Genomic DNA, 115,343 nt, shown 5'->3' on the forward strand with positions numbered 1-115,343 from the left:
ACGGTAGAAGGCCGGGATGTCGATCACACCGATCTTGAGCCCGCCGTACTCCGGCCCCTCGAGCACCTTGGCCTTGGCCGCCTTGTCCTCGAGCTTGATGGTATCGCGTACCAGCACCACCTCCCGCGCACGCCCGCCGATGCCCTCGCTCTTGGGGATCACGTTGAGCCGCACCACCGAACCCTTGGGGCCACGGATCAGCTCCACCACGTCCTGCAGGCGCCAGCCGACCACGTCTTCCATCGGCCCGTCGCGCCCCTGCGCCACACCGACGATGTGATCGCCGGGATGCAGCTTGCCGCTGCGCGCCGCGGGGCCACCCACCACGGTACGGATGATCTTGGTGTAGCCGTCCTCGCTGCGCAGCACCGCACCGATGCCCTGCAACGACAGGCGCATGCCGATGTCGAAATTCTCGGACACCTCGGGCGACATGTAGCTGGTGTGCGGCTCGATGCTCAGGGTGATGGCGTTGACAAAGGCCTGGAACACGTCACCGGCGTTCATCTGCTGCACCCGGTCGCGCATGCCCTCGTAGCGTTTGACCAGCTTCTCCAGCTCGAAGGGCTTGTCGCTCAAACGCTCGATGAGGATGTCGTTCTTCACCCGCTTGCGCCACAAATCGTCCAGTTCGACCTCGTCACGCACCCAGGGTTGATCCTCGCGGTCGAAGACATACTCCTCGTCGCGACTGAAGTCGAAATCGTGGTTGTTCAGCAGGTCGATGGCGTAGGCCGCGCGCTGTTCCACCTTGTGTCGGAACAGGCGGAAGATCTCGAACGGCACTTCCAGCCGCCCCTTGACCAGAGCGTCATCGAAGCGGTCGCGATAAGCCTCGAAGCGGGCAATGTCCTGCTGCGTGAAGAAACTGCGATTGGGGTCCAGGGTTTCCAGATAACGCTCGAAGGCGTCATGGGAGAGGTGATCGTCGATGTGTGGCCGGGTGTAATGGAACCCCTCAAGTACCTGCGCGATCACCAGCGCTGTACGCCGCTGCTGTTCGTCTGCATGCAGTGATTCCACTGCCACCGTCTGTGGACGCGCCCAGGCCCCCAGGCACCACAGCACGCCCAGCACCACCAGTATCCTGTCGAATGTCCTGCTCATAACCCCCTACTCGTCTCGGGCATGCCCACTGCCGGATGCAAGCCGATGACGATCGCCAGGTAATCCGGGTCGTCCGGGCCGATCACCCCGTGACGCACCAGGAAGTCGATGATCACCAGGTTGCAGTTGAGCTTGAATTCATCGGTCTCGCGCACGATGCGCGCCACCTCTTCCAGCGGCAGGAGAAGAAATTCCTCCACCTCACCGTCGGTGTTGCGGGGCACGAAGTCCACCGGCAGTTCCAGATCGTAACAATACAGCACATCGGGACGAAAACCGCGCTCGGCCACGCGATTGTACGTCAGCGCGCCGACCGGACGGGCGCGGCGGGCCAGTGCTTCGGGCATACCGGCCTCCTCGGCGCATTCCTTGACCAGGTTCTCCCACAGATCGACGCCGTGCGGCAGACCACCGGCGACCAGCTGATCCAGCGCACCAGGAAAGATCAGGCGGTCGCGCGCGCGTCGGCCGATCCACATCAGGATGCGCCCGCCGTCGCGTACATAGCCGTTGAGGTGCTGGCCAAAGGAACGCAGACCCAGCGGCGCGGCCAGGGCGCGATCCACCGTGGCCACGGCTTGCTCGCGCCCGTCGGCGGTGACCGGGTAGGGTTCGTCGAGCAGTGCCGTCACCACGCCCCGGGCTGCCAGTTCGCGGGCCACCTCGGTCAGTCGCCCGGTGAGCTCCGGCACCATTGCCGAGGGCGTGTGCAAGGCCTGGTCACGGCGCTCGAACAGGTCTGGCCAGTCGGCCAGATGGGCAGCCAAGGCCGGACGGATCCATCCATGCACCCGGCCGTCGATGTACCAGGGCAGGAAGGGCTCGGTGACCGGGGCATTGCAGGCCCGTATGTGTCGCAGGTAACTCACGTGCCCCTCCTCAGCGCACCGGGCGCGCCGCGATCACTCGCGCCACCAGGCCGCGTGCCTCGGCGGCATCGCGCAACTGCAAGCCGGTATCGAGGCGCTGTTCGCGCCCGGCGGGCAAGCGGCCACGCAGACGCAAGGTGCGCAGTGGTTCAAAGCGCCGCCCCACAGGACGGCCGATCACCACCCGTATGCCGCGCACCGGCACCGCGCTGGCATTGCGCAACCGCAACAGCAGCCGGCCGTCCTTGCGCAACCCCAGACTGGCCTTCAGGTAGCTGTCGGGATGATCGGCCAGGTCCAGCAGCGCCAGGCGCCGCGCCGCGTCCTTGCTCATCTCCGACTCGGAGGTCGCCACCGCCTGGAAATAGCCCAACGCTTCGCGGGTCCGGCCACGCTGCTCGGCGATCAGCCCCAGGCCATAGTAGGCCTCGGCGGTGGGCAGCAGCGCGATGCTGGCCTCGAGATCACGCTCGGCGGCGGTCTGTCGACCCAGCTCGCGCTCGAGCAGGCTGCGCTGTACCCGCGGCAGGTAGTAGTCGGGGTTGAGCGCCAGCGCGCGGTCGAAGTCACGCAGGGCCTCGCGGCGGCGACCGCGGCGCTTGTGGATCTCGCCGCGCAGGGTGGGAAACAGCGCCTCCTTCGGCTCGATACGCATCGCCTTGTCCACCAGCCCGAGCGCACGCTGCATGTCGCCGGCATCGAGCGCCTTGCGCGCCTGGGCATAGGCCTCGTAGGCCGGCTGCACCTGCCGCAGGTGGGCGATCGCCCGCTGATAGCGCTCACGACCGCGCTCGCCCCCCGGGTTGCCCAGCTCGGCAAGCAGACGACGGTTGGCAGCCACCCGCTCGCGCGAGGGCGGGTGCGAGGCGAACAGGCCGGCCAGCCAGCCGGGCGACTTGTCCTCGAACAGGCGCACGAAGGTCTCCTGCAGGCTGACCGCGGCGGCCGGATCGTAGCCCGCACGCACCATGTAGCGCATGCCATAGACGTCGGCCTCGGACTCCGCCTCGCGACTGAAGCGGCTCTTCACCAGGTTGGCGCCGATGGCCGCACCCAGGTTGCCCAGCTGCTGGTAGTTCGAACCCTGCAGGGCCCACGCCCGCCGCCATCAGTGCCCCCTGCAGGAAGATGCCGCGCTGCATGGACTGCGCGGTATGCCGTGCCGCGGCGTGCACGATCTCGTGCGCCAGCACCGCTGCCAGCTCGGCCTCGTCCCGCAGCGCCAGCAACAGGCCACGGTTGACCGCGATCTTGCCGCCGGGCAATGCCCAGGCATTGGGCGTGCCGTCGTTGACCACCCGGAACTCGTAGGGCAGCTGGCGATCGGACACCGCCGCGATGCGCTGCCCCACCCGCTGCACATAGGCGACCAGCGCCGGGTCGGCGGTGTAGTCGCCACCCTGGGCCTGGCGGTACGGGCCGTAGTTCTTCTTGCCGATGGCCAGTTCCTGGGCCTCGCCGATCAGTGCCAGCTCCTTCTTGCCGGTAACCGGGTTGACCGCACAGCCGGCGAGCAGCACCAGCAGGAAGGCGACCCAGAACCCCTTCCACTTTACAGGCATCATTCCTCCTCTTTGACCGCCGGCCAGGCGGCTTCCATCTGCTCCAGCGACAAGGCATCCAGGTCCTGGTGACCGGCAGCCGCCAGCCGGCGTTCCATGGCACGGAAACGGCGCTCGAACTTGTCGTTGGCGCGGCGCAGGGTGTGCTCGGCCTGGAAGCCGTGCAGACGCACCAGGTTGACCACCGCGAACAGCAGGTCGCCCAGTTCCTCCTCGAGGTGATCGGCATCCCCCGCCTCCGCGGCCTGCGCGACCTCCGTGAGTTCCTCGTGCACCTTGGCGTGCGCGCCCGCCGGATCGGGCCAGTCGAAGCCGGCATCGCGTGCCCGCTTCTGCAACTTGTGGGCGCGCACCAGGGCCGGCAGGGCACGCGCGATGCCCTCCAGGCGGCTGGCATCCTCGGTCTTGTCGGCACGCTCGGCGGCCTTGGCTGCCTCCCAGGCACGGTGCAGGCTGTCGGCATCGCGGGCCGTGCTGTCGCCGAACACGTGCGGATGCCGGCGCACCATCTTTTCGGTGATGCCGCGCGCCACCTCGGCAAAATCGAATTGCCCGGCCTCTTGCGCGATCTGCGCGTAGAACACCACCTGGAACAGCAGGTCGCCCAGTTCCTCGCGCAGGGCATCCGGGTCGTCCTGCTCGATGGCGTCGGCTACCTCGTAGGCCTCTTCCAGGGCATAGGGGATCAGGCTGTGCCAGTCCTGGGCGCGGTCCCAGGGACAACCGTCCTGCGAGTCGCGCAGGCGTGCCATCAGTTCGAGCAGGGCCTCGACAGCCTCGCCACCGCCGGCCATCTCAGCCTCCCGGCAACGAGATGCCGGTGACCTTCTTATACAGGCTCACCGCGTAGGAATCGGTCATGCCCGAGACGAAATCGGTCAGCATTAGCAGACGCAGGTAGGGATCGGGCGACGGTACCCGGTGGTGGCCGATGAATTGCTCGGGGATCAGGCGAATCAGCATCTGGCTGCGCGGCGAAGCCTGTTCGCCGTGCTCGGCCACGTCGTCGAGCACCTGCACGAAGCGCTCGAGCAGATCGTGGATCACCTGGAAACCCGCCGCCTGGATACTGACCACCTCGGGCGCGCAATAGATGCGCTGGCACGCCATCTCGATCAGCACGTCGGCCTGGGCGCGCGCCGGGATCTCGTCGAGCAACGGCCGGTCGAAACGACCGGCCCGAATATCCTGCTCGTTGTCCATGAAGCAGGCCAGCGCCTGTTCGATGACCTGGTTGATGACCTTGGCGCGCAGGAACTCGATACGGTCCTTGGGCTCGCGGATGCCACCGAGCCGCGCAGCCTGGCGCTCGCGATCGGGCAGCAGGTCGAGAAACGCACCGGTCACCTCGTCGTAGCTGAAGTGGCCCAGACGGTAGCCGTCCTCGATGTCGATCACGCGGTAGGCGATGTCGTCTGCCGCCTCCACCAGGAAGGCCAGCGGGTGCCGGTACCAGATGGCATAGCGCTCGTCCCTGCGGAGCAGCCCGACCTCCTTCGCCACCTGCTCGAAGGACTCGCGATCGGCGGCAGTAAAGCCCTGCTTGCGGGCGCTCACCCCCTCGAAGCGGTTGCCCGCCAGGCAGGACTCGCGTGGGTACTTGGTGAAGGCTGCCAGAGTGGCGCAGGTGAGCTGCAGGCCGCCCGGGTTGTCGGGGTTCTGCAGGCGGGTGACGATGCGAAAGCCCTGGGCGTTGCCCTCGAAGGCCAGGAAATCCTCGCGCTGGCTGCCGCGCAGCCCGGCGACCCGGCGCGCGCCATAGTCGGCGCTCTCGGCCCAGTGCCGGATGGCGTCCTCCCCGGAATGCCCGAAGGGCGGGTTGCCGATGTCGTGCGCCAGGCAGGCCGCGGCGCAGATGTTGCCGAAGTCTGCCGACTCGAAATCATGCAGCCCATGACGCGCGATCACCTGCTCCCCCACCAGGGTGCCGAGAGAACGGCCGATGCACGAGGCCTCGAGGCTGTGCGTCAGGCGAGTACGTACATAGTCCACCTTGGACAGGGGGAACACCTGGGTCTTGTCCTGCATGCGCCGGAACGCCGAGGAAAACACCACGCGGTCGAAGTCGCGCTGAAAATCCGTGCGCGCAGTGCTCAGCGATGGCTCGGCATCCGAGCCCAGGCGCTTGCGCGAGAGCAGGCGCGGCCACTGCATGGGCGTGTTCACCGACGGACTGTGGAAACGACGGGCTGCATATGCGCCGGGACTTTACACCACCCGGCGACGATTCCCCAGTCCCGAGCCGTGGGTCTTTCGCGGCGAGGACGCCGCTCCTGCCGCAGGAGGCCCGTCCCCGGGCCGAACCGAGCGGTACCGCCCATGCGCCGCGACTTAACTCAAGTTATGCAAACCCCTGTCGCGCCTTGCCATTCCCCGACATTTTCAGTAGTTTCTGGCGCTTCCACGTGTTGCCGGGACCCGACAGGCTGGAAAAGATCGGCTCGGTATCCAACCATTGTCGGTGGCCAGGGATGCCAAGACGCCCCGCCGCTACCAGGAACCAAAGGCCCGGAGGTCTGCCAAGATGCGTACCCTTTCCCTCCTCGCTGCTGTCGGCCTGGCGCTGGCCGTGCAGGTCTCGCCCGCCGCCGAGCCGACTGCCACGCCGGATCTCCGCATCGTGCCGGTGGAGCGCCGGCAGGCAGATCTCACCGTCTCCATCGCGGCCACGATCACGCCCTTCCGTACGGTGCAGCTCACGGCACAGACGCCGGGCAGGGTGAAGCACATTGCAGGACGCGAGGGCGACGCCTTCGTCCGCGGCGCGGTGTTGATCGAACTCGACGACGCGGCCCTGCTGGCCCGGCGCGAATCGGCTTTCGCCGCGCGCGAATCGGCGCTGGCCGCCATTCAGAGCGCCCAGGCACAATACCAGCAGGAGCTGTATTCGCCGCGCTCGGACGCGGTACGCACCGCGCCGGGCGGCTTCGGATTCCCGGCCATGATGGACCAGATGTTCGGGGTGCCCATGCAGGATGCCCTGGGCCTGCGCGAGCAGGGCGTGCAGCGCTACACCGACATGATCGACGTGCAGACCCGGCTGGCGCAGGCACGGAACCAGCTGCGCCAGGCGGATGCCAGCATCCGCGAGATCGATGCGCAGCTGCGCGACACCCGCAGCGTGGCGCCGTTCGACGGGGTGATCGACAAGGTACACGTGGAAGAAGGCGACACCGTGCAACCCGGCCAGCCGCTGGTGGACTACAGCCAGGCCGGCCTGTTCAAGGTCGAGGCCGATCTGCCGGTGCACCTGGCCCGTCACCTGATGCCCGACCAGGCCCTGCCGGTGCGCCTGGACAACGGCGGCGAGCCGGTCTCGGTCCGGGTGCGCCGCATCCACCCCAGTGCCGATCTGCGCCGCCACACCATTCACGTGGAACTGGCACTGCCGCCGGGCGCCCACGCCACCGCCGGGCAGTATGCGGAGGTGCTGGTCACCGACCGCGGCGCCGAAGTGACCGCGCAGCTGGCCATCCCCACCAGCGCGGTGATCCGCAAGGGCGGCATGCCGCTGGTGTTCAGCGTGGACGAGCAAGGCATCGCGCACCTGCGGGTGGTGCGCCTGGGCGAGGAACTCGCCCAGGGCCAGGTGGCGGTCCTGTCCGGCCTGCACGAGGGGGACCGCGTCATCGACCAGCCGCCGGCGGGCCTGAAGGCCGGCCGCCAGGTGATTGCATCGGAGGCGCCAGCCGACCCGGCCACGCCCGCCCCGAACACCGCGAACGAAGGCTGAGGCCATGCCCGGCGAGATTTCCGTGAACAAGCACCAGCAACTCGGCCTGGCCGGCGCCATCGCCCGGTCGTTCATCCACTCCCCGCTGTCGCCATTGCTGTTCCTGGCCATGCTGGGCATGGGCATCATCGGCCTGATCGCCACCCCGCGCCAGGAAGATCCGCAGATCTCGGTGCCCCTGGTGGACATCTTTCTCGCCTATCCCGGTGCCTCGGCGGAGCAGGTGGCGGCCAAGGGGATCGAGCCGCTGGAGCGCATCATGTCCGAGATCCCGGGCGTCAAGCACGTCTATTCGGCGAGCATGCGCGAACAGGGCATCGTCACCGTGCGCTTCCGCGTGGGCGAAGAGGCCGGTCCCTCGATCATCAAGGTGCACGACAAGCTGGCCTCGCACCTCGACCGGATACCGCCCGGCATCCAGGGCCCGCCGCTGGTAAAGGTGAAAGGCATCGACGACGTGCCCATCGTCACCCTCACCCTGTGGAGCCGCGAGCTCGACAGTGCCAACCTGCGCAAGCTGGCGAACAACGTACTGCAACAGCTCAAGCAAATCCCGGACACCGGCCAGGGCTTCATCGTCGGCGGCCAGCACGACCAGATCCGCATCCAGATCCGGCCCGAGAAGCTTTCCAGCCATGGCGTCACCGCCGACGAGATCGTGGCGCGCATCCGCCATGCCAACCTAGAGCGCCGGGTCGGCCGCGGCGAGCAGGACAACCACGACTTCCGCATCTATGCCGGAGCCTTCCTGCGCACCCCGCAGGACGTGCAGAACCTCGTGCTGCGGGTAGAAGACGGCGCGCCGGTCTATGTGCGCGACGTGGCCGAGGTGAGCTGGGCGCCGGAAGAAACCCGGCACTATGTCAATTACTTCACCGGCCCGGCGACCGCCGCCTCGCTGGCGGACGAACGCATCGCCGACGGCGAGAACGCGATAACCATCGCCATCGCCAAGAAGCAGGGCAGCAACGGCGTGACCGCGGCCGAGGCCATCCTCGAACGGATGGAGATGCTGAAGGGCGACCTGATCCCCGAGCAGGTCGAGGTGGCGGTCACCCGCAACTACGGCCAGACCGCCGCCGACAAGGTGAACGCCCTGCTCATGAAACTGGTGATCGCCACCGGCATCGTCACCCTGCTGGTGTGGTGGACGCTGGGCTTCAAGCCGGCGCTGGTGGTGACCATCGTCATTCCGGTGGTCATCCTGATGACCGTGTTCGCTGCCTTCGTGATGGGCTTCAGCATCGACCGGGTGTCGCTGTTTGCGCTGATCTTCTCCATCGGCATCCTGGTGGACGACGCCATCGTGGTGGTCGAAAACATCTACCGACGCTGGCTGCTCAAGGGCGAACCCTCTACCGAGATCGCCATCGACGCGGTGCGCGAAGTGGGCAACCCCACCATTGTCGCCACCTTCACCGTGGTCGCCGCGCTGATGCCCATGGCCTTTGTGCGCGGCCTGATGGGGCCCTACATGGCTCCCATCCCGGTGCTCGGCTCGGTGGCCATGATCATCTCCCTGTTCGCGGCCTCCGCCTTCACCTCGTACCTGGTGATGCGCATCCGCCCCTCCATGGCGCGGCTGGAACAGGCCGAGGGAAAGGAACACGCCACCAACGCGCGCCTCGAGCGCCTGTTCCGCCGCATCCTGCCGCCGCTGCTCGACAACCGCCTGCTCGGGTATGGCTTTCTGTTCGCCCTGATCGGCGCCTTCTTCGCGGTCTGCGCCCTGTTCTACACCACCGCGGTCACGGTGAAGATGCTGCCGTATGACAACAAGCCCGAGTTCGCCGTTGTCATCGACCTGCCGGAAGGCACCGCCCTGCCGGTGACCGCCAACGTGGCGCGCGAGATGGCCGAGACATTGCGCGGCATCGACGAGGTGACCGCCCTGCAAACCTACGCCGGCACCGCACGCCCCTTCGACTTCAACGGCATGGTGCGTCACTACTACCTGCGCGAACAGCCCTGGCAGGCGGAGATTCAGGTGCAACTGGTGGACAAGCACGCGCGTAGCGCCTCCATCCACGAGCTGGCCGAACGCGCGCGTGCCCTGCTCAAGCCCATCGCTGACGCTTATGGCGCCCACATCACCGTGGCCGAGATGCCGCCCGGGCCGCCGGTGCTGCAATCGGTGGTAGCCGAGATCTACGGTCCCGATGCCGAGACCCGGCGCGAGGTCGCACGCCACATGACCGAGGTCTTCGAGCAGACCGAGGGCATGGCCGACGTGGACAATTACATGACCGAGCCCCACGCCTCCTGGCGCTTCGTCATCAATGCCCAGAAGGCCTCGACCAAGGGCGTGACCACCGCCCGCATCGTCGAGAATCTGGCCATGGTGATGGGCGAGTACAAGATCACCGACCGACGCACCGACAACGCGCTGGAGCCCACCTGGATCACCATCCAGGCCCCGCTGGCGTTGCGCGCCAACCCGCAGGCCCTGGGCGACCTGCCGATCGCCGCACCGGGCGGGGTGACCATCCCGCTGGCCGAACTGGGCCACTGGGAACGCATCAGCGAGGACCCGATCATCTATCACAAGGATCTGAGGCCGGTGGAATACGTGGTCGGCGACGCGGTTGGCCGCCTGGGCGCGCCCATCTATCCCATGATGAAAATCGACGAGGCCCTGCAGGACTACGTCACCCCCGACGGCCAGACGCTCTCCGGAACCATGACCGGCCCGCCGCCGGCCAACGGCCTGTCGGGCTTCGAGTGGGCCGGCGAATGGACCGTCACTTACGAGACCTTCCGCGACATGGGGGCAGCCTTCGGCGTGGCCCTGGTGCTGATCTACATGCTGGTGGTGGGCATGTTCGGCAACTTCACCGTGCCGGCCATCATCATGGCGCCCATCCCCCTGACCCTGCTGGGCATCGTCCCGGGACACTGGATCATCACCCAGATCACCGGCACCAATGCCTATTTCACCGCCACCTCGATGATCGGCTTCATCGCCCTGGCCGGCATCATCGTACGCAACTCCATCCTGCTGGTGGACTTCGCCGTGGAAGAGATCCGCTGCGGGCGCGACGTGCGCGAGGCGGTGCTGTTGTCGTGCAAGGCGCGTACCCGGCCGATCCTGATCACCGCCTTCGCCCTGATCGGCGGCGCCAGCGTGATCCTGTTCGACCCCATCTTCCAGGGCATGGCCATCTCGCTGATGTTCGGCGTCTTCGTCTCCACCCTGCTCACCCTGCTGGTGATCCCACTGGGCTGTGTGAGCGCGGCCAGGAGCATGCGGGCCATCGCCGATGCACGTGACACCAAGGGCGCGCCGCGGGCGATCTGAGGCGCCCGGAATACCGGCCCACCCCTTGCTCGCGCAAGGGGCAAACCGCGAAGGGCTCCAGGAGGCTTCCAACCGCCCCCTCCGCCCGCAGTGCCTCGTACGGACACCGCCAGGCCCACTCCTCCCCCGCTCGCGGGGGAGGCCGGGAGGGGGCAAACCACACAACAGCTGCGAATTCCCCCGGCTCTCGGGATGTTGGTGAAACATCCGGACTGGAAGCACTCGATCAGGCCATTGGCCTGGCAATGCCGCAAGTCAGCTACACAAATGGCGACCCGAGGCCGGGTTGATTCAGACCTTGGTATGGATGGTCGCGGCCATGTCGCTTATCCTGCCCCTCCTTGCCAACGCACGCGTCGATCAGCGCTCGAGCCAAGATAACCGTTCCCGGCCCAGAGGGACCTGGTTACGCGGGAGCTGACAACCTGAGGGGATAGAAGTGAGCAGAATAGTCTGGATCGCCGATGCCGGGTATCTGATAAAAGCCTGTCCGGGAAAGTTTGATTATCTGAAGCTGAAGGAATTGCTGGAATCGGAATGCGGGGGAACCTTTGCCGAATCGTTCTACCTCAATTCAACACCCTATCCGCCGACCGATGCACAGGACTCGTTCCACTCATGGCTGAAGACGGCTCCTCCCCGGGGGCCCAAGATGCGGGTAAAGCTGTACAAGCTGAAGGACATGCATCATCAATGTCCCAACTGCAACCACTCGTTTGATCGCCCGGTGCAAAAGGGGGTTGATGTCGGGATTGCGACCTTGATCGTAAAGTTGGCGGCACAGGACCAGTACTCCCGATTGATTCTGTCCGCCGGCGATGGCGATTTTGAAGATGCCATTGCCTTTGCCAAGGAAGAACTCCACAAGGAAATCTGGATTTCAGGATTCCCGGAGAGCTTGTCTCCCGATCTTCAATCCTATGCCGACAAGGTGATCTGGCTCGACGAGCACTGGGATGCGTTCAAGAAGTAGCACATGGCAACGTGCCCTGCCCGATCGCCATTCCGCTGTGCCCCATAGGGGGGGGGGAGGCGAGCCTTTGCCGTCAGGAGTCGGCAGGCCAGACTCGAGTGCAAGTACAACCCGCGGAAATAATAGGGGATCGACCACGATTTCTCGTTCTCAGGAACAGCTTGCGGCCATACTCAATAGACGGGTAACACCTGGCAAACCGGTCATTCTCACAAATGGAAGGAGGCAGCAGGTTGGTGGTTTTCTGCACATCATGACGAGTAAGCCTGGCCTGCCCCCTGTTTTCCTCCCGAATTCGGGATACAAAACGACGGAGATGGCATTGAAATCACTCTTGGGAATATTCTTCTTGATTGGCGCTTGCCTTCTTGGAGTCGACCTGCTCGCCGGAATAAAAATGCTCAACGCTCAGAGTTGGCCGCGAGCAGATGGAACAATAGAATCGTCTTCATTTGTTCTGGCAGGAAGCAAACCATCAACAACTTCTGAAAAAGTATCTTATTCATACCAAGTTGATGGAAAGATACATGAGAATGATAGAATTTATTTTGGTATGGTGATTTCGAGCAGGAACAAGCCATTGTCCTACAGGAAGGGCGAGCACGTATATGTCTTTTACAACCCAGATGACCCTTCCGAATCTGTCCTCAGGACAGATGACACTCACTCCGTGATATTTGTTGGCTTTGCTGGCATGGCTTTCATTGGGTTTTCCCTGTTTGGGTATTGGCTTGAGCGAAGAAAAGCGTGACAAACCACCTCACCTGATCGCTATTCCTTAGCGCTGCGCAGCAGCGACTGAGTTTAGTCTTCGGATAATCGGGCAACAGAGAAGGTCACGGCTTCTCCAGCTCCTGGATAGCTCAGGTCAAAAAATCGGAGATGGAACGGAGTATATCCTGGAAGGTACAGATCAAAAAAAATACGGAAAACATATTTCCAGCGGATGGCTTTCACGTGAACCAGACACCCATTCAGAGAATACCTTCATGCTTTCCATATCTCCACGAGGAGATCTGATGCCTGGTGAAATCTCTGTCCCCAACGACTTTCGGGCAATGAAGGGCGGTCCACTTGTTCATTGCCGCACAGAAAAAGGCATTCGACCAACGAAAAGGCGGTTGACAAACGGCATCCGACAGTTCACTTCAGCGGACACACCAACGCATACCGCCAGGGTTGGCGTCGTGCATCATTTCAATACGGCAGGTATCCATGAAAATCAGGAACAAATACACAGTATCGGCGCTTTTACTCCTGTCTGTCGTCTTGCTGGGTGTACTTGTCCCTGGCGGACCAGTGGAAACAAGAAGTTTTGCGCATATCAATCCAGCAATATTGTTGGCATTCAACACATTCCTCACCTCATTGGGCATAATCAGCATCCTGCTTGTCTACTTTGTCCTGAAGGACAGAAAATGGGCATTCATTGTTTCAGCGATATGCGGAATCTCTTATTTTATTGTATATGCCATGGACTTGGGGGAAATATTCCCGGTCTCGCCAGACTCGATGCCTCGATCACTGTTAACAATAGAGCTGACAGGTTCAGCCGCCTTTCTTCCTCTGATTTTTTCTCCATCCTGGAGGCTTTCAAAACCGTCAGCAATGAGAAAGAACAAGTCGGCGATCATGTGGCGATTTCCAGAAAGCTTGCACTCTTTATCGTCTTTCTGGTTATTGTCGGCATTGTTGTTATTGCCTTTGCCACGAGATCTGCGATGGATGGCAATGCATAACAAGGAGGATTCACTCGGACGCCACAAGGCGCCGATTGTTCCTCGCTCTGCCTTTTGGCATCGCTGATCTGCGACATCGGGCGGCAAAGGAGTGCTCTCGCCATAACCAGAGAGGGGAAAAATGAGAATTGCAGTGTTTGGGAGCACAGGCGGTACGGGGCTTTCCTTGCTCGAGCAGGCAGGTCAACGCGGATATCAGGTAGTCGACAACCCGGAGACAGGCCGTTACAAGATAGGCACCGTTCTGAATACCGGCCTCAGTTCAAGTATCGCACGTGCAGCCCTGGCAACGGCTCTACTCGACCAGTTGGAGAACAATGAGTTCATCGGGAAATGCAGTCGTTGACCGAATGTCGCCCAACAAGAATCCGCACCAGGGCGCCCAGGTCTCCCCCGAAAGAGTTGACACCTCCAGCTAACGAAAAGGAGGTGACAAATGCCCGGGATCAAGGGGCCAAGAAGGGTTCATCAGTACCGTAAGGAATTCAAGGTGACGGCGGCGCGGCGCGGCCACCGGCCTGAAATTCAGGTCAAGGACGTGGCGACCGAACCGAACATCCATCCCTTCATGTTGTCACGATGGCGCAAGGAATACCGGGAAGACAAACTGCAGGGGAATGTGAAGAAATCCATTGCCCCTGGGGCCGCGGCGGGGCTTTAAGCGGCTGCAACAGTGGAACGGGAGCATGCCCGGCTATAGCGGGAGCATGAATTCGTGAGAAGACCCCCCGGATTCTGTTCGAAACGAAGAGGGTAATCTTCGAATTCATGGGGCAGAATCGGGGAAATCCCGGCATCGATCCCCTGTGCCGGGTGTATGACGTTACCCGTGAAGTCGAGTCCGCGGTCCTTCGCGGGCTCCCTAGATCGCCAGGTACTCCTCGCGCAGCTCGTGGTTGTCGAGGACTTCCTGGGCGGTGCCGTCGAACACCACCTGCCCCATGTCGAGGATGACCGCGCGATCGGCCAGGTTGAGGGCAGCGATGGCGTTCTGTTCGACGATGATGGTGGTGATGCCGAGCTCGCGGATGCCTTCGAGGATGCGTTCGATCTCCTGCACGATGACCGGCGCCAGGCCCTCGTAGGGCTCGTCGAGCAGCAACAGCTTCACATCGCGCGCCAGCGCGCGGGCCACGGCCAGCATCTGCTGCTCGCCGCCCGAGAGGGTGACCGCTTCCTGTTGCCGACGCTCGGCCAGGCGCGGGAAGTGTTCGTAGATGCGCTCCTTGGTCCAGCCGTGTGGCGGGGCGATCTGCGCCAGGTCCAGCGATTCCTCGACGGTGAGCCCGGGGATGATACGCCGGTCCTCGGGCACCAGTTGAATGCCGGCGCGCGCGGCCTGCCAGCAGGCCATCTCGTGTATCGGCTGGTGATCCAGCCAGACCTCGCCGTGTTTCATCTCGGGCGCCTCCACCCGGGCAATGGTACGCAGGGTGGAGGTCTTGCCGGCGCCGTTACGGCCCAGCAGGGCCAGGATCTCGCCCTCGCGGATGTCGAAGCTCACCCCCTGCACGATATAGCTCTCGCCGTAGTAGCTGTGCAGCTCCCAGGCCGAGAAAAAGGCCGGCGAGGGGCCGCGCGCCTTGATCGGCGGGGTCTTGGGTGCTCGCTTGGTGGTGAAAGTCATATCTCTGCACTCCCCAGGTAGGCCTCGCGCACCTTGGGGTGTCCCTTGATCTCGTCGGGCTCACCCTCGGCGATGATGGCGCCCTGCGCCAGCACGCTGATGCGGTCGGCCAGGCTGAACACCACGTGCATGTCGTGTTCGATGATGACCTTGGTCATGCCGCTCTGCTTGATCTTCTTGAGCAGTTCAATGGTGCGGTTGGTATCGTGCCGCGCCATGCCGGCGGTGGGTTCGTCGAGCAGCAACAGCTTGGGATGCTGGATCAGGCACATCGCCAGCTCCAGGCGCCGCTTGTTGCCGCGCGACAGGTTGCCCGCATGATGGTGCGCCTGATCGGCCATGCCGAAGTCCTCGAGCAGGCTCATGGCCTCTTCCTCGATGGCCTTTTCATTGCGCAGGGCCGAGAATGGGTTGAAACGGAAGGTCCCCTCCTTGTGCGCAAAGGCCGGGATCATCACGTTGTTCAGCAGCGACAGCTCGGGAAAGATCTCCGGCGTCTGGAACACGCGCGAGATACCGAGCTGGTTGATGTCGTGCGGCTTCATGTCGCCGCCGGTCAGGTCGTGATCGAGGAAACGGATACTCCCGCTGTCGGGGCGGATGCGACCGATGCAGGTGTTGAGCAGGGTCGACTTGCCGGCCCCGTTGGGCCCGATGATGGCGTGCGTCTTGCCCTCCTCGATCTCGAGGTCGATGTTGGACAGCGCCTTGAGTCCCCCGAAGGTCTTGTTCACCCCGCGGATGGACAGGACGATGTTGCGCGAAGTCTCGCTCATGCGTGGCCCTCCTCCGCCGGCTTGCGGCCAAACAGCCCGGCGATGCGCCGGAAGCCCTCCATGATGCCACCCGGCAGGAAGATGATGATGACCATGAAGAGCACACCCAGCGTCAGGTGCCAGCCGTCACCCACGAAGGGCGAGGTGATGGTGACCATGAAGTCTGCCAGCCAGCCGGGCAGGAAATCAAAGGCCTGTTGCAGCACCTGATCGTTGAACGACGAGAAGATGTTCTCGAAATACTTGATGGTGGCCGCACCGATGATGGGGCCGATCAGGGTCCCCACCCCGCCGAGGATGGTCATCAGCACCACCTCGCCCGAGGCGGTCCACTGCATGCGCTCGGCGCCGGCCAGCGGATCGACGATGGCCATCAGCGAACCGGCCAGGCCAGCATACATGCCCGAGATCACGAAGGCGCTCAGCAGGTAGGGCCGCGGATTGAACCCGGTGTACTCCATGCGCGTCTGGTTGCTCTTGATCGCCACCAGCTTCATGCCGAAGGGCGAGCGGAAGATGCGCAGCGACACCCAGAAGCCGAGGATCAACAGGGCCGCGCAGAAGTAGAAGCCGCTGTAGCCGGTGAGCGTGACGCCGAACAGGTCGGCCAGCGGCGAGCCTTCAACCTGCACGCCCAGGGCCGCATCGAGCACGCGCGGATCGGTGCGCAGCACGCGCAGGCCGGTCTCGCCATTGGTGATCGGGGTGAGCACCGAATAGGCCAGGTTGTACGACATCTGCGCAAAGGCCAGGGTGAGAATCGAAAAGTAGATACCGGTGCGGCGCAGGCTGAGGAAGCCGATCACCAGCGCGAACAGGGCCGAGATGGCCACCGCCAGCAACACCGCCGGGATCACATTCATGGTCAGCAGCTTGAACGACCAGACGGTGGCGTAGGAACCGACACCGAGAAAGGCCGCGTGACCGAAGGACAGGTAGCCGGTGAGCCCGAACAGCAGGTTGTAGCCGATGGCGAACAGGCCAAAGATGGCGAACTTCTGCAGCAGGTCCGGGTAGCCGGCGCCGATAGTCGTCGCCCACAAGGGCGCGGTCAGCACCACGACCGAGAACAGTGCCAGCAGCAGGATGTCTCGTGCTCGCGAAGATGCGACGATGGTTTGCATGTCGATACCTCAGTCCTTGCCCAGCAGGCCCTTGGGACGCACCAGCAGGATAATGACCGCCACCAGGTAGACGATGATCTGGTCGATGCCCGGCAGGTAGGCCTTGATCTCGTTCATCGAGAAGAAGGATTGCAATATGCCCAGCAGGAAACCGGCGGCCACCGCGCCAGGGAGCGAGCCCATGCCGCCGACCACCACCACGAAGGACAGCACCAGGAACTCCATGCCCATGTGATAGTCGGGCGACAGGATGGGGGTGTACATGGTGCCCGCCACGCCGGCCACCACCGCCGCCAGGCCGAACACGATGGTGAAACGCTTCTGGATATTGATACCCAGCAGGCCAACCATTTCGCGGTCGTGCATGCCGGCCCGCACCACCATGCCGAAGGTGGTGAAATGCAGAAAGGCGAACACCCCGCCGATGACTGCCAGCGAGAAGCCCAGGTAGATCAGGCGCCACCAGGGATAGGTGATGCCTTCCAGCCCGAACAGCGAACCGATGTCCACGCTGGTGGCCACCACCTGCGGCGCATTGACCGGGATGGGATTGGCGCCGAAGAAGCCCTTGACGATCTCCTGCAGCACGATGGCCAGACCGAAGGTGACCAGGATCTGATCGGCATGGTCACGCTTGTAGAAGTGGCGGATCAGTCCGCGCTCCATGGCCAGGCCAACAAGCAGCATCACCGGAATGGCCACGATCACCGAGATGGGCACCGCATAGTCGATGATGGTGCGCCCGACATCGCCCCACCACAACTCCAGGTAAGGTGTCTCCTTGTAGGCCTCGAAGAAGGTGATACTGGTATCGCGCACCCGCGCCGAGATGGTCAGCAGGTTCTGTACTCCCACCGCCACGAAGGCGCCCATCATGAACAGGGCGCCGTGCGCAAAGTTCACCACGCCCAGCGTGCCGAACACCAGGGTGAGTCCCAGCGCGATCAGCGCGTAGGCCGCCCCCTTGTCCAGGCCATTGAGGATCTGCAGCAGGATCGCTTCCATAGATATCGTCTTCTTCAGAAAAAGATGACCTGAAGAACATCAGGCCATCGCAAACTCGTGCGTCACTCGGACGAGGGGCCGGCCGACAGGCGACCGGCCCCGGACGGTGGATCAGGCGTTGCAGCTGCCCAGTTCGCCACCGAAGATCTTCGGATCATATTCGACCTGGGAACGCGGCACTTCCTTCACCACCTCGAGCAGATCGAACTGCGACGTGGGGTTCTGGTTGCCGCGCACCACCAGCACGTTCTTGAAGCACTGGTGATCGGCCGCACGGTACTCGGTCGGACCGTTGCCCATGCCGTCGAACTTGAAGCCCTCGAGGGCCTCGATCACGCCGCAGGGATTGAAGGTGCCGGCCATCTCGCAGGCGTTGGCATACAGCAGGGTCTGCACGTAGCAGGTGTGCGCAGCCTGCGACGGCGGGAAGCCGTACTCGGCGCCAAAGGACTTCACGAAGGCCTTGGAGCCCTCGTCGGTCAGCGACCAGTTCCAGTTGGTGGAACCCAGGATGCCCTTGATGGCATCGCCCGCACCCTGCGCCATCAGGCGCGAGAACAGCGGCACCACGATCTCGAACTTCTTGCCGTTGACCATCTTGTCGCGCAGACCGAACTGCACGGCCTGGGTCAGCGAGTTGACCATGTCCTTGCCGTAGTGGTTGAGGATCAGCACGTCGGCGCCGGAGTTGAGCACCGGGGTGATGTACTGCGAGAAGTCGCCGGCGCCCAGCGGCGTGCGCACCGTGGCCACGGTCTTCCAGCCCAGCGCCTCGGTGGCGTTCTTGATCGACTCTTCCTGGGTCCAGCCCCAGGTGTAGTCGGCGGTCAGGTGATAGGCCCTGCGGTCGGTGCCATATTCCTCGGCGAGCACCGGGGCAAGCGCCTGACCGGACATGTAGGCATTGAAGAAGTGGCGGAAACCGTGCTTGCGCTTGTCCTTGCCGGTGGTGTCGTTGGAGTGGGTCAGGCCGGCCATGAAGATCACGCCCGCCTCCTGGCACAGCGACTGCACCGCAATGGCCACGCCCGAGGAGGAACCACCGGAGATCATCAGCGCACCGTCCTTCTCGATCATGCGCTTGGCCGAGGCGCGCGCCGCGTCGGACTTGGTCTGGGTGTCACCGGTCACATAGACCACTTTCTTGCCCAGGATGCCGTTGCCCTTCAGGCTGAGCGGCTTCATGGTGTTGAGCATGCCGCCGTCGCCCTCGCCATTGAGGTGCTTGACTGCCAGCTTGAAGGCGCGCAGCTCGTCGGCACCCTCGTCGGCGTAGGCGCCGGTCTGGGGCACGTTGAAGCCCAGGGTCACGGTCGCCCCCTTGGGCTCGTTGACGAAGGCGTGTGCGTTGCGGATCAGGATGGTGGGGGCAGCGGCGGCCGCTGCGGTGGCAATGGATGCCTTGAGGAATCCACGGCGGGACAAGGTCCCGAACTTCTTGTTGTCGTCAGACATGTTCTGCAATCCTCCCGGTTCTGCCGGCCCGCCACGGGACGCCGCTGAGATGGTGGTCCTTGCACGGACGCGTCCGACACCGTGCGGCGGGAGTCGCCCCGTGGGACGGCGCGCAGCTTCACGGTGTCACCGCGCGACTATGGCAACGGGCAGGCCGGCGAACAATTAGACTTTAGTCGAATATCCCGAAAGCCCCCCGTGGCACCATAATCGCGGAACGGCGCCTCACCGGCCGGCACCGGTTGCAGATACGGAAGATCATGAGTACACATATCATCGTAGCCGACGACCATCCCCTGTTCCGGGACGCCGTGACTCACTTGCTGGAGCGCAGCATCCCGGGCGTGTGCGTCACCCAGGTCGAGACCCTGGGACAGCTCAGCGCGACCCTGTCCGGCAACGCCCTGCCCAGCCTAGTGCTGCTGGATCTCAAGCTCGACGACACCCGCGGCCTGGACGGCCTGCTGTTGCTCAAGAAGCAATATCCCTCGCTGCCCATCCTCATCATCTCGGCCTATGACGACGGCAAGGTAGTGCAGATGAGCATGCAGTGTGGTGCCAGCGGCTTCGTGCCCAAGAGCCTGGAGATGGAACGCATGGCCGAGGCCATCCAGGCGGTGCTGGCCGGCGACATGTGGTTCCCCGAACTGGGCGCTTCGGAAGACGAAACGCCCGCAGACATCCACACCCTGGTCGAGACCCTCACCCCGGCCCAGTTGCGCGTGCTGGCCCTGCTGCGCGACGGCAAGCCGAGCAAGAAAATGGCGGCCATCATGTCGGTCACCGAAGCGACCGTCAAGGCGCACCTCACCGAGATCTTCCGCAAGCTGAAGGTCAAGAACCGCACCCAGGCGGTGCTCGCCACACGCGATCTGGACCTGCCGGACCCCAGGGTGACCGACTGAGCCCCGGCACGCGCACCTCCCTTGCCGAGAAGACGCATTTACCGGGAAGCCCCTCCCTCCTGCCGTTGCCAGGCCGATTCCTGCCTCTGGCCCAGCATGGCCGCATGCAGCACCGAGCGCAGCTTGGCCGGCTCCACCGGCTTGGCGAGGAACTGGAAACCGGCCTCCAGCGCAGTGTGCTCCACCGCCGGGTCCTGCTCGGCGGTGATGAGCACACCCAGGAAGCCATCGCCGTGACGCGCGCGGTAATGATGCAGCAGATCCAGACCATAGGTCCGGTCGTTCAGACGATAGTCCATGAGCACGATGTCATGCACCGGCTGGCCCTCGGCGGCATCGAGGAAGGCCTCGGCGCTGTCCAGGCAACGCACTTCCCCGCCCCAGCGTTCGAGTACGGTGCGCGTGGCCTCGAGGATGTCGGGGTCGTCGTCCACGCAGAGGATGCGTCGACCCTCCAGCCAGCGGGTCTTGAAACTTCGGCTGTCGCCGGCACGGGCCGGACGCTCGGCCACCTGGACACGTGGCACGATCACACTGAAGGTACTGCCCTCGCCCTCGCGTGAACGCACCTGCAGGCGGTGCCCCAGCAGCTCGGCCATGCGCTCGCAGATCGCCAGTCCCAGGCCCACACCCTCGGTGGCGTGATCGAGCTGCTGGAACTCGCGGAAGATGGCCTCCAGCTTGTCCGGCGGGATGCCGCGCCCGGAATCGCGTACCTCGATGCGGATGGCGTCGGCACCGGCGCGGCGGCACACCACCAGGATACTGCCCTCGCTGGTGTAGCGGATGGCATTGGAGAGGAAGTTCTGCAGGATGGAGCGCAGCAGGTTGCGGTCCGAGCGGGTACCGCATTCGCTGCCGCGGATGCGCAGGTTCAGCCCCTTCTGGCGAGCCAGCACCGAGAACTCGTTGTACAGGACGTCGAACAGCGGCTGGATGGGGAACTCGGTGATCTCGGGATGCATGGCGCCCGCATCCAGCTTGGAGATGTCGAGCAGCGCGCGCAGCAGGTTCTCCGCCGAGGACAGGGCCGAGAGCGCGTTGCGCGCCAGCGCCTGGCGCTCGTCGCCCGCCAGGTCCTCGTACAGCGCGCCCAGATACAGCTTGGAAGCACCCAGCGGCTGGGTGAGGTCGTGGCTGGCCGCCGCCAGAAAGCGGGACTTGCTGCGCGTCGCCTCCTCGAGCTGGGCATTGAGCTCGGACAGGCGGCGGGTGCGTTCGGCGACCTTGGATTCCAGGCTCTCGTTGACCCGCGCCAGCTCGCGCTCGGCGGCCTTGATCGCGGTGATGTCGGTGAAGGTGGTGATGAACCCTCCATCCGGGAGGCGCGCCCCCTGGGTCTGGATCACCCGGCCATCGCGCCACTCGCGCACATAGGTATAGGGCCGGCCATGACGCAGGAAATCCAGGCGCTTGCGCACATTCTGCTCCACAGACCCTTCCAGCAGCGGCCCCAGGCCCCGCGTGACATTGAAACGGATCACCTCCTCGATCGGCTTGCCCACATAGAGAAAATCCGGCGGAAACTCGAACAGTTCCAGGTACAACCGGTTCCAGGCCAGAAGACGCAGGTCGATGTCCACCACGCTCACCGCCTGGCCGATGTGATCGAACGTCACCTGCAGGATCTCGCGGTTGAACTGCAGGGCCTGACCGGCGGTATCCAGCAGGCGGTAGAGATTGTCCGGTCCCTCGTCCACGCTGCCGCGCAGTGCGGTCTCCACCAGATGCCCGGCGGTGGCGGTGCCGATGCTGCCGGCCAGCAGGTGCTGGGCCTGGCGCAGCAGCTCGTCGGTCACCCGCTCGTTGTGCTGACGCGCCGGATCCCAGCCCTGTTCCAGGAAGAAATGGCGGGTGCGCTCCTCGCCGGTGAAACGGCTGCACAGCTCGAACAGGTCGGCCACCCGCAGGCGATGACCGGGCCGCTCGTGCGGGGCCTCGTGCAGGTCGACATAAGCCGAGGCCTGCAGGCGGTCGATGAAGGAATGCCGCGCGCGCAGCGACACCAGCACATAGAGCACCAGGTTGGCGCCCAGGCTCCAGAACACCCCGTGGGTCAGGTAGTCGTCGAAAGACCAGCCGAACAGGGCGCGCGCCGCCAGTACAGCCCTCCGACCAGTGCCGGCAGGAACTGGATGGCCGCGGCAAAGGACAACAGGCCGATGCTGTAGAGCGACTTGCCGCTACCGCCTGCCAGGTAGTAGCCATAGGCCAGCAGCATCAGGCCGAGGATGGTCAGGCGCCGGATGAGCAACAGACGGCGATGCAGCTCCTGTCCTTCGGAACGTCGTCCGTAACGCACCATCAGCGGGAAGATCAGGTCGTTCGAGACCATGGTGCTCAACGCCAGGGTGGAGACGATCACCATGCCGGTGGCGGCCGAAAAGCCCCCCAGGTAGGCCAGCACGGTGAGCAGCTCGTGATCGGTGCGCAACGGCAGGAACAGCACGAACAGGTCGGCGTTGCCGCTGTTCCCCAACAGCTGCAGGCCGGCGGCGGTAATCGGAATCACCGCGACGCTGAACAGCAGCAGGTACAGCGGGAAGCCCCAGCGCGCGAACGGCAGTTCGTTGCCCCGCCCCTCCACCGCGAGTACGTGAAACTGGCGCGGCAGGCAAAGGATGGCAGCGGCCGCCAGCAGGGTACGGGTGAGGAAACCGGTATCCAGCGTCCAGTCACGGAAAGGGGCGGCAGCCATGGACAGGGCGGCGAGCCGGTCGGGCGTGGCCGCCAGGCGGGTCAGCAGATGCCAGGCCAGCACCGCGATGGCCAAAAAGGCCGCCAACTTGATGATCGATTCGAAGGCGATGGCGTGGATCATGCCACGGTGGTGCACCGTGGCATCAATGGTGCGTGCGCCGAACAGGATGGCGAACACCGCCAGGATCAGGGTCAGCACGAAGGCGGTGTCCAGGTTGGGCAACAACGGCAGTGCGGAGGAACCCGCAGGGCCCAGGGCGTCGTAGGCGCTGGCCACCGCCTTGATCTGCAGGGAGATGTAGGGCAGCGTGCCGAGCAGCGCGATCAGGGTCACCAGCGCCGCCACCAGGTGACTCTTGCCATAGCGGCTGGCGATGAAGTCGGCGATGGTGGTCGCCTTCTGGCGCTTGGCCACGCGCAGCAGTTTCTTGACGAAGGGCGCGAACAGCACGAATACCAGGATGGGCCCCAGATAGATGGCAAAGAACGAAAAGCCACCCTGGGCGGCATTGCCGACCGCGCCGAAGAAGGTCCAGGAGGTGCAGTAGACGGTCAGCGACAGGGTATAGATCAGCGGCTGATGACGCGAGACGTGGCCCTCGGGCTGGGCATCGCCACGATAGGCGATATAGAACAGCACCCCCAGGTAGAGGGCGACGACCGCGACGATCAGCTCGGCGCCAAGCAAGGCCCCGCCTCAGCAGACCCGCCTCAGGACTTGCACCGCAGCTGCGACAGGTCGCGCACGGCACCACGCGCCGCCGAGGTGGTCAGTGCCGCATAGGCCTGCAACGCCTGCGACACCGAACGCTCCCGGTTCAACGGCTGCCAGGCTGCCTCCCCGCGCGCCTCCATGGCCGCGCGCCGCCGCGCCAACTCCTCGTCGCTCACCGCGATGCGGATACGGCGATTGGGGATGTCGATCTCGATGGTGTCGCCTTCCTCGACCAGACCGATGTTGCCACCCTCGGCCGCCTCGGGCGAGCAGTGACCGATCGACAGCCCCGAGGTCCCGCCCGAGAAGCGCCCGTCGGTGATCAGGGCACAGGCCTTGCCCAGCCCCTTGGACTTGAGATAGCTGGTGGGATAGAGCATCTCCTGCATGCCCGGCCCACCCTTGGGGCCTTCGTAGCGGATGATGACCACATCGCCCGGCTGGATGCGGTCGCCGAGGATGGCCTCCACGGCCGCATCCTGGCTCTCGAAGATGCGCGCCGGCCCCGAGAACACCAGGATGGACTCGTCCACCCCGGCGGTCTTGACGATGCAGCCGTCCTCGGCGAGGTTGCCGTAGAGCACCGCCAGCCCACCATCGCGTGAATAGGCATGTTCCAGGTCGCGGATGCAGCCATTGGCGCGGTCGGTGTCCAGATCCGGCCATTGTGCGCTCTGGCTGAAGGCCACTTGGGTGGGAACACCGCCCGGGCCGGCCAGGTAGCGCTGGCGCACCGTCTCGTCGGGATCACGCCGGATGTCCCAGGCCTCCAGCGCCTCGCCCATCGAGGGCGCGTGCACCGTGGGTACGTCACGGTGGACGAGTCCGGCTCGGTCCAGCTCACCCAGGATACCCATTACCCCACCCGCGCGGTGCACGTCCTCCATGTGGTACTGCGGCGTCGAGGGCGCCACCTTGCACAGGTGCGGCACCTTGCGGCTCATGCGGTCGATGTCACTCATGGTGAAGTCCACCCCGGCCTCGTGCGCCGCGGCCAACAAGTGCAGCACGGTATTGGTCGAGCCGCCCATGGCAATGTCCAGCGCCATGGCGTTCTCGAAGGCCTCGAAGGTGGCAATGTTGCGCGGCAGCGCCGTCTCGTCGTCCTGCTCGTAATAGCGCCTTGCGAGCTCGACGATGCGCCGCCCCGCCTCAAGGAACAACTCGCGGCGCTCGGTGTGGGTAGCCACCAACGAGCCATTACCCGGCAGCGAGAGCCCCAGCGCCTCGGTCAGGCAGTTCATGGAATTGGCGGTGAACATGCCCGAGCAGGAACCGCAGGTGGGACAGGCGGAACGCTCGATCTGCTCGACCTCCTCGTCCGTCTCGCGGTCGTCGGCGGCGGCAACCATGGCATCCACCAGGTCGAGCTTGATCTCGCCCCTGCTCGCCAGCCGCACCTTGCCCGCCTCCATGGGTCCGCCTGAGACGAAGATCACCGGGATGTTCAGGCGCAGCGCGGCCATCAGCATGCCAGGGGTGATCTTGTCGCAGTTGGAGATGCATACCAATGCATCGGCGCAGTGCGCGTTGACCATGTACTCGACCGAGTCGGCAATGAGATCGCGCGAGGGCAGCGAATAGAGCATGCCGCCATGCCCCATGGCGATGCCGTCGTCCACCGCGATGGTGTTGAACTCCTTGGCCACGCCCCCGACCCTCTCGATCTCGCGCGCCACCAGTTGCCCCATGTCCTTGAGGTGCACGTGCCCGGGCACGAACTGGGTGAAGGAATTGGCAATCGCGATGATGGGCTTGTCGAAATCGCCTTCCTTCATGCCAGTGGCGCGCCACAGCGCGCGGGCGCCGGCCATGTTGCGACCGTGAGTGGTGGTGCGGGAACGATACTGCGGCATGCCAGACTCTCCAGAACGGGTTGGGTAAGAAGGGCATTATCGGCCCGGGGACGGGCCTCCTACAAGGGCAAGGACGATTCAGCCCGGGGGACGGGCCTCCTGCGGCAGAAGCGACCTCCTCACCGCGAACGATTCGGCCCGGGGACGGGCCTCCTACGGTGGGAGCGGCATCCCCGCCGCGAACGATTCGGCCCGGGGACGGACCGCCTACGGTGGGAGCGGCATCCCCGCCGCGAACATTCGGCCCGGGGACGGACCGCCTACGGTGGGAGCGGCATCCCCGCCGCGAACGATTCGGCCCGAGGACGGGCCTCCTGCGGCAGGAGCGGCGTCCTCACCGCGAACATTCGGCCCGAGGACGGGCCTCCTACGTGTAGGAGCGGCGTCCCCGCCGCGAACCGATCCGTCCGGAGAGGATCTCAATCGCCTTGCACGATGTGCAGGCGCCCGGTGACCGGCAGGGGCTCGGGGCGGGCCAGATGGAAACCCTGCAGGTAGTCTACCCCGAAGCCGCGCATGCACTGCACCGTCTTCTGATCCTCGATCATCTCCGCGACCGTCTCCACGCCCAACACGCGAGCGATCTCGCAGATCATGCGCACCGACACCGCCGACAAGGGGTCAGACAAGGCACGGCGCACGAACTGGCCGTCGATCTTGATGAAATCCACCTGGATCTGGTGCAGGTATCCCAGTGAGCTCATGCCCGCGCCGAAATCGTCCAGCATCAGTCGGTAACCGCGCTCGCGCAACTGCTGCGCCAGGCGCCCCGCAACCTGCAGATTGCTGATCGCCACGGTCTCTGTGACCTCGAAACAGACCCGCTGCGGGTCCACGCCATGATGCTGTGCCTGGGCATGGATATGGTCCAGCAGGTTCTCGTCGGTCAGGGTCTGGCCCGACAGGTTGATGGTGCAGATGCTTTCCCGCGGCATCACCGATGGATCGCTCATCGCCTGCATCGCCAGCTCGATCACGTGGTGGTCGATGGCGCGCATCAGGTCGAAGCGCTCGGCCGAGGGGAGAAAGACGCCAGGCAGCAGATCGTTGCCCTCGGCATCGCGCAGCCTCAACAGCAACTCGTACATGGCGGGCTCGCCATCCTGGGCCAGTGCACGCCAGATCGGCTGCCGATAGAGCACGAAACGATTCTCGTCCAATGCCTCCTGCAGGCGCGGCAGCCACTGGATCTGACGCTTGCGTTCACCGATCACGCGATCGTCGGCACGCGACACGTGCACCGTGTTGCGTCCGGCCTCCTTGGCCGCATGGCAGGCGAGATCCACGTTGGTCATCAGCTCCTCGAAAGAGCCGGAAGTCGCGTCCACCGGCACCACACCCAGGCTGGCGTGGATCTCCATGGCCTGGCCGCCCCACAGGAAGCGGATGGTCTGCAAACGCTCGCGCAGCCGGTGCGCCATCTCCGATGCTGCCTCGAGATCGGGGGTGCGCATGAGCACCGCAAACTCGTCACCTCCCAGGCGTCCCAGACAATCCTCTTCGCGTAGAACGTGCTGCAGAACCTCGGCCACCTGCTTGAGCAGGCGGTCCCCGGCCTGGTGACCATGCGTGTCGTTGATGAGCTTGAAACGATCAAGGTCGATGAAGATCAGGGCATGCGACACACCCTCCTCGATCGAAAGCACCAGCGCACTGCGTACCCGCGCCTCGAAGGCCGTGCGATTGAGCAGCCCGGTGAGCGCATCATGGTTGGCCTGGTAGGTGAGGCGTGCCGTCAGCTCGTGTTCGTGACTGATGTCGCGGATCGCCACCACGACTCCCTGGCGCTCGATCTCGCGAAGCCGGGAGACCCGGATGTTCACCGGGATGCGATCGCGTGCTGGCGTGTGCAGCAGCAGATCCGGAAACTGCTCTTGCCCGCTCATCCGTTGCAGCCAGCCATGCAGGGCCTCCAGGGGCGCCCGGGTACGCGTATCCAGCAGCACCAGGACGTCTTCGGCACGGCGCCCCGAGAGTGCCGCGGCATCCAAGCCCAGCATGCGTTCTGCCACCCGGTTGGCATAACGAATGCGAAAGTTCTCGTCGAGCATCAGGATGGCATCCGAGATGGAGCGCATCGCCCCATCGGCCCGCCGCCGTTCCTCCTCGAGCTCGCGTTCCTTGCGCGCCAGTTGTACGCGGACCTCCTCCCGCTTCTGCAAGGCCACGAGCAGGGACAACGAGGCCAGTCCGACGAACAAGGGCAGAAAGAACGCAGAGGGGGACAGCAGCTCATCCGTTCGCAGATAACGACTCATGTGCAGCCCCCCAGTCCATCCAGCGTGGCCTGTATGGTGGTCAGGCGCAGTCCCAGGTCGCCGTCTTCGAATACCGGCCTCACTATCACACCACCGCCCGTTGCCTTCCCAGCAGGCACGGGACCGAGCACCAAGGTAACCTCCGGGTGCAACCTTTCGAGCTTGCTGACCATGACCTGCGGGTCCACCCCGAACAGGAACAGGCCGTCGAGCTGAACCAGGCGGCCGTGCGTGTCGATCGGCGCGAAAAACCCCCGGTAAGTGGGCATGACATAGAACACCAGCCCATTGGCCACAGGTTCCGGACGCCACCCTTCGAGCACGGCCGGCATGCCCGCGGCAGCCAACTCGCGCACCTGGGAAACGGTGTTGCCATCCAGGAGCACATCAAACCCCAGCAGGCGCAACAACCGGGGACTGTTCGGCTCGATGAAGCGGATCGGCAGGCGCCCGCGCTTGCCGGGTATCAGCTCCCGTGCTTCCTGACTGCGGATACGATAGGTGGGATAGCCATGCTCGATCATCTCCGCCACGAAAGCGTCTTCTTCACCCTGGTCCACCCAGGCGGCGAAGGCCACCAGCTGCACCCCCGGGGTGTTGTAACGCATGGAGCTGGCCAGCGCGGAAAGACGCGAGGCATCGAATTCGTTCATCACCTGGTAGCTGGAACCGATGGCCGTGAGCATAGCCGCGGTGGTGGCACGTACCTGCTGCAGTTCCTCGATCGCACTCTGCCCGGCGTGCAGAAAGGCCTGACGATAACCCTCGACACGGGCCGCCAGCACCATGACCAGAGTGAGCAGCCCCGGCAGCAGGAACGCCATCACGCGACCGGACCAGCGCGCTGTCCAGCGCCGCCGGTTCATTGCAGGGTCTCGAAACGCTTGGCCCTGCCGCGCAACCTGAGCGGCAACTCGATACCTGCCTCGCGCAACAGGGACTCGTTCATCCACAGATCCCATCGCTGGTTCGCAATGATGGGGATCTCCGAGGGCTTCACCCCCTCGAGGATCGCCAGTGCGGCCTCGGCCGCCCAGCGCCCCTGCTCCGCCGGGATCTTGGTGAATCCCAGCATGCTCATGGACATCATCCACTCGTGGCTGGTTACGCTTAGCCGCCGCGTATGCCCGGCAATCGCCCGCCTCGCCGCAGCGAAGTTCCAGTCGGCGATACCGGCATGACTGCCGATCACCAGATAGGGATGGTCCTGGGCCTGCCGGTAAGCCGCCACCCATTGATCACGACGGGAGACCAGACGGTACTCGACGCTCAGGCCCAGTGCCTCGGCGACCTTCTGGAAACGCGCAAGATTCTTGCGTTCCGTGGCAGTGTCAGCGGCCAGGTAGAAGAAATGGTCGCCATTGCCCGTGAGCAACTGCGCCTCGCGGATCAGGGGACGAACCGGGGCGACCTCGATCATGCCGGTCACGTTGCTGTAGGGGAAACCGTACTCGGCGACCGACCAGTTCACCCCGCAGAACACGAAGGGGATGGCGGCATCGCGGAAATAGGGCGCGATGAGATAACGCGCGGCATTGTCGTCCGCAGCAATCACCACCTGGGGATGCCATTGCTCGATCAGCGCCCTGGCACGCCGGGCTGCGGCTTCCTTGTCCGCCTGCGTCTTGTGGCGCTTGGTGTCCATGTCGAACTGACGCAGCTCACAACGCCCTCTCAATACCGCATCGATGCCTCGTTGCACGCCATCCGACCAGGCATAACCCGGGTGATAGGACGACACGAAAAGGCAGCGAGGAAGATCTGCCCAAGACGGGGAAGCCAAGCAAAATGCCAGGCAGGCGAGCCAGAACCAGCGCTGTCTCATGAGAGCACACCCTTCCCTGGTGACAGGCAGGGGCCTGAACCCATAACGGCAACGGCACCTCATCCTTGATACCACCACACTCCGAGAGCACCGCACTATAATTCAAGATCAACGACTAGTACATGATCCCCCCTTTGTCCATGGTCCGAAAGAGCGAACGCACCCGGCAACGCATCGTGGAAGCAGCCAACCGGCTGTTCTATCACCAGGGGTACCACAACACCTCATTCAGCGACGTGGTGCGTGCCGCCGGCGTGCCGCGCGGCAATATCTACTACTACTTCAAGACCAAGGACGCCATCCTGCATGCGGCCATCGACTACCGGCTGGAACGCATCCGCAGCATGCTCGAGGGCTGGAACGGCCAGTTCCGCACGCCCATCGAACGCCTGCAGCGCTTCGTTGCCCTGCTCGACGACACCAGCGAGGCCCTGGTGCAATACGGCTGCCCCATGGGCTCGCTCAACGCCGAGCTGGGCAAGACCGACCTCGCCCTGCAGGAGCACGCCGCCCAGCTGTTCCAGGTATTCCAGGAATGGCTGACCGACCAGTTCGCGGAACTGGGCTATGCCGGGCGCGCCAACGAACTGGCGCTCCGAGTGATGGCCATCGGCCAGGGCATCAGCATGATGGCGCACGTCCATCACGACACCAATCTGCTGAAACGCGAACGCCAGCGCCTCCGGCGCTGGATCGATCAGCTCGCCGACGGCAGCGGGGACTGTCTCTGAGGTCATCGAAAGGTTCGCGGCGGGGACGCCGCTCCCACTTGTAGGAGGCCCGTCCCCGGGCCGAACATTCGCGGCGGGGACGCCGGTTCAGACCGGTAACAGCGGCAGGTCGAGATAACCACCGTCACGCCGTGCCATGGCCGAATCGAGCACCGCCTGCCCGCCCAGGCGCTCGATGACCGCCTCCCCGGCATCGGCGGCGAGCGCGTCGAGCAGGCGCAATTCACGCACCAGTTTCGGCTCGAGGCTCCTGATGCGGTGCATTTCCAGCCCTTCCTCGCGGCTGCGCCGGCGCTGTTCCAGTTGCAGGGCACGCTTGGCCTCCTCGAGCTGTTCGCGCAGCGGCAGGGCCAGGTCGAAACATACCAGGGCCTCGCGCCGGGAATCGAGCACGCCGGCCTCGCCCGGCTCGACCAGGCGCGCCACCAACTGCTCGCGCGGTCGCCAGCTCAGTCGTTCCGCGACCACGGCATCGTCGTCGCGCGGGTCGGGCGGAAACTTGTGGAAGCCCCAGCGGGCGCCCAGGGCACACTCGATAAGCACCTTGTCCTGGTCGATGCGACAGTCACCGGCCGTCTCGTCGCTCACCCGCACCCAGGCACGAGGATCGTTCTTCCAGGCACAGAAGTCACGGTCCGGCGGCCGGCCATAGGCCGCCTCCAGGGCTTCCCAGGTGTGCATGAAGGCCTGCCATTCACGCTGGTAGTCGGGGTTGCGGCGCAGAAACTCCCAGGCCCAGGCCGCGCCGCCGCAGCCGCGCAGCGCCTGGTAGCCGGTCTCGTCACGCCAGTCGGCAATTCGCATCATGCGCCCATACTGGACGAAACCCCGTGACTGGTGCAATCTCGACACATGCCCTACCCCGACCTGCCAGAGATGATGCGGCGGCTGATCGGCTCGCCCTCGGTGAACAGCGTCAGCCCCGATACGGCCTGGGCACCGCCGACATGAAGGGCTTCTTCGCGGTGGTGCTCGAGGCGGTCCGCGATCTCGACCTGCACACCCTGAAACAGCCGCTGGTGCTGCTGGCCACCGCCGACGAAGAGAGCAGCATGTGCGGCGCACGCAGCCTGCTCGACCTGCACCGCCGGCTGGGGCGCCATGCGGTGATCGGCGAGCCCACCGGCCTGCGCCCGGTCCGCCTGCACAAGGGCATCACCATGGAGGCGATCCACGTCATCGGCCGCTCCGGGCATTCCAGCGATCCCGCGCTGGGCAACAATGCACTCGAGGGCATGTACCGGGTGATCGGCGAACTGCTGGCCTGGCGCGACGAACTGCAACGACATCACCACAACCCGCTGTTCGCGGTCGAGGTGCCGACACTCAACCTCGGCCATATCCACGGCGGCGACAACCCCAACCGCATCTGCGGCCAGTGCGAGCTGCACTTCGACATCCGTCCCCTGCCCGGCATGTCGCTCCAGGGGCTGCGCGAGGAACTGGACAGCCGCCTGGCACGCCTGCAGGAGACGACCGGCCTGCGCATCCACCGCGAGTCCCTGTTCGCGGGCGTGCCCGCCATGGAGACACCCGCCGAGGCCGAGATCGTGCGCGCGGTCGAGGCGCTCACCGGGTATCCTGCGGGGGCGGTCGCCTTCGCTACCGAGGGCCCCTTCCTCAACGCCATGGGCATGGACACCGTGATCCTCGGGCCCGGTCACATCGACCAGGCCCACCAGCCCGACGAGTACATCGAACTCACCCAGCTCGAACCGGCGCAGCAGATCGTCCGCCGGCTGATCGAGCGGTTTTGCCTGTAAAGGCGTCGGGCTGGGGTTCGGCCTGCCCCCTCCCGGCCTCCCCCGCAAGCGGGGGAGGCCGGGAGGGGCAGAAGCCGCAAGCCGGAGTGCAAAGAGATTGGAAAGATTCCCCTGGGCCCTACACCAGCTCGACGCGAAACACGGTACCGTCCACGCCGACCACGCGTACCCGGCTGCCGGCCGGGGCGTCCGGGCCTTCCACCCGCCACAGCGTATCATCCACGCGCACCCGACCGACACCGTTCTCGATGGGTTCGCTGAGAGTGAGCACGCGCTCGAAATACTGCTCACCGCGCCGGTTGAGCGTCGGTTCGTCGGTGGCGATGGGGCGGCGCCGCAGCAGCCCCCGCGCCACACCGATGCTGAGCACCGAGAACACCGCGAAGATCACCAGTTGCGTCTGCCACACGAGATCGGGCATCCACCACAGGATGCCGCCGACACCAGCAGCGGCCAGCCCCAGCCGCAGGAAGAATACGCCGGGCGAGACGATCTCCAGCACCACCAGGACCACCGCCAGCACCAGCCATTGCCAGTAGTCGATATGTTCCAGCCAGCTCATTGGGCGTCCTCTTTCTGGCCGACTTGCCTGGCGATCTCGGCGATGCCGGCCACCGAGCCGATCAGGCTGGCCGCCTCCAGCGGCATCATGATGACCTTCTGGTTCTCGGCCGAGGCGATGGCCTGCAGGGCCTCGGTGTATTTCTGCGCGACGAAGTAGTTGATGGCATTGATGTCGCCCTTGGCGATGGCCTGCGACACCATGGCGGTGGCGCGCGCCTCGGCCTCGGCCAGACGTTCGCGCGCCTCGGCCTCGCGGAAGGCGGCCTCCTTCTCGCCCTCGGCGGTGAGGATGGCCGACTGCTTCTCGCCCTCGGCCTTGAGGATCTCGGCCTGGCGCAGGTCCTCGGCTTCGAGGATGGCGGCGCGCTTGTCACGCTCGGCCTTCATCTGCCGGGCCATGGCGTTGTCGCAGGTGATGACCTCCTGAGAGGGCACATCGAGCACCTGTTCCATCATGTTCTGGCGACGCCCGATCTGGTCGATGACCGGCACGATCAGGTTCAGGCCAGGACGCAGGGTGCGGGTGTAACGCCCGAAACGCTCGACCGTGTATTCCATGCCCTGCGGCACCCGCTTGACGCCCAGCACCACGAGCATGACGGCAAGGACAACGAGGGCGACGACAAAGATATCCATGGCTCTGACTCCCTTTGCACTTGGGTGAAGACGGCCGGCCGGGTGCTTTCCCTGGCGGCGTGCGGCCGATATGCTTGTTTGCAAACGGCATTCTAATGGACCCTTCGCATGCCTGCACAAAGCGACAACCCGGACTTCGTGCACTGGTTCCGCCAGTCTTCGCCCTACATCCACGCTCATCGCGGCAAGGTCCTGGTGCTGTCTTTCGCCGGCGAGGCACTGCAGGACGACAGCTTCCCGCACCTGATCCACGACATCGCCCTGCTCGACGGTCTGGGCATGAAGCTGGTGCTGGTACCCGGTGCGCGCCCGCAGATCGAGGAGCGCCTGCGCCTGCGCGGCGCCGACATGCAGATCGTCAACGGCCTGCGGGTGACCGACGAGACCGCGCTGCAATGCGTGAAGGATGCGGCCGGTGCGGTACGCGTCGAGATCGAGGCCCTGCTGTCGATGGGCCTGGCCAATTCGCCCATGGCCGGCACGCGCATCCGCGTGGCCTCGGGCAATCACGTCACCGCGCGCCCCATCGGCGTGCTCGACGGCGTCGATTACCAGCACACCGGCGAGGTACGGCGCATCGATGCCGAGGCCATCCGCCGCCACCTGGACAACGAGCAAATCGTGCTGCTGCCGCCGCTGGGCTATTCGCCGACCGGCGAGGTGTTCAACCTCAACGCCACCGACGTGGCCGCCGCGGTGGCCGAGGCCCTGTCCGCCGACAAACTGGTCTACCTGACCGAGGGCCCACCGCTGGGACGCGGCAAGGCTGCCGCCAGCAGCCTGATCCCCAGCGAGGTCGAGGCCCTGGTCCGTCGGCGGCGCAGCCTGCGCGAGGGCCTGCGCCGGGTGCTCGAACGCGCGGCCGCCGCCAGCCGGGCCGGGGTGCGTCGGGTACACGTACTCGACCGCCAGCACGACGGCGTGCTGCTGCGCGAGCTGTTTACCCGCGACGGCGCCGGCCTGCTGATCACCCAGGAGCCCTACGAACAGATCCATTCGGCAAGCATCGACGACGTGGCCGGCATCCTCGAACTGATCGAGCCGCTGGAGCAGGCCGGTACACTGGCACGGCGCTCGCGCGAGCGCCTGGAACAGGAGATCGACCGCTTCGTGGTGATCGAACGCGACGGCGGCATCATCGGCTGTGCCGCGCTCTATCCCTTCGAGAAGGAGGCCATGGGCGAGCTGGCCTGCCTGGCCGTACACCCCGACTACCGGGGCGAGGGCCGCGCCGCGCAACTGCTCGAGCGCATCGAGTGGCAGGCACGCACCCAGGGCCTGCGCGAGCTGTTCGTGCTCAGCACCCGCACCGCGCACTGGTTCCGCGAACGCGGCTTCCAGCCGGCCGGCGTCGAACGCCTGCCCGGTCGCCGGCGCGATCTCTACAACTGGCAGCGCCGCAGCAAGGTGTTCATCAAGCCGCTCTGACCGCGCACGACGCGCCCGAAGGCCATTGATGGGCACGGCGCGATGCGCCTTTGCCCATCCGGCCTGTACGGATTGTTCGCGGCGGGAATGTTCACCTGTAGGAGGCCCGTCCTCGGGCCGAACATTCGCGGCGAGGACGCCGCTCCCACAGGTGATGCAGGAAGCCTGTCCTCGGGCCGAATGTTCGCGACGGGGACGTCGCTCCTACCGTAGGAGGCCCGTCCCCGGGCCGAATCTTCGCGGCGAGGACGCTGCCCCTACATGGCGACCGGGCGCATCAGTGCCCTGCAGGTCGCGGCGTTGGCCAATGACCGGCCCCGGGAGCGCAGGGCACGAGCCGCTGCGTCGACCAGCGCGGCATTGCCGGGCGCGCGACGCCCGTCCGGCAGCGCCAGTCCGTTTTCGAAACCGACCCGCACATGTCCCCCCTTCGCGGCGGCATCGAGTACCGCGGGCAGCTGCTGCTCGCCAAAGGCGCATGCCATCCAGTTGGGGCCGGGACTTCCCTCGCGCAGAAAATTCTCGAGCGTGCCTTCCGGGAAACGCCCCAGGACCAGCAACAGCGGCAGGGAAACAGCCGGCACCAGTCCCTCCGCCTGCCAGTGCCGGTAACGGCGCAGATCGTCCGGGTGATAGACGATCAGCTGTGGCAGGCAACCGGCTTCGAGCAATGCCCGCAGCAGGAACCCCGTCTCCCGCGCCTGATCCCGGTCCGGCATCAACTCGCGAATCGCCAGCGACACGGCCTCCGGCATCAGGGTACGCACGCTGTCGCGCTGCTCTTCGGACCCATAGCGCCCCGCGGCCTCGGAGGTGACCTGGATCAGCAGGCTGTCTCCCGCCGCCTCCCGGATCGCCGAGATGGCCTCGCGGTAGCGCCCGGGATCCAGGCTATGCCGGCCGGCCGCGTCGCGCACGTGAAGATGGAACAGACAGGCACCCGCCGCGGCACAGGCGACCGCCACGCGTGCCAGTGCTTCGGGGGTCAGCGGCAGGGCCGGGTGATCCGCTGCCGTACGGCGCGCCCCGTTGGGGGCGACCGCCACGATGACGGGCTCAGCCATCGCCGCTCCCGGCAATCGCCTGCTCGATGGCCGGGGCGAGACGGTCGACGATCTCGTCGAGCTGCTCCTCGGTGACGATGAACGGCGGCGCAAGCAGCACATGGTGCCCCTGGCGGCCATCGATGGTGCCGTGCATGGGATAGCACATCAGCCCGCGCTCGAGCGCCAGTGCACGAATCCGCGCGTCCAGGCGGGTCTCGGGCGCAAAGGGTTCACGCCTGGCGCGGTCACGCACCAGCTCCAGCCCGAGCAACAGCCCGCGTCCCCGGATATCCCCCACGTGCGGATGATCGCCGAAGCGCGCGACAAGGCGCTGCTGCAACTGCTGCCCGCGCAGACGCACCTGCCCGACCAGCCCTTCTTCCAGGATCGTCTGTCCCACGGCCAGGGCGGCGGCCAGCGCAGAGGCATGCGCCATGTAGGTGTGGCCATGCTGGAAATAGCCGGTGCCGCTACGGATGCGCTCGTGGATCGCCTCGGATACCAGCAGGGCCGCGACCGGCTGGTAGCCGGCGCCCAGCCCCTTGGCCAACACCACGATATCCGGCACCACGCCTTCCTGTTCGAAGGCGTAGAAGCTGCCGGTGCGGCCTATACCGCACATCACCTCGTCGAAGATCAGCAACACCCCGTGACGATCGCAGATCTCGCGGATGCGGCGGAAATACCCCGGTGCCGGCGGCACGGCCCCCGCGGTAGCGCCCACCACTGGCTCGGCAATGAAGGCGATGACATTCTCCGGCCCGAGTTCCTGCAGCTTGCGTTCCAGCTCGTCTGCCGCGCGCCGCCCATAGGCTTCCGGTGTCTCGTCAGGCCGCCGATGCCGGTAGGCATAACAGGGCGGGATGTGATGCGAGGGCATCAGCAAGGGGTCGAAGGGTTCTCGCCGCCAGCGATTGCCGCCCACCGCCAGGGCGCCCAGCGTATTGCCGTGATAGCTCTGTTCACGTGCCACGAACCAGCGCCGCTGCGACTCGCCGGCCTCGAGGTGATACTGGCGGGCCAGCTTGAGTGCGGCCTCCACCGCCTCGGAACCGCCGGACAGGTAATACACGCGTTCGAGTCCCGGAGGCGCCTGTTCCACCAGCAGTTCAGCGAGGCGCTCGCAGGGTTCGGTGGTGAAGAAGCTCGAATGCACATAGGGCATGGTCGCCATCTGGCGCTGTACCGCCTCCACTACCCGCGGATGGCCATAGCCCAGCGAACAGACCGCCGCGCCGCCACAGGCATCGAGGTAGCGCCGGCCCTGGTCGTCGATCACCCAGGGACCTTCGCCTGTCACGGCCAGCGGCAATGCCGCATCGCAACGACGGTGAAAGACTCGACTCGGAGGCTCCTCGGCAATGGCGGTCTTCTGAAGCATTTCCTTTTTGCATCCTCTTGGTTGGTGACACCCTCGAAAAGGGACCGGCACGACGGGCCATTTCCTGCAGAACATCCGTCATGATCGCGACAAGAGACCGAAAGCCACACATGACGATATGCACTGCGGATTTGCATGACTTATAGCCAACGCAAAATGCTATTGCAACTGGAAATGCAGAAAAAATGTCGATTTGCGTACAGGATGCAATGTCGGCCCCCTGACAGGGGGGCGCATTCCCCTCCCCCGTGAAATCGGGGCGGTTGGAAAGGGATCTTCAAACAAGGACTCGAGCCCCCGCCTGCCTCCCGCACGCGGGGGAGAAACTGGTTCGGGGAACCTTGGGGAAAGGGGCGATCAGGGAGAGGGACTGATGCGCAGGTCGGTCACGAGTTTTTCGTGCAGCTTCAGCCGCTCCACCGCCCGCGGCCCCAGGCGAGTGGCCGTCTCCAGCAGCAGCGCCTCGGAGAGAATGAACGAGGAAGCGACGTTGTTGGCGAAGAACGCGCCGGAGGTGTTGGCAATCAGGGTCTGCTCGGCATGCTGGGCCAACGGTGAACTGTAGGCATCGGTCAGTGCCACCACGCGAATCCCCTGCTCGCGCGCCAGCTGGGCCAGCTCGCGCGCCGAGCTGGTGTAGGGCGCCGTGCCGATCAGGAACAGCAGGTCGCCGGGTCGCAACTGCAGCAGGCCGTGAGCCAGCCCCTCGCTGGAGTCGGCAAGCAGCGCGACCTCCTCGCGTATCAGGCCCAGGCAGTAAGCGATGAACGAGGCCAGCGAATGGAACAGCCGCGCGCCGTAGATGCGGATCCGCTCGGCCTCGACCAGCATGCCCGCCACCCGGTCGAACACCTCGGGGTCGAGATGCGACATCAGGATCTGCAGGTTGTTCAGCTCGTCCTTCGCCACCCTCTGCAGGGTATCCAGCGGCGATTCGACGTTGAGCCAGTGACTGGCCCGTTCGGAGAACGGTGCCCCCGGATGCGTCAGCTCTGCGCGGAACAGGGCCTGGAAGGCGGAAAACCCCGGGAATCCCAGGAGCTTCGCCAGGCGGGTCAGAGTGGACGGATTGACCCCCAGTTCCTCGGCCAGGCGCGAGATCGAGTACACCGCCGCCTCGGTCGGGTTGTCCAGCATGAAGGACAGGGCGGCGATGCTTTTCTCGCCCGGCGTGGCCAGCCCCTCGCCGGCACGGAACCGGGCCAGCAGCTCGCGCAGTTCCTGCAGCGAGGCGGGGGCGCGACGCAGGCGGCGCTTTCGGGTTGTCTGCTTGCGGGCCAAGATCCCCAATCCGTCGATGACATCTTCGAGATACCGGGGATTATGCGTTCCCGCCGCGCGCAATGCCATCACCGGGGGTCAGCGCAACAGATTCTCGACCACCAGCGCCGCCCCCTGGCCGCCGCCGATACAGAGCGTGGCCAGGCCGTAACGACCGCCGCGGCGTGCCAGTTCACGCACCAGCTTGGTGACGAGGATGGCGCCGGTGGCGCCGATCGGGTGTCCCAGCGCAATCGCGCCGCCATTCGGATTGACGATGGCGGCATCCAGCCCCAGCTCACGGCTGACCGCACAGGCCTGGGCGGCGAATGCCTCGTTCGACTCGACGACATCCAGGTCGTCCGCCTCCAGGCCGGCACGCTGCAAGGCCTGGCGGCTGGCGCCGACCGGCCCGATGCCCATCAGCCGGGGATCGGTACCCGCATGCCCCCAGGCAAGCACCCGGGCCATGGGCCGCAGCCCGGCCACCGCGTCCTCATCGGCCAGCACCAGGGCGCTGGCCGCGTCGTTGATCCCCGAACTGTTGCCGGCCGTCACCCGCCCCCCTTCACGGAAGGCCGGCGGCAGGGCGGCCAGCCGTTCGGGCGTGACGTCGGCACGCGGATGCTCGTCGCGTGCGAACGCGTGGCGCCGCCCCGGGGGGCCCACCTCGATCGGCACGATCTGCCCCTCGAAACGACCGGCCTCGATGGCCGCGAGCGCCTTGCGCTGGGAATCCAGTGCGAAGGCGTCCATGGTCTCGCGGTCGATACCGAAGTGTTCGGCCAGGTACTCGGCCGTCTCGCCCATGTGACCGTGGCCGAACGGATCGGTCAGCGGCCCGGGAAGCATGTCGAGCAGGCCCACGTCCCCGAGCTTCCTGCCGAACCGCAAGTCCGGCAGTACATGGGGCGCGCGGCTCATCGACTCCACCCCCGCGGCAATGCCGGCACGGACTTCGCCAAGGCGGATCCGCATGCCCAGATCGATGATTGCCTCCAGCGAGCTGCCGCACAGCCGGTTGATCGCCAACGCGGTGGCCGCCTGCGGCTGGCCGGCCTCGATCGAGCAACGACGCGCCAGGTAGGGATCACCGGGCGCGGTGTGCAGCACATTGCCCAGGATGGCCGTCTCCAGCCGCCCGGCCGGCAGCCCCGAGCGTTCGATGGCGGCCCGCATCACCGGGGTGAGCAACTCGGCCGGCGGCACATCGCGCAGGCTGCCGCCGAAGCGGCCGATAGCGGTGCGCACCGCAGAGAGGATGTAAACCGCTTTCATGACTGCAACTCCGGACGATCCCGGAAGCAGTCCAGGGCCTCGGGATTGGCCAGCGCATGGGTATTCTTCACCGGCCGGCCATGGACCACGTCACGCACCGCCAGCTCGCTGATCTTTCCCGACCGGGTGCGCGGGATATCGTCCACCGCCAGGATCCTGGCAGGCACATGCCGGGGCGAGGCGCGTTCCCGGATCGCGCGACGCAGCCGCTGCTCCAGGTCCGCGTCCAGCCGCGCGCCGGGCGCGAGACGCACGAACAGGATCACCCGGACGTCACCCTCCCACTGCTGCCCCACCACCAGCGCCTCGGCAACCTCCTCGAAGGCCTCCACCGGGCGATAGATCTCGGCGGCGCCGATGCGCACACCGCCGGGGTTGAGCACCGCGTCGGAACGGCCATGAATGACCACCCCACCCCGCTCGGTGAGCGTGGCCCAGTCACCGTGCCGCCAGATACCGGGGAAGTGCTCGAAATAGGCGGCCCGATAGCGGTTGCCATCGGGATCGTTCCAGAAGCCGACCGGCATGCTCGGGAAAGGACTCAGGCAGCACAGCTCCCCGGCCTCGCCGACCACCGCCTTGCCGTCCTCGTCGAGCACCGCCACGTCCATGCCGAGCCCCCGCGTCTGGATCTCGCCAGCGTAGACCGGCTGCAGCGGCGTGCCCAGCACGAAGCAGGAAATGATGTCGGTGCCGCCGGAGATCGAGGCCAGCAACAGGTCACGGGAGACCGCGTCGTAAACGAATTCGAAGCCTTCCGGGCTCAGGGGGGAACCGGTCGAACACAGTACGCGCAGGGCCGAGAGATCCTGCTCGTCGCCGGGCCGGTAACCCGACTTGCGCACGGTATCGAGGTATTTCGCGGAAGTCCCGAACAAGGTCAGTCTTTCACGGGCGGCCATCTCCCACAGGCGTTCCGGCCCCGGGTACAGGGGGTTGCCGTCGTACAGCACCACCGTGGCGCGCAACGCCAGCGCCGAGACGATCCAGTTCCACATCATCCAGCCGCAGGTGGTGAAGTAGAACACCCGGTCGCCAGCGCGCACGTCGCAATGCAGCCGCAGTTCCTTCACGTGTTGCAGCAGCGTGCCGCCCACGCCATGCACGATGCACTTGGGCACCCCGGTCGTGCCGGAGGAATACAGGATATAGAGCGGATCGTTGAAACCGACCGGCACGAAGTCGTCCAGCGGCGCGTGTGCCAGTGCCTGGTCGAAAGACACGGCCCCCGGCACGGCGGACAGGTCCGGTTGCGATTCCAGGTAGCCATGCACCAGCACGGCGCGCAGCTCCGGCAAGGCAGAGGCGAGGCGAGGCGAGGCGAGGCGGGAAAGCGTATCCAGGCGCTCGATACGCTTGCCGGCATAGTGGTAGCCATCCACGCCGATCAGCACCTTGGGGCGGATCTGGCCAAAGCGGTCCAGCACCCCTTCAAAGCCGAAATCCGGGGAACAGCTGGAATACACGGTCCCCAGGCTGGCCGTGGCGAGCATGGTGATCACCGCCTCCGGGATGTTGGGCACATAGGCGGCCACCCGGTCGCCGGGCCCCACCCCCTGCGCGCGCAACCAACCCGCCAGCGCCAGGACGCGTTGCCGCAGTTCAGCACGGCTCAGCTCGATCCGCCGGCCGTCCTCCCCGTGAAACACCAGCGCAGGTTGCCCGTCGGCCTCACGCAACAGATTTTGCGCGAAGTTGAGGCGGCATTCGGGAAAGAAACGCGCGCCCGGCATGCGCTCGCCGTCCACCAGCACCGGCCCGGAACGCTCGCCGAGGATACCGTGCCAGTCCCAGAGCGCAGACCAGAAAACCTCGGGCCGGTCTACCGACCAACGCCAAAGCGCCTGGAAATCGTCACTGTCCTGGTACAGGCCCTGCTCGCGCAACCAGGCCATGAAACGGGTGGGCTCGGCCGTCTGCCGGAGAGAGTCATCAGGTTGCCAAAGGGGGGCGTCCATTGATACCGCCGCAATCCAGGAATAACACGCAAATATTTAATGCATGGCAGCCCGAATTGCAAATCCCGTGGCGTCCGGAGCGTCAGGGAAGCTTCTGACAAATAGGAGGCCCGTCCTCGGGCCAAATGTTCGCGGCGGGGACGCTCCTACACGCAGGAGACCCGTCCACGGGCCGAACCTTGCGCGGCGGGGACGCCGCGCCTGCCGGGCGTTGTCCATGCTGGGGTGAGATATCCGCAGGTCTGGGATCGCCCCCTTCGTCATCCCGACCGGGCGAGGGATTCGATCGGGATTGCCCGACCACTGCTGCGAAGCGGAGGCCCCTCGACTGCTCCAGTTCAACGCCCGAACAGGCCCCTGAGCTTGTCGCCCAGCGCACCTTTGAGCTTTTCCTGCACCTTCTGCTCGACCTTGGTGCGCAGCTTGGCCTTTTCCCGCTCCAGCCGTTGCCTGGCCTTGGCGCGGAGCAACGCCTCCACATCCAGTGTATAGCCGGGCTTGTCCAGCGCCCCCTGGATGCGCACCGGGATGGGAACACCAGCCAACTGGTCGGCCTCGGCCCCACCTTGCCCCTGCAACGACGCCACCAGCTTGGCGGTCACCGTGTAGTCGATGCGGTTGGCCGGCAGGTCGACATCACCCTTGCCGGCGACACGCAGCAGCGGCGACTTGGCAGAGAGATCGTGATTGCTGATCACCCCGTTGCGCGCAGTGAAGGAACCGCGCATCTCGGTGAACTCGGTCTGCTCGGCCGTGTTGCCCGTCTGCGTGGTATTGCGTCCCTGGCCCGTAGCGGTGCGGATCAGCTTCACCAGGTCCACACCCTTGTAGGCGCCTTCACGGAACACGAAGCTGCCGTTGCCATTCAGGCTACGGCGCACCTCGGCCTCGCTCAGACCGGTGAGACGCAGGTCCAGTTTTAGGTCGCCGGTGCCCACCAGCTTGTCCTGGCCGGCCACATCGGCGAGCAGCGGGCCAATCTGCACACCTTGCAGATTTTCGACCAGATGCAGGCGCGGCGTCTTCTTGCGGGCATCCAGCGTCACCTTGCCGTTGAATTTTCCCTGGTAGAGACGGGCCGCGACCGGCGCGGCCTTGAGCACTCCACCCTTGCTGACCAGGCGTACGGTCACGTCCTGCAAGCGGGCCTTGTTCACCGTCAGCTTGCCGATCTTCAGGTCGGCCTCCAGGTCGAGAGATCGCAGACCGGCAAAGGGATCATCAGCCGGATCGGCTGCGGCCTTCCCCGCTGCCTTGTCGCCACCACTCGCCTTGCCGGACGCCTTGTCGGTCTGCGCGCGCGGCGGCAGGTAACGGTCCAGATCGATGCCATCCACGTCCAGCCGTGCACGCAGCACCGGCCCGCGGGCATCCAGCAGGCGCACGAAACCCTTGGCATGGGTGTCGTCCAGGGTGATCTCGAACGGCTCGATGCGCGTGGCCTTGCCTTCGTGTGACAGGTCGGCCTTCAGGCTCACCTGCGTGAGCGCCCGGGGATCGGTCGTCTCGATGCGATTGCCGAACAGCGCTGCCAGCTGCTTCAGGTTGGTATCCGCCAGCTCCAGGTGCCCCTTGAGCCGCGGGGCCTGCTGCAGACCGGCCACGTCGAGTTGCCCGGTGATCGCCACCGCCGGCCCCTGGACCGTCAGGCCCGATACCGCCAGGGTGTCGGCGTCCACGTCGGCGGCCACCTCGACACGCATGCCGGAGGACGGCAGCCCCTCGCCCTTGCCGTCGGCCACCAGGCGCAATCCTTTCAGGCTGAAGCGGCGCAGGTCCTCGCTCACGCGCGCCTCGGTGTTCAGTTCCAGGGTCACGTCCACGCGCGGTCGGCTGCTCGACAGGGTGAAGCCCGCCGCCACGGGCACCTGCGCACCCGGTGCCAGGGCGCCAGTCTCCAGGCGTACCTTGTCGAGCACGTAACTCGCCCCAGTCTGCTCGTCACGCCAGCTGATACGCGCATCGCGCAGCTGGATACCCTGGACCTTCAACGAAACGATCGCCGGTCCGCCTCCGGCCCTGCCACCTTCGGCCTTGCCGCCACCGGCCGGCTCGTCCGAGGCCTGCTCGCCCTTGCCGGCCAGGTCATCCCAGTTGGTCTGGCCATCGGCGTTGCGCGCCAGGTTGATCTCGGCACCCTCCAGCACCAGGGTATCGACCTCGATATTGCGGCTGAGCAAGGGCAGCAGTTTCACGCGCACGCCCAGGCGCCGGACCTGCGCAAAGGGCTGTTTGCCGAAGCCCGGGGCATTGCCCAGGGTCACGCCGCCGGTCTCGACGCCCAGCCAGGGAAAGACCGACAGTTTCAGCGGCTGCTCGATGGCAAGGTCACGACCGGTCTGCTGCTTCACCTCGGCGACGAGCCGGTCCTTGTAGTCGTTGGGGTCCACCACCATCGGCAGAACGACCACTGCCGCCGCGATCAGCACGACCAGGACCAGTACCACACCAAGCACGATCTTCAAGAACTTGCCCATGCTCCCTCCAGCAAGCAGACGAACGAACGACTGAAACTCTTGCACAAACCCCGGGCCGGTGCCACCGTCCGAAATGCAACCGGGCGACCGGTAGCCGCCTGTTGCCGTCGGCGATCCCGGTCAGGCCCGTTTCTCCTCGTAGACATGGATGTCCCGGGTCGGATAGGGGATGCCGATGCCTTCCTGGTCGAAGCGCAGCTTGACCTTTTCGGTGACATCGAAGAACACCCCCCAGTAATCGCTGGACTTCACCCAGGCGCGCACCACGAAATTGATGCTGCTATCGGCCAGCTCGCCGACGGCGATCAACGGTGCCGGATCGTCGAGTACGCGCCCGTCCTCCTGCAGGATCTCCTCGAGTACACGCTTCACGTGCACGATGTCGGCGTCGTAGGCCGCCCCCACGGTGAGGTCGACCCGCCGGGTCTCACGCGCCGAATAGTTGACGATGTTGTCGTTGCACAGTCTGGCGTTGGGCACGATGATGATCTTGTTGTCACCGGTACGCAGCGTGGTGGTGAACATCTCGATCTTCTCCACGGTGCCACTCACGCCCGCACCCTCGATGAAATCGCCGACCTTGAACGGACGAAAGACGATCATCAGAAAACCGGCGGCAAAATTGGACAGCGAACCCTGCAGGGCCAGGCCAATGGCCAGGCCAATGGCCAGGCCGGCAGCACCCAGAATGGCGATGAAGGAGGTCGTCTGGATACCCAGTTGCCCGAGAGCGGCGAGCACCACGAAGGCCATCATGCCAATATAGGCCAGGCTGGTGACGAAACCGGTAATGGTGGGGTCGACCGAGCGGCGGTCCATCATCCCCTGGATCAATCGTTTCAAGCAACCGGCGAGGATGCGACCGACCACCAGGATGGCGATCGCGGCCACCACCTTCAGGCCGTACTCCACTGCAACGGTTTGAACGAGTTCGACGATCTTCCCTGTACCCTCCATGCCCCCTCCTCCGATCTTTGTTGGTTGTTTCGTCCTGGCTCGAACCCTCTACCTCAACGCCCGAACACCTGCTTGAGCAGTTCGGTACTGCGCGCGACCGGGTTGGTACGGATGGCCTTCTCCTCGGCCGCCAGCTTGAGGAACAGGCCGTTCAGTGCCTTTTCGGTCACGTAGTCGTCCAGGTCGAGATTCACCTGCCCGCCGAGCAGGCCACCGAGCCCTCCCAGGCTGTTGCGGGTACTGGCGAGCAGGCGCTTGTAGGCAGCGGTAGCCCCGGCCTCGTCGGTAGCCCGGGCCACGATGGGACGGACGGCACGGCGCAATGAATCGCCGGCCTTGTCTCGCAGGTAGCGGGTCGCGGCGTCGTCACCGCCCGAGAGGATGCCGCGCGCATCCTCCAGCGTCATGCGCCTGACCGTCTGCTTGACGATGGCCAGGGTCTTGGGGATCGCCTGCTCGGCGGCCCGGTTGACCGCCTGTTCGAGGGCATCGACACGCTGGCCCTGGCCGAGGCGACGCGCAGTATCGGCCACCCTGCCCAGCACCCCGGGCAGGGGAATCCGCACCTTCGGATCGTTCAGAAAGCCACCGCTGCGGCCCAGCTGTGCCACGGCACGCTCGGCGCCCACCGCCAGCGCCTCCTTGAGTCCGGCATCGATCTGACCGTCACGCAGCCCGCTACCGGCCTGCGAAGACACCCCCGGCAGGCTCATGCCACCGCTGTCGTCGAGCAGGCCACCGGCCGATTTCATCAGGTCCTGGAACCCTGCCCGGGCCGGCAGGCAGAGAGAAAGCGCAAACACCAGGGTCACGGCATACGGGGGCGGGAAACGGAACATGGGCATCCTCCTGATGCAAAAGAAGGAGCATTATCCGCCGAACTCCCTGCCCCGAACAAACCCACCCCGATGGCAGACGTCGCCAAGGAGCGACGGATGGAATTTCAGGCAGCGCTGTCGTGCAGGCCGTGCAGGCGTACCAGAAGTTCGGCTTCGCTCTCGCTGAGCGCCAGTTCCTCGACCAGGCGGCGCGCGCTGGCACCCTGTTGCACCAGGCGAATCGCCTGGCTGTAGGGTTGCTCGGCCGCCTGCTGGTTCTCGATGGTCTCCTGGCGGTCGCTCAGCCACTTTTCGGTGGCCTCGACCCGGCGCAGGCGACGATCCATACCCAGGGCGCCCGCGGTCAGGCCGCTGATGCTCTGCTGGGCCAGTTCCTGGCGTTGTGCTACCGCATCGAGCCGTTCTTCTAGGCAGACGCGCAGTGCCCGCAGCTCGCGCCGTTGCCAGAGACACAAGGCCACCGCCGCCAGGGCAACCACCAGGGCCAGTCCAGGGAGCATCCATTCAGGCATAGTCGTCCACCTTGTGCCTGTCGTCGTCCCGGGGACGCGGCGTGGCGCGGTCGGCCGGGCCCTTGCGGGGCTGCCGCCGCTGCCCCGGCTGACGCTCGGTGCTGTCGCGTGCAGGCCGCACCGGTGTGACCACGCCCACGTTGACCGTCCGATCCAGGTCGCCCATGACAGGCTCCGCTCAGAACCCGCCCAGGTCCGACCATTCCTGGCCGGTCAGCAGCTTGTTCAGATCGACCACGATCAGCAGATCATCACCCCGGTTGGCCACCCCCTGGATGTAACGCGAACTCTCCTCGTTGCCGACATTGGGCGCCGAATCGATCTCGGACTGGTGCAGCTCGACCACCTCGGCCACGCTGTCCACCAGGATGCCGACCACCTGCTCGTCGGCCTCGATGATGACGATGCGGCTGGAATCATCGGTCTCCGGCGCCGGCAGGCCGAAGCGCGCACGGGTGTCGATCACGGTCACCACGTTACCGCGCAGGTTGATGATGCCCAATACATAGGGTGGCGCACCCGGCACCGGGGCGATTTCGGTCAGGCGCAACACCTCCTGCACGTGCATCACATTGATGCCGTAGGTCTCGCCGGCCAGCCGGAAGGTCACCAGCTGGATAACCGGATCGGCGACGGCTTCCGCAGTGCTGTTTGCCATGATGTCTCTCCTGTGGTTCGCACGGGTGCCGTCGGAAAACCGGCACCAGACATGTTCAACAGATATGAGGCACATTGCGTGCCAACCATCAGGCCGGCGGTGCCTCTCACCGCCAGCGACTGAGGCAACCCTGAGTAAAGCGACACTCAGCGGGTCTCAGGGCGTTCAGCCACAAGGCGCACAGGCAGCAGGCATGGCCATTCCATGTCAAGCCAGTGCAACACCGTGGATGGACGCCCTGAGGCCCGCCCACCGGGAGCGTTCTGAGCGTTGCTTTACTTGGGTTGTCTCGATATCGGCCGGCATTCACGGAAATTGAGGACTCAGGCCGCCGAGGCCTGGCCAAGCAGGGACTCGAGCAGACGCGAATAGGCCTGCACCGAGCGAGCCCGGGGGTCGAACTGTGCCGGCGGCAGCCCCGCGCGGCTGGCCTCGCGCAGGCGGGTGTCCACCGGGATGACACCGTCCCAGAGGTGCGCACCGTGGTTGCGTTGCAGGATCTGCAGGCTGTCGCGCGAGGCACGGGTACGCTGATCGAAGAAGGTAGGCACCACGGTGTACTCCAGGGGCCGTGCGCGCGAGCGGGCGACCATCTCCAGGGTGTGACACAGGCGCTCCAGGCCCTTGATGGCGAGAAAATCGGTCTGCACCGGCACCACCAGGTGCGAACAGGCAGCCAGGGCATTGATCAGCAGCACGCCCAGCACCGGCGGGCAGTCGATGAGCACATGATCGTAATGCCCCTCCAGCGCCTGCACGGTGCGGCTGAGCACCCGTCCCATGCCGGCCAGCCGGCCCGACTGGCGATCCAGGGTGGCCAGAGCCACCGAGGCCGGAATCAGGTCCAGTCCCTCGCAGCCGGTCTCGTGGATCAGCTTCAGCGGCTGTGGATCACGCTTCTCGGCCACCGCGCGGAACAGATCGTAGCTGCTGACCTCCAGCGAGTCCGGGTCGTAACGGAAATAGCTGGTCAGCGAGCCATGCGGGTCCACGTCGATCAGGCAGGTACGCAATCCCCAGGCAGCGAGCAGGCCGCCCAGCGCCACCGTGGTGGTGGTCTTGCCCACCCCGCCCTTCTGGTTGGCTATGGTCCATATCTTCATGGCGACTCCGTCTCCGGTTCCAGCGCCGGCCCTTCGGCCCAGGGTACGATCTGCCCGGGATCGAAGATCTCCTGCTCCTGGCCAAGGATGAGCAGGGTCACGCGGCGGTTGCGCGCCCGCCCTTCTTCGCTGCTGTTGTCGGCGATCGGGTGATACTCGCCACGGCCCACCGCGGCCAGGCGCCTCGGATCGACTCCCTGGCTTTGCAGGAACTGCACCACGCTCGCAGCACGCGCCGCCGACAGTTCCCAGTTGGAGCGATAGACCGCGTTGGCGATGGGCACGTTATCGGTATGTCCTTCCACCTGGATGGGATTGGGAATGGCTACCAGGCTGCGCGCGACCTGCCCAAGGGCGTTCATGGCGTCCGCCGAGAGTCGCGCATCACCCGAGGAGAACAGCAGGCGCGCCTTCATATCCACCTCGATGCGGTCACCGTTCATGCGAATGTCCACCAACCCCCGGTCGGTCCATTCCTGCAGGGAGATGGCCAGCTCGTCATACACTCGCTGCTGCGAGGCCGCCTTCTGCAGGGCGCGCATCGCCTCGCGGCGCAGCCTTTCACGGCTCGGATCCGACGGGACCGCCACGGGTTGCGACAACACCGCATCGACCGCCGCGTCCGGCGTCTGCACGCTGGGCTGCTCGACACCAAACACCGTGCCCAGCGCCTTCGACAGCACCTTGTACTTTCCCTCGTTCACCGACGAGATCGAATACATCACCACGAAAAAGGCGAACAGCAGGGTGATGAAATCGGCATAGGACACCAACCAGCGTTCATGGTTCTCGCTCTCGGCCTGGCGTCGGCGGCGTCTGGGTGGCAGGCGTCTCAATGGACGAACCCTCGCAGGCGAATGTCGATCATGCGCGGGTTCTCGCCCTCGGCGATGGCGACCAGTCCCTCGATCACCATCTCGCGGTAGTGCGACTCGCCCAGCACATGTGCCTTGATCTTGTTGGCCGCCGGCAGCAACAGCAGGTTGGCCATGCCCACCCCATAGATGGTGGACACGAAGGCGGTGGCGATGCCGCCACCCAGCATGGAAGGGTCGGCCAGGTTCTGCATCACCTGGATCAGACCCATTACCGCACCGATGATACCGATCGTCGGCGAATAGCCGCCCATCGACTCGAGGACCCCTGCCGCCTGCAGGTTACGCTGCTCGTGACTGTCCAGCTCGAGCTCCAGCATGCGCCGGATGTCGTCCGGCTCATTGCCATCGACCACCAGCTGCAGCCCCTTGCGCACGAAGGGGTCGCGTTCCTTCTCCAGCACCTTCTCGAGTCCCAGCAGCCCCTCGTGGCGCGCCATCCGCGCCCAGTTCACCAGGCGCTTGATGCGCTCCTCGAAGGGATAGCGCGGTGGAAACAGGATGTGTCGCAGGGAGCGCAGGGCCCGCAGAAAGGTGCGCCCCGGGGTCTGCAAGAGCACTGCGCCCACGGTGCCACCGAGCACGATCACCAGTGCCGGCCCATTGAGCAGGGTATCGAGCGATCCCCCCTCCATCCAGTTGCCGCCAAGCAGGGCAAGCACACCGATGGCGATACCGAACAGACTCAGGCCGTCCATCTAGCAGACCTCCCGCAACGCATCGGCGATCTCCTCGAGCGCCAACACGCGCTCGGCCGCGCCGACGCGGACCACCGCGGCAGGCATGCCGTACACCACGCTGCTCGCCTGGTCCTGTGCCCAGACCCGGCCGCCGGCCTCGTGGATACGCCGTGCGCCCTCGGCACCATCTGTACCCATGCCGGTGAGCACGATGCCGAAGGCCCGTGGCCCCACCGCCTCGGCTGCCGAGCTCAGGAGCAGATCCACGCTGGGCCGGTAGAGCGCGTCGTCGCTGGCTTCCACCCGCACGTGCAAGCCGCCATCGGCGCTGACCCGGGTCTGCAGACCGCCCGGGGCCACCAGCACCTGCCCCGGGCGCAGCGGCATACCGTCAGCCGCCTCGCGCGCATGCAGGGCGGCAAGCGCATCCAGGCGCTCGGCATAGGCCGGCGTGAAGGTACCGGGCATGTGGATGCCCACCAGTACCGGCAACGGAAAATCACCGGGCAAGGCCGCGATCACCTGCTGCACTGCCACCGGTCCGCCGGTGGAGGCACCGATCACCAGCAGGCTGGGCTGCGATCCCTTGTGGGAGGCCGGTGTCGGCGGCGTCTCCCGGCGTGGCGGGGTACCGTCTTCCCCGTCACACGCCAGCTCCAGCACCCGGGCACGCAGCAGCTCACCGGTGCGCGCCGCATCGTTGGCCGAATCCAGCTTGGGAAGAAAATCCACCGCACCGGCGTCGAGTGCGTCGAGCGTGGCCTGTGCCCCCTCACGGGTGAAGGCCGAGAACATCACGATGGGTGTCGGGCGTTCGCGCATGATGCGCCGTACCGCGGCGATACCATCCATCACAGGCATGGCCACGTCCATGGTGATCAGGTCGGGATGGAGCTCGTGGCTCAGGCGTACGGCTTCCTCGCCGTCAGCCGCCTCACCGATCACACGGATCACCGGCGAGACTTCCAGGCAATCTCGAATACGCTTGCGATAGAAGGCGGAATCATCGACTACCAGAACGCGGACATGCTTGGCCATGTGCTGTCGGGACCTCCATCGGTGTGCCTGTCCCGCCTCCTGTGGTCGTCAGTAACGTCGCGCGTACTTGCGCATCAGCCCGGGCACGTCCAGGATCAGAGCGATCTTGCCATCGCTGGTGATGGTCGCCCCGGCCATGCCCTCCAGCCCTTGCAACAGCGCACCGAGCGGCTTGATGACCACTTCTTCCTGGCCGATCAGGAAATCCACCACCAGCCCGACCTGTACCCCACCGACATTGACCACCACCACATGACCATTGTCCGCGGGCTGCCCCTGCATGGCGCCGTTGTTCACCAACCAGTTGCTCAGGTAGAACAGCGGCAAGGCGCGCCCACGCACCTGGATGGTCATCTGCCCATCCACCGTATGGGTACGCGACAGGTCCAGGTTGAAGATCTCGACCACGCTGCCCAGCGGCAATGCGAAAGGCTGCTGTCCCAGCACCACCATGAGCGTCGGCAGGATAGCGAGCGTCAGCGGCAGCTTGATGGTGATCTTGCTGCCCTTGCCCTTTTCCGAATCGATCTCGACGGTACCGTTGATCTGCGCGATCTTGGTCTTGACCACATCCATGCCCACCCCACGTCCGGAGGCATCCGATATCTCCTCCTTGGTCGAGAAGCCGGCATGGAAGATGAGGTTGTAACATTCCTTTTCATCGAGACGTGCCGCCGACTCGGCATCCATGATGCCCTTCTCGACGGCCTTGCGACGCAACACCTCGGCATCCATCCCCTTGCCGTCGTCCTCGATGCACAACAGGATGTGGTCGCCCTCCTGCTCGGCCGACAGCACCACCTTGCCGCGCCGCGGCTTGCCGGCGGCCTCGCGCTCGTCCGGCATCTCGATGCCGTGATCCACGGCATTGCGCACCAGGTGCACCATGGGGTCGGCCAATGCCTCGACCAGGTTCTTGTCCAGGTCGGTGTCCTCGCCGCGCATCTCCAGGTCCACTTCCTTCTTCAGGCTGCGCGCCAGGTCGCGCACCACCCGGGGAAAGCGGCCGAACACCTTCTTGATCGGTTGCATGCGGGTCTTCATCACCGCCAGTTGCAGATCAGAGGTCACCACGTCGAGGTTGCCGATGACGTTGCTCAGCTCCTCGTCGGCCATAGAGGTCTTGAGCAGCGACAGGCGGTTGCGCACCAGCACCAGCTCGCCGACCATGTTCATGATCTCGTCCAGGCGCTGGGTATCCACCCGGACCGAGGTCTCGCCGCTGGGGCGCGCCGGGGGCTTGGCCACCTTCTTTGGCGCGGCTGGCTTTTCGGAAGCGGGCGCCCGGGCCGCTGCTTTCTGCGGCTTCGCCTTCGGCTCGGCAGGCGCGACCGACTGCTCCGGCTTCGGCTCCTCCTTGGCAGGCGCGGCCTGCTTTGCCGCTTTCGGCTCCGCCTCGGTGGAGACCGCGGGTTTCTCCCTTGCCGGCGATGGCGCCGGGGCAGCCTGGCCCGGTGCCTGTGCATCGGCGGCCCGGGCCTCGCTCGTCACCGCCTTGTCCGGGTCGAACCGGCCGGGACCATGCAACTGGTCGAGCAGGGCCTCGAACTCCTCTTCGGTGATCTCGTCACCGCCACCGACCACCGCGGCAGCCGCGTCGTCGCCCTGGGGAGCCTGGGGAGCCGGCGCAGCGGCGGCCCTGGATGGATCGAACCGACCGGGCCCGTGCAGCTCGTCGAGCAGGACCTCGAATTCCTCTTCGGTGATCTCTTCCGGGCTGGTGGCAGCCTGTGGCCTGGACGTTGCGGTCGCATCGGCCTGCGGAGCCGGCCTGGGCACCGGCTCGGGTTGCGCCTCGACGACCGGCTCGGGCGCCTCGTCTCCGGGCACCGCATAACGTTCGAGGCGCGCCAGCAACTCGGCATCGGCAGGCTCCGGCATCTCGCCGTTGCGCAGGTACTCCATGGCCGCATTGACCACGTCCAGCGCCTCGAGGATGGGATCCATCAGGTCCGGAGTCACCTTGCGCTCGCCCTGGCGCAGCAGGTTGAACACGTCTTCGGCTCGGTGGCAGATCTCGACCAGCGGCTCGTTCGACAGGAATCCTGCACCACCCTTGATGGTATGAAAGCCGCGGAAGATGGCATTCAGCAGGTCCATGTCGTCCGGCTGGTGTTCCAGGTCCACCAGCTGTTCGCCGAGCTGTTCGACGATCTCGGCGGCCTCTACCAGGAAATCCTGGAGGATCTCGTCGTCTGCATCGAAGCTCATGTCTCAAAACCCCAAACTGGATAACAGGTCATCGACCTCGTCCTGACCAGACACCGCATCGCTCTTGTCCACGCCAGGCACCACCGGACCGGCGGCCTCGATATCGGGCCCGGCCGTTTCCTTTTCCGGACGGGCCTTGATGCCGTGCGCGCCCGAGAGGCGCACCAGCTCGACCAGCTTGCCTTCCACATCGCTCACCAGGTCGATGACCTTGCGGATGATCTGGCCGGTCAGATCCTGGTAGCCCTGGGCCATCAGCACCTCGGACAACTTGGCATGCAGGGCCTCGGAATTCTTCTGGGTGTCGCGCAAGAAGACCTCCAGCTCGCGGCTCATGGCGCGGAAGTCCTCGACGTTCATCTGCCGGGCCTTGAAGCGCTCCCAGAACTCGGCGAGTCGGCGCGAATCAGTGCGCAAGGTCTCCGCCAGTGGCATGGCCTGTTCGACGGCGTTGAGCGTGGTGTTGGCGGCTTCCTCGGTCAGCGAGATCACGTGGCGCAGGCGCTCGGCGGCGTCAGGCATCTCGGATTCGGCGATCTCGGCCAGACGGGCATCCATCATGAAACCCTTGATGGCATCGTGCAGTTCGCACGTCAGCCGGCCGACCTCCTGGAACAGCAGGCTGTCGCGGAAACCCGCGAGTTGCGCGATCACGTTCAGCGCTTCCTCTTCGCGACCTTCCTCGAGCCGGGCAACCAGGAGGCGCGCAAGCTCGAGCTTTTCGTCTTTTATTATTGCGGGATCACCCATGACGATTTCCTTGCGACACTCAGTGACGCTCAGGCCGCCACCCTCTCAAAGATCTTGTTGATCTTCTCTTCCAGGGTGACCGCAGTGAACGGTTTGACCACATAGCCGTTCACGCCGGCCTGGGCTGCCTCGATGATCTGCTCGCGTTTCGACTCGGCGGTTACCATCAGGACCGGGAGGTGCTTGAGCTTCTCGTCGGCGCGGATCGCCTTGAGCAGATCGATCCCCTGCATGCCGGGCATGTTCCAGTCGGTGATCACGAAGTCGAAGTTGCCGTTCTGCAGCATCGGCAGGGCGGTGTTGCCGTCATCCGCTTCGGCGGTGTTGGTGAATCCGAGATCCCGCAACAGGTTCTTGATGATGCGCCGCATCGTGGAAAAGTCGTCCACGATCAGGATCTTCATATTCTTGTCCAAGGTAAACCTCCAGAGACAACGCTCGATTCAGTCGGTGTCGTTAAATGACTCGATCCGCTTATCGGCCACGTGGGAAAAATGTTTAGGAGGCGCTCAGTCGTCGCGCTCCAGCCACTCGTGCAGCCGAGAGCGCAGGCGGATCGCGGCCTGGCTGTGGATCTGGCAGACCCGCGATTCGCTCACACCCAGCACCTGGCCGATCTCGCGCAGGTTGAGTTCCTCGTCGTAGTACAGGGCGATCACCAGCCGTTCGCGTTCCGGCAGACTGGCGATGGCCTCGGCCAGCGCCTCCTGGAAGCGTGACTTCTCCAACCCCTTGAGCGGTCCGTCGAACAAGGCATTGCGCTGCTGGCGAGCACTCTCCTCGACACCACCGGGCACCACCTCGCTGAACTCGCACAGCTTGTCATAGCTGAAGATGCGCGCGCCCGAGGCATCGGCGAGGATCTGGTGATATTCCTCGAGACTCATGTCGAGCGCCTCGGCCACCTCCACGTCGCGCGCATCCCGTCCCTCGGCATGTTCGATCTCGCGCATCACCCGCGCCACCTCGCGCGCCTTGCGGTGCACCGAACGCGGCGTCCAGTCGGAACGACGGATCTCGTCGAGCATGGCACCACGGATGCGGATGCCCGCGTAGGTCTCGAAGCTGGCGCCTTGGCTGGCGTCGTAATTGGCCCCGGCCTCGAGCAGGCCGATCATCCCGACCTGGATCAAGTCCTCCACCTGCACCGAAGGCGGCAGGCGGTTCATCAGGTGATAGGCAATTCGCTTGACCAGGGACGCATGCCGGGTCACCAGGTCATCCTGGGCGTTGGTCTTGCCCGTTTCGCTATAGGTCGCCAGGCTGGTCATGGCGCCACCTCCCCGTATTCACTGGAAAACTGAATGAGTCGTTCGACAAAAAACTGCACCTGTCCGCTGGCCCCCTTGGGCTGGGGCCAGGACTCGACCTTGCGGGCCAGGTTGCGGAAACCCTGGGCCACCCGCGAACGCGGGAAGGCCTGCACCACCGGGCGCTGCACACGCACTGCCTTGCGCAGGCTCTCATCCATCGGCAGCGCGCCCATGAAACTGAGCATCACATCCAGGTAGCGGTCAGTGACACGGCACATCTTGTTGTAGAGATCGCGCCCCTCCTGCGCGCTGCGCACCATGTTGGCGAGGATGCGGAAGCGGTAGTGGCCGTAGTCTCGGTTGAGCAGCTTGATGATGGCGTAGGCATCGGTGATCGAGGCCGGCTCGTCGCACACCACCACAATGATCTCGTGCGAGGCGCGCGAGAAGCTCAGCACCGTGTCGGAGATGCCGGCGGCGGTGTCCACGATCAGGGTGTCGATGTCAGCCGCCATGTCGGAGAAGGCACGGATCAATCCCGTGTGCTCGCGCGGCCCCATCTCCGACAGCGCCTGGATGCCGGAGGCACCGGGGACCACCTTGAGACCGGACGCCCCCTCGATCACCACTTCCTCCAGGCTGCGCTCGCCGCGCAGCACGTGCGAGATGTCGAACTCCGGGTGGAGACCCAACACCACATCGATGTTGGCCAGGCCCAGATCGGCATCCAGCAGCATCACCCGGTGCCCCATCTCGCACAGCGCCACACCGAGGTTGACCGAGACGTTGGTCTTGCCCACTCCCCCCTTGCCACCGGTCACTGCAATCGCGCGTACCGGGCCGGGAGCCACCATGCGGCGCAGGCCGCTGGCCTGGTCCATGTCACCTTCAGACGCGAGCATTGGCACGGCCCCCCTTGTAGGACAGGGCAAGATAGGTTGGATCGCATTCGCCGGGATGCCGTTCGAGCAGCTCGGCGGCACGCTCGACCAGGGGCATGGCGCGCGCCGCCTGCAAATCTTCGGGCACGCGCTGGCCGTCGGCCAGCCAGGCCAGCGGCAGGCCGGCGTGGATCACCGCCGAGATCGCTGCACCCAGGCTGCCGGCCTCATCCAGTTTGGTGAGCATGCAGGCGTCCGGACGACAGGCCGAGAACAGCGCCACCGCGCGTTCCAGCGCCGCGCCCTCGGTGGTCGCCGACAGAGTGAGCAGGGTGGTGAGCCGGGAGCCGGCAGCCTGCAGGGTCTCGATCTGCAACTCGAAACGCTCACTGTCACTGCCCATGCCGGCGGTGTCGATGAGGATCAACCGCCGGTCAGACAGCGAGTCGATGGCATCGCGCATGCTGTCGGGATCGTCAGCAGTGCGCACGGGCACGTTGAGGATACGGCCGTAGGTATGCAGCTGGTCGCGCGCGCCGATGCGGAAGTTGTCGGTACTGATCAGGCCGATGTTGCGATGGCCGTGGCGCAGCGCAAAACGTGCCGCGATCTTGGCGATGCTGGTGGTCTTGCCCACGCCGGTCGGCCCCACCAGGGCGAGCACGCCACCGCGCTCGAGGATGCCCTGGTCGCAGGTGGGGATCTCGCCGGCAAGCAGGAACAGGGCCTTGCGCCAGGCCTGTGTCGGCTCTTCGATATCAGCCACACGCTGCAACAGGTCCTGCGCCAGGTCGGCCGCCAGCCCCAGGCGCATCAGCTTCTCGAACAGGGCCTGTGCCTGCGGGGCACGCTGCCCGAGATCGTGCCAGCTCATGCTCGCCAGCTCGGCCTGCAACCAGCGCCGCAGGTTCTGCATCTCCTCGCGCATGGCCTGGAGTTCGTCGTGCTCTGCCGGACGAGGATCGCTGGCGGCAGGCGCTTGCCGGCGTCCCCGTGGGATCTGCCCGGTCGATGTCCCCCGCCGCGCGGCAGGGGGCGTTGCGGTCTCGACGTCCGCCTCGCTCACCAGGTCCACCGCAGCGGTGAGTTCTACGCCTTCGTCGGTGCTCTTGTTGGAGAGGATGACCGCATCCTCGCCGAGGGTCTCGCGTACCATGCGCAACGCCTGGCGCATGTCCGGTGCCACGAATCGCTTTATCTTCATGCCATCTGGCCCCTGTCTGCTGCGGGGCCCGCGGCCCCGTTAACCCTGTGCCGGATCCCGTCCGATGGTGTGGATCACCTGGATCTTCCGGTTATCCGGTATCTCGTTGTAGGAGAGGACGTGCATCCCGGGCACGCTCTGGCGGACGAAGCGGGCCATCCAGGGACGGATCGCCGCGGCCACCAGGAGGATCGCTGCCTGCCCGTTCATCTCCTGCTGTCGCGCCGCGTCGGCCAGCGCCACCTGGATCTGTTCGAGCAGACCGGGTTCGATCCCGGCACTGTCTTCTCCTGCGCTCGTCAATGCCTGTTGCAAGAGGCGTTCCAATCCCGGCTCGAGCACGATGACAGGAATTTCTTCCACGTTTCCAGCGACTTGCTGGACGATGGCCCGGCTCAGGGCGACCCGCACGGCGGCGGTCAGGGCGTCGGCATCCTGACTCCGGGGGGCCTCCTCCGCCAGGGTTTCGGCGATGGTGCGGATGTCGCGGATGCTCACGTGCTCGGCGAGCAGGTTCTGCAACACGCGCAGCACCGTGGTCAGGGGCAGCAGCTTGGGCACCAGGTCCTCGACCAGCTTGGGCGCGACCTGCGCCAGGTTGTCGAGCAGTTGCTGTACTTCCTCGTGGCCGAGCAGCTCATGGGCATGACGCTGCAACAGCTCGCTCAGGTGAGTGGCGACCACGGTGCTGGCATCGACCACGGTGTAGCCGAGGGTCTGCGCGTGATCGCGTTGCGCGGGATCGATCCATACCGCCTCCAGGCCGAAGGCCGGATCGGTCGTGGGTGTGCCCTGCAGTTCGCCAAACACCTTGCCGGGATTGATCGCCAGTTCGCGATCGGGGAAGACCTCGGCCTCACCCACCGGCAGCCCATGCAGGCTGATACGGTAGGCATTGGGTCCGAGATCGAGGTTGTCGCGGATGTGCACCGGCTGAATCAGGAAACCCAGTTCCTGCGACAGTTTCTTGCGCACACCCTTGATGCGGTTCATGAGCTGACCACCCTGGCTGCGATCGACCAGCGGGATCAGGCGGTAACCAACCTCGAGGCCGATGATGTCCACCGGCTGCACGTCGTCCCAACTCAGCTCGCGGGTCTCGGACGACTCGGACTCCACCGGCACCGGCAGCTCGTTCTCGTCCACCGTCTCGGGTTGCGCCTGGCGTCGCGCCACCATCCAGGCGGTCCCGCCCAGGGTCCCGCCGAGCAGCAGGAACACCAGGTTGGGCATGCCGGGGATCAGACCCAGCATGCCGATGATGCCGGCGGCGATGCCCAGCGCGCGCGGATTGTCCACCAGTTGCTTGCCGACCTGGCTGCCCATGTCCTCGGAACTCGAGACCCGGGTGACGATGATCGCCGCAGCGGTGGACAGCAGCAGCGAGGGGATCTGCGCGACCAGGCCGTCGCCGATGGTCAGCAATACGTAGTTGTGCAGCGCCGTGCCCATGTCCAGGCCGTGCTGTCCCATGCCGATGGCCAGCCCACCGACGATGTTGATCAGCAGGATCAGGATGCCGGCGATCGCATCACCACGCACAAACTTGGAGGCACCGTCCATGGCACCGTAGAAATCGGCCTCGCGGGTCACGTCCTCACGCCGGCGACGCGCCTCGTCCTGGTCGATCAGCCCGGCATTGAGATCCGCGTCGATGGCCATCTGCTTGCCCGGCATGGCGTCCAGGGTGAAACGTGCGGAGACCTCGGAGACCCGGCCCGCACCCTTGGTCACCACCACGAAGTTGATGATCACCAGGATCATGAACACCACCAGACCGACCGCGTAGTTGCCCCCGATGACAAAGGCACCGAAGGCCTCGATCACCTTGCCGGCGGCATCCCCGCCGTTGTGGCCCTCGAGCAGCACGACCCGGGTGGAGGCCACGTTGAGCGCCAGACGCAGTAGGGTGGCGACCAGCAGGATGGAGGGAAAGAGCCCGAAATCCAGTGGGCGCAGGGCATAGACCACCACCAGCAGCACTACCAGCGACAGCGCGATGTTGAAGGTGAAGAACAGGTCGAGCAGAAAGGGCGGCAGCGGCAGGACGATCATCGCCAGCAGCATCAGGATGACCAGGGGCGCCCCCAGGCCGCGCGCGCCGACCTGTTTCATGTTGGCGAGTATCGCTTCCATCGCTTCAATCCTGTGGTTCAGTCATGCCGGAAGTCCTCCGGCACCGGGAAGTCTTCCGGCGGCTGCGGCGGCTCGCCGCCCTCCTCGCGCCAGGCGCGAAGCTGGAACACGTAGGCCAGCAGTTGCGCCACAGCCAGGAACAGCTGCGCCGGGATGGTCTCGTTCAGTTCGGTATGGAAATAGATGGCGCGCGCCAGTACCGGCGCCTCGATTATCGGGATGGCATGGGCGTCGCCGATCTCGCGGATCTGCGCTGCGACCAGGTCCTTGCCCTTGGCGATCAGCAGGGGCGCGCGCATGCGCTCCGGGTCGTAGCGCAATGCCACCGCGTAGTGGGTCGGGTTGGTGACAATGACATCGGCCTTGGGCACCTCCTGCATCATGCGCCGCTGCGCCATCTCGCGCTGCAACTGGCGGATGCGCCCGCGCACCTCGGGCCGCCCCTCGGTCTCCTTCATCTCGTCGCGCACTTCCTGCAAGGTCATCTTCAGTTCCTTCTTGTGCTGCCAGAGCTGGAAGGGCACGTCGATGATCGCCATCAGGATCATGGTCGAAGCGATCAGCAGCGCGGCCCAGCCGACCAGTGACAGTCCCTCGACCAACGCCTGCCCGGGGTCGTGGCTGCCCAGGCCCAGGATATCGTCGCGCCAGGCCCAGAGCACCCAGGCGGTGACCAGGGACACCAGCAGGAACTTGGCCAGCGACTTGAGCAGCTCCATCAGCCCCTTGGGGCCGAAGATGCGCTTGAGCCCCTTGATGGGATCGAGCTTGGAGAACTTGGGCTGCATCGCCTCGATACTCAGGTTGAAGCCCCCGAGCGCCACCGAGGCGGCGATGGCCACCACCATCATCACCGCGAAAAAGGGAGCCAGCATGAGCAGGGCATCCTGGATGGCGGTGACCAGGTGCGCCAGCAGGGCGTGGGGATCGAACACGTCCGCACGGCGCAACGCCAGGTGCTGGCGAAACTGGGCCTGGAAGCCACTGCCGAAGTGCCCGCCCATGAGCATCATGGTGGCCACGCCCACCAGGGTGAGCGCCGCGGTGTTGAGCTCGCGCGAACGCGGCACCTGCCCCTTCTTGCGCGCATCGTTCAGGCGCTTGGATGTGGGGTCGTGCGACTTCTCCTGGCCGTCCTGGTTCTCCGCCATGTCTCACCTCGCCTGCAACAGCGTCACGCCGAGGCCCAATGCCTCGTTCACCAGCTGATCGAACCCCCGCATGACCTGCGGCAGCGTGAGCCATATCACCAGGAAGCCAGCCAGCAGGATGATGGGGAAGCCGATGGAAAAGATGTTGAGTTGCGGCGCCGCGCGCGACACCACGCCCATGCCGATATTGATCAGCAGCAGGGCAACGATCACCGGCAGGGCCATCAGCAGGCCGGCGGCGAACAGCCGCGAGGACCAGCTCACCACGCCCCAGAGCCCGGCACGGCTCAGGCCGTCGAACGCCACCGGCAACAGGTAGAAGCTCTGCGCCACGCTGCCGAGCAGCAACAGATGCCCGTTGCCCAGCAGAAAGGCCAGCATGGCCAGAATCAGCCAGTATTGCGAAACCACCGGCACCTGTACGCCGTTGGCCGGGTCCATCATGTGCGCAAAGCCCAGGCCCATGCTGTAGGCCATCGCCTGTCCGCCGAACACCAGGGCGTTGAAGGCAAGTTGCAGCACGAAGCCCATCATGGCCCCGATGCCGACCTGTTGCAGTGCGATCATCACCCCCTCGGCGCCGAACACATCGACCACCGGCGAGGATGGAATCAACGGCTGCAGCAACAGGGTGATCAACACCGCCAGCAACACCCGCCAGCGCGCCGGCACCTGGCGCACGCTGAACACCGGCGCAACCATCAAGGCGGCACCGATACGCACGAAAGGCCAGAAGAAATCAGCCAGCCATTGTTGCAGTTGGGCGTCGGTGAATTGCAAGCTTCCCATCCGCCGGCCAGCCGCGCAGGCTAACCGATCATGTACGGTATGTTCTCGATCAGGCGCTGGGTGAAGCCGGTGATCTGGCGCAACAACCAGGGCCCGGTGGCCATCAGCACCAGCGCCACCGCAATCAGCTTGGGCACGAAGCTCAGCGTCATCTCGTTGATCTGGGTCGCCGCCTGGAACATGGCGATCAGCAGACCCACCGCCAGCGAGATCAGCAGGATGGGCGCGGCCAGCAGCATGGTGACCTCCATGGCCTCTCGCCCGATGGTGATGACCGAATCCGCGTCCATGTTCACCTCACACGTAGAAACTCGTTGCCAGAGTGCCCATCACCATGGCCCAACCATCGACCAGCACGAACAGCATGATCTTGAACGGCAGCGAGATGATCAGGGGCGAGAACATCATCATGCCCATCGACATCAGCACACTGGCCACTACCAGGTCGATGACCAGGAAGGGGATGAACAATAGAAAACCGATCTGGAATGCGGTCTTCAGTTCACTGGTGGCAAAGGCCGGCATCAGCAGACTGAAGGGCACATCCTCGTGACGCTCGAAACCGGCCTCGCCGGCGATGCGCGCGAACAGCGCCAGGTCGTCGTCGCGAGTCTGCGCCAGCATGAATTCGCGCACCGGCTCGCGCGCCCGCTCCAGTGCCTGTTGCGCGCTGATCTGCTCTGCCAGGTAGGGACCCAGCGCCTGGTCGTACACCTTGTTGAACACCGGCGACATGATGAAGAAGGTGAGAAACAGGGCAATACCGACCAGCACCTGGTTCGATGGCGTCTGCGCGGTACCCAGCGCCTGGCGCAGGATGGACAGCACGATCACGATGCGGGTGAACGAGGTCATCAGCATCAGTGCCGCCGGCAACAGCGACAGCGCCGTCATCAGCAACAGCACCTGGATGCTCAAGGTCCAGGTCTGGCCACCCTGCCCGTCCGGGCTGACGGTCAGGGCGTCGATGCCTGGTGCGGCCTGCGCCACGACAGGCAGCAGGCAGATCAGGCGCTTCATGCCGTCTCCTCCCCGGCTTCGCGCAGGTGCGTGGCAAAGTCCTGATCGGTCTTGCGCAGCACGTGCAGCAAGCGCACGTTGCCCTGGGCCACACCGAGCAGCAGGCGCTCGCCCTCGACTTCGACGATCACCGCGCGTTCACGCGGTCCCAGCGACGCTCCGCCGAGCACCTGCACCCGCGACTTGCCGCCGATACCCGGGGTGCTCAGGTAACGCTTGACCAGCCAGGCAAGTCCCAGCAATACCCCCAGCACCACCACCAGGCCGCCAGCAGTCTGCACAAGCTGTCCGCCCAGATCGGCATCGGGTGCCGGAGCTGGCGGCACCGCGGCCCAGGCTGCCGGGGCGATCAGGCTGGAGAGGAACGGCAGCTGTCGCATGTTCAGCACCGCAGCGTCTTGACCCGGTCGGCCGGACTGACGATGTCGGTGAGGCGGATACCGAACTTCTCGTTCACAACCACCACCTCACCCTGCGCAATCAGGGTGCCGTTGACCAGCACATCCATGGGCTCGCCGGCCAGGCGGTCGAGCTCCACCACCGAGCCCTGGTTGAGCTGCAGCAGGTTGCGGATGTTGATACGCGTGCGGCCGATCTCCATGGAGATGGTCACCGGCACATCGAGGATGGCGTCCAGCTTGATGTCGCCGCCAGAGCCCTCGGGTTCGAGCTGCTCGAAGCTCGCGGCCTGGGCATCCTCGACTTCGACCTCGCCCCGCTCTTCGAGCGCAGCGGCCCATTCGTCGGCCAGCGCCTGATCATCCACGGTGGATTCGGTGTTTTCGGTCTCTTCGCTCATGATACGGCTTCCTGTGTCAATGCCCGCGGTTCCGACTGTGTCTCGGCCTGCTCGTCTTCGGGCTTGCCGAGCAGGATCAGATCATGCAGACCGACCGGGGACGTTCGATCCACTCCTGTACCTTGATGGCATAGTGGTCCTTGTGTACCCCGAGGACTCCGCGAAACAGCGGCAGTCCTTCGGCGCGGACCTCGACGGTCTCGGGGATATCGATGGGAATGATGTCGCCTACCTGGAGCTCGGAGAGCTCGCGTACGCTCAGCTCCACCTCTGCCAGCTCCGAGTTGATCTCGATCGAGGCATCGAGGATCTCTTCGCGCATGGCCTTCTCCCAGCGCTCATCCTTTTCCCCGCGGTCGCTCTGCACGCCGGCATCCAGCAGCTCGCGGATCGGCTCGAGCATGGAGTACGGCAGGCAGATGTAGAAATCGCCGCCACCCGACTCCAGATCCACGTTGAAGGTGGTTACCACCACCACCTCACTGGGGCTGACGATGTTGGCGAACTGCGGATTGACCTCGGAGCCCTGGTATTCGAAACGCACATCGAGCACCGGCTCCCAGGCCTTCTTCAAATCCTCGAAGGCGATCTCGAGCAGCATCTGCACCACGCGCAGCTCGGTAGGGGTGAAATCCCGCCCCTCGATCTTGGTATGGAAACGGCCCGTGCCACCGAAAAAGCTGTCCACGGTGCTGAACACCAACTTGGGGTCGAGCACAAACAGCGACTTGCCGCGCAGCGGGGCGATCTTGACCATGTTCAGGCTGGTGGGCACGAACAGGCTGTGCACGAACTCGCCGAACTTGAGCATCTGCACTCCCGAGACCGCGATGTCCGAGCTGCGCCGCAGCATGTTGAACAGGCTGGTGCGGAAGTAACGGGCGAAGCGCTCGTTGATCATTTCCAGCGTCGGCAGACGACCGCGGACGATACGATCCTGGCTGGCGAAGTCGTAGGCGCGCGCACCGTCGGCATCGACCGGGACGTCGGTCTCGGTCTCCACCGCGCCATCGTCCACCCCATGGAGCAGCGCGTCGATTTCGTCTTGCGAAAGCAGCTCGTCGGCCATGGTGGTGCACCTATTGCAGTACGAACTCGGTGAAATACACGGCTTTGATCTTCCCTGGCTGATCCATCTCTTCCATCTTGTTCTGCAGCAGTTCCTGCACCGCCTGCTGCAACTTCTGCTTGCCCTCCAGGGTGAGCAGCTCGGCGGACGACTGCGATTCGAACAGGTTGTTCAGGTGGTGGCGCAACATGGGGTCGTTGGCAGCGATGAAATCCGTCACCGACTGTTGTCGCGTGAAGACGGTGACCGCGATCTGCAACATCTTCGCCGGCCCGCCTGGTGGCAGGTTGACGATGAACTTGGGCTCCATCTCCACGTAGAGCGGTTCACCCTCGGGCGCCGCCTCGGGCTTGGGCTGTTCTTCCTCGGCCTGCGCCGCCTTCCCGTCCTCGGGTGGCTCCTCGCCGCCCATCAGGAAAAACGCCGCGCCACCGCCACCGAGCAGCAGCACCACCAGGCCCACGATGAGGATCAGCTTCTTCTTGCCGCCTCCGCCGCCTTCTTCGCCTTCGATGTCCTTGTCATCTTTCGCCATGGTTTCCCCCGTGGTCACCAGTCATTGCCTGCCACAGGAACTGCAATCGCCATGCCAGGCCGCAACCTCGCTGACAAACAAGGAATATCAATGACTTGCGAAGAACAGGCGCAACGGGGACGAAAGTTTGGCGCCCGCAGCCCCCATGGCAGGGCGAAAAACCGGCACCTGTTCAGCGCGATCTCAGGTGCAGCAGGAGCTGGTCCAGCGGGATGGGCTGAGAGAAGTGATAACCCTGCAACAGGGTACAGCCTTCGCGGCACAGGTAGCGAGCCTGCGCCTCGCTCTCCACACCTTCCGCCACGGTGTCGAGCTGCAGCTCGCGGGCAATCGCCAGCATGGCCTTGATCAGGGCGCGGTCGGCAGGGTCGGTCTCCAGATCAGGCACGAAGGCGCGGTCGAGCTTGAGCGTGGAGACCGGCAGGCGCTTGAGGGTGCTCAGGCTGGAAAAACCGGTACCGAAATCGTCGATCGCCAGCTGCAGGCCTACCTGCCGGATCAGTTCCATTTCCATGCGATCGGGATCGGCCATGATGCTCTCGGTCACCTCCAGTTCGAGCAGAGCCGGATCGCTACGGTATTCGTGCAGCAGGGCGAGCAGGTCCGAGACATAGGCCGGATTGCGGAACTCACGCATCGAGACGTTCACCGCCAGCCTGAACTCGGGCGCTACCTCATGGATGAGCTGCATGTCGTGCACTACCCGGCGCAGCAGGAACTGGCCCAGCATCTCGATCTGGCCGGTATCCTCGGCAACGGCGATAAACTCCAGTGGCGACACCTCGCCAAGTTCCTCGCTGTGCCAGCGCATCAGGGCCTCGGCCCCCACCCAGCGGTGGTCTCCGCAGCGGACCTTTGGCTGGTACACCACGTCCAGCTCGCCACGCGCCTCGGCCTGGCGCAAGGCATTGGCCAGACGCAGGCGCCGCTCGTTCTCCTGGTTGAAGCGCTCGTCGAAGAAGCACAGCGTATTGCGCCCCGATTCCTTGGCCCGGTAGAGCGCGGCATCCGCGTGGCTCATCAACACGTCCGGGGCATCACCATCATCCGGGCTGCCCACGCTGATACTGGTGTAGAAATCGTGTCCACCGAGCTCGAACGGCTGCTCACAGACCTTCAGCAGCCGCTGGCCCAGCAGCTCCGCGTAACGCGACGAGCGAATATCGGGCAACAGGATGACGAACTCGTCGCCCCCCATGCGGCCGATGATGTCGACCTCGCGCAACACGGTTTTCAAGCGCCGCGCCAACGCCTGCAACAGGCGGTCGCCCTCGGGATGCCCGTAGCTGTCGTTGATCTGCTTGAAGTTGTCCACATCGAGATAGGCGATCGCCAGCTGACAGCCGCTGCGCATGGCTCGCGCCACCTCGTGGTGCAATTGCTCCTCGATCAGCAGGCGATTGGGCATGCCGGTCAGGGCATCGTGCGTGGCCTGGTGGATCAGCGTCTCCTCGTAGCGTTGCTGACGACGTACCGCCATGCGATAGAACTGGAAACTGAGGAGTGTGGCCGCCAGGAACAACACCGCCGGCAGGGTCATCTGCGATGCGTAGTCCCGCAGTATCTCCGCATAGCCATAGGAGGCCACGACCGACAGTCCTGACTCGGGCAGGCGGCTCACCACCACCAGTGCGCGCCGGCCGGCAGGATCCAGGCCCTCGTCCTGCCGCCAATCGAAGGCCTTGGCGTACATCTCGTCCATCCGCTCTTCCGCCAGCGGCACCAGCAATTGCAGGTATCCGTCGTCACGCAACAAGGCGATCTGGATCCCTGAACGAGGCCGAATGACATTCCACAGGGCCCCAGGCGCAGTAACATCGATGCCGGCTGCCATTACCGCCAGCACCTTGCCATTGGCATCGCGCAGAGCCAGGCGCACCGGGATGAGCCAACGCTCCAACAGGGGAAAATAGTAGGTACGCCCGACCACCATGTGTGTGGATTTCAGCGCCGAGAGGAAGCCCTCCCGCGATGGCGCCTGCAGCAAGAGGTTGGGCAGCTTGCGACCCGCCGGGATGCCCGAGACCAGCACCAGTTGGCCATCGGGACGGGCCAGGCCGAACCCGGCAATCGCGGGGTTGGCGCGCAACATGTCCTCGACCCAGCGACGACCGCGAGCGGGTTCGCTCAGGGCACCGGCGTGCAGCAGGTGCCTGCCGAGCAGCTTGAGCATGGATTCCTGGTGAGAGAATTCGGCGCGGGCCATCTGCGCAAACTGCTGCGCAGCCTCACTGGTCTCGTTACTTGCCCGCTGACGCAGGCTGTGCCAACTTCCGATAGCGAACAGGACAAAAATCACCGCCAGGACCAGGATGGTCCAGATGTAGAACTTTTCCGTTCCCCCCTGGCGTTTGGCGATCCGGGTGGGTGATGCCTCGCTGGGCAGACTCGAGTCCATAGCGCCCTTCTGGCAATAGCCGGGTAGCCCGCGAGTATAACCAATGGCCCCCCACAGGAAACTGGCCGGCCGCGATTTAGTCACAAGATTCCTATCCGAGGTAGCCACTCATGCCCACAAAAAGCAAGACCATCGCCCTGGCTCTGGGCAGCGGCGGCGCCCGCGGGCTGGCGCATATCGGCGTCATTCGTGTACTGGAGCGTCATGGCTGGCGCATCGACGCCATTGCCGGCAGCTCGATGGGCGCGCTGATCGGGGGTTTCCATGCCGCGGGCCGGCTCGAGGCCTATGCCGACTGGGTGCAGGAGCTCACCGAGCTGAACGTGATGCGCTACCTGGACCTGTCCTGGGGCGGAGCCGGGCTGCTCAAGGGCCAGGCGGTGATGGAAACGCTGCGCGAGTTCATCGGCGAGCACCACATCGAGGAACTGCCCATCCCGCTGACCGTCGTCGCTACCGACCCGCGCGCACGGCGCGAGGTGTGGATCAACCAGGGCGACCTGTTCGATGCCATACGCGCTTCCATCGCCGTGCCCACGGTCTTCACCCCACACGTCGTACAGGGACGCCCCTTGCTCGACGGCGGTATTCTCAACCCGGTGCCCATCATCGCCCCGGTGATGCACAACCGCGGCGACCTGGTGGTGGCGGTGAGCCTGTCCGGACCGCCGCGGAAACGACCGCGCCCGACCCCGCCGAGCGAGCAACGGCGCAACCCGAGCTATCGCAAACGCATCGATCGTTTCATCGAGGAACTGCAGGAGCGCTTCGGACATGAAGACCGCTGGCACAAGCAGGAAGAGGCACTCTCCCTGGTCGATGCTGCCCTGTTGTCCATCGACGCCATGCAGGCGCAGATCGCCGCCTGCAAACTGGCCGCCTACCCGCCGGACCTGCTGATCGAGATCCCCATCGACACCTGCGCGGTGCACGAATTCTACCGCGCCACCGAAGTGATAGAGGCCGGCGAATACTGGGCCGAGAAGGCGTTGTCCGAATACCTGGCCGAGCGCGACGCCTGACGAAAACCCGCGCCGTCGGGCTGCGCGGCCTTGCCCCGATCACAGCAGGGCAGCCTGGCGCTCGCCCTCGCCCACGTTCACCCGCGACAGCAGGATGGCGCCACCCAGGAACAGCACGGAAACGGCAAGAATGCCGGCTCGCGAACTGCCAGTGGCCGCCGCCACACCACCCACCAGCAAGGGCCCCAGCACCGCCGCAAACTTGCCCAGCATGTTGTACAGGCCGAAGAAGCGGCCGGACTGGTCGGTCGGTATCAGGCGCGCGAACAGGGCCCGGCTGAGCGACTGAATGCCGCCGAGCACCATGCCGATGACGGCCGCCAGGACATAGAACTCGGCCGCGGTCTGCATGCGCCAGGCCCAGAACACCACCAGCATGAAGACCACGATCGCCAGCCCGATGGCGCGGCGGGCGCCCCAGCGCTCGCCCAGCCGCCCGAAGGCGATGGCCGCGGGAAAGCCGACGAACTGGGTAAGCAGCAACGCTCCGAGCAGGTCGCCGGAATCCAGGCCAATGGCCAGACCATAGTCCACCGCCATGCGTGCAACGGTATCCACGCCATCGATGTAGAACCAGTAGGCGACCAGGAAGGTGAAGGCATGCGGCAGGGCACGCAGCTCGCGCCAGGTGCGGCGCAGTTCCGACAGCGCCACGCCGGACGTGGTCGCCGGCGCATCGTCGCGCACCCACAGCAATACCGGCAGACTGAACAGCGTCCACCACAGGGCCACCAGCAGGAAGGCCCAGCGCACCGCCTCGGCCTCGTCGGCCAGACCGAAGCTGGCGGGCGAGAGCACCATGGCCACGTTCAGGGCGAGCAGCAGGCCGCCACCCAGGTAACCCAGGGCATAGCCCAACGCGGAGACCCGTTCCAGGTCACGCCGGCCGGCCACCCCGGGCAGCAGCGCGTCATAGGCGATGTTGGCGCCCGAAAAACCCACCAGTCCCAGGCCGTAGAGCAACAAGGCCAACCACCACTGCCCCTGAGCGACCAGGAAAAGGCCGCCGCTCATCAGCACCCCCAGGCCGGCGAATACCGCGAGCAGGCGACGCTTGCGTCCGGCCGCATCTGTCCAGAGGCCGAGCAGGGGGGCGGCAAGCACCATCAGCAGCGCGGCGAGGGAACTCGCCGCGCCCAGCCAGAAGGTACTCTCGGTGACTCCCAGGTCCCGCGCCCAGTACTGCTTGAAGAACACCGGGAAGAAACCCACCATCACGCAGGTGGCAAACACCGAGTTGGCCCAGTCGTAGAAGGCCCAGCTCCAGACGGCGCGCCTGCCCTGTCCCTGGCGCATGGCTCAGCTCTTGATGCCGACGCCCTTCTTCAGCAGGTACAGCGCAACGAAGAACAGGACTGCAATGAAGCCCAGGATGATGTGCACCGCGACGCCGACCAGGATGTCGGAGACCCCCAGCAGGCCATAGCGGAAGGCATTGATCATGTACAACACCGGGTTGGCCAGCGACACCTGCTGCCAGAACTCGGGCAGCATGCGGATCGAGTAGAAGACCCCGCCGAGATAGGTCAACGGCGTGAGCACGAAAGTGGGGATGATGGCGATGTCGTCGAAGCTGTTGGCGAATACCGCGTTGATGAAGCCCGCCAGCGAGAACAGCACCGAGGTGAGCACGAACACCGCCAAAGTGATGCCGATGCTGTGCACCCGGAAGTCGGAGAAGATCATCGACACCAGGGTCACCAGCAGGCCGACCATCACGCCGCGCGCCACACCGCCGGTCACGTAGCCCCAGAGCACCACCCAGGGCGGGATGGGAGCGATCAGCAGCTCCTCGACATTGCGCTGGAACTTGGCCTGGTAGAAGCTGGAGACCACGTTGGCGTAGCTGTTGGAGATCACCGCCATGAGGATCAGGCCGGGCACGATGAAGTCCACGTAGCGCAGGCCGTCCATCTCGCCGAGCTGCGAACCGATCAGGGTGCCGAAGATGACGAAGTACAGCGCGGTGGTGATCGCCGGCGGCAGCACCGTCTGCACCCAGATGCGCGAGAAGCGCAGCACCTCTTTGATGACGATGGTCGAAAAGGCGGTCCAGTACCTCATGCCGAACGCTCCCGGTGATGATGCACCATATCGAGAAACAGCTGCTCCAACCGGTTCTGCTTGTTGCGCATGCTCAGTACCTGTATGCCAGCGGCCGACAGGCCCTCGAACAGGCCGTTGAGACCGCGCCCGGCCGTGATCTCGGCCTCGAGCATGCAGGCATCCAGGCGCTTGAGACGGTAGCCGGGGATCTCGGGCAGGGTCTCGACCGGTTCGACGACATCGAGGATCACGTCCTGCTGGTGCAGGCGGCGCAGCATCTCGCGCATCTCCGCGCGCTCGGCGACCTGCCCGTTGCTGATGATGGCGATGTTGCGGCAGAGGCTCTCGGCCTCTTCCAGGTAATGGGTGGTGAGGATGATGGTGGTGCCATCGGCATTGATGCCGCGCAGGAACTCCCACATCGACAGGCGGATCTCGATGTCCACCCCGGCGGTGGGCTCATCGAGGATCAGCAGGCGCGGCCGATGCACCAGGGCGCGCGCGATCATCAGCCGCCGTTTCATGCCGCCAGAGAGCGAGCGCGCCTGCTCCTCACGCTTGTCCCACAGCTCGAGCTGGCGCAGGCAGCCCTCGGCCCGCTGGCGCGCCTCGGCGCGCGGCAAGCCATAGTAGCCGGCCTGGTTGATCAGGATCTCACCCACCGGCTCGAAGGGATTGAAGTTGAACTCCTGTGGCACATAGCCGATGCAGGACTTCACCGCCTCGGGCGCCAGGTCCTGGTCGTGCCCGAACACTTCCACGCTGCCCCTACTCTTGCTCACCAGCGAACAGATGATGCCAATGGTGGTAGACTTGCCCGCGCCGTTGGGCCCGAGCAGGGCGAAGAAGTCACCCTCTTCCACCTCGAGGTCGATACCGTGCAGGGCCTGTACGCCCCCGGCATAGGTCTTTTGCAGATTGCGGATACGCAGCGCCTTCATGGAAACTCGACGATGATCGACTGGATGGAGCGTACAATACAGTTTCTCGGCCCAATTATCACCTGTCCGTCGCCATGGAAGCCCTTGCACCCGATACCCTTGCCCTGCTTGCCGCCGTGGGCGTGCTCGCCGGCCTGGTGGATGCCATCGCCGGAGGCGGCGGCCTGCTCGCCCTGCCCGCCCTGCTGTGGGCCGGGCTGCCTCCCCTGCAGGCGCTGGCCACCAACAAGCTTCAGGGCAGCTTCGGCACCGCCACTGCATCTTTCAACTACATCCGCCGTGGCGAGATCGAGCCGCGCGGCCTGCTCGGTGCAGTGGCCTGGACCTTTCTCGGCGCCACGACCGGCACCCTGGCGGTACAGTACCTGGTGGCCGATTGGCTGGACCGCCTCGTGCCCGTGCTGCTGATCGGCTTTGCCCTGTATTTCCTGTTCTCGTCACGCATCGGGGAGGAAGACGCCCGCCGGCCGCTTTCGGCCTGCTGGTAGGCCTTGGCGTGGGCTTCTACGACGGCTTTTTCGGCCCCGGCACCGGCACCTTCTTCGCCGCCGGTTTCGTGCTGCTGGCTGGCTGGAACCTGAAGCGCGCCACCGCCGGGACCAAGGTACTCAATCTCACCAGCAACCTCGCCTCGCTGCTGTTCTTCGCGCTCGGCGGCCAGGTCGTCTGGAGCATCGGCCTGGGCATGGGGCTGGGCCAGGTGGCCGGCGCCTGGCTGGGATCACACCTGGTGATGCGCCACGGCACGGTCATCGTGCGCCCGCTGCTGGTGATCGTCTCGGTGGCGATCTCACTCAAACTGCTACTCGTCGGCTGATCGGTCCGCACGGCGCCGCAACACGCAATAACGAAAGGACTGCACGGCGCCGCCCGGTGTGCGGTGCAACTCGCGTTCGCTGTGCAACAGCCCGAAGGGATCAGCGAAGACGGCGGCCAGGGTGTCGGCATCGTAGCGACAAACGGGCAGGCCGCTGCAACGCTCGGCGCCATCCTCGGCAAAGGTGGCAATGATCAGGTGCCCGCCGGATCGCAGTGCCCGTGCCACCGCCCGCACATAGGCCGAGCGCCCGGCCTCGCCGGCAAGAAAATGGAACACGGCACGATCGTGCCAGACATCGAAGCTGGCCGTCGGCAATGCCGCCCCTGTGACATCGCCCAGCACCCAGTGCACGTGGGCAGCCTGCTCACCCAACTGGCGCTGCGCCCGGGCCTGGGCGACCGGCGACAGGTCCAGCCACCAGAGGTCACGGTAACCGCGCCGCAACAGTTCACCAAGCAACGGCGAGGTCCCCGCGCCCGCATCGATCAGCCGCGCGGAACGGCCTGGCCCGAAGCGTTCGATCAACGCCAGGGAGCGCTCCGGATTCCGCTGAAACCAGCTCAACTCCTCGTCCGCCTTGCCTCCATAGACCCGGTCCCAGTGCCTGCTGTCCGACATCGTGCCTGCCTCGCATACCTGCCCCTTTCCTTTCGACATAGTCATGCCGGACGGGAAAGGCAAGGCTCACGGCTGATAGAATATGTCGCCAATCACACCACGAGAATCGCACGAGATGAAACGCAAGACGTACAAGGATCTGGTGGCCGAGATCACGCCGCACATCAAGGAATGCTTTCCCTGGGACGTCGAGGAGCGCATGGAGCGAGGCGACGATCTGCTGTTCCTGGACGTGCGCGAGACCCACGAATACGACACCATGCACATCGAGGGCTCGCTGAACGTGCCACGCGGCATCCTCGAGACCGCCGTGGAATGGGATCACGAGGAAACCGAACCGGAGCTGGTCAAGGCACGTAACCGCCAGGTCGTGGTGGTCTGCCGATCGGGCAGCCGCAGCGTCTTCGCCACCTGGACCCTGATGCAGATGGGCTACAAGTACGTCACTTCGCTCAAGACCGGCCTGCGCGGCTGGAACGAGTACGACCTGCCGTTGGTGGACCTGGAAGGCAACCGCATCGACCCCGAGGTGGGCGACCGCTATTTCGCCAACAAGCTGCTCGACTACCAGCGCAAGCCGGCGGACTGGGTCGAACCCGAATAGGCCCTGGACCGAAGGGTTCGCGGCGGGAACGCCGTTCCCACGTGTAGGAGGCCCGTCCCCGGGCCGAACCATTCGCGGCGAGAACGCCGCGCCTAACGCGGAAACCCCGCTCCGGAACCCGTCAGCATGGGCTTGGCGTAGACCACCGCGTCCTCCCGCTCGTGACGTTCGTGCGGGTAGTAACCCTTGCGGCGACCGATCTCGCAGAAACCTTCCGACTCGTAGAGCGCACGCGCAACGTGGTTGCTGGCGCGCACCTCGAGGTAGACGGTGTCGGCATCCTTCTCGCGCGCGATGCGCAACATGCGCCGCAGCAGGCGACGCCCCAGGCCGCGTCCCTGCCAGTCGGGGGCCACGCAGAGGTTGAGCAGGTGGGCCTCACCGGCACCGGTGGACAGCACCGCATGGCCTGCCAGCTCGCCGGCAAACTCGGCAACCATGCAGTGATACCCGACACGCAGACAGTCGCGCAGGATGCCCATGCTCCAGGGATGTGAATAGGCGGCGCGCTCGTTGACGAATACCGCGCCGAGATCGCCCTCGCGCATCGCCCGCAACGTGGGTTGCAGCTCCTGGATGACCGCGCTCATGACACGTCTCCCTGTAGCTCGCGCCACACCGCCTGCAGGTCGATCCAGGCCTTGGCCTTCTCCTCGGGGCGGCGCAGCAGATAGGCAGGATGGTAGGTCACGCGCAGCGGCGTTTCCCGGTAATGGTGCACACGCCGGCGCAGACGCCCCACCGCCTCGTCGGTCTCGAGCAGGTTCTTGGCCGCCACACCGCCGACCGAGAGGATGAACTCGGGTTGCACCAGGGCGATCTGCCGGTCCAGCCAGCCACGGCAGGCGACCACTTCCTCGGCGCGCGGATCGCGGTTACCGGGCGGACGGCACTTGAGGACATTGGCGATATAGGCCTGATCGCGCGACAGACCGATGGCCTCGAGCATGCGATCGAGCAACTGCCCGGCCCGACCGACGAAGGGCTCGCCCTGCCGATCCTCTTCAGCGCCGGGGGCCTCACCGATGACCATCAGGCGGGCATTGCGGTCGCCCACCCCGAACACGGTCTGGGTACGTGTCTCGCACAGACCACAGGCGCGACAACCGGCGACCGCTGCGGCCAGGCCGTCCCAGTCGAGGCTTGCCGGATCGATAGCGGGCACGGCCGGCACCTGATCCATGGCAGGCGTCGCTGGGGCAGCCGCTGGCGCAGCGGGGGGCGACTCGACCGGCAGGGGCGTCTCGGGAGGCGCTACGCTCGTCGCCTCCGGCGACATTTCTTTCGTCGGTGCCGGAGCGGGATCACGGGCAGGGGCTTCGCGCTGCACCCACAGCTCGATGCCCATACCTCGCAGACAGGCCCGGCGCCGCGCGTCCAACATGTCGACCTAGACGTCCGCAGCGCCCTGCGGGTGTGCCCGCTGGCCGGCATCCAGCAGCTTGTTGCAGCCATTGATGTAGGCCTTGGCCGAGGCAATGACGATATCGGTATCCGCGCCCTGCCCCATCACCAGACGCCCGCCCTTCTCCAGACGTACCGTCACCTCGCCCTGGCTGTCGGTGCCGCTGGTGATGGCGTTGACCGAGTACAGCTTGAGATCGGCCCCGGTCTGTACCAGCGCCTCGATGGCCTTGTAGGCGGCATCTACCGGGCCGCTGCCCTCGGCGGCAGTGGTCTGTTCCTCTCCATCGATGCTCAGGGTGAGCTCGGCACGCGGGGTCTCGCCGGTCTCGGAGCAGACGCGCAAGGCCATCAGCTTGACCCGTTCGTTGATCTTCTCCAGCCCCCTGTCCGTAACCAGGGCCTGAAGGTCCTCGTCGAAGATCTCGTGCTTCTTGTCGGCCAGCTCCTTGAAGCGGGCGAAGGCCTCGTTGAGCTCCTCCCCGGTCTCGAGGTGGATGCCCAGCTCCTCGAGCCGGGTGCGGAAGGCGTTGCGGCCGGAATGCTTGCCCAGCACCATGCGGTTGTGACTCCAGCCCACATCCTCGGCACGCATGATCTCGTAGGTCTCGCGGTGCTTGAGCACTCCGTCCTGGTGGATGCCCGACTCGTGCGCAAAGGCATTGGCGCCGACGATGGCCTTGTTCGGCTGCACCGGGAAACCGGTAATGTTGGATACCAGGCGCGAGCACGGCACGATCTGGGTAGTGTCCAGCCGGGTGTCGCAGTCGAACACGTCCTGGCGGGTACGCACTGCCATGACCACCTCTTCCAGCGAGGCGTTGCCGGCGCGCTCACCCAGGCCGTTGATGGTGCATTCCACCTGGCGCGCACCGTTCATCACCGCCGACAACGAGTTGGCCACCGCCAACCCCAGGTCGTTGTGACAGTGCACCGAGAAGATGGCCTTGTCGGCATTGGGGATGCGCTCGATCAGCTGGCGGATGGTCTCGCCGAACTGCCAGGGCATGTTGTAGCCCACGGTGTCGGGCACGTTGATGGTGGTCGCGCCGGCATCGATCACCGCCTCGAAGATGCGGCACAGGAAGTCGAGATCGGAACGCCCCGCGTCCTCGGCCGAGAACTCCACGTCGTCGGTGTAGCGGCGCGCGTGCTTCACCGCCCACACTGCCTGTTCGACCACCTGGTCGGGGCGCATGCGCAGCTTGCGCTCCATGTGTACCGGTGAGGTGGCAATGAAGGTGTGGATCCGTCCCGAGGCGGCGTTCTTCAGCGCCTCGCCAGCACGGTCGATGTCCTTCTCCAGCGCGCGCGCCAGGCCGCAGACCGTGGACTCGGTGACCGTCTCGGCCACCGCCTTGACCGCCTCGAAGTCGCCCGGGCTGGCGATGGGAAAACCGGCCTCGATCACGTCCACGCGCATCTTTTCAAGGGCGCGCGCGATGCGGATCTTCTCGTCCCGGGTCATGGACGCGCCAGGACTCTGCTCGCCGTCGCGCAGGGTGGTGTCGAAGATGATGAGTTGCTTGCTCATGTGCTGCTCCAGCCAGACCCTCTGGGCCTGTTGCCTGATTGATTCATTGATGCTGTTCGGATGTGGCGATTGTCTGGCCCTCGCCCGGGCGCTTGCTGTTCTCTGCCCCTCAGGGCAGCAGCAGATCTGGCAGGGCAGTGTGCAGGCGAACGCCGGGACCGAGGGCCCGGGTGAGAAAACCGGCTTGTCGAACGCTGTCGAGTCGCATGTCAGTTCGCCCGAAAGGTGGTCCTGGAATATAGCCCACTCAGCCACCACCTGCCAAGCCTCGCCGCCGCCAGAGCTTGCGCAGGGCAACCATGGGGCCGGAAAGGGTGTACCCCAGGAACACCGCGAACAGCACCATCGGCGGGTCTGTCAGTACCACGGCAAACCCCAGCGCCAGCCCAACCAGCACAAAGAACGGCACCTTGCCACGAAAATCCACCTGCTTGAAGCTGTAGTAGCGCAGATTGCTGACCATCAGCAGGCCGGCCGCCAGCGTGAGCAGCAGGGCGAGCCAGGCCACCCGGCCAGAGGTGATGTCATTGTCTACCGCCACCCAGACGCTGCCGGCCATCACGGCCGCCGCCGAGGGACTGGGCAGGCCGGTGAAGTAGCGCTTGTCGGCGGTGGCGATGGCGGAGTTGAACCGCGCCAGGCGCAGGGCCGCACCGGCGGTATAGATGAATGCCGCCAGCCAGCCCAAACGTCCCAGGTCCGCCAGCGCCCACTGGTACATGACCAGTGCCGGCGCCAGACCGAAGGCCACCATGTCCGACAGGCTGTCGTATTCGGCGCCGAAGGCGGTCTGGGTATTGGTCATGCGCGCCACTCGACCGTCCAGGCCATCGAGCACCATGGCCACGAAGATGGCGATTGCCACCTTCTCGAACTGCCCGTTCATTGATACCAGCACGGCATAGAAACCGCTGAACAGCGCCGCGGTGGTGAACAGGTTGGGCAGCAGGTAGATGCCGCGCGCACGCCGGGGGCGTTCGCTCTCCAGTGAAGCCACCTTGGGGGTTTCCTTGTGCGAGTTCATAGGGCGCAGTATAGAAAAAAGGCCGCAACGATGCGGCCTTTCATCGAGTCGCAGTCGCGAACTCAGTTCTTCGACTTGTCCACGAGTTTCTGGATCCAGGGCATCATGGCACGCAGTCGGGCGCCGACCTGCTCGATCGGATGCTCGGCATTGAGACGCCGACGCGCGGTCATCTCGGGATAGTTGGCCTGCCCTTCCTGGATGAAGCGCTTGGCGTACTCGCCGGTCTGGATGTTGCGCAGACACTCGCGCATGGCGGCACGCGACTGCTCGTTGATGATCTTCTCGCCGGTGACGTATTCGCCGTACTCCGCATTGTTGGAGATGGAGTAGTTCATATTGGCGATGCCGCCCTCGTACATCAGGTCGACGATCAGCTTGAGCTCGTGCAGGCACTCGAAGTAGGCCATCTCCGGTGCATATCCGGCCTCGACCAGGGTCTCGAAGCCGGCCTTGACCAGCTCCACGGTACCGCCACAGAGCACGGCCTGCTCGCCGAACAGGTCGGTCTCGGTCTCGTCCTTGAAGGTGGTCTCGATGATACCGGTACGACCGCCACCGATGGCCGAGGCATAGGACAGCGCGATGTCCTTTGCCTGACCCGAGGCGTCCTGGAACACGGCGATCAGGTCAGGGATGCCGCCGCCCCTGGTGAACTCGTTGCGCACCGTGTGGCCCGGGGCCTTGGGCGCAATCATGATCACGTCCAGGTCCTCGCGCGGAACGATCTGGTTGTAATGGATGGCAAAGCCGTGAGCGAAGGCCAGTGCGGCACCTTCCTTCAGGTTGGGTTCGATCTGCTCGCGGTAGAGCTTGGCCTGGAACTCGTCGGGGGTGAGCACCATCACCAGATCGGCCTCGGCTACCGCCTCCTCCACGGTCTTGACCGTGAGGCCCGCGGCCTCGGCCTTGGCGACCGAGGGCGAACTGGCACGCAGGCCGACGCGCACGTCCACACCCGAGTCCTTGAGGTTGTTGGCATGCGCATGCCCCTGCGAGCCATAGCCGAGAATGGCGACCTTCTTGCCCTGAATGATGGAGAGGTCGCAGTCCTTGTCGTAGTAGATATTCACTGCCATAGGATGGATTCCTTCGGATTCGTTGATGAAACAGTTCAGACGTGCAGGGTCAGGCGCTTGCCACCACGCGCAATGCCCAGCGGACCGGAACGCACCGTCTCGATGATCAGCTCGTCGTCCACCGCCTGGATGAAGGCGTCGAGCTTGGCGCCGTCACCAGTCATCTCGATGGTGTAGGAATTCCCGGTCACGTCAATGATGTTGCCGCGGAAGATATCAGCCAGGCGCTTGAGTTCCTCGCGCATGGCCCCCTCGGCACGGACCTTGATCATCATCAGCTCGCGCTCGATGTGCGGTCCCTCGGAGAGATCCACCAGCTTGACCACGTCGATCAGCTTGTTCAGCTGCTTGGTGATCTGTTCGATGATGTTCTCGTCGCCGCGGGTGACCAGGGTCATGCGCGAAAGCGTGGCATCCTCGGTGGGCGCCACGGTGAGCGACTCGATGTTGTAGCCGCGCGCAGAGAACAGCCCGGATACCCGCGAGAGCGCGCCGGCCTCGTTCTCGATGAGAATCGAAATGATGTGTCGCATCAGGCCAACTCCCTCTCGGACGACAGGTGGGGCGACATGTGCATTTCATGATGGCCCTTGCCGGCCTCGATCATGGGATACACGTTCTCCTCGGGGTCGATGATGATGTCCATGAACACCAGCTGATCCTTCATGCCAAAGGCCTCGCGGTAGGCGGCCTCGAGATCGGCGGGGTTCTCGATGCGCATGCCGACATGGCCATAGCTCTCGGCGAGCTTGCAGAAATCGGGCAGCGCATCGACATAGGAATGTGAATAGCGGCCGTCGTAGAAGAACTCCTGCCACTGGCGCACCATGCCCATGTAGCCATTGTTGAGCAGCAGGATCTTGATCGGCAGGTCGTACTGCTTGCAGGTGGCCAGCTCCTGGATGCACATCTGGATGCTGGCCTCGCCAGTGATACAGGCCACCTCGGCCTCGGGATACGCCTGCTTGACCCCCATCGCTGCCGGCAGGCCGAAGCCCATGGTGCCCAACCCACCGGAATTGATCCAGCGGCGCGGCTTGTCGAAGGGATAGAACTGGGCAGCGAACATCTGGTGCTGGCCGACATCCGAGGTCAGGTAGAACTCGTCGTCACGGGTGACCTTGTACAGCGTCTCAACCGCGAACTGCGGCTTGATGACCCTGTCGCTGGCGTCGTAAGACAGGCACTTGACCGCGCGCCAGGCCTCGATGCGCTCCCACCACTGCGCCAGGGCATCGCGGTCGGGTTCACACTTGAGCTCGTCGATCAGACGCAACATGTCGGCGAGCACGCTCTTGACCTGGCCGACGATGGGCACGTCCACACGCACCGTCTTGGAAATGGAGGCCGGATCCACGTCGATGTGGATGATCTTCGCATGCGGGCAGAAGTGCGCGATCTTGCCGGTCACCCGGTCGTCGAAGCGCGCGCCGATGGCGATCAGCACGTCGGTCTCGTGCATCGCCATGTTGGCCTCGTAGGTACCGTGCATGCCCAGCATGCCCAGGAACTGCGGATCGGTGGCCGGGAAGGCGCCCAGGCCCATCAGCGTCTGGGTGGTCGGGAAACCGGTCTTCTTCACCAGCTGGCGCAGTTCTTCCGAGGCCTCGCCGAGCACCACGCCACCACCGGTATAGATGATGGGCCGCTTCGCCGACATCATCAAGTCGACCGCCTTGCGGATCTGCCCCAGGTGCCCGCGCTCCACCGGGTTGTAGGAGCGCATCTCGATCTTCTGCGGGTACTCGTAGGGGATGCGGATGTTCGGGTCGGTGACGTCCTTGGGGATGTCGACCACGACCGGCCCGGGCCGCCCCGAGGTAGCGATGTAGAAGGCCTTCTTGATGGTCTCGGCCAGATCCTCGACACGCTTCACCAGGAAATTGTGCTTCACGCACGGGCGGGTGATGCCGACGGTATCAACCTCCTGGAAGGCATCGGAACCGATGACCGGCGTCGGCACCTGGCCAGTGAGCACCACCAGCGGGATGGAGTCCATGAAGGCGGTGGCAATACCGGTCACCGCATTGGTCGCACCGGGACCGGAGGTCACCAGCACCACGCCGGGCTTGCCGGTGGCGCGGGCATAACCGTCCGCGGCATGGGTAGCGGCCTGTTCGTGACGCACCAGGATGTGGCGCACCTCGTTCTGCTGGAACAGGGCGTCGTAGATGTGCAGTACGGCGCCGCCAGGATAACCCCAGACGTACTCGACGCCCTCGTCCTTCAGTGCCTGGACGACGATCTCGGCCCCACTCAGTTCCACCTTGTGACCTCCGAAGACATGGAATACCCTCTGTGCACGAGGGAACAAACCCGGAATTTCCGGGCGCAATTGGAGCATGGCAAGTTACTGATATGGGTCGCACAGGTCAATAGTTGCGCACCTGAAAATCCGCCATCGGACGGGACACACCATGAAATACGCCGTTCATCTGCTGGGCCTGGTCTGCCTGCTGCCGGTCGTGGCAACAGCCCGGGTATACAAGTGGCAGGATGCCGACGGCAATACCGTTTATTCGCAACTGCCGCCTCCGCCCGAGGTGGAGACCGAAACCGTAGCCCCACCGCCCCCGCCTCCCCAGCCCCCCGAACAGAGCCTGCAGCAGTTGCGCGAGATGGACCGCCGCCTGGACGCAGTGCGCCAACGCCGCGCCCAGGAACAGACGAAACGACGCCAGGAGACCAGCCGCGCCGAACGACTGCGCCAGCAATGCGACCAGGCACGGACATCGCTGCGCGAACTCGAACGCATACCGTTGCCGCTGGTACCCGACGGACACGGCGACTATCGGCGGATGCCTGCCGAGGAACGGGAAGCCGAGCTGGAACGATTGCGCAGCATCATCACCGAAGTGTGTCGCTGAGGCGGCCTCCTGACAAGCCTGGAGCGATGAGCTCGCCGCACAGGCGTCCATCGTCGCTCACTCCGACCAGGCGCACCGGACACCGGCGGTTCTCCAGCGGCTCCCGGGACGCGATCAGGACACGCAGGTAGTTGGGCGTATAGCCGCTCCACATCCCGCTCTCCCGGTCGCGCCCCTCGACCAGCACCTCGCATTCCCGACCGATCTGATCGCGCAGGATCTCGCCGCGCAAGCGCGCAGCCAGCGCGTGCAACTGCTGGCTGCGCTCGCGCTGCACCGCACGCGGCACCGGGTCGGGCAGCGTGGCGGCCTTGGTCCCCTCGCGCGGCGAGAAGGCAAAGATGTGCACATGGGCAAAGCGCGCCTGCTCGACGAAGTCCAGGGTCTGCGCCCATTCCTCGCTGCTCTCTCCCGGGAAACCGACGATGATGTCGGTAGTGACCTGCAGGTCCGGCACCCGCGCCCTGCCCGCTTCGATCAGGGCCAGGAACTCGCCACTGCGGCAACGCCGCGACATGCGCCGCAACACCGAGTCGGCGCCCGACTGCATGGGCAGATGCAGATGCGGCATCAGCCGCCGATCGGCGAACAGGCCCCAGAACCCCTCGGGCAGGTCCCAGGGCTCGAGCGAGCCCAGGCGAATGCGCGGCATGTCGGTGCGCTCGAGCACCGTCGCCACCAGGTCATACAACGACTGGCTCCGATCGCTGCCATAGCCGCCCAGGTGGACCCCGGCAAGCACCACCTCCTGCACCCCCTCGGCCTCCAGGGCAGCGATCTCGGCGACCACCTCGTCGACCGGCCGGCTGCGCTCCTCGCCGCGTGCCAGGGTCACCACGCAATAGGTGCAGCGGTAACGGCAACCGTCCTGTACCTTGACAAAGGCGCGTTGCCGGCCGCGCGCGAACAGCGCCACCTCATCGGGCTCGGCAGCGATACGCGGCATCACCGGCAGGTCGAGTTCACGGCGAGCGATCGCCACCAGCTGATCCTTCTCGTGATTGCCGACCACCAGATCCACCCCCAGGTCGGCGGCAGCCTGCTCGGGCGAGAGCGCGGCATAGCAACCGCTCATCACCAGCTTTGCCGTGGGGTTGGCACGGTGCGCACGGCGTACCAGGTTGCGCGACTTGCGAACCGACTCGGCGGTCACTGCACAGGTGTTGACCACCAGGATATCGGCCTCGGCCGGGTCACTGGTCGGCTCAATGCCGGCACGCCGAAACTCCCGTGCCCAGGTCTCGAGTTCGGCCTCGTTGAGTCGGCACCCCAGTGCCTGCAGATGGACGCGCATGAGTGTGATAGCGTTGACGGGTTGAATTCCCGATTGTAGCGTCCCGCGCCTTGTGAGTACGGACAGGAACCGCATGGAAAGACTGCTCGCGCTGTTTCACCAACACCCTGACGACTTTCTGGCCGCCGGCCTGCTGCTGGCACTGGGGCTGCTCGCCCTGGGCCTCTGGCTGGGGCAGCGGCGGGCACACCGCCTGCAACAACGACTGGATGCAGCACTCGAGGCACAGCAGGAACGACTGGCGCAGTTGCAGGACACGTTCTCCGAGCGTCTGCACCACGAGGCCCAGGTACTGCTCGCCGGCCAGCAGCACGGCCTGCAGAGCACCCAGTCGCTGCTCGGCGAGCGCATCGGCACGGTCGAGAAGGCGCTGCTGCGCGAACAGGGCGCACTGCGGCTCGACCTGGTCGAACGCTTCGAGCAGCAGCACAAGGCACTGCGCGAGGACACGGGCGGGGCCCGCCTGGCCCAGCAACGCCACCTGGCCGAGCTGCGCGAGCGTGTCGAACAGGCGCTCAACGCCCACCGCGAGGCCTTCGAACGGCTGCAGCGCGAGGCCATCACCGGCCAGCAGAAGACACTGTCGGACAACCTCGAGGCGATGAGCCGACAGATCCGTGAGTCCTTCCGCGCCAGTGCCGAGGAGCTGGGCAAGCGCGTCGAGACACTCACCCGTACCACCGACGAGCGCTTGCGCGAGATCAGCGGCCAGGTGGAGAAGCGCCTGGCCGACGGCTTCGAGAAGACCACCGAGACCTTCACCCGGGTGCTCGAGCACCTCAGCCGCATCGACGAGGCGCAGAAGAAGATCACCGAGCTGTCGGGCAACGTGGTCAGCCTGCAGGAGGTGCTCACCGACAAGCGTTCGCGCGGCGCCTTCGGCGAGGTGCAACTCGAGGCCCTGGTACGCAACATGCTGCCCGAGGACAGTTTCGAATTGCAGGCCACACTGAGCAACGGCAAGCGCGTCGATTGCCTGCTGCACCTGCCCGCCCCTACCGGCAAGGTCCCCATCGACGCCAAGTTCCCGCTCGAAAGTTACCAGCGCATGCAGGACTTCGATGCCCCCCCGGCCGAGCGCAACGCCGCAGCCGCCCAGTTCCGTCGCGACATCCAGAAACACATTCGCGACATCGCCGAGAAATACCTGATTCCCGGCGAGACTGCCGATGGCGCGGTGATGTTCATCCCCGCCGAGGCGATCTTCGCCGAGATCCACGCCCACTTCCCCGAGCTGGTCGAGACCGCCCAGCGCGCGCGGGTCTGGATGGTCTCGCCCACCACCCTGATGGCGGTGCTCACCACCGCGCGTGCCGTGCTCAAGGACGACGCCACGCGCAAGCAGATCCACATCATCCAGGAACACCTGCACATGCTCTCCAAGGACTTCGGCCGCTTCCAGGAACGCATGGACAAGCTGGCCAAGCACATCGAGCTGGCGCACAAGGACGTCGAGCAGGTACACACCTCGGCACGCAAGATCAGTTCACGCTTCCAGAAGATCGAGCGCGTGGAGATCGCACCCGACGAGGCCCTGGAACTGCTCGACGGGCCGGAAGGCACAGAGGACTGACCGCCCGCGCCCAGCGAGGCCAACCGGACCGGGGGGGCGGATCGTTCGCGGCGGGGACGCCGCTCCTACGTGTAGGAGATGCCCGAAACGCCCCCACACACCCCGCCCTCGATGCCCGAACTGTGCTATTCTTCCGCGCCCGGACGACGGCGCCCTGGAAGAGGCGAAGCCGAAAGCCGAGTCAGATCGAGTGATCGACGCACATCTGGAGAGGTGCCAGAGAGGCCGAATGGGCTTGACTCGAAATCAAGTGATCCCTTGCGGGATCCGTGGGTTCGAATCCCACCCTCTCCGCCAATACACAAAGGCCCCGATCAGGGACCTTTGTCGTGTCAGGAGAGGGTCGGGATGAGAAGCCACGCCGGGTTCGACAAGCCAGCGCAACCGCGCTGGCGCAGGACGCCGGAGCAACGCGACGGCGCCCCGAAGGGGTGAGGCCGCAGGCCGAATCAATCCCACCCTCTCCGCCAATACACAAAGGCCCCGATCAGGGGCCTTTGTCGTGTCAGGAGAGGGTCGGGATGAGAAGCCACGCCGGGTTTCGACAAGCCAGCGCAACCGCGCTGGCGCAGGACGCCGGAGCAACGCGACGGCGCCCCGAAGGGGTGAGGCCGCAGGCCGAATCAATCCCACCCTCTCCGCCAATACCAAAGGCCCCGATCAGGGGCCTTCTGTTTTCCTCCGCTCTGGTAACAGCCTGCGCAGGGGCCCGCCCTCGGGGTATCCTTGACCCATGAACATCGACACCGCTTTCATCACGGGAACCAGCTCCGGCCTCGGCCGGGGACTGTGCGAGACACTGCTGGATGACGGCTGTACCGTCTTCGGTTGCAGCCGGCGGCCTTCGGCGTTGCCGGGGCTACAGCATGCGCGCTGTGATCTGCGCGATCACGAAACCGTACCTGGATGCCTGGCCACCTTGCTCGAACCGGCCGAACGGCTCGATCTGGTAGTGCTCAACGCCGGGGTACTGGGACGCATCGAACTGCTGCACCGCCTGCCGCTGGACGAGGCCAAGGCCGTGATGGAGGTCAACCTCTGGTCGAACAAGACGGTGATGGACTGGCTGCACACCCGGGGCCGGCCGGTTCGCCAGGTGGTGATGATCTCGTCGGGCGCCGCCGTACTGGGCAACAAGGGCTGGGGGGCCTATGCCCTGTCCAAGGCGGCACTCAACATGCTGGCAAAGCTGTACGCGCACGAGTTTCCCGATACGCACATTTGCGCACTGGCGCCCGGCATCATCGACACCACGATGATGGACCACCTGTGCGACGAGGCCGATGCCGATGCCTTTCCCGCTCTGCAACGGCTGCGCGCAGCACCGAGGCGATGCCGGCGCCGCACGAGGCGGCACGCCGGATCCTGTCGGTGCTCCCCGCCCTGCGCGAGCAGCCGAGCGGCAGTTTCGTGGACATCCGTCAGCTGATCGACCCGGAAGGCTATGCCCGACTCTATGGAAAAGGCTGAGCCGCCTCAGTCGTCTTCCGGCACCGCCCCCTGCCCAATCCCCTCGACGGCGCGACGTCAGAAGGTGTGCCGCAGGCTGAGATAAAGCGTGTTGTCGTCCACGCTGGGTGAGCGGTAATCGCCCACCGGGTGCGCCCATTCGAACCGCAGGCGGGTACGGCCGTTTTCTCCCCAGCGGCGAGAGACCTCGCCCCCCAGCCCCAACGCGGCCAGGCGGCTGTCGGTGACTGCCCCCGGAACCTTGTTGCCAACCCAGGCGACATCGGCAAAGGGGCCAGGCTCGAGCGACCAGCCGGACACGCGATCGAAGGTGTGCGCATATTCCAGGCTCAGCGCCCAGGCCATGCTCGCCCGTGCTCTCGGCCGGTTCGAAGCCGCGCACGCTGCCCTGGCCGACCGATGGCGAACAGGTCGGACGACAACAGCTCATTCGAGGCACGCTGGGCACGCAGGACACCCGTCAGCACGTCGCTGTCGCGCAGCTGATAACGGCCCACCCCTTCGAGGGTGAATATCCAGGCGCGTGGATCGCCACTGGCGCGGGTGGCATCGGCTTCGCCGCGCGCATCGGCATTCAGCCAGCCCACCCCGCGGGAGATCCGCATCCCGGCATAGAGCACATGCCGATAGCCCCGGTCGAGCAGGTTGCCCTCGATGAACACCCGGGTGATGCGATCGTCGGTATCGGGCAGCCCGGCCAGGAAGGAGCGGTGCCGCCGGTGCTCGAAACCGGTGCGCAACTCGCTGCGGAACTGCACCGTATTGAGCAATGCGCTGGACAGTGCCAACCCCCAGATGTCGGACTTGCCCGTGGCACGCAATGCTGCCAGGCGGTCGCCGATGCTGTTCTCGGAACGCAGCCACCGCCCTTCCAGGCGCAGGTTGTGCAGACCAATGGGGCTGACGAATCCCAGCCGCGCAGTCTTGAGTTCCTTGTTCGACTTGCGCAGTTGCAACGAGAAGGTCTCGCCCAGGCCCAGCAGGTTGCTCTTGTGGAGGTCGACGCTGAACACCCAGCGGCCGGTGAGCTCGCTGCCGTAATTGTCCAGACCGACCTGCTGTCGATCGTCGTCGGCCGGGACGATCGACAGGCGCAGATCGGTGGTCCCCGGTGCCTGCCCCCGGCGCAGGTTGAGTGAACCGCGCAGGTTACCCAGCGCGTTGATGTCCTGCACCACGCTCTCTGCCGTGCGTTCGGTAAACACCTCGCCGGACTTCAAGCGCCGGGCCATGGCCTCGGCAACAAAGGGACGCAAGCCCCCCTCGTTGCGAATATCGACCTGTCCGATGCGCCCGAGCACGATGCGCACCTCGAGTACACCGTCGGCCAGGGACTGTGGGGGGGGTGACGACCTTGACCAGGGGATAACCCAACCGGTAGTGCAAGGCGGTGAGATCGTACTTGAGTCGCGCCAGGTCCTCGCGGGTGAGGTCGCGCCCGATGTAGGGCCGTGCCGCCGCATCCAGAGCATCGCGGTCGATTACCAGATCGCCGGAAAAGGTGATGCGACGCACATGGGCAAAGGGTTCCTGGCCATCGGCCGGTGCCTGAAATGCGCCTGGCGCAGGGCCTTTTTCCGATTCGACCGGCTGCTCCAACGGAGCCGGCATGCCCTGGGCCGGCCGGTCCACCACACCGGGCAAGGCCGAGGCAGGCAACGGTGTGGCGCCACTGGCCACCTGACCATGGCCGGCGATCAGGAACAGCAGCCAGGCGGCCATCCTTCCCCGGTTCCGTTTCACACCTTCCATACGCATAATTTCTCCACTTCTTCCGGAACCGCCATCAGGCAACCAGGTGCCCAGCATAACGTCGGCGCCCGTGAAACGCTACTCCCCCAGGGGCTCGTCACCCCTGTCGTCCGCGACAGGGGTGCAACCGCCGTTCACGAACTGTTCACAGAAGGTCGCCGACGCATCTCCTGGACCCGCCGCCGTGGGCGGCAGAGCATCGGGATCGAAGTCGTGCGGCAACCTGGCCAATTGCCCACCCGTCGGGAGCGGCGGCTCGAAATCGAGACCGGTGATCAGATCGCCCGCTGGCGTAAACCCGCTGGGTCGCCCGCCGGGCTGTCCCGGGTCACGTGATGCCTCTTTCTCCCGCTGTTGCTCGTGCACGCGGGCCAGTTCCGATTGTCCAGCAACTTCACCTTCGCTCGGCGGTGCCGGATCGGGTGCCGGGGCCGGATCAGGGATCGGAGCCGGATCAGGGATCGGAGCCGGATCAGGGATCGGAGCCGGATCAGGGATCGGAGCCGGATCAGGGATCGGAGCCGGATCAGGGACCGGAGCCGGATCAGGGACCGGAGCCGGATCAGGGACCGGGGCCGGATCAGGGACCGGAGCCGGATCGGACGCCGGGCCACGGGGTTCATGATCTTCGATCACCAGTTGTGCCAGCCGGGTTCCCGGCTGCCAGGGCTGTTCACCACGGGTCACCGGATCGCAGGCGCCATCAGCGCACTGCTGGTACCGGGTATCACTGCCCTGTGCCAGGGCGGTACCGGAACCCGGCGCTTGTGCACGAGGCAGATCGCCGCCGCGCAGTTGCAGCTGGCCGGGCGCACCCGGTGAACCCGCGATCAGGCGGGTGCGTGCCTCGGACTGATCGTCTCCCGCGCTGTTGCGCACCTCGCTGCCGATGCGTCCTTGCAGGTCGAGATGTTGCCCGGCCACTTCCAGCCCGGCGCGGATCGGGGCCTGGGAAGTCGTGGATCCGTTCGCAGTTTTCATCACGTGGCCACGAGCGCTGGCCAGCAGATCGCTGCCGGCACCGGTCTGGACGCTGCCGCTGTCGGCGGCCAGCAGCAGGTCGGCCATCGCCAGGGCCTGCTCATCGCTACCCGTGGCGTTCGGCACTCCGGCTCGGGCGAGGACGCCCAAGCGCCCGGCGGCCGAGAGCGCCATCCCGGTGCCATCGGCCCCGTAGGCGAGGAGATCGGCCGTTGCCTGGGCGTCACTCTGCGTGGCCTCGGCATCGGCGACCACGTCCAGCCCGCGACCGGTGACATCGATGCTCAGGTGATCGCCTTCGATCCCCAGGTCTGCCAACGCATACCCTTCGCTTGCGGCATCACTGAGCGCCTCCACAAGCAGACCTTGCGGAACCGTCAGTGACAGCTGCCCTTCGGCCGCCAGGGCCAAGGCGGCATCGGCGATGCCGATCCGGCCTCCCGCACCCGGGGACTGATTACTGGCCGCACGCACACTCAGGTGCCCCCCATCGACAACCATGTCGCCGGCGGCCTGCAAGACACCCGCCGCTGCGGCCTCGCAGCCGTAGCCGTCCGGGGCCGTATCAGCCCGCACGATAACATCCCAGTCACCGTGGAAGCCGAGTGTGCCATCGGCCCGGAATCCGCCCAGTGCGTAAGCCGAGGCCAGGTCTGCTCCGGCGGCCTGGCTATGCACAGCAAGCCCGCTGCCGGGCGCTATCGTCACATTACGCCCGATACCGGCCATCAGAGCATCGGCCTGCGGGCCGTTGGCCCATGCATTCACGCCGAAGTCACCAGCCAGCGCCAGATCACCCTGCCTCGCCACCGCACTCACGGCAGCCGCCAGGTCGGCTGCGGTGTGGCGGCTGCCAGGGCTTGTGTCATAAGCCGCAATATCGCCACCCATCACCAGCCCCCCCAAGGCCACACCGTCTGCGTCGGCCTGGATCGTCACACGGTCGCCAGCATTGCCGATGCGAATATCTGCCGGGGAAGCGAACAGGCCAAGCGACACTGCCTCGCCCGCGGCCAGGACGTAGCTGAGCGCCTGGCTGCGCACCGAGAGATCACCACTGAACAGCACGCCGGGAAGACTGCCAACCCCTCCCAGGCCGACCACGCCAAACAGGGAAGCGGCACTGGCCTCGAGATCGGAGACGACCCGGCTGGTGATCGTGGTGTCGGTGGAGACCACGGTCACCTGCTCGCCGACAATCCCGCCGAGGCTGTTGGCCACCGCCGAGGCATTGCCTTCGGCATTGGCGTGCGAACGCACGGACAGCTTGCCGGCCATCAGCGTATCGCGACTGCGGTCAGCCCCGCCCGCCGGGAGATTCATGCCGGTATCACTGCCGATCAGCGCCTCGGAGACAGCCTCGACGAGATGCTTGCGACTGAACCGGGTATTGGCGCCCCGCCCCCTGGCGTCCGACGTCACGGCCAGGGTACCGGTCACCTCCGTCTCGCCTGCCACACCGAGCAGCCGTGCGGAGGAAATGGCATGCGCCGAGCCCGTGCTCTCCTCTTCGACCCGGGCCAGGCTGTAGACATCGATATCACCCTCGAAAGACAGATTGCCCCGCCCGTCTTCACCGGCGCGCATCGTCAACTGCGCGGTGGCACGTCGGTTGCCGGCATCACCCTGCTGCTGCGAATGCACCTCGAGGTCGGCCAGCAGGCGAATGTGTCTGGCCGCCCGCACGGTGACCGCTACCCGCCCGCTCTGATCTGTCCCCTGGGACCTCGCCTCGATCACCGAGGCCGAGGCGTCCCCCGGCAGGCGCACGCTGCGCCCGGCCTGGAGCTGCACGTCCACATCGCTACGTGCGCCCTGCTGACGCGAGGAGGCGATGATGTGCGCACCATCCAGGGCGATGTCACGGCCTGCCTCCAGGCCGACCCCCACGATGCCGCGCTGACTGTCCAGCTGGGAACGCGCCACCGTCTCGGTGCCATGCAGCAGGAGGTCGCCGGCCGCGCTCATGCGTACCCGGACCTCCCCCTGTCCACCATTGTTGCGGGTGGTCGCGATCAGCTGCGTGCCTTTCGTTTCCAGGTCGGCACCAGTGGAGCCGACACGGATCACTGCCCGCGCCGCGCCACCATTGTTTTCCGCCTGGGCCTCGAGTTGTGAGTCGTTCAGGCTCGCATGTCCGGCACTCTCGAGCACGAGCTTCGCCCGCCCCGTGCCGCCGTTGCGGTTCGCCATCGCCTGCAAAGTGCTGCCCTTGGACCAGACCCGACGATCCGCACGAATGCGGATACTGGCTTCCGCGTCGCCCGATTGTTGGTTGGCCCGCGCCGTGAGTTGTGCATCGTGCAGGCGGACATTGCCGGCCGACCGCACCTCGATGGTGGTGGCATCGATCACGCCGTCGAGATTGACGACATCGGTCACTGCCTGGTGCGCCATGCGAGCCGTGATCAGCACCTCGCCCCCGCGCAGCCTGCCGTCGGCCCGCACGCCGGTCTCACCCTGCCAGGCTCCCAGGGTGGAAGGATCGACAGTAAAGGTGATGATGTCGTCACCGCGCAGGTCCAGAGCCAGGCCTTCCAGCCCCTCCTGCGCATCGCGGTTGCGCAAGCGCAAGGTGGCGTCCGTGGCCGACGCCAGGATCACCTGTCCCAGTTGTGCACGCACCACGCCGACATTGGCAACCTGTGGCGCCATGAGCACGGCAAAGCCGTCGTCGCTGGTCACGATGCGCCCACGGTTGATCACCCTGGCGCCATCGGCAGTCCCCCCGGCCTCGAGCCGGAAGGTGACCTTGCCGTTGGCGTTGTGCAGATCACGGATGTCGGAGGTGGTGGCCAGCAGGGCGCCGACATTCACCTGGGCACCGGCGCCAAAGGTGATCCCCGCATTGTTGATCAGGAACACCGTGCCATCGGCAAACAGCTTGCCGTCGAAGCGCGTGGCGCCGCCCGGCCCGTGGCCATTACCCAGGATCTTGTTGACGACGACCGCGCTGTTCGCCTGGTGGAAACGCACCGTCTCGGCGGCTGTGGTGTCGAAACTGTTCCACTCGATGCGCGCATACGACGAGGTCTGATCGATCACCGTGCGTTGCCCGGCACCCTCGACAGAAACGCTGGCTGCCCCTTCGACAATACTGCGCAACTGCGGTGCGCTCGGGGCGACGGCGCTGGCAAAGACCAGCAGCCCGCCGATGAGTATACGGATACAGATGTTGATCTCACAACCATTGACCTTGCGACGACGCCAGTGAAAACACTGCTTCTCGATATTGAACATTCCTTGCCCCTTGCGACCTATACCGCTTCCCTTCTTGTAACAAAGCCAACGGCATATATGTGATGTACATCACATTATAGGGCAGCGCGAGGCAAAGGAAAGGGGTTGCAGGGAAATCAGTCAAACAATTTCCCTGCAACCCCAAAATACTCGCAACCAATTGATTATATTGTTATTAATTCCACTCAGTCGACAATAAACAAGACCCTATACGCCGGGTTTCACTGCACAACTTATTTACTTGTCAGGGTTTCCATGTACTTCCACATCAGGGTTCCAATGTAGTCATTCATGGGGGTTTCACTGTAGTTTCGACATGGGGGTTTCACTGTATTTTTCCGCGGACACGGAAAATCACCGCAGATCGACCACCACGCGTCCGCGCACCTGGCCCGCCAGGATGCGTTCAGCCAGCGCCGGCAGATCCTCCAGCCGCGCCACCTGACGGATCGCAGCCAGGTGTTCACGGGGCAGGTCGCGCGCCAGTCGCTCCCAGGCCGCCTGGCGCCGCTCACGCGGACACACCACCGAGTCCACGCCACGCAGGGACACGTTGCGGAGGATGAAGGGCATCACCGTGGTAGACAGCTCGTGACTACCGGCCAGGCCACACGCCGCCACCGCGCCACCGTAACGCAGCTCGGCCAGGGTGCGCGCCAGGAGCACGCCCCCCACGGTGTCCACCGCCCCGGCCCAGCGCTGGCTCTCCAGCGGGCGCGGCGGCGCACTCATCGCCTCGCGCGGCAGGATCTCGGCCGCCCCCCAGTTCGCGCAGCCAGTCGGCGCCCTCCGGACGCCCGGTAAGCGCGGTGACCTCGTACCCGGCAGCCGAGAGCAGCGCCACTGCCAGCGAGCCCACCCCGCCCGAGGCCCCGCTGACCAGCACCGGCCCCGCGTCCGGCTTCACGCCAGCCTCCTCGAGGGTCAAGACGCACAGCATCGCGGTCAGGCCCGCGGTGCCCAGGGTCATGGCATCGAGCGCGTCCAGACCGTCGGGAAGCGGGACCAGCCATTCCGAACGCACCCGTTGGCGCTGGCTGAAGCCCCCCCAGTAGCGCTCGCCCACTCCCCAGCCGGTGAGCAGCACCGCGTCGCCCGGCTGCCAGTCGGGCGAATCCGATGCCAGCACCCGACCGGCCAGGTCGATCCCCGGCACCATCGGCCATTCACGCACCACCTTGCCCCGACCGGTGATCGCCAGCCCGTCCTTGTAGTTGAGGCTGGAATACGCCACCTCGACCAGGACATCGCCTTCCGGCAGATCGGCCTCGCTCAGCGTGCGTATCTGCGCCTGGGTGGCTCCCTCGTCGTCTCGCTCCAGCACCAGTGCCCGAAATGTCTCGCTCATGTTTCTGACCTCTGTTTGTTGCTCGTTATCCTCACCCCGGTCCTCCCCACGCATCGTGGACAGGAGATGACGGTGACATGATGGCCGCCTGCATCACCCCCCCGTACGCAACCCGGCGGTATTCCAGCAGTCCAGCGCCGCCCCCAGGGCGGCATCCGCCTCTCCTTCGCAAGCGAGGGTGTCTCGTCCCTGAGCAGCATCGGGTGTCGCCCTTCGCGACACCCTCCAGGCGGGAGGACCGCCAGAAGAACATTGATATGCCCTCCCGTCACGGTCAATACGAAAACTCAATGCTTGCGGCAATCGGCTCGCCCGCTACCATTGCCCCATGCCGAATTCCCCCCACCCCGACCGCCGCCTTGCGGTGGCCCCCATGCTCGATTGGACCGACCGCTGGTGCCGCTATTTCCTGCGCCAGATCAGCCGGCAGACCCTGCTCTATACCGAAATGGTCACCACTGGGGCGCTGCTGCACCGCGAACCGGCCCGCTTCCTGGACTTTCACCCACAGGAGCAGCCGCTGGCCCTGCAACTCGGCGGCAGCGAACCGGCCGCGCTCGAACGCTGCGCACGACTGGCGACCGACTGGGGCTACGACGAGCTGAACCTGAACATCGGCTGCCCCTCCGACCGGGTGCAATCGGGTCGCTTCGGCGCCTGCCTGATGGCCGAGCCCGAACTGGTGGCGGAATGCGTGGTGGCGATGCGCGAGGGCTTCCCCGGCCCGGTCACGGTCAAGCACCGCATCGGCATCGACGACATGGACGACTACGACGACATGACACGTTTCGTCGAGCGGGTCGCAAACGCCGGCTGCGAGACCTTCATCGTGCATGCACGCAAGGCCTGGCTGTCGGGCCTGAGTCCGAAGGAGAACCGCGAGGTGCCCCCGCTGCGCTACGAGCAGGTGTACCGGCTCAAGCAGGACTTCCCCGCCCTGGAGATCGTGATCAACGGTGGCATCACCTCGCTCGACCAGGCGCTGGAGCACCTGACCCGGGTAGACGGGGTGATGATGGGTCGCGCGATCTATCACGACCCCTGGCTGCTGGCCGGGGCCGACCGGCGCCTCTTCGGGCACGACAGCGCACCGGCCTCGCGTCGCGCGGTGGTGCTGGGCATGCGCGAATTCATCGAGGCCGAACTGGCCAGCGGGGTGCGCCTGCATCGCATCACCCGGCACATGCTGGGCCTGTTCGCCGGGCTGCCCGGGGCACGCCACTGGCGGCGTCACCTGTCGCAACACGCCAACCGTCCCGATGCGGGCTGGCACATCGTGGAGCAGGCGCTGGCGGCGATCCGCGAGCCCTCTTGAACCCCCTCCTCCCGGCCCCATCTCTCTGTCAGCCGAACAAGGACCGCAGAGGAGAACGGACATGACCCTGATGAAGACGACAAATCCCTGGAGCCTGCTCGAGGAATTCAACCGCGAATTCGCCCGCATGATGCCCGGTTTTGCCGACGACGACAGCCGCGTGGTCGGCAGCACCTGGTCGCCTGCGGTGGACATCAAGGAAGAAGACGACCGCTTCGTGATCCGCGCCGACATCCCCGGCGTGCCGCCCGAAGACATCGACGTATCCATGGAACAGGGCGTGCTCACCATCAGGGGCGATCGCAAGCACGAGGTGGAAGAAGACAGGGAAGGCTGGCACCGTGTGGAGCGCGCCTACGGCACCTTCATGCGTCGCTTCGCCCTGCCCGAGAACGTGGATGCGGACAAGATCTCCGCCACCAGCAAGGATGGCGTGCTGGAACTGGTGCTGCCCAAGGCGCAGCAGGGCGACCAGCCGCGCAAGATCAAGGTGCAAGGTTGAGGAGGGTGCCATGAGCAGTCTCAAGCAGAATCTCGACCGCGCCTGGGCCCAGGTCCAGGCCGGCTGGAACAACCTGGTGGCCAAGGCCAGTAACGCACTGACCCGCTTCCGCCACCGCGAAGAAGACGAGCAGGACGAACAGTCGCGCGCCCTGCTGCGCACCAGCCCGGAATGGGCGCTGCTGGCCGCCGAAGTACACGAGAGCAGTGACGAGGTGTCGGTGCGCCTGGAGATCCCCGGCATGGAGCCGGAAAACCTCGACGTGCAGGTGGTCGACCGCACCCTGATCATCAGCGGTCACAAGCAGGTACGGCGCGAACGCAAGGAGGGCCGCTACCATGTCACCGAGTGTGCCTACGGCCGCTTCGAGCGGCGCCTGCCGCTGCCTGCCGAAGTCAAGGCTGACCAGGCAGAGGCCAGCTACCACAAGGGCGTGCTTACCCTGGTGCTCCCCAAGACCGAACGCGAGCGGATTCGCCGCATCCCCATAAGCCGCGGATAAAACCCTTTTCCTTACAAAGGCTTAGGCTATCGGCGCCGTTGAAAAACGGTGCCGTTTCTGTTAGGCTTCGCGCCCCTTTGCAGCCGCGTCACCGTCTGCCTCCCGGTGGTCGTGACCGGTTTTCGCGCCATGCCCCGGCATGGCCCAGCCTGGAGACAGCAGATGAGTCAGATCTCGACCCTCAAGCAACCGGCCATCGATCCAGCCAGCGAGACGGCGCGCTTCAAGGTCTATACCCAGCGGGATCTCGACCGCATCGCCCCGCTGGGCAAGCTGCCGGAAGACATCCGCTTCGAGATGCGGGTGGTCTCTTCGGTACTGCCCTTCCGGGTCAACCAGTACGTGATCGACGAACTGATCGACTGGGGCCGAGTGCCGGAAGACCCCATCTACCAGCTCACCTTCCCGCAACGCGGCATGCTGGCGCCCGAGATGTATGAACGCATGGCCGCCCTGCTGCGCCGCGATCCCGGCAAGGCCGAGGTACAGGCCCTGGCGCGCGAGCTGCGCGCCGAGCTCAACCCGCATCCGGCCGGCCAGATGCAGATGAACATCCCGCTGGACGATGCCGGCAACCGTCTCAACGGGCTGCAACACAAGTACCGCGAGACGGTGCTGTTCTTCCCCAGCCAGGGACAGACCTGCCACAGCTACTGTACCTTCTGCTTCCGCTGGGCACAGTTCGTCGGCGACAAGTCGCTGCGCATGGCCACCACCGAGGCGACCGCGCTGCATCGCTACCTGGAACAGCACCGCGAGGTCAGCGACCTGCTGATCACCGGCGGCGACCCCATGGTGATGAAGACCAAGCACCTGGTCGCCTACCTGGAGCCCCTGCTCGAACCCCGATTCGCACATGTGCAGACCATCCGCATCGGCACCAAGGCGCTCACCTTCTGGCCGCAGCGTTTCGTCAGCGACGAGGACGCCGACGAACTGATCCGCCTGTTCGAGCGTCTGGTCGCCGCCGGCAAGCACCTGGCGATCATGGCCCACTACAATCACTGGCAGGAGCTGCGCACCGACATCGCACGCCGCGCCATTGCCCGGCTGCGCGACGTCGGCGCCGAGATCCGTGCCCAGGGCCCGCTGCTGGCACACATCAACGACCGCGCGGACGACTGGGCGCGCCAGTGGCGCGAGCAGGTCCGACTGGGCATCGTGCCCTACTATATGTTCGTCGAACGCGATACCGGCGCGCGTGCCTGGTTCGAGGTGCCGCTGGCACGCGCCTGGGCGATCTACCGCGAGGCCATGCAGCAGGTGTCCGGCCTGGGACGCACCGCGCGCGGCCCCAGCATGAGCGCGGGTCCCGGCAAGGTGGAGATCCAGGGCGTGACCGAGATCCAGGGCGAGCGGGTCTTCGTGCTACGCTTCATCCAGGCGCGCAACCCCGACTGGGTACAACGCCCCTTCTTCGCCCGCTACGACGAGCAGGCCACCTGGCTGGACCAGTTGCAACCGGCCTTCGGGGAAGAAAAATTCTTCTTCGAGGACGAATACCGCGCCATGCAACAGGCGCGCGGCATCACCGACTGACACTCACACCGAGGACGCAAGAGATGACCATCGACCGCATCGTGCTGGCCTTTGCCGGCTTCATGATCCTGCTGAGCCTGGGCCTGGGCGTACAAGGCTGCCCCATCTTCCACAACGAGAACTGGCTGTGGTTCACCGCCTTCATCGGCCTGAACCTGCTGCAATCCGCCTTCACCGGCTTCTGCCCGCTGGCCACCATTCTCAAGAAGATGGGCAAGAAGTCCGGCGCGGCGTTCTGACACCGGCAACCGCCAGGATTCCCGCTCCCGGACTCTCCCACACGTGGCATGGGGGGGCCGGGGAAGTTCCACGACCTTCGGAAAGGGAAGCCCCTTCTCGAAGGCCTCCCCGTGCGCTTTTCCCCCCTGACAGGGTTCATGACCCTGTCAGGGGGGAATACCCGGGCGCAGAGAGTGCCCTAACGGCAGACCTTGCGGCGTTCCGACGCCCGCCGGGCTCGTCACCCCTCCCCGACCTGCGACATCGAGACGCTCAGTGGCCGCTCTTGCCCTTGCCCGCGATGTAATCGGTCAAGGCGAACAGCACCCCCGAGACCACGAAGGTGAGGTGAATGCCCATCTTCCAGGCCAGCTCGCGATGGGTGAGCGAGCCGGCCTCGATGAAGGCCTTGAGCAGCTCCACCGCCGAGATGGCCACGATGGCCCCGATCAGCTTGAGCTTGAGGTCGGAGAAACCCACCTTGCCCATCCAGGCAGGACGGTCCTCGTGGTCTTCGGGGGCGAACTTGGAGACGAAGTTCTCATAGCCACTGAAGGCGATGATCAACAGCAGGCTGGCCAGCAGCGCGGTATCGACCAGGGTCAGGATGCCGATGATAGGTTGAGCCTCGGAACCTGTCAGCACACCGGCGAGCAGGCCCACCAAGGCCTTGCCGAACTTGAACAACAACGCCAGTATCGCCAGCACCAGACCAAAGAAGAACGGGGCCAGCAGCCAGCGCGAACCGAACAGCAGGGACTCGAGAAGGATTTCGAGCTTCTTCATGATCGTTGCTTCACTCCGCCGCAATAGGGCGCGCAATCATATCAGACCGGCTCGGCATGGAGATCGTGCTCATCGTAGCCGGTGATCTCGACCTCGACGAAATCCCCGGGGCCAATGCCCTCCCACTCGCCTTCGATATAGACATGGCCGTCGATCTCCGGGGCGTCGCCCGGTCCACGCGCCACGATACGTCCCGGTTCGACCGCATCGACCAGCACGATGGTACGACGCCGCACCCAGCCGGCCAGGCGGTCGCGACTGATCTGCGCCTGTACCTCCATGAAACGCGCCAGCCGATCCTGACGGACCTCCTCGGGCACCGCCCCTTGCAATGCATTGGCCGCCGCACCTTCCACCGGCGAATAGGCAAAGGCGCCGACCCGGTCGAGCTGTGCCTCCTGGAGGAAGTCGAGCAACTGGTCGAAGTCCTCCTCGGTCTCGCCCGGAAAGCCGACGATGAAGGTCGAGCGCAGGACCAGTTCGGGACAGATCTCGCGCCAGCGGCGGATGCGCTCGAGCATGCGCTCACTGGCCGCCGGTCGCTTCATGGCACGCAGTATGCGCTCGCTGGCGTGCTGCATGGGAATATCCAGGTAGGGCAGGACGTGGCCCTCGGCCATCAGCGGAATCAGGTCGTCCACGTGCGGATAGGGATAGACGTAATGCAGCCGCACCCAGGCCGGGAGTTGGCCGAGCTCGCGCACCAGGGTGGTGATGCGCGTCTCCAGCACCCGGCCACCATGGATATCGGCACGGTACTTCCGGTCCACCCCGTAGGCCCCGGTATCCTGCGAGACCACCAGCAGCTCGCGCACACCGGATTCCACCAGGCGCTCGGCCTCGGCCAGCACCTCGCCGATGGGCCGGCTGACCAGGTCACCGCGCATCTGCGGAATGATGCAGAAGGTGCAACGCTGGTTGCAGCCCTCGCTGATCTTCAGGTAGGCGTAGTGGCGCGGGGTGAGCTTGACGCCCTGAGGCGGCAGCAGATCCAGGAAGGGATCGTGCGGTGCCGGCAGGTGGGCATGCACCTGCTCCATCACCGCCTCATAGGCGTGCGCCCCGGTGATGCCCAGCACCTGTGGATGGCGCTCGCGGATCTCCTCGGCACGCCCCCCGAGGCAGCCGGTGACCAACACCCGCCCGTTGGCTGCCAGCGCCTCGCCGATGGCGGCCAGCGACTCGTCCACTGCCGCGTCGATGAAGCCGCAGGTGTTGACGATCACCAGGTCGGCGGCCTCGTAGCGGGGCACGATCTCGTAGCCCTCGGCACGCAACTGGGTCAGGATGCGCTCGGAATCGACCAGGTTCTTGGGACAGCCCAGGCTGACGAATCCGATGCGCGGCGGAACGGTGTCTGTCACGGTCAGTTCAGGAGGTCGGCGAGGTTGACGCCAGGGCTGCGCTGGACCTCGACCACCAGGGTCTCCGACAACGGCAGATCCCCCTTCTCGATCGGCTCCAGCAACTGCTCGCAGATCTGCTGCACGATCAGCATGCCCTGACGGGTGCGCTCCTCCAGGTCCGGCTGTTGCACGTTCCGGTACAGCTCGGCCAGGTATTCACGGAATACCGGCCCCTGCTGTTCCAGCGGCAATTGCTGGAACGTGTCACGGAAGCTGATGTGCAATTCGTAGTTGCCCTCGGGGGAGGGTTCGACCACCCCGACCCGGATCGGCCCGTCGATCTCCATGTGTGACTCCTGGTACCTTGGTCTGGAAAGGACGAAGTGTGCGCAAGGGTTCCCGTGTTCGCAAGCATTCCTTCGTCCCGGGGAGGGACCGCCCGCGAACATTGGTCCCCCGGGGCACGATCGAGCATTCTGCGAAATCGGCATCCCCGCCGCGAAGAGAGCATGCGGGAAACCCAGAGGCGGGGATCTGGCTGTTAAAATGGCATGCGATTTTCAAATCCGATTCGAGCGGGAAGGGATAACCGGTACCCATTGTCCGAGCCACGCATGAAACACTGCACATTGCCTGTAATCTTTTCTCTCGTTGTTTGCGCGATGGTCCGGCCATTCCCTGCTGCCCAGGCTGCCGCGGGCACGACGGACCCGACCGAGGATCTCCTGCTCGACGATGTGCCGGTGGTTCTCTCGGCCAGCCGGCTGTCGCAACCGATATCGGAGTCGCCTGCATCGATGACCATCATCGACCGCGACACGATCGACGCTTCGGGCGCGCTGGACATCCCCGATGTGCTGCGCCTGGTCCCCGGCTTCCAGGTATCGCATATCAGCGGGGCCAATCAGACAGCGCAGTACCACGGCCTGGCCAGTCAGCACCCCAAACGCATGCAGATCCTGATAGACGGTCGCTCGGTGTATCACTCGGCATTTGGCGGGGTGCATTGGGACAGCCTGCCGATCACGCTGGACGATGTGGACCGCATCAAGGTCTTGCGTGGCTCCAATGCCGCGACATTCGGTTCCAATGCCTTCATGGGGGTGGTGAACATCATTACTCGTCATGCCGCGCAAACGCGGGGAACCTCGGTAACGCTGCTTGGCGGTTATGGTGGCACCCGCGAGGCGCGCCTGCGCTTTGGTGACCGCATCGGCAAGTTCGACTACCGGGTATCGGTCGATGCCTTTTCCACCGATGGTTTTCCCAACCCCCTGGACACCCATGTGTACTGGGATTCGACCGGCGGCCCAGTGCCGGCCAGCTCGGTGGTCACGGGCACGCCTCTGCAACCGGAAACCACGCTCTACCGCCTGGCGCGCAACGACAGCCAGGCCATCGGGCGCTTCGAGTTCCGTGGCGACTGGTTGCTCGACAATGGCGACACCCTGTTGTTCGAACTGGGTTATGTACATAACGATCGCGACAATTCTCTCGACAAGGGGCTCATCGAATTGCTGCGTCCCGATGAGAATCTGCGGGTGAGTTCACAGTTGCTGAGGTGGTCGCGTTTTGCCCCGTCGCTGGGCGACATCTCGCTACAGCTCTCGCACAACCGGTTCAGTTTCGACAGCCGCTTCACCGAGACGCTGATCGACCGCAGTGGCGGCATTCTCATCAACTTCGGTGAGGTAGCCGCCGGCCAGAAACTGCGCAACGATCGCTACGATCTCGAGTGGCAGCATACGCTCCCTTCCAGCGAGTCTGGCTGACGTGTCGTGTGGGGCGGCGGATTTCGTCTGGATACGGTGAGCGGGAGCAATTTTTCTCTTGGTGACAGGGACGTGCAACGGAAGCAGTACCGCCTGTTCGTCAATACCGAAAAGCACCTGGGCAAGCGGGAGCAATGGGTGATCAATGCCGGGGTGATGCTGGAGCACCAGCAGGACCTGGGGCGCTTTGCCTCGCCACGGCTGGCGCTGAACTAGCACCTGGACGAGTTCAACACGCTGCGCGTTGCCGCCTCCCGGGCCTGGCGCATGCCGTCGTTCTGGGAACAGGCCGGGGAATCGCGGCTTCGGGCACTCGATCCCCCCCCTGGCTCCCTTTCCAGGCGTAACACCTGCCCCCTTCGACTACCTGCTCTACACCAGCATTCCCGGATCCCTGCGCCCAGAGCGCCTGGACACCCTGGAACTGGGCTTTCTCAACGCCCAGTGGATAGAAGGGCTGTCCTTCGATGGCCGCCTGTTCGTCGAGAAGCTGCACGACTATATCGACGAGGTGCGTCACATCAACGGCTGCAACGGATGCGACACCGCAGGCACCGTGCTGCCCTTGCTCAACCCGCACGACCTGCTGATCCACGAAAACGCCGGCTGGATAGACATGACCGGCGCCGACCTGCACCTGCGTTATGCCCTGGACGACCGCACCACCCTGACAGGCTCGTTCAGCATCGTGCGTGCCAGCGGCGAACGCATCAAGCGCCGGGATGCCACGGGTAACGTGGTGTCGGTAGCGCAGATCGACGACTATGTACCGAAACGGACCTTCAGCGCCCTGCTCTCGCACCGTTTCGACCACGGCTGGTCGGGCTCGCTGGCCTGGTATGCCATGAGCGAGATGAACTGGCCCAACGATGGGGATCGTCTCGCCCCTTACGACCGTCTCGACCTGCGGCTTGCCCGACGCCTTACCCTTGCAGGCAACAATACGCAGATCGAGTTGATCGCCCAGAATCTGCTAGGCAATACCTATATCGAGTTTCGGGACGACAACCAGTTCGAGCGCCGGTTCTTCATCAGGCTCAAGATCGAAACACCCTAGGCACCCGTCGGACGAGGCCCGTGACAAGGATTCTCAGGCAATACCAGGAAGGTTACTGTCGCACCGGCTCATGGGTGGTGCGCCTGTTCGCCTGCCTGCTGGCCATGTGGCTGGACGTCGCCACCGCTGCCCCGGCCAGGCAAGTGAAACACGTCCCCGATATCGCGCTGATCCTGTCCAGCGAGGCCTATCCCCTGCGACAGGCGGCAGATGGATTCCAGGAACGATTGCAGGCCCTCTGCCGCACCGGGACACGCTGTCCCTCGGTCATTGCGCTATCACTGTCCGAGATGGAAGCCAGATCACTGCGCCATCCCCGCCTGTTCGTCAGCATTGGCTCTGCTGCCGCACGCCACCTGCTCGAACGCTATCCCACGGCACACCAACTGCACCTGATGGTATCGAAGAACACCCACTCGGCGCCATCCAGCAGCCCGGTCTCCGCCCTGTTCATCGAGCAGCCTCCCGGCCGGCTGCTGGATTTCTTGCATTTTCTGCTGCCGGACAGGAGGCGCATCGGGATATTGTCCACCGAGGACTCGCAGGTCTTCGTCGAGTTGCTGGAAGGCCACGCACAACGGCATGGGCTGGATTTGCGTGACCGGATGATCGACGATACCGAAGGTATCGGTAAGCAATTGCACGCACTCAACCGGAGTATCGACCTGTTGCTGTCCCTGCCCGATCCCGCGATCTTCAACCGCCAGACCCTGGCGACCATTCTGCTGGCCTGCTATCAGGACCGCATTCCGGTGATCGGCTTTTCGGCCGGCATGACACGGGCAGGAGCCCTGGCCTCGCTGTATACCCCACCGGAAAAGATCGGCAGCGAGGGAGCGGACCTCGCGCTGCGCCTGTTGCATGGTGCTGCGCCGTTTCGTGCCTATTCCCAATACTTCGAAGTCACGGTCAACCGGCGAGTCGCCCAGGCCCTGCACCTGCATCTGCATCTGCATCTGCCAACCGACGCCGAGCTGGATGATTGGCTCGAGGAAATGCAATGAAACGCCTCAGCCTCTACAGTCTGCGCGTCAAGGCCCTGCTGCTGGGTGTCGTCCCCGCGATGCTGATGAGCCTGCTGATCGGCGCCTACCTGATCGGCGTCCGTTTCGCCAGCCTGGAAGAGGCGCTGGAAAGCCGAGGCAAGGCACTGGCCAACGAGCTGGCCGCCATGTCGCTCTACGGCCTGTTCAGTGGCGACCGCCATACGCTGGAATCTTCCGTGCGTTCCTTCCTGTCGCGCCCCGATATCGTGAAGATCCGGGTACGTGACAACCACGGCAAGCTGCTTCTCGAGCTTGAAAAACCCAAACTGAGCCAGCGCATCCGGGAAAAGAGCTCGGTGCGTCTGCACAACTTTCGCTCCCTGGTCAGAGGCATCTCCCTTCCAAGTCCAAGCGATCTGCCAGGCGATGCCGAAACACCTGACAATCCCAGCCCCCCTGCACTGGGCATGGTCGAGTTGACATTGATCGACGAATCGCTGGTGTCATTGCAGCACGAGGCCCTGATCACCACCCTGGTCATCATTACCGCTGGCATCCTGCTGACCTCGCTGATCGCGCTGTTCATGAGCGAACGCGTGGTACATCCCATCATCGCGCTCTCCGAAGCAGTCGAACGCATACGCCGGGGCGACCTCAGTGCACGCGTGGAACAAGGCTCACGGGGCGAAATCGGCCTGCTGGAGGCCGGCTTCAACCAGATGGCCCAGCGCATTGCCATGACCCAGGACGAATTGCAGGCAGAAGTGGAGCAGGCAGTGAAAGACCTGCAAACCACCATGGACGCACTCGAGGTCCGCAACATCGAGCTCGACCTGGCGCGCAAGCGTGCGCTGGAGGCAAGCAAGGCCAAGTCCGATTTCCTGGCGATCATCAGCCACGAGATCCGCACCCCCATGAACGGCATCACCGGCTTCGCCCGCCTGCTGGCACGCAGCAACCTGTCGCCGGAGCAACACGAACAACTCAAGGCCATTCAAGAATCGGCCGACAACCTGCTGGCCATCATCAACGAGGTGCTCGACTTCTCCAAGCTGGAATCCGGGCAGCTCCAGTTCCACGATGAACCCTACCGTGTGCGCTCGCTGGTCAGCAGCGTCATCACCCTTTTCACGCCACAGGCCGAGGAGAAGGGCCTGCAACTGCGCCACCTGGTGTACGACGATGTGCCGACCTGGCTGGTTGGCGACAGCCTGCGTATTCGCCAGGTGCTGATCAATCTGGTCGGCAACGCCATCAAGTTCACCGATTCGGGGAAGGTGACCGTAAGGGTGATGCTCGACGGCGACGATGACGAAGAGCTCATCACCTTCAGCGTGCAGGACACAGGCATCGGCCTCGACCCCCTGCTGGGAGACCGCCTGTTCGAGCCCTTTACCCAAGGCGAGAGCGATACCACGCGACGCTACGGTGGCACGGGTCTGGGGCTGAGCATCAGCAAGAAACTGGTCAAGGGCATGCAGGGCGGCATCGGCTTCGACAGTGAACCCGGCAAGGGATCGACCTTCTGGTTCAGCCTGCCGTTGCGCACCCCCGAGGAACTGTTCGAGGACTCCAGCATGGCGGCCGTCGACGATGACAGTTTCCTCTCCCATACGCCGCTGGCAAACATGCGCATCCTGGTGGCCGACGACAATCCCATCAACCTGGAACTCACACGGACCGTTCTCCAGCGCCACGAGGCCACCGTCAGCACCGCAACGACCGGACAGGAAGCACTGCAACTGGCCGAAAGACAATCCTTCGACCTGATCCTGATGGACATCCACATGCCGGTGATGAGCGGCCTGGAAGCAGCCAAGGCCATTCGCAACGGCAGCGGCCCCAACACGGCAACCCCTATCGTCGCCATCACCGCCGATGTCACCGCTGCCAATCAGAAGCGCATCTTCGCCGTGGGCATGAGCGAGATCATCATCAAGCCGTTGGACGAGACCCGCCTGATGAGTGTGATCAACAACCTGTTCCAGTTGCGTGATCGCCTGGACGAGCAGGCAGACGAAAAGTCGCACGCGACAGAAGGCGAACCGGCGCAGGACGAGGATCTGCCGATAAGGGACAGGGACTGTGCCTTGCGCGTGGCCGGCGGTGACCAGCAGGTCGCCGGCCGGATGTTTCGCATGCTCGTGGACAACCTGGAAAAGGATCTCCCCCAGCTCCAGCGTCTGGCACAGAGCGGCGACATGCATCAGCTCTGGGAACAGGCCCACAAGCTCAAGGGCGCAGCAGCGGCCTGTGGCACCCCGGCTCTGCACCGGCTGCTCGACCGCCTGGGAAGTGCCGCGCGCGCCAACGATATCGGCAAGATCTCGGTGCTGATCGAAAGGCTGGCCGAACAGCTCTCCCTGCTGCGCCAGCAGGACTGATCAGCGAGCCGCCTCGTCCAACCCTTGTCTTGCTGCCTCTACCGCTCGGTCGAGATCACGCTGCACCTTGTCCAGCACAGCCTTGCCCCAGTGCACCTGCTGCCCCTTTACCGCCGCCGTCAACTCGCGTCCCTCGAGCACCCGGTCGCCCATGCGTACCCGGTAAGGCAGGGTTGCATAGGCCAGCAATGGCGTGGCGTGTTCCATGGCGCCAGGCTCCACCGCCTCGTATTCGTAGAAGCAACTCAGCGTTTGCCCAGACGCGCTGACCTTCACCTCGGCATATTCCGGCTCGACGATGCGATCGCCCGCATGCCGCCACTGCGCCACATCGACACCCGTCAGGTCTGCCGCCAGCCCGCGACAAAAGCTCACCCGCGGATCCTCCTGCGGCCCGCTGCAAGCGGCAAGCATGCCCGATATGGCCAGCCCCGCTGCCCACCTGCGAATAAACTCCATTCCCCGGATCTCCCTCTTGTTGTCTACACCGCAATATCCACCCATACCGGCGCGTGGTCGGAAGGCTTGGGCATGGCACGAATCTCGTAGGAGATGCCCGCATCGCGTACCCGCTCGTTGAGCGGCGCGGTGGCCAGTTCCAGGTCGATGCGCAACCCACGCCTGGGTTCGCGCTCGAAACCGCGCGAGCGGTAGTCGAACCAGCTGAAACAGTCATCCACCTCGGGATGCACGGTGCGGAAGGTATCGTGCAGTCCCCAGTCGAACAGGCGTTGCAACCATTCGCGCTCTTCGGGCAGGAAGCTGCACTTGCCCTCGCGCAGCCAGCGCTTTGCGTTGGCCTCGCCGATGCCGATGTCGCGGTCCTGCGGGGCGATATTCATGTCACCGATGACAACCAGGTTCTGCGTAGGCTCGTATTGCTCCTCGAGCATGGCCTGCAGCTCGGCGTAGAAGCGCCGCTTGGCCGGAAACTTGGTCTCGTGGGAGCGGTTCTCGCCCTGCGGAAAATAGCCGTTGACGACGGTGATGCGCTCGCCGCCCGGGGTGGCATAAGTGGCGGTGATCAGGCGTCGCTGCGCGTCCTCGCCATCGTCTGGCAGACCCAGGCGACAGTCCAGCGGCTCACTCTTCGACAACAGTGCCACGCCGTAATGACCCTTCTGACCGTGAAACACCACGTGATAGCCCAGGGCCTCGACCATCTCGCGCGGGAACTCGCTGTCCTGCACCTTGGTCTCCTGCAGGCCGATGATGTCGGGATCGAGCCGGTCGCGCAGGGCTTCGAGCTGGTGCGGGCGCGCGCGGATGCCGTTGACGTTGAAGGATACGATGCGCATTCAGGTATTCCCCGTGATCTCGTGGGTCTCGCGTTCGCCCATCGCCTCGCCGTGACCGTAGGCCTTGCCCCAGGCCATGACACGGTGGGGCTGGAGCTCGGCCTCGTCGTCGAGTGCCTCACCGCAGGGACAGTCTTCGCCCAGCAGATCGCGCAGGGCACGCAGCATGCCGTTGGCATAACCCCGGTTGTACCAGTGCTGGCCATCCTCGTGGTGTTCGAGAAAGTCGGCACTGCCGGTGCGCAGTTCGCGCACCAGGGCACAGAGTTGTTCCAGCAGTTCGGACGGAATCGCGGACATCGGTATAATGTCGTAAAAGCAGCAAGCCTAGCAGGCCCGGCCTGCCTCAGTCATCTCGGAAAACGCCATGCCTCTGTCTTCTCTCCTTGCCGGCCTCGGTCCCATGCGCATGATGCTGCTGGCGCTGGCCCTCCTCTGCAGCCCCCTGGTCTGGCTGGCCGACAGCGAACCGGAAGGTATCGGCGTGCTCTTCGCCTATGTCGTACCAGCGCTGGTAGTGATCCTGTTCTTCATCCTCATGCTCGATACCCTGATGAACCGGGTGTTCATGATCGAACAGGACAGCGACACGGTAGCGCGACATCGCTTGCGCCTGCGCGCCGACCTGCTCGTTGCCGCCGTGCTGGTGGCCAGCTGGTTCGGCTGGTTCCGCGACATCGGCGCCCTTTGACCCCGTAGGAGGCCCGTCCCCGGGCCGAATGAACATGCGCCACCAGGAGTCCCGAACAACCTGCCGGTTCGTGGCGGGGGCGGCGCTCCTACGGTCTGCGCCGGTCGGTAGCATGCAGGAAGCCCGTCCGCGGGCCGAAGAAACCACCGATCAGCCTTGAAGGGCCTTCAGGTGTTCGTGCAGCGGCTCCATGACCGGCGCCAGTTTCTTGCGCATCAGGCTGCCGATGGCGGTGGTGCCCTTGAAGACGGGGCGGACTACGCCATATCCCATGCCCGAGAGCAGACGCACTGCGATCAGCGGGGCTGCGAAGGCCGTATCCAGGGCCAGCACCGCCTGCGCCCCGGCATCGGCCGCCAGCCAGTCGTGCGCCTCGGCCTCGAGTTCCTCGGGGGTGGCATCCACGGGGGGTCTCGCGCAACATCGAGAAGTAATGCGCGATCAGGTCCAGGCTGATATTGACCACGTCCTGGTTGGATGGCTTCTTGAAGATGCGGAACACCGTGGCCAGCCAGGACTGGCCGGCGGGAAAGAACACCCGCGCCAAAGCGCTGGCCGCGGCATTGCCCGAATCAGCGAGCCCGCGTAACGCTGCCTGATGCGTCTCCCAGAGCGGATGGGCAGCCTGCTCGTCCGGGATCGCATCCGGCAGGGTGGCGATGAAACCGACATAGTATGGCGGCTTGCGTGCGGCGCGGCGCCACAGGTCGAGGCGCTCCTGCTCATCGAGCAGGCCGGGCTGCAACACCAGGCGGATGGTCTCGATCTGCTTTTCAGGCTCGCTCTCGAAGGGCAGGAACTCGACCAGGTATTCGGCCAGCACGCGCCCCATGCGGCCTTCGACCACCGCCGGCTTGCGCAACATCTGGCGGGCATTCTCGGCATCTTCCATGGCCCACCAGGCACGCCGCGCCAGTTCGTCGGTCAGCCCCGGCGCGCAGACCGCCGCCACCACCGCCTCGGGCTCACCGAGCAACAGCAGTTGCTCGAGGCTGTCGTCCTTCATCTGGCCCATGCGGGTCCAGCGTTGCAGATACACGGGGTAGCCGCCGGGCGACCCCAGCACGTGGCCGGAGATCAGCTCCTTGACCTTCTTGATGTACTGCTCGTCACGACAGGTCGGCTTGAGGCGGATGCAGGCCTCGCCCTCCTCGGTGAGGCCGTGCACTTCCATCGCAGATTCCTTGATGCGGATGGCCACCGGCTTGTTGGCCAGCAGCACGTTGAGACGCAGCGCGTCTTCGGGAGACAGGTCCATGGTGCGCTGGAAAGGCCTTCAGTTGGCCGGGGGAGTGTAGTTGGCGTCGTCGGGATTGATGAAGACGAACTGGGCATCGCCGTCGTCGAGCTGCACGAAATCCAGCGTGGTGTTGTCCAGCAGGGGCACGTACTCGGGTGCCATCACGATCTCGATGCCCTTGCTGGTAATGCGGATGTCATCCTCGCTGGCCTCGTCGAAACCCATGCGGTAGTCGTAGGTGTCATCGGCATGTTTCTGCGCGGCGAGACGCAGGGCCATGCCTTCGGTTCCGCCCTGTTTCGCTGCATTTCTGACCTGTTCGGCCGCGGCCGGGGTTACCTTGAACATGCTCTTCACCCTCTGGTGTATTGATTCTCGTGATGGCCCGGTGTCGGTCAAGGCTGGCAACGCCTGACGAAGTCAACGAACCTGCCCGCCCAGTGGTTGCGCCGCGTATCCCGCAGGTGGGTATAGCTGGCGAGCAGGTTACGGTAGCGCACGCCATCGTGCGCGCCGTCGATGCCCTGCCCGCGCAGGACGCGGTAGGCGAAGTCCACCTCCGAGTCCAGGTTCTCGAGCGCCGAGTAATGAAACTCGTGCGCTGCAACCTCATCGCCACCCGGCCAGGGATGTTCGGCCGTCTCCACCAGGCGGACATAGCCCCTGCCCTGCGGGCGCTCGTGCATGACCACATCAGCAGGAATGATACCGACCATTTTACCCTGCTTTCCCTGCCAGGTCAGGCGGCGGCACAAGTACATCAGGCCGCCACATTCCGCGTAGGCCGGACCACCCCGTTCGATGAAATCCCTTATCTGGCCGGCCATTGCGGTATTGGCTGCCAGCTGGTCAAGGTGCGTCTCGGGGAATCCCCCGCCAATCAGGAGCGCATCGGCTTCAGGCAGCCCGCCATCGCGCAACGGGCTGAACGGAACCAGCTCGGCGCCGGCACGACGCAGCGCGGCCAGATCGTCGGTGTAATAGAAGCCGAAGGCCTCGTCACGCGCATAGGCGATGCGAACCTTCTCCCCGGCTTCGACGGCGGGCGCGGCAATCCGCCCCGGCCTCTCGACCGCCGGGGCGGTGGCTGCGAGCGCCAGCAGGGCATCGAGATCGACCTGTTCGGCGACCCGCCTGGCCATGCGTGCTATCTGCTCGCGACTGCGCGCCAGCTCGTTGCTGGGCACCAGGCCCAGGTGACGTTCGCTGATGTGCATATCCGGGTGCCGCTGGACCGCGCCGAGCACCGGCACGCCGGTGTAGTGCTCGATAACCTGTCGCAGCTTGGCCTCGTGCCGGGCACCGCCCACCTTGTTGAGGATCACGCCACCGATGCGGATATTCGGGTCGAATTGCTGGTAGCCAAGGATCAGCGGTGCCACGCCCCGGGTCATGCCCTGGGTGTCGAGCACCAGCACAACCGGGGCGTCGAGCTGGGCCGCGAGTGCCGCATTGCTGTTGCTGCCATCGAGGTCCAGGCCGTCATACAGACCCTTGTTGCCCTCGATCAGGCCGATGTCGGCGCCCTGCATGGCCTGCGCGAACACATCGCTGATCTCGTCGCGCGCCATGGTGTAGAAGTCGAGATTGACACAGGGACGGCCGGCGGCCTGGCCGAGCCAGAGCGGGTCGATATAGTCCGGCCCCTTCTTGAACGGTTGCACCACCAGGCCCCGCTGCACGAGGGCACCGCACAGGGCCAGCGAGACCGAGGTCTTGCCAGAGGACTTGTGGGCGGCGGAAAGATAGAGGTATGCCATGTTTGCCGACGAAAAAGGCGGCTCGTGGCCGCCTTCTTCTTTTCTGCTGTCGCGGCGCTCAGCCGTGATGTGGATCGACGACCTCGTCGGCCAGCGACTCAGGCAGGAACTTGAGCAAGCGCACGCCGACGAAGGTGGCGGTCAACGCCACGGCGATCCCGCCCAGGCCGAGAAGGAACTCGGGCAGCGAAGGCACGTAGTGCAGCGGCTGGCCATTCACGCCATCGTGGAAGCCGGACTCAATGATGATCTTGTCCGGGAAGATGGCCATCGGGAAGGCCTGTCCCCCGATGACGATCACGTACATGGCAGCGATGCCACCGAGAATTACCAGAACGCTGGCGGCAACGATGGCACCGCGCGAGCGGCCCAGTCCCGGGTGGAACAGGATGCCCATGGGCACCAGCATGCCCAGCAGCACCCAGCCGACCCAGAACAGGGTGGTGTAGATGCCGCCATCACGCAGGATGAAGGCCTCGTACTCGTGGTTCTCGGTGCCGTAGAGATTGGTCAGGTGATAGACCACCACGAAGTAGAACACCGCAGCCACGAAGATCCCCAGCAGGTTCTTCAAGCGCAAGAGCAACTTGTCGCCGATCGGGCGGCCATCCAGCTTGAAGGTGAACATCAGCACCAGCAGGTAGATGGCCATGCCATAGGCGAAGGACATGATGATGAACATCGGCGCCATGAGGGCCGCGTCATACCCCTGGCGCGCAACCAGGAAGCCAAAAATGGAGCCGGTACCGGTGGTCAGGATCAGGCGCCAGACGAAGGCCACCAGGCCGGCGGCCGGATAATACTTGTTCGCCTTGCGTTCCATCATGGTGAACAGGTAGACCGCGACGATCGCCAGGAAGCCCACGTAGAGATAGATGTTCCAGGCAAAGATCGACTTGAAGTTGTAAGTGGTCATGGCCACGATCAGGCGGCTGGGCTGGCCGAGGTCGAGCACCAGCACCAGCAGGCCGCCGACCAGCAACGCCATCGCCAGCAGGCCCGAGAGCCGACCCAGCGACTTGTAGATCTTCTTGCCGAACACCGAGCCAAAGGCGGCGATGTTCAGGGCGCCGGATGCGGCCACGATCAGGAAGATGGCGAACACGTGCGGGACGCCCCAGACGATCTGGTTGTTCATCCCGGTGACCCAGTGGCCCTCGTGCTCCATGTACAGGGTGGCCAGGCCGCCAACGGCCAGCAACACCCCCAGTACGGCCAGCAGCCCCCAGTAACGTGGACTCTCGATGCCCCATTCGCGATAGTGAATCTTTTTCATAGCTGCTTCACATGTCCGGAAACTGATCAGATGCCGCGATAGCGCACACCGGTGTTCAACTTCAGGTCGGCACGCAGTTGCGTGTTGGCCTTCTCGCGCAAGGCCTTCGAGACCTCGCTGTTCGGGTCATTGAGATCACCGAAGACGATGGCATCGTGCGGGCAGGCATCCTGGCACGCCGTGGTGGTCTCGCCGTTGTCGCGCCGGTGAACGCAGAAGTTGCAGCTTTCCACGCAGCCCTTGCCACGCGGCGCAATGCTCAGCTGCCGGTCGATGTTCTCATGGATGAAGGAGCGTGCCTTGTAGGGGCAAGCCATCATGCAGTAACGGCAACCGATGCAGATGTGCCGGTCGACCATGACGATGCCATCGGCGCGGCGGAAGGAGGCCCCGGTTGGGCAGACGTCCGTGCAGGGCGGATACTCGCAGTGTTGGCACATCATCGGCAGGGTGGAGACCCGACCGGTGAGGCGATCCTTGACCTTGACGGTGCGAATCCAGCGCGGGCGCTGGCGATCCCATTCCTCGGGGTCGGCCCCCTCGGGCATGCGCAGCAGGTCGAGACCGTTTTCCTTTTCGCAACCGGTGACACACTCGGAACAGCCGTCGGCACACTTGGTGGTGTCGATGAGCATGCCGTAGCGCACCTTGTCGGTGACCGGTTCCTTGCGCGGCTCGGCCTCGGCACGAGCACCCAGCAGGAAGACGCCGGGGGCCACGGCCGTGGCAGCGGCGGCGACCCCAGCCACCGAAACGAATTGTCGACGCTCTTGATCGATCTTCTGGCTCATGATCACTCCCCGCTACGGCCGGTGGGCGTGGTGGCATGACAGCTGAAGCACGGGATCTCGACGCCAGCATACTCGTGGCAGCTGTCGCAGAACTGGCCGGGCGCATTCACTGGCGTGTACTTGCCCTGCGCGTCCTTGGCGGCGTGGCAGTCCACGCAGCCGGACAGGCTGTGCTTGGCGCCACGGATGCCCTGATGCACCGTGATGTCACGCTGATGCTTGATGAAGGTCGGGTGCAGCTTGCGCATCACCGGCGTGGGTTCCACGCAGCTGTCGAGTTCGTAGGCTTTCGAACCCTTCACCACCGAACGGTCGGACTGCTCGGCTGCGTTCACCCCCAGGGCGAGCACCAGAGCCCCCGTCACCACCAATAGCCTCGTGCCAAATCTAAACATGTCTTGCGTCTGACTCGCTGCGTTAAGCGCAATCCGGCAGGCCGGCACGAGGCCGGCCGCCGGCACCTTGTTTACTCACCCAGGCCCATCTTGATGTAACCGGTCGGGCATACATCAGAGCAGATGTGGCAACCGATGCAACGGGCGTAGTCGGTCGCCACATAGCGGCCGGTGGTCGCCTCGCTCTTGGGCACACGATAGACGGCGTCCTGCGGGCAGAAGATCACGCAGTTGTCGCACTCGAAGCACAGGCCGCAGCTCATGCAGCGCTTGGCTTCCTCGACCGCCTGTTCGGTGCTCAGGCCGATCACCCGCTCCTTGAAGTGGCCCAGTACCTCGTCGGCGGTGGGAACCTCTTCCTTGCGCTTGACGCGCGGGGTGTACTCGAAGTGACCCAGGAACAGCTCATCAGCCGGAATGATCTCGGCGAAGGAGCGGTCCTCGTAGTTGTGCACCGCGTAGTTGGCGAACGCGGTACCGCGCTGGTCGCCAGCGTTCGGATCGAAGTGCTCGGGCTCCAGGCCGGCTTCCTTGAGCTTCTTCTCCAGGTCGAAGTGATGCACGTCGACCTTCGGGCGCTTCTTGTGCTCCTGCTGATTCAGGTACTCGTCGATGGTGTCGGCAGCAATGGCTGCCTGACCGATCGCGGTGGTCAGCAGGTGCGGACGGATGATGTCGCCGGCGACGAAGTGCTTCTCGCGACCCGGCACCTGGTAGAAGGAATCGGAGTCGATCAGGCCGCGGCCGTTGTCGAAGTCTTCCAGGCCGGCCAGGTCACCCCCCTGACCGATGGCGGCCACGATCAGATCGGCCTCGACCACCTGCTCGGTGCCCTCGACCGGGACCGGACGACCGCCGTCCATGGTGCACTTGGCCAGCTTGAGGCCGGTAGCACGACCGTTCTCGTCGCGCACGATCTCGATCGGCATGACCTCGTCGAGGATGGTGACGCCTTCCTGCAGCGCATCGTTCACTTCGTGCTCGGAAGCGGTCATGTTGTTCTTGGGGAACAGCGAGGTCAGGGTCACCTCGGCGTTCTGCTTGGCCGACTCGTCGACCTCGTGGCTCACGCTGTCGTCGAGGATGACCTTCTCGGGGTTCTCGGTACCTTCGTGGCCCGGAATGCAACCCAGGCGGCGGGCCACCGAGACCACGTCGATGGAGGTGTCACCACCACCCACGCAGACCACCTTCTTGGCAGTGACCTTCATGCGGTCTTCGTTGAAGGCCTTGAGGAAGGCGACGCCGGAAACGCAGTTGGGGGTCTCGTCCCAACCCTCGACGGGCAGGCCACGACCAGTCCAGCAACCGACAGCCCAGAGGATGGCGTCGAAGTCCTTTTCCAGATCCTCGACCTTGACGTCCTGACCGACACGCACACCGCACTTCACTTCCACCTCGCCCATGTCGAGGATGCGCTGGATCTCGCCGGCCAGCTTGTCGCGCGGGATACGGTAGTTGGGGATGCCATAACGCATCATGCCGCCCAGCTCCGGCTGCGATTCGAAGATGGTCACGCCATGCCCCTTGCGGCGCAGCTGATAGGCCGCGGCCAGGCCGGCAGGACCACCGCCGATGACGGCGACTTTCTTGCCAGTACTGGGGCCAGCCTCGAACTTGTAGCCGTTCTCCAGGGCATTGTCGCCGATCCACTGCTCGACCGAGTTGATCCCGACGAAGTCCTCGACCTCGTTACGATTGCAGCCGTCCTGGCAAGGAGCCGGGCATACACGGCCCATCATGGACGGGAAGGGGTTGGCGTCGGTGGAGCGACGGAAGGCGTATTCGCCCATCTCCACGCCCTCGGCCGGCTTCTCCTGGCCACGCACGATGGCCAGCCACCCGCGGATGTCCTCACCCGAGGGGCAGGAGCCCTGGCAAGGCGGCGTCTTGTGGACATAGGTCGGACACTTGTAGGAGGTGTCGGCAATGAAGATCTTGTCGGTAAACGAATCCCACTGATTGTTACCGTCTTCAAAACGACGCCATGTGAGCTTGTTGGTCATTTCATCGCTCGGAGTAGCCATCTTAACGCTCCTTACCTGTATGCCTTGGATCCCCGCGGGATCGATTGATGTCTATCTGACGGAAGCCGCGATCAGGCCGCGTCTTCGGTCGAATCTTCCTGTTCGTCGTCGTCACCGGTGTCCTGACCGGTCAGGACGATGGCCTCGGAGACCAGTTGGTGCACGCTGACGATCATGTCCATGCCCATGCCGTAATAGGGCAGCACCTTGGTGAACTGCGACTTGCAGATAGCGCAGATCGCCGCCATGTTGGTCACGCCGTGTTCCTCGATGACGTTCTTCAACGCCTCCATCCGCGGCTTGGCGCCCTTGACGCGCAGTTCCGTCAGGTCGTCGGTCAGGAGACCGCCGCCGCCACCGCAGCAGAAGGTCTTTTCGTGGATGGTATCGGGGTCCATGTCCACGAAGTTGTTGCACACCGCCTTGATGACGTTGCGCGGGATGGTGAACTGCCCGCCCGGCTCGTCGCCCATGCGCGTGGCACGTGCCACGTTGCACGAATCGTGGAAGGTCACGACCATGTGGTCGTTGGCCGACTTGTCGATCTTGAGCGTGCCTTTCTGGATCTCGCCCCAGGTGAACTCCAGGATGTGCTGGGGCACCGGATATTTCGGGTCCAGGAAGTCGAACGGGCCGGCCAGGGTGTTCAGGAAGCTGTAGGCCACCCGCCAGGCATGACCGCACTCACCGAAGATGATGCGCTTCACACCCAGTTCCAGCGCGGCCTCGCGGATGCGCAGGGAAATGCGGCGCATGTTCTCGTACGAACCGATGAACATACCGAAGTTGGCCGCCTCCGACGCCTTGGAGCTGAGCGTCCAGGACACGCCGGCCTCGTGGAACACCTTGCCGTAGCCGATCAGGCCGTCCACGTGCGGTTCGGCGAAGAAGTCCGCCGAGGGAGTGACCAGCAGGATCTCGGCACCCTTCTGG

General features: G+C 65.1%; 104 protein-coding genes, 1 tRNA gene and 5 pseudogenes (2 of these 110 only partly in view). 28 read left to right on the top strand and 82 right to left on the bottom strand.

All coding sequences use genetic code 11. From position 1 onward, the window contains the following. The 6 genes and pseudogenes from EBS_RS08735 to dgt form a co-directional block, all read right to left on the bottom strand. Window positions 1-1,107: the 5' portion of a carboxy terminal-processing peptidase gene (locus tag EBS_RS08735; RefSeq protein WP_052199440.1), read on the bottom strand. It extends 993 nt beyond the left edge of the window; only the first 1,107 of its 2,100 coding nucleotides appear in the window; it begins with the start codon at window positions 1,105-1,107; its stop codon lies off the left edge, out of view. Then, entirely contained in the window at window positions 1,104-1,976 is an 873-nt protein-coding gene (locus EBS_RS08740) for a DUF4743 domain-containing protein (RefSeq protein WP_043108293.1), read from the bottom strand. Before EBS_RS08740 ends, EBS_RS08735 begins: the two co-directional genes overlap by 4 nt. Window positions 1,977-1,986: 10 nt before the next feature. After that, window positions 1,987-3,006: a tetratricopeptide repeat protein gene (locus EBS_RS14770; RefSeq protein ID WP_171816223.1), complete on the bottom strand. Its 1,020-nt coding sequence runs from the start codon at window positions 3,004-3,006 to the stop codon at window positions 1,987-1,989. Between the two features lie 151 nt (window positions 3,007-3,157). Further along, a pseudogene (locus EBS_RS14775) lies at window positions 3,158-3,541 on the bottom strand (M48 family metalloprotease); the annotation flags it as partial. Beyond that, window positions 3,538-4,332: a nucleoside triphosphate pyrophosphohydrolase gene (gene mazG, locus EBS_RS08750; RefSeq protein ID WP_043108294.1), complete on the bottom strand. Its 795-nt coding sequence runs from the start codon at window positions 4,330-4,332 to the stop codon at window positions 3,538-3,540. The pseudogene EBS_RS14775 and the gene mazG, both read right to left, overlap by 4 nt. Window position 4,333: 1 nt before the next feature. Continuing rightward, window positions 4,334-5,692, bottom strand: coding sequence for a dGTP triphosphohydrolase (gene dgt / locus EBS_RS08755; RefSeq protein WP_043108295.1), 1,359 nt, complete (start codon window positions 5,690-5,692; stop codon window positions 4,334-4,336). A 370-nt stretch (window positions 5,693-6,062) separates the two neighbouring features. Here dgt and EBS_RS08760 point away from each other — a divergent pair, with 370 nt between their 5' ends. From EBS_RS08760 to EBS_RS14780, 6 genes are all read left to right on the top strand, one after another. Next, window positions 6,063-7,271, top strand: a complete 1,209-nt coding sequence (locus EBS_RS08760) for an efflux RND transporter periplasmic adaptor subunit (protein WP_043109566.1) — start codon at window positions 6,063-6,065, stop codon at window positions 7,269-7,271. Window positions 7,272-7,293: 22 nt separating this feature from the next. After that, the gene (locus tag EBS_RS08765; RefSeq protein ID WP_231892788.1) at window positions 7,294-10,569 is read left to right on the top strand and encodes an efflux RND transporter permease subunit; all 3,276 of its coding nucleotides are present in this window, start codon (window positions 7,294-7,296) and stop codon (window positions 10,567-10,569) included. Window positions 10,570-11,008: 439 nt separating this feature from the next. Then, window positions 11,009-11,542, top strand: a complete 534-nt coding sequence (locus EBS_RS08770; RefSeq protein WP_043108296.1) for an NYN domain-containing protein — start codon at window positions 11,009-11,011, stop codon at window positions 11,540-11,542. A 322-nt stretch (window positions 11,543-11,864) separates the two neighbouring features. Further along, window positions 11,865-12,293 carry a DUF3592 domain-containing protein gene (locus tag EBS_RS14290; protein ID WP_171816224.1) on the top strand — a complete coding sequence of 143 codons (429 nt, stop codon included), beginning with the start codon at window positions 11,865-11,867 and terminating at the stop codon, window positions 12,291-12,293. A 268-nt stretch (window positions 12,294-12,561) separates the two neighbouring features. Further along, the gene (locus tag EBS_RS13685; RefSeq protein WP_148307715.1) at window positions 12,562-13,281 is read left to right on the top strand and encodes a hypothetical protein; all 720 of its coding nucleotides are present in this window, start codon (window positions 12,562-12,564) and stop codon (window positions 13,279-13,281) included. Between the two features lie 436 nt (window positions 13,282-13,717). Continuing rightward, window positions 13,718-13,942 carry a transposase gene (locus EBS_RS14780; RefSeq protein ID WP_052199443.1) on the top strand — a complete coding sequence of 75 codons (225 nt, stop codon included), beginning with the start codon at window positions 13,718-13,720 and terminating at the stop codon, window positions 13,940-13,942. A 201-nt stretch (window positions 13,943-14,143) separates the two neighbouring features. Here EBS_RS14780 and EBS_RS08780 read toward each other — a convergent pair whose 3' ends face one another. The 5 genes from EBS_RS08780 to EBS_RS08800 form a co-directional block, all read right to left on the bottom strand. Then, window positions 14,144-14,908 (bottom strand): ABC transporter ATP-binding protein, encoded by a 765-nt coding sequence (locus tag EBS_RS08780; protein ID WP_043108300.1) that lies wholly within the window; start codon window positions 14,906-14,908, stop codon window positions 14,144-14,146. Then, window positions 14,905-15,684 (bottom strand): ABC transporter ATP-binding protein, encoded by a 780-nt coding sequence (locus tag EBS_RS08785; RefSeq protein WP_043108301.1) that lies wholly within the window; start codon window positions 15,682-15,684, stop codon window positions 14,905-14,907. Before EBS_RS08785 ends, EBS_RS08780 begins: the two co-directional genes overlap by 4 nt. Further along, on the bottom strand, window positions 15,681-16,808 hold the full coding sequence (locus tag EBS_RS08790) for a branched-chain amino acid ABC transporter permease (RefSeq protein WP_043108302.1): 1,128 nt from the start codon (window positions 16,806-16,808) through the stop codon (window positions 15,681-15,683). The genes EBS_RS08785 and EBS_RS08790 overlap by 4 nt, the downstream gene beginning before the upstream one ends. A gap of 9 nt (window positions 16,809-16,817) precedes the next feature. Then, window positions 16,818-17,813 (bottom strand): branched-chain amino acid ABC transporter permease, encoded by a 996-nt coding sequence (locus EBS_RS08795; protein WP_043108303.1) that lies wholly within the window; start codon window positions 17,811-17,813, stop codon window positions 16,818-16,820. A gap of 111 nt (window positions 17,814-17,924) precedes the next feature. Then, window positions 17,925-19,268 carry a substrate-binding protein gene (locus EBS_RS08800; RefSeq protein WP_052199444.1) on the bottom strand — a complete coding sequence of 448 codons (1,344 nt, stop codon included), beginning with the start codon at window positions 19,266-19,268 and terminating at the stop codon, window positions 17,925-17,927. Between the two features lie 260 nt (window positions 19,269-19,528). Between EBS_RS08800 and EBS_RS08805 the strand changes: the two genes are divergently transcribed. Then, window positions 19,529-20,173 carry a response regulator transcription factor gene (locus EBS_RS08805; protein WP_043109573.1) on the top strand — a complete coding sequence of 215 codons (645 nt, stop codon included), beginning with the start codon at window positions 19,529-19,531 and terminating at the stop codon, window positions 20,171-20,173. Window positions 20,174-20,211: 38 nt separating this feature from the next. Here EBS_RS08805 and EBS_RS13690 read toward each other — a convergent pair whose 3' ends face one another. From EBS_RS13690 to EBS_RS08830, 6 genes are all read right to left on the bottom strand, one after another. Then, window positions 20,212-22,221 (bottom strand): PAS domain-containing hybrid sensor histidine kinase/response regulator, encoded by a 2,010-nt coding sequence (locus tag EBS_RS13690; RefSeq protein ID WP_052199446.1) that lies wholly within the window; start codon window positions 22,219-22,221, stop codon window positions 20,212-20,214. 8 nt (window positions 22,222-22,229) lie between these two features. Continuing rightward, window positions 22,230-23,561 (bottom strand): SLC5/6 family protein, encoded by a 1,332-nt coding sequence (locus EBS_RS13695; RefSeq protein ID WP_052199447.1) that lies wholly within the window; start codon window positions 23,559-23,561, stop codon window positions 22,230-22,232. A 23-nt stretch (window positions 23,562-23,584) separates the two neighbouring features. Then, window positions 23,585-25,444, bottom strand: a complete 1,860-nt coding sequence (gene ilvD, locus EBS_RS08815; protein WP_043108304.1) for a dihydroxy-acid dehydratase — start codon at window positions 25,442-25,444, stop codon at window positions 23,585-23,587. A gap of 419 nt (window positions 25,445-25,863) precedes the next feature. Then, complete coding sequence (locus tag EBS_RS08820; RefSeq protein WP_081999900.1) at window positions 25,864-27,702, bottom strand: putative bifunctional diguanylate cyclase/phosphodiesterase; 1,839 nt, start codon at window positions 27,700-27,702, stop codon at window positions 25,864-25,866. Next, the gene (locus tag EBS_RS08825) at window positions 27,699-28,568 is read right to left on the bottom strand and encodes a CHASE domain-containing protein (RefSeq protein WP_043108306.1); all 870 of its coding nucleotides are present in this window, start codon (window positions 28,566-28,568) and stop codon (window positions 27,699-27,701) included. The genes EBS_RS08820 and EBS_RS08825 overlap by 4 nt, the downstream gene beginning before the upstream one ends. Next, on the bottom strand, window positions 28,565-29,443 hold the full coding sequence (locus EBS_RS08830) for an ABC transporter substrate-binding protein (RefSeq protein ID WP_043108307.1): 879 nt from the start codon (window positions 29,441-29,443) through the stop codon (window positions 28,565-28,567). The genes EBS_RS08825 and EBS_RS08830 overlap by 4 nt, the downstream gene beginning before the upstream one ends. A gap of 206 nt (window positions 29,444-29,649) precedes the next feature. Here EBS_RS08830 and EBS_RS08835 point away from each other — a divergent pair, with 206 nt between their 5' ends. Beyond that, window positions 29,650-30,258, top strand: coding sequence for a TetR/AcrR family transcriptional regulator (locus tag EBS_RS08835; RefSeq protein WP_070104733.1), 609 nt, complete (start codon window positions 29,650-29,652; stop codon window positions 30,256-30,258). Window positions 30,259-30,345: 87 nt separating this feature from the next. Here EBS_RS08835 and EBS_RS14045 read toward each other — a convergent pair whose 3' ends face one another. Continuing rightward, entirely contained in the window at window positions 30,346-31,065 is a 720-nt protein-coding gene (locus EBS_RS14045) for a transcriptional regulator domain-containing protein (RefSeq protein ID WP_052199450.1), read from the bottom strand. 23 nt (window positions 31,066-31,088) lie between these two features. Here EBS_RS14045 and argE point away from each other — a divergent pair, with 23 nt between their 5' ends. Continuing rightward, window positions 31,089-32,021, top strand: coding sequence for an acetylornithine deacetylase (argE, locus tag EBS_RS08845; protein WP_231892789.1), 933 nt, complete (start codon window positions 31,089-31,091; stop codon window positions 32,019-32,021). A 118-nt stretch (window positions 32,022-32,139) separates the two neighbouring features. Here the strand turns inward: argE and EBS_RS08850 are convergent, their stop codons facing one another. Then, window positions 32,140-32,583: an NfeD family protein gene (locus EBS_RS08850; RefSeq protein WP_043108311.1), complete on the bottom strand. Its 444-nt coding sequence runs from the start codon at window positions 32,581-32,583 to the stop codon at window positions 32,140-32,142. Continuing rightward, on the bottom strand, window positions 32,580-33,221 hold the full coding sequence (locus EBS_RS08855; protein WP_043108312.1) for an SPFH domain-containing protein: 642 nt from the start codon (window positions 33,219-33,221) through the stop codon (window positions 32,580-32,582). Before EBS_RS08855 ends, EBS_RS08850 begins: the two co-directional genes overlap by 4 nt. Window positions 33,222-33,329: 108 nt before the next feature. Between EBS_RS08855 and argA the strand changes: the two genes are divergently transcribed. Beyond that, window positions 33,330-34,649 carry an amino-acid N-acetyltransferase gene (argA, locus tag EBS_RS08860; protein WP_043108313.1) on the top strand — a complete coding sequence of 440 codons (1,320 nt, stop codon included), beginning with the start codon at window positions 33,330-33,332 and terminating at the stop codon, window positions 34,647-34,649. A gap of 257 nt (window positions 34,650-34,906) precedes the next feature. Here the strand turns inward: argA and EBS_RS08865 are convergent, their stop codons facing one another. From EBS_RS08865 to EBS_RS13045, 31 genes are all read right to left on the bottom strand, one after another. Then, complete coding sequence (locus tag EBS_RS08865; RefSeq protein ID WP_043108314.1) at window positions 34,907-35,713, bottom strand: BKACE family enzyme; 807 nt, start codon at window positions 35,711-35,713, stop codon at window positions 34,907-34,909. Beyond that, window positions 35,706-37,076, bottom strand: coding sequence for an aspartate aminotransferase family protein (locus EBS_RS08870; RefSeq protein ID WP_052199452.1), 1,371 nt, complete (start codon window positions 37,074-37,076; stop codon window positions 35,706-35,708). The genes EBS_RS08865 and EBS_RS08870 overlap by 8 nt, the downstream gene beginning before the upstream one ends. 357 nt (window positions 37,077-37,433) lie before the next feature. Beyond that, window positions 37,434-38,357, bottom strand: a complete 924-nt coding sequence (locus EBS_RS08875) for a MurR/RpiR family transcriptional regulator (protein WP_171816225.1) — start codon at window positions 38,355-38,357, stop codon at window positions 37,434-37,436. A 78-nt stretch (window positions 38,358-38,435) separates the two neighbouring features. Further along, window positions 38,436-39,614: an acetyl-CoA C-acyltransferase gene (locus tag EBS_RS08880; RefSeq protein WP_043108315.1), complete on the bottom strand. Its 1,179-nt coding sequence runs from the start codon at window positions 39,612-39,614 to the stop codon at window positions 38,436-38,438. Beyond that, on the bottom strand, window positions 39,611-41,572 hold the full coding sequence (locus tag EBS_RS08885; protein WP_043108317.1) for an acetoacetate--CoA ligase: 1,962 nt from the start codon (window positions 41,570-41,572) through the stop codon (window positions 39,611-39,613). The genes EBS_RS08880 and EBS_RS08885 overlap by 4 nt, the downstream gene beginning before the upstream one ends. A 338-nt stretch (window positions 41,573-41,910) precedes the next feature. Further along, the gene (locus EBS_RS08890) at window positions 41,911-44,049 is read right to left on the bottom strand and encodes an AsmA family protein (protein WP_043108319.1); all 2,139 of its coding nucleotides are present in this window, start codon (window positions 44,047-44,049) and stop codon (window positions 41,911-41,913) included. 120 nt (window positions 44,050-44,169) lie between these two features. Further along, window positions 44,170-45,006 (bottom strand): mechanosensitive ion channel family protein, encoded by an 837-nt coding sequence (locus tag EBS_RS08895; RefSeq protein ID WP_043108320.1) that lies wholly within the window; start codon window positions 45,004-45,006, stop codon window positions 44,170-44,172. A gap of 53 nt (window positions 45,007-45,059) precedes the next feature. Continuing rightward, on the bottom strand, window positions 45,060-45,845 hold the full coding sequence (locus EBS_RS08900) for a DUF4197 domain-containing protein (RefSeq protein ID WP_171816226.1): 786 nt from the start codon (window positions 45,843-45,845) through the stop codon (window positions 45,060-45,062). 104 nt (window positions 45,846-45,949) lie between these two features. Beyond that, complete coding sequence (locus tag EBS_RS08905) at window positions 45,950-46,357, bottom strand: DUF2802 domain-containing protein (protein ID WP_231892790.1); 408 nt, start codon at window positions 46,355-46,357, stop codon at window positions 45,950-45,952. Further along, complete coding sequence (locus EBS_RS14295; RefSeq protein WP_171816227.1) at window positions 46,350-46,523, bottom strand: hypothetical protein; 174 nt, start codon at window positions 46,521-46,523, stop codon at window positions 46,350-46,352. Before EBS_RS14295 ends, EBS_RS08905 begins: the two co-directional genes overlap by 8 nt. Window positions 46,524-46,535: 12 nt before the next feature. Further along, window positions 46,536-47,015: a chemotaxis protein CheW gene (locus tag EBS_RS08910; protein WP_043108323.1), complete on the bottom strand. Its 480-nt coding sequence runs from the start codon at window positions 47,013-47,015 to the stop codon at window positions 46,536-46,538. A gap of 323 nt (window positions 47,016-47,338) precedes the next feature. Beyond that, a complete protein-coding gene (locus EBS_RS08915) occupies window positions 47,339-48,118 on the bottom strand; it encodes a ParA family protein (protein WP_043108324.1) in 780 nt (259 codons plus the stop codon). Next, complete coding sequence (gene motD, locus EBS_RS08920; RefSeq protein ID WP_070104734.1) at window positions 48,115-48,954, bottom strand: flagellar motor protein MotD; 840 nt, start codon at window positions 48,952-48,954, stop codon at window positions 48,115-48,117. Before motD ends, EBS_RS08915 begins: the two co-directional genes overlap by 4 nt. Beyond that, the gene (locus tag EBS_RS08925) at window positions 48,951-49,691 is read right to left on the bottom strand and encodes a flagellar motor protein (RefSeq protein WP_043108325.1); all 741 of its coding nucleotides are present in this window, start codon (window positions 49,689-49,691) and stop codon (window positions 48,951-48,953) included. Before EBS_RS08925 ends, motD begins: the two co-directional genes overlap by 4 nt. Continuing rightward, entirely contained in the window at window positions 49,692-50,711 is a 1,020-nt protein-coding gene (locus EBS_RS08930) for a protein-glutamate methylesterase/protein-glutamine glutaminase (RefSeq protein ID WP_043108326.1), read from the bottom strand. 48 nt (window positions 50,712-50,759) lie between these two features. Continuing rightward, window positions 50,760-52,922, bottom strand: coding sequence for a chemotaxis protein CheA (locus EBS_RS08935; RefSeq protein ID WP_043108327.1), 2,163 nt, complete (start codon window positions 52,920-52,922; stop codon window positions 50,760-50,762). Between the two features lie 3 nt (window positions 52,923-52,925). After that, window positions 52,926-53,672, bottom strand: a complete 747-nt coding sequence (locus tag EBS_RS08940; RefSeq protein ID WP_043108328.1) for a protein phosphatase CheZ — start codon at window positions 53,670-53,672, stop codon at window positions 52,926-52,928. A gap of 29 nt (window positions 53,673-53,701) precedes the next feature. Next, entirely contained in the window at window positions 53,702-54,088 is a 387-nt protein-coding gene (cheY, locus tag EBS_RS08945) for a chemotaxis response regulator CheY (RefSeq protein ID WP_043108329.1), read from the bottom strand. Window positions 54,089-54,181: 93 nt separating this feature from the next. Beyond that, a complete protein-coding gene (locus tag EBS_RS08950; RefSeq protein WP_043108330.1) occupies window positions 54,182-54,943 on the bottom strand; it encodes an RNA polymerase sigma factor FliA in 762 nt (253 codons plus the stop codon). Beyond that, window positions 54,940-55,827, bottom strand: a complete 888-nt coding sequence (locus tag EBS_RS08955) for a MinD/ParA family protein (RefSeq protein ID WP_043108331.1) — start codon at window positions 55,825-55,827, stop codon at window positions 54,940-54,942. Before EBS_RS08955 ends, EBS_RS08950 begins: the two co-directional genes overlap by 4 nt. Then, window positions 55,814-57,010, bottom strand: a complete 1,197-nt coding sequence (gene flhF, locus EBS_RS08960) for a flagellar biosynthesis protein FlhF (protein ID WP_043108337.1) — start codon at window positions 57,008-57,010, stop codon at window positions 55,814-55,816. Before flhF ends, EBS_RS08955 begins: the two co-directional genes overlap by 14 nt. Window positions 57,011-57,049: 39 nt before the next feature. Beyond that, the gene (flhA, locus tag EBS_RS08965; protein WP_043108339.1) at window positions 57,050-59,146 is read right to left on the bottom strand and encodes a flagellar biosynthesis protein FlhA; all 2,097 of its coding nucleotides are present in this window, start codon (window positions 59,144-59,146) and stop codon (window positions 57,050-57,052) included. Window positions 59,147-59,163: 17 nt separating this feature from the next. Next, the gene (gene flhB, locus EBS_RS08970; protein ID WP_043108340.1) at window positions 59,164-60,297 is read right to left on the bottom strand and encodes a flagellar biosynthesis protein FlhB; all 1,134 of its coding nucleotides are present in this window, start codon (window positions 60,295-60,297) and stop codon (window positions 59,164-59,166) included. Window positions 60,298-60,300: 3 nt separating this feature from the next. Next, window positions 60,301-61,086, bottom strand: a complete 786-nt coding sequence (fliR, locus tag EBS_RS08975) for a flagellar biosynthetic protein FliR (protein ID WP_408065669.1) — start codon at window positions 61,084-61,086, stop codon at window positions 60,301-60,303. Window positions 61,087-61,106: 20 nt separating this feature from the next. Further along, entirely contained in the window at window positions 61,107-61,376 is a 270-nt protein-coding gene (gene fliQ / locus EBS_RS08980; protein WP_043109591.1) for a flagellar biosynthesis protein FliQ, read from the bottom strand. Window positions 61,377-61,383: 7 nt separating this feature from the next. Continuing rightward, window positions 61,384-62,106: a flagellar type III secretion system pore protein FliP gene (gene fliP / locus EBS_RS08985; RefSeq protein ID WP_043108341.1), complete on the bottom strand. Its 723-nt coding sequence runs from the start codon at window positions 62,104-62,106 to the stop codon at window positions 61,384-61,386. After that, window positions 62,103-62,486, bottom strand: a complete 384-nt coding sequence (gene fliO, locus EBS_RS08990; RefSeq protein ID WP_148307717.1) for a flagellar biosynthetic protein FliO — start codon at window positions 62,484-62,486, stop codon at window positions 62,103-62,105. Before fliO ends, fliP begins: the two co-directional genes overlap by 4 nt. Window positions 62,487-62,488: 2 nt before the next feature. After that, a complete protein-coding gene (fliN, locus tag EBS_RS08995; protein WP_043108342.1) occupies window positions 62,489-62,905 on the bottom strand; it encodes a flagellar motor switch protein FliN in 417 nt (138 codons plus the stop codon). A gap of 76 nt (window positions 62,906-62,981) precedes the next feature. Then, window positions 62,982-63,974, bottom strand: a complete 993-nt coding sequence (gene fliM / locus EBS_RS09000) for a flagellar motor switch protein FliM (RefSeq protein ID WP_043108343.1) — start codon at window positions 63,972-63,974, stop codon at window positions 62,982-62,984. 10 nt (window positions 63,975-63,984) lie between these two features. Continuing rightward, window positions 63,985-64,509: a flagellar basal body-associated FliL family protein gene (locus EBS_RS09005; RefSeq protein WP_043108344.1), complete on the bottom strand. Its 525-nt coding sequence runs from the start codon at window positions 64,507-64,509 to the stop codon at window positions 63,985-63,987. Window positions 64,510-64,681: 172 nt separating this feature from the next. Further along, window positions 64,682-66,907 carry a putative bifunctional diguanylate cyclase/phosphodiesterase gene (locus EBS_RS13045; RefSeq protein WP_052199456.1) on the bottom strand — a complete coding sequence of 742 codons (2,226 nt, stop codon included), beginning with the start codon at window positions 66,905-66,907 and terminating at the stop codon, window positions 64,682-64,684. A 110-nt stretch (window positions 66,908-67,017) separates the two neighbouring features. Between EBS_RS13045 and EBS_RS09015 the strand changes: the two genes are divergently transcribed. After that, entirely contained in the window at window positions 67,018-67,929 is a 912-nt protein-coding gene (locus EBS_RS09015) for a patatin-like phospholipase family protein (protein ID WP_043108345.1), read from the top strand. Window positions 67,930-67,968: 39 nt separating this feature from the next. On the opposite strand, the gene EBS_RS09020 is transcribed toward EBS_RS09015, so the two are convergent. From EBS_RS09020 to EBS_RS09030, 3 genes are read right to left on the bottom strand one after another with little or no spacing between them, the layout of a single operon-like run. Beyond that, window positions 67,969-69,225, bottom strand: a complete 1,257-nt coding sequence (locus tag EBS_RS09020; RefSeq protein ID WP_043108346.1) for an MFS transporter — start codon at window positions 69,223-69,225, stop codon at window positions 67,969-67,971. 3 nt (window positions 69,226-69,228) lie between these two features. Continuing rightward, the gene (locus EBS_RS09025) at window positions 69,229-69,993 is read right to left on the bottom strand and encodes an ABC transporter permease (protein ID WP_043108348.1); all 765 of its coding nucleotides are present in this window, start codon (window positions 69,991-69,993) and stop codon (window positions 69,229-69,231) included. Next, window positions 69,990-70,916 (bottom strand): ABC transporter ATP-binding protein, encoded by a 927-nt coding sequence (locus EBS_RS09030; protein ID WP_043108350.1) that lies wholly within the window; start codon window positions 70,914-70,916, stop codon window positions 69,990-69,992. The genes EBS_RS09025 and EBS_RS09030 overlap by 4 nt, the downstream gene beginning before the upstream one ends. A gap of 74 nt (window positions 70,917-70,990) precedes the next feature. Here EBS_RS09030 and EBS_RS09035 point away from each other — a divergent pair. After that, window positions 70,991-71,733: pseudogene (locus EBS_RS09035) on the top strand (TSUP family transporter). Here the strand turns inward: EBS_RS09035 and EBS_RS09040 are convergent. Continuing rightward, window positions 71,719-72,354, bottom strand: a complete 636-nt coding sequence (locus EBS_RS09040) for a class I SAM-dependent methyltransferase (RefSeq protein WP_043108351.1) — start codon at window positions 72,352-72,354, stop codon at window positions 71,719-71,721. The pseudogene EBS_RS09035 and the gene EBS_RS09040 overlap by 15 nt on opposite strands. Before the next feature lie 115 nt (window positions 72,355-72,469). On the opposite strand from EBS_RS09040, the gene EBS_RS09045 reads away from it, so the two are divergent. Next, window positions 72,470-72,958 carry a rhodanese-like domain-containing protein gene (locus tag EBS_RS09045; protein ID WP_043108352.1) on the top strand — a complete coding sequence of 163 codons (489 nt, stop codon included), beginning with the start codon at window positions 72,470-72,472 and terminating at the stop codon, window positions 72,956-72,958. A gap of 92 nt (window positions 72,959-73,050) precedes the next feature. Here EBS_RS09045 and rimI read toward each other — a convergent pair whose 3' ends face one another. The 7 genes from rimI to EBS_RS09080 form a co-directional block, all read right to left on the bottom strand. Further along, a complete protein-coding gene (gene rimI, locus EBS_RS09050) occupies window positions 73,051-73,548 on the bottom strand; it encodes a ribosomal protein S18-alanine N-acetyltransferase (RefSeq protein WP_043108354.1) in 498 nt (165 codons plus the stop codon). Continuing rightward, on the bottom strand, window positions 73,545-74,342 hold the full coding sequence (locus EBS_RS09055) for a uracil-DNA glycosylase (RefSeq protein WP_043108356.1): 798 nt from the start codon (window positions 74,340-74,342) through the stop codon (window positions 73,545-73,547). The genes rimI and EBS_RS09055 overlap by 4 nt, the downstream gene beginning before the upstream one ends. A gap of 6 nt (window positions 74,343-74,348) precedes the next feature. Continuing rightward, window positions 74,349-75,896, bottom strand: coding sequence for a 2-isopropylmalate synthase (locus EBS_RS09060; RefSeq protein WP_043108357.1), 1,548 nt, complete (start codon window positions 75,894-75,896; stop codon window positions 74,349-74,351). Between the two features lie 247 nt (window positions 75,897-76,143). Further along, entirely contained in the window at window positions 76,144-76,920 is a 777-nt protein-coding gene (gene pssA, locus EBS_RS09065) for a CDP-diacylglycerol--serine O-phosphatidyltransferase (RefSeq protein WP_052199457.1), read from the bottom strand. A gap of 62 nt (window positions 76,921-76,982) precedes the next feature. Next, window positions 76,983-77,993 carry a ketol-acid reductoisomerase gene (gene ilvC / locus EBS_RS09070; RefSeq protein WP_043109599.1) on the bottom strand — a complete coding sequence of 337 codons (1,011 nt, stop codon included), beginning with the start codon at window positions 77,991-77,993 and terminating at the stop codon, window positions 76,983-76,985. 41 nt (window positions 77,994-78,034) lie between these two features. Continuing rightward, complete coding sequence (gene ilvN / locus EBS_RS09075) at window positions 78,035-78,532, bottom strand: acetolactate synthase small subunit (RefSeq protein WP_043108359.1); 498 nt, start codon at window positions 78,530-78,532, stop codon at window positions 78,035-78,037. Then, complete coding sequence (locus tag EBS_RS09080) at window positions 78,532-80,265, bottom strand: acetolactate synthase 3 large subunit (protein WP_043108361.1); 1,734 nt, start codon at window positions 80,263-80,265, stop codon at window positions 78,532-78,534. The genes ilvN and EBS_RS09080 overlap by 1 nt, the downstream gene beginning before the upstream one ends. 151 nt (window positions 80,266-80,416) lie before the next feature. On the opposite strand from EBS_RS09080, the gene EBS_RS13050 reads away from it, so the two are divergent. Further along, window positions 80,417-80,866, top strand: a complete 450-nt coding sequence (locus EBS_RS13050; protein WP_052199458.1) for a DUF4124 domain-containing protein — start codon at window positions 80,417-80,419, stop codon at window positions 80,864-80,866. Here EBS_RS13050 and mtaB read toward each other — a convergent pair. Continuing rightward, a complete protein-coding gene (gene mtaB, locus EBS_RS09090) occupies window positions 80,847-82,160 on the bottom strand; it encodes a tRNA (N(6)-L-threonylcarbamoyladenosine(37)-C(2))-methylthiotransferase MtaB (protein WP_052199459.1) in 1,314 nt (437 codons plus the stop codon). The two genes, EBS_RS13050 and mtaB, sit on opposite strands and share 20 nt — an antisense overlap. Before the next feature lie 73 nt (window positions 82,161-82,233). On the opposite strand from mtaB, the gene rmuC reads away from it, so the two are divergent. From rmuC to EBS_RS09105, 3 genes and pseudogenes are all read left to right on the top strand, one after another. Next, on the top strand, window positions 82,234-83,733 hold the full coding sequence (gene rmuC / locus EBS_RS09095; RefSeq protein ID WP_052199460.1) for a DNA recombination protein RmuC: 1,500 nt from the start codon (window positions 82,234-82,236) through the stop codon (window positions 83,731-83,733). Between the two features lie 207 nt (window positions 83,734-83,940). Then, window positions 83,941-84,030: transfer RNA gene (locus EBS_RS09100), tRNA-Ser, on the top strand. Between the two features lie 436 nt (window positions 84,031-84,466). Continuing rightward, a pseudogene (locus tag EBS_RS09105) lies at window positions 84,467-85,203 on the top strand (SDR family NAD(P)-dependent oxidoreductase). A 57-nt stretch (window positions 85,204-85,260) separates the two neighbouring features. Here EBS_RS09105 and EBS_RS09110 read toward each other — a convergent pair. The 5 genes and pseudogenes from EBS_RS09110 to acuI all read right to left on the bottom strand — a co-directional run bounded on the left by EBS_RS09110 (window position 85,261) and on the right by acuI (window position 92,524). Beyond that, window positions 85,261-85,548: a hypothetical protein gene (locus EBS_RS09110; RefSeq protein ID WP_043108362.1), complete on the bottom strand. Its 288-nt coding sequence runs from the start codon at window positions 85,546-85,548 to the stop codon at window positions 85,261-85,263. Continuing rightward, window positions 85,533-86,513, bottom strand: a complete 981-nt coding sequence (locus EBS_RS09115) for a ShlB/FhaC/HecB family hemolysin secretion/activation protein (RefSeq protein ID WP_043108363.1) — start codon at window positions 86,511-86,513, stop codon at window positions 85,533-85,535. Before EBS_RS09115 ends, EBS_RS09110 begins: the two co-directional genes overlap by 16 nt. 40 nt (window positions 86,514-86,553) lie before the next feature. Next, a pseudogene (locus EBS_RS14990) lies at window positions 86,554-87,012 on the bottom strand (POTRA domain-containing protein); the annotation flags it as partial. 21 nt (window positions 87,013-87,033) lie between these two features. Further along, entirely contained in the window at window positions 87,034-91,176 is a 4,143-nt protein-coding gene (locus EBS_RS13055) for a two-partner secretion domain-containing protein (protein ID WP_052199461.1), read from the bottom strand. Window positions 91,177-91,530: 354 nt separating this feature from the next. Beyond that, window positions 91,531-92,524: pseudogene (gene acuI / locus EBS_RS09125) on the bottom strand (acrylyl-CoA reductase (NADPH)). Window positions 92,525-92,852: 328 nt separating this feature from the next. Here acuI and dusA point away from each other — a divergent pair. From dusA to EBS_RS09150, 5 genes are all read left to right on the top strand, one after another. Continuing rightward, window positions 92,853-93,839: a tRNA dihydrouridine(20/20a) synthase DusA gene (dusA, locus tag EBS_RS09130; protein WP_070104735.1), complete on the top strand. Its 987-nt coding sequence runs from the start codon at window positions 92,853-92,855 to the stop codon at window positions 93,837-93,839. A 61-nt stretch (window positions 93,840-93,900) separates the two neighbouring features. Then, on the top strand, window positions 93,901-94,341 hold the full coding sequence (locus EBS_RS09135; RefSeq protein WP_043108365.1) for an Hsp20/alpha crystallin family protein: 441 nt from the start codon (window positions 93,901-93,903) through the stop codon (window positions 94,339-94,341). 10 nt (window positions 94,342-94,351) lie between these two features. Beyond that, window positions 94,352-94,843, top strand: a complete 492-nt coding sequence (locus tag EBS_RS09140) for an Hsp20/alpha crystallin family protein (RefSeq protein ID WP_043108366.1) — start codon at window positions 94,352-94,354, stop codon at window positions 94,841-94,843. A 171-nt stretch (window positions 94,844-95,014) separates the two neighbouring features. Then, the gene (locus tag EBS_RS09145; RefSeq protein WP_043109609.1) at window positions 95,015-96,382 is read left to right on the top strand and encodes a KamA family radical SAM protein; all 1,368 of its coding nucleotides are present in this window, start codon (window positions 95,015-95,017) and stop codon (window positions 96,380-96,382) included. Window positions 96,383-96,405: 23 nt separating this feature from the next. Beyond that, complete coding sequence (locus EBS_RS09150) at window positions 96,406-96,621, top strand: YgaP family membrane protein (RefSeq protein ID WP_043108367.1); 216 nt, start codon at window positions 96,406-96,408, stop codon at window positions 96,619-96,621. A 253-nt stretch (window positions 96,622-96,874) separates the two neighbouring features. Here EBS_RS09150 and EBS_RS09155 read toward each other — a convergent pair whose 3' ends face one another. From EBS_RS09155 to EBS_RS09165, 3 genes are read right to left on the bottom strand one after another with little or no spacing between them, the layout of a single operon-like run. After that, complete coding sequence (locus EBS_RS09155) at window positions 96,875-97,387, bottom strand: TIGR00645 family protein (protein WP_052199463.1); 513 nt, start codon at window positions 97,385-97,387, stop codon at window positions 96,875-96,877. A 41-nt stretch (window positions 97,388-97,428) separates the two neighbouring features. Further along, the gene (rimO, locus tag EBS_RS09160) at window positions 97,429-98,751 is read right to left on the bottom strand and encodes a 30S ribosomal protein S12 methylthiotransferase RimO (protein ID WP_408065670.1); all 1,323 of its coding nucleotides are present in this window, start codon (window positions 98,749-98,751) and stop codon (window positions 97,429-97,431) included. Between the two features lie 2 nt (window positions 98,752-98,753). Continuing rightward, window positions 98,754-99,080 (bottom strand): hypothetical protein, encoded by a 327-nt coding sequence (locus tag EBS_RS09165; protein ID WP_043108371.1) that lies wholly within the window; start codon window positions 99,078-99,080, stop codon window positions 98,754-98,756. 315 nt (window positions 99,081-99,395) lie between these two features. On the opposite strand from EBS_RS09165, the gene EBS_RS09170 reads away from it, so the two are divergent. From EBS_RS09170 to EBS_RS09185, 5 genes are all read left to right on the top strand, one after another. Then, window positions 99,396-100,505: a TonB-dependent receptor plug domain-containing protein gene (locus tag EBS_RS09170; protein ID WP_269446333.1), complete on the top strand. Its 1,110-nt coding sequence runs from the start codon at window positions 99,396-99,398 to the stop codon at window positions 100,503-100,505. Between the two features lie 72 nt (window positions 100,506-100,577). Continuing rightward, a complete protein-coding gene (locus EBS_RS14300) occupies window positions 100,578-100,721 on the top strand; it encodes a hypothetical protein (protein ID WP_171816231.1) in 144 nt (47 codons plus the stop codon). Window positions 100,722-100,749: 28 nt separating this feature from the next. Further along, entirely contained in the window at window positions 100,750-101,562 is an 813-nt protein-coding gene (locus tag EBS_RS09175; RefSeq protein ID WP_043108373.1) for a TonB-dependent receptor domain-containing protein, read from the top strand. Between the two features lie 20 nt (window positions 101,563-101,582). Further along, window positions 101,583-102,566: an ABC transporter substrate-binding protein gene (locus EBS_RS09180; RefSeq protein WP_148307719.1), complete on the top strand. Its 984-nt coding sequence runs from the start codon at window positions 101,583-101,585 to the stop codon at window positions 102,564-102,566. Continuing rightward, window positions 102,563-104,932 carry an ATP-binding protein gene (locus EBS_RS09185; protein ID WP_043108376.1) on the top strand — a complete coding sequence of 790 codons (2,370 nt, stop codon included), beginning with the start codon at window positions 102,563-102,565 and terminating at the stop codon, window positions 104,930-104,932. Before EBS_RS09180 ends, EBS_RS09185 begins: the two co-directional genes overlap by 4 nt. On the opposite strand, the gene EBS_RS09190 is transcribed toward EBS_RS09185, so the two are convergent. From EBS_RS09190 to EBS_RS09200, 3 genes are all read right to left on the bottom strand, one after another. Continuing rightward, a complete protein-coding gene (locus EBS_RS09190; protein ID WP_148307720.1) occupies window positions 104,933-105,307 on the bottom strand; it encodes a hypothetical protein in 375 nt (124 codons plus the stop codon). It lies immediately after the preceding gene. Between the two features lie 107 nt (window positions 105,308-105,414). Continuing rightward, window positions 105,415-106,230, bottom strand: a complete 816-nt coding sequence (gene xthA, locus EBS_RS09195) for an exodeoxyribonuclease III (RefSeq protein ID WP_043108379.1) — start codon at window positions 106,228-106,230, stop codon at window positions 105,415-105,417. Continuing rightward, window positions 106,231-106,530, bottom strand: coding sequence for a hypothetical protein (locus EBS_RS09200; protein ID WP_043108380.1), 300 nt, complete (start codon window positions 106,528-106,530; stop codon window positions 106,231-106,233). Between the two features lie 67 nt (window positions 106,531-106,597). Between EBS_RS09200 and EBS_RS09205 the strand changes: the two genes are divergently transcribed. After that, window positions 106,598-106,921 (top strand): hypothetical protein, encoded by a 324-nt coding sequence (locus tag EBS_RS09205; protein ID WP_148307721.1) that lies wholly within the window; start codon window positions 106,598-106,600, stop codon window positions 106,919-106,921. A gap of 88 nt (window positions 106,922-107,009) precedes the next feature. Here EBS_RS09205 and EBS_RS09210 read toward each other — a convergent pair whose 3' ends face one another. From EBS_RS09210 to dsrK, 8 genes are all read right to left on the bottom strand, one after another. After that, window positions 107,010-108,179 (bottom strand): sulfur reduction protein DsrS, encoded by a 1,170-nt coding sequence (locus EBS_RS09210; RefSeq protein ID WP_231892791.1) that lies wholly within the window; start codon window positions 108,177-108,179, stop codon window positions 107,010-107,012. An 18-nt stretch (window positions 108,180-108,197) separates the two neighbouring features. Further along, complete coding sequence (locus EBS_RS09215; protein WP_043108382.1) at window positions 108,198-108,509, bottom strand: HesB/IscA family protein; 312 nt, start codon at window positions 108,507-108,509, stop codon at window positions 108,198-108,200. A 47-nt stretch (window positions 108,510-108,556) separates the two neighbouring features. Beyond that, window positions 108,557-109,921 carry a cobyrinate a,c-diamide synthase gene (locus tag EBS_RS09220; protein WP_043108383.1) on the bottom strand — a complete coding sequence of 455 codons (1,365 nt, stop codon included), beginning with the start codon at window positions 109,919-109,921 and terminating at the stop codon, window positions 108,557-108,559. 58 nt (window positions 109,922-109,979) lie between these two features. Further along, window positions 109,980-111,197, bottom strand: a complete 1,218-nt coding sequence (gene nrfD, locus EBS_RS09225; protein ID WP_043108385.1) for an NrfD/PsrC family molybdoenzyme membrane anchor subunit — start codon at window positions 111,195-111,197, stop codon at window positions 109,980-109,982. A 26-nt stretch (window positions 111,198-111,223) separates the two neighbouring features. Continuing rightward, a complete protein-coding gene (gene dsrO, locus EBS_RS09230) occupies window positions 111,224-111,988 on the bottom strand; it encodes a sulfate reduction electron transfer complex DsrMKJOP subunit DsrO (protein WP_043108387.1) in 765 nt (254 codons plus the stop codon). Between the two features lie 2 nt (window positions 111,989-111,990). Next, window positions 111,991-112,356, bottom strand: coding sequence for an Hdr-like menaquinol oxidoreductase cytochrome c subunit (locus EBS_RS09235; RefSeq protein ID WP_231892792.1), 366 nt, complete (start codon window positions 112,354-112,356; stop codon window positions 111,991-111,993). A 98-nt stretch (window positions 112,357-112,454) separates the two neighbouring features. Next, complete coding sequence (locus EBS_RS09240) at window positions 112,455-114,410, bottom strand: NAD(P)-binding protein (protein ID WP_043108390.1); 1,956 nt, start codon at window positions 114,408-114,410, stop codon at window positions 112,455-112,457. Between the two features lie 71 nt (window positions 114,411-114,481). After that, window positions 114,482-115,343: the 3' portion of a sulfate reduction electron transfer complex DsrMKJOP subunit DsrK gene (gene dsrK / locus EBS_RS09245; protein WP_043108391.1), read on the bottom strand. 683 nt of this gene lie beyond the right edge of the window; the window shows 862 of its 1,545 coding nt (coding positions 684-1,545); its start codon lies beyond the right edge, outside the window — the gene reads right to left on this strand; the stop codon is at window positions 114,482-114,484.

This window comes from endosymbiont of unidentified scaly snail isolate Monju (assembly GCF_000801295.1).
GTDB lineage: Bacteria > Pseudomonadota > Gammaproteobacteria > Chromatiales > Chromatiaceae > MONJU.

Coding starts and splice junctions, on each gene's coding strand:
- pssA (WP_052199457.1), bottom strand. CDS start 76,920: ATGAACTCGCACAAGGAAACCCCCAAGGTGGCTTCACTGGAGAGCGAA.
- dgt (WP_043108295.1), bottom strand. CDS start 5,692: ATGCAGTGGCCGCGCCTGCTCTCGCGCAAGCGCCTGGGCTCGGATGCC.
- EBS_RS08800 (WP_052199444.1), bottom strand. CDS start 19,268: ATGTCTGACGACAACAAGAAGTTCGGGACCTTGTCCCGCCGTGGATTC.
- ilvN (WP_043108359.1), bottom strand. CDS start 78,532: ATGCGACACATCATTTCGATTCTCATCGAGAACGAGGCCGGCGCGCTC.
- rmuC (WP_052199460.1), top strand. CDS start 82,234: ATGGAAAGACTGCTCGCGCTGTTTCACCAACACCCTGACGACTTTCTG.
- EBS_RS08950 (WP_043108330.1), bottom strand. CDS start 54,943: ATGACCAGCCTGGCGACCTATAGCGAAACGGGCAAGACCAACGCCCAG.
- EBS_RS08790 (WP_043108302.1), bottom strand. CDS start 16,808: ATGCAAACCATCGTCGCATCTTCGCGAGCACGAGACATCCTGCTGCTG.
- mazG (WP_043108294.1), bottom strand. CDS start 4,332: ATGGCCGGCGGTGGCGAGGCTGTCGAGGCCCTGCTCGAACTGATGGCA.
- EBS_RS08895 (WP_043108320.1), bottom strand. CDS start 45,006: ATGGAGGGTACAGGGAAGATCGTCGAACTCGTTCAAACCGTTGCAGTG.
- EBS_RS09205 (WP_148307721.1), top strand. CDS start 106,598: ATGCCTCTGTCTTCTCTCCTTGCCGGCCTCGGTCCCATGCGCATGATG.
- EBS_RS09135 (WP_043108365.1), top strand. CDS start 93,901: ATGACCCTGATGAAGACGACAAATCCCTGGAGCCTGCTCGAGGAATTC.
- nrfD (WP_043108385.1), bottom strand. CDS start 111,197: ATGAAAAAGATTCACTATCGCGAATGGGGCATCGAGAGTCCACGTTAC.
- EBS_RS13055 (WP_052199461.1), bottom strand. CDS start 91,176: ATGTTCAATATCGAGAAGCAGTGTTTTCACTGGCGTCGTCGCAAGGTC.
- EBS_RS08900 (WP_171816226.1), bottom strand. CDS start 45,845: ATGTTCCGTTTCCCGCCCCCGTATGCCGTGACCCTGGTGTTTGCGCTT.
- EBS_RS08910 (WP_043108323.1), bottom strand. CDS start 47,015: ATGGCAAACAGCACTGCGGAAGCCGTCGCCGATCCGGTTATCCAGCTG.
- EBS_RS08905 (WP_231892790.1), bottom strand. CDS start 46,357: ATGCCTGAATGGATGCTCCCTGGACTGGCCCTGGTGGTTGCCCTGGCG.
- EBS_RS09110 (WP_043108362.1), bottom strand. CDS start 85,548: ATGGCCTGGGCGCTGAGCCTGGAATATGCGCACACCTTCGATCGCGTG.
- dsrO (WP_043108387.1), bottom strand. CDS start 111,988: ATGAGCCAGAAGATCGATCAAGAGCGTCGACAATTCGTTTCGGTGGCT.
- dusA (WP_070104735.1), top strand. CDS start 92,853: ATGCCGAATTCCCCCCACCCCGACCGCCGCCTTGCGGTGGCCCCCATG.
- EBS_RS09215 (WP_043108382.1), bottom strand. CDS start 108,509: ATGTTCAAGGTAACCCCGGCCGCGGCCGAACAGGTCAGAAATGCAGCG.
- EBS_RS13045 (WP_052199456.1), bottom strand. CDS start 66,907: ATGGACTCGAGTCTGCCCAGCGAGGCATCACCCACCCGGATCGCCAAA.
- EBS_RS08925 (WP_043108325.1), bottom strand. CDS start 49,691: ATGGACGGCCTGAGTCTGTTCGGTATCGCCATCGGTGTGCTTGCCCTG.
- EBS_RS09220 (WP_043108383.1), bottom strand. CDS start 109,921: ATGGCATACCTCTATCTTTCCGCCGCCCACAAGTCCTCTGGCAAGACC.
- fliO (WP_148307717.1), bottom strand. CDS start 62,486: ATGCGACAGCTGCCGTTCCTCTCCAGCCTGATCGCCCCGGCAGCCTGG.
- EBS_RS09040 (WP_043108351.1), bottom strand. CDS start 72,354: ATGTCGGACAGCAGGCACTGGGACCGGGTCTATGGAGGCAAGGCGGAC.
- rimI (WP_043108354.1), bottom strand. CDS start 73,548: ATGAGCGCGGTCATCCAGGAGCTGCAACCCACGTTGCGGGCGATGCGC.
- mtaB (WP_052199459.1), bottom strand. CDS start 82,160: ATGCGCGTCCATCTGCAGGCACTGGGGTGCCGACTCAACGAGGCCGAA.
- EBS_RS09030 (WP_043108350.1), bottom strand. CDS start 70,916: ATGAAGGCGCTGCGTATCCGCAATCTGCAAAAGACCTATGCCGGGGGC.
- EBS_RS08865 (WP_043108314.1), bottom strand. CDS start 35,713: ATGGCTGAGCCCGTCATCGTGGCGGTCGCCCCCAACGGGGCGCGCCGT.
- fliP (WP_043108341.1), bottom strand. CDS start 62,106: ATGAAGCGCCTGATCTGCCTGCTGCCTGTCGTGGCGCAGGCCGCACCA.
- EBS_RS08795 (WP_043108303.1), bottom strand. CDS start 17,813: ATGGAAGCGATCCTGCTGCAGATCCTCAATGGCCTGGACAAGGGGGCG.
- argA (WP_043108313.1), top strand. CDS start 33,330: ATGCCTGCACAAAGCGACAACCCGGACTTCGTGCACTGGTTCCGCCAG.
- EBS_RS13050 (WP_052199458.1), top strand. CDS start 80,417: ATGAAATACGCCGTTCATCTGCTGGGCCTGGTCTGCCTGCTGCCGGTC.
- EBS_RS08935 (WP_043108327.1), bottom strand. CDS start 52,922: ATGAGCTTCGATGCAGACGACGAGATCCTCCAGGATTTCCTGGTAGAG.
- EBS_RS09045 (WP_043108352.1), top strand. CDS start 72,470: ATGAAACGCAAGACGTACAAGGATCTGGTGGCCGAGATCACGCCGCAC.
- EBS_RS09015 (WP_043108345.1), top strand. CDS start 67,018: ATGCCCACAAAAAGCAAGACCATCGCCCTGGCTCTGGGCAGCGGCGGC.
- EBS_RS08760 (WP_043109566.1), top strand. CDS start 6,063: ATGCGTACCCTTTCCCTCCTCGCTGCTGTCGGCCTGGCGCTGGCCGTG.
- fliQ (WP_043109591.1), bottom strand. CDS start 61,376: ATGGACGCGGATTCGGTCATCACCATCGGGCGAGAGGCCATGGAGGTC.
- EBS_RS08850 (WP_043108311.1), bottom strand. CDS start 32,583: ATGAGCTGGCTGGAACATATCGACTACTGGCAATGGCTGGTGCTGGCG.
- flhB (WP_043108340.1), bottom strand. CDS start 60,297: ATGGCGGAGAACCAGGACGGCCAGGAGAAGTCGCACGACCCCACATCC.
- EBS_RS09055 (WP_043108356.1), bottom strand. CDS start 74,342: ATGTTGGACGCGCGGCGCCGGGCCTGTCTGCGAGGTATGGGCATCGAG.
- EBS_RS08855 (WP_043108312.1), bottom strand. CDS start 33,221: ATGGATATCTTTGTCGTCGCCCTCGTTGTCCTTGCCGTCATGCTCGTG.
- EBS_RS08885 (WP_043108317.1), bottom strand. CDS start 41,572: ATGGACGCCCCCCTTTGGCAACCTGATGACTCTCTCCGGCAGACGGCC.
- EBS_RS09155 (WP_052199463.1), bottom strand. CDS start 97,387: ATGAAGAAGCTCGAAATCCTTCTCGAGTCCCTGCTGTTCGGTTCGCGC.
- ilvD (WP_043108304.1), bottom strand. CDS start 25,444: ATGCCGCAGTATCGTTCCCGCACCACCACTCACGGTCGCAACATGGCC.
- EBS_RS09165 (WP_043108371.1), bottom strand. CDS start 99,080: ATGGAGATCGACGGGCCGATCCGGGTCGGGGTGGTCGAACCCTCCCCC.
- EBS_RS08780 (WP_043108300.1), bottom strand. CDS start 14,908: ATGACTTTCACCACCAAGCGAGCACCCAAGACCCCGCCGATCAAGGCG.
- EBS_RS09210 (WP_231892791.1), bottom strand. CDS start 108,179: ATGGACCTGTCTCCCGAAGACGCGCTGCGTCTCAACGTGCTGCTGGCC.
- EBS_RS08825 (WP_043108306.1), bottom strand. CDS start 28,568: ATGAACCGGCGGCGCTGGACAGCGCGCTGGTCCGGTCGCGTGATGGCG.
- EBS_RS09060 (WP_043108357.1), bottom strand. CDS start 75,896: ATGAGCAAGCAACTCATCATCTTCGACACCACCCTGCGCGACGGCGAG.
- EBS_RS08955 (WP_043108331.1), bottom strand. CDS start 55,827: ATGCTCGCGTCTGAAGGTGACATGGACCAGGCCAGCGGCCTGCGCCGC.
- EBS_RS09020 (WP_043108346.1), bottom strand. CDS start 69,225: ATGCGCCAGGGACAGGGCAGGCGCGCCGTCTGGAGCTGGGCCTTCTAC.
- EBS_RS08785 (WP_043108301.1), bottom strand. CDS start 15,684: ATGAGCGAGACTTCGCGCAACATCGTCCTGTCCATCCGCGGGGTGAAC.
- EBS_RS08915 (WP_043108324.1), bottom strand. CDS start 48,118: ATGAAGATATGGACCATAGCCAACCAGAAGGGCGGGGTGGGCAAGACC.
- EBS_RS08820 (WP_081999900.1), bottom strand. CDS start 27,702: ATGAGTCGTTATCTGCGAACGGATGAGCTGCTGTCCCCCTCTGCGTTC.
- fliN (WP_043108342.1), bottom strand. CDS start 62,905: ATGAGCGAAGAGACCGAAAACACCGAATCCACCGTGGATGATCAGGCG.
- flhA (WP_043108339.1), bottom strand. CDS start 59,146: ATGGAAGCGATACTCGCCAACATGAAACAGGTCGGCGCGCGCGGCCTG.
- EBS_RS13685 (WP_148307715.1), top strand. CDS start 12,562: ATGCCTGGTGAAATCTCTGTCCCCAACGACTTTCGGGCAATGAAGGGC.
- EBS_RS14780 (WP_052199443.1), top strand. CDS start 13,718: ATGCCCGGGATCAAGGGGCCAAGAAGGGTTCATCAGTACCGTAAGGAA.
- EBS_RS09185 (WP_043108376.1), top strand. CDS start 102,563: ATGAAACGCCTCAGCCTCTACAGTCTGCGCGTCAAGGCCCTGCTGCTG.
- EBS_RS08870 (WP_052199452.1), bottom strand. CDS start 37,076: ATGCTTCAGAAGACCGCCATTGCCGAGGAGCCTCCGAGTCGAGTCTTT.
- EBS_RS09150 (WP_043108367.1), top strand. CDS start 96,406: ATGACCATCGACCGCATCGTGCTGGCCTTTGCCGGCTTCATGATCCTG.
- fliM (WP_043108343.1), bottom strand. CDS start 63,974: ATGGCCGACGAGCTGCTTTCGCAAGACGAAATCGACGCGCTGCTCCAT.
- fliR (WP_408065669.1), bottom strand. CDS start 61,086: ATGGGAAGCTTGCAATTCACCGACGCCCAACTGCAACAATGGCTGGCT.
- EBS_RS08930 (WP_043108326.1), bottom strand. CDS start 50,711: ATGGCCAAGCATGTCCGCGTTCTGGTAGTCGATGATTCCGCCTTCTAT.
- EBS_RS08940 (WP_043108328.1), bottom strand. CDS start 53,672: ATGGGTGATCCCGCAATAATAAAAGACGAAAAGCTCGAGCTTGCGCGC.
- EBS_RS08880 (WP_043108315.1), bottom strand. CDS start 39,614: ATGAAAGCGGTTTACATCCTCTCTGCGGTGCGCACCGCTATCGGCCGC.
- flhF (WP_043108337.1), bottom strand. CDS start 57,010: ATGAAGATAAAGCGATTCGTGGCACCGGACATGCGCCAGGCGTTGCGC.
- EBS_RS09140 (WP_043108366.1), top strand. CDS start 94,352: ATGAGCAGTCTCAAGCAGAATCTCGACCGCGCCTGGGCCCAGGTCCAG.
- EBS_RS14045 (WP_052199450.1), bottom strand. CDS start 31,065: ATGATGCGAATTGCCGACTGGCGTGACGAGACCGGCTACCAGGCGCTG.
- EBS_RS09200 (WP_043108380.1), bottom strand. CDS start 106,530: ATGTCCGCGATTCCGTCCGAACTGCTGGAACAACTCTGTGCCCTGGTG.
- EBS_RS08805 (WP_043109573.1), top strand. CDS start 19,529: ATGAGTACACATATCATCGTAGCCGACGACCATCCCCTGTTCCGGGAC.
- EBS_RS09170 (WP_269446333.1), top strand. CDS start 99,396: ATGGTCCGGCCATTCCCTGCTGCCCAGGCTGCCGCGGGCACGACGGAC.
- EBS_RS08835 (WP_070104733.1), top strand. CDS start 29,650: ATGATCCCCCCTTTGTCCATGGTCCGAAAGAGCGAACGCACCCGGCAA.
- EBS_RS08890 (WP_043108319.1), bottom strand. CDS start 44,049: ATGGGCAAGTTCTTGAAGATCGTGCTTGGTGTGGTACTGGTCCTGGTC.
- EBS_RS09025 (WP_043108348.1), bottom strand. CDS start 69,993: ATGAGGTACTGGACCGCCTTTTCGACCATCGTCATCAAAGAGGTGCTG.
- EBS_RS09005 (WP_043108344.1), bottom strand. CDS start 64,509: ATGGCGAAAGATGACAAGGACATCGAAGGCGAAGAAGGCGGCGGAGGC.
- EBS_RS09240 (WP_043108390.1), bottom strand. CDS start 114,410: ATGGCTACTCCGAGCGATGAAATGACCAACAAGCTCACATGGCGTCGT.
- xthA (WP_043108379.1), bottom strand. CDS start 106,230: ATGCGCATCGTATCCTTCAACGTCAACGGCATCCGCGCGCGCCCGCAC.
- EBS_RS14295 (WP_171816227.1), bottom strand. CDS start 46,523: ATGGGCGACCTGGATCGGACGGTCAACGTGGGCGTGGTCACACCGGTG.